A 115,343-nucleotide genomic window follows, 5' to 3' on the forward strand; every position below is an offset into this window, starting at 1 on the left:
GTATTAGGCATGCCGCCAGCGTTCATCCTGAGCCAGGATCAAACTCTCCATTTGATTTAGCTCCAGATGTCTCTGACATCTTTCTTTCTTTTTTTAAAAACAGAATTGACGTTTTTGGTTTGTATATCTATTCGGTTTTCAAAGATCGTTCCGCGCCCTCTTGCGAGCGCTCATTTATATTATCAAACTCTTCCCCTTCAGTCAACTACTTTTTTGAAAAAATTCATTGACCATAGAAAAAGCCGATACCTTATAGGCATCGGCTTCCTATTAATCCAAACTTTTTAAAGCTTGTTCCAGATCTTCGATGATATCATCTGCGTTCTCAATTCCAACAGATAATCGGATCAGATCCGGTGCAACGCCGGCCCGGATCAATTCTTCATCCGAAAGCTGACGGTGCGTCGAATTGGCCGGATGCAGAATGCACGTATGCGCATCTGCCACATGGGTCGCAATGATGGCGACCTGCAGCTGGCTCATGAATTTCTCCGCTGCAGCACGTCCCCCTTTGACACCAAATGAAATGACGCCGCAGGTTCCGTTCGGCAAATATTTTTTGGCCCGTTCATAATATTTGTTGCCTTTCAGACCTGGATAATTGACCCAAGCTACATGCGGATCCTTTGCCAAAAATTCTGCAACTTTCTGTGCATTCTGCACATGACGTTCCATCCGGACCGCCAGCGATTCCAATCCTAAATTTAAATAGAATGCATTCTGCGGCGATTGGATCGCACCAAGATCCCGCATCAGCTGAGCAGTAGCTTTCGTAATATAAGCCCCGCCTTGGCCGAACTTTTCCGCATAGGTAATGCCATGATAAGATTCATCCGGCTGTGTCAGGCCTGGGAATTTATCCGCATGCGCCATCCAGTCAAAATGTCCTGAATCGACGATACAGCCGCCGACACCGACATCATGACCATCCATATATTTTGTGGTCGAATGAGTGACAATATCTGCGCCCCACTCAAATGGCCGGCAGTTGATCGGCGTCGCAAACGTATTATCGATGATCAGCGGAACACCGTGTGCATGCGCTGCTCCCGCAAATCGTTCAATATCAAAAACAACCAACGAAGGATTGGCAATCGTTTCACCGAAGACTGCTTTCGTATTCGGCTGAAAAGCTGCTTCTAATTCCTCATCGGAACAATCTGGATCCACAAACGTGAAATCAATTCCCATCCGTTTCATCGTCACATTGAACAGATTATATGTACCGCCGTAAATTGCGGTCGAAGCCACAACATGGTCACCCGCTCCGGCAATATTAAATACACTATAAAAGGAAGCTGCCTGCCCGCTTGCCGTCAGCATCGCTGCCGTTCCGCCTTCCAGCGCGGCGATCTTCGCAGCGACCATATCATTGGTCGGATTTTGAAGGCGGGTATAAAAATATCCTTCTTTTTCTAAATCAAACAGTTTCCCCATTTCTGCACTGGAATCATATTTAAATGTCGTACTTTGAATAATTGGGATCATACGCGGTTCACCGTTTTTTGGTGTATAACCGGCCTGCACACATTTTGTTTCTTTTCGCATAAAAAAGTCTCCTTATATGCTTATTTTAGCACAAAAGGAGACTTTCTTTTAATTTCTTCGAAAATGCGAAGCAATTGCCCGGAACACATGATGTTCCTTCGATTTTTTCGGATGCATTTCTTCAGCCAGACGCATACATTCATTCTGCGAATCCAGCGGTGCATCCATGGTTTCAATCGCCTTATATGTTCCGTCACTTTGCATCTGACGGGCCTTGATATTATCGCGCAGCTGCAGTTTGAAATACTCCAGCACACGTTTCTTCAACTTTTCATCATAGATCGGACAAGCGACTTCAACACGTTTTTCGGTATTTCGCGTCATGAAATCCGCACTGGAAATATACACTTTCATATCATCGTCATTACCGAAAGCATAGATCCGGGAATGTTCCAGATAGCGGCCGACAATTGAAATAATGTGCAAATTTTCGGCATAGCCCGGTACACCTGGCAAAATACAACAGATGCCTCGTACGACCATCCGGATCTCTACGCCGGCACTGCTGGCTTCCTGAATTTTATTGATCAAATCAACATCCGTGATGGAATTCATTTTCAGATAGATCTTTGCCTGTTGGCCGGAGCTGGCTTTTTCAATCTGCTCATCCATCATTTTCATGACAGCTTCTTTCAACTGAAACGGGGACACCAGTAAATGATCATACTGTCCTTCGAGATTGGACATCAGGAGGTTCCGGAAAAACGCCGTTCCGTCTGCACCGATATCCTCCCGTCCGGTGATATAGGAAATATCTGTATACTGCTTGCTGGTCTTCTCGTTGTAATTGCCCGTACCGATCTGTGTGATCGTGCGGATCTGTTTGCGGGTCTTAACCGTAAACTGCATCACTTTCGAGTGAACTTTCAGATCCTCAAACCCATATAAGATCTTGCAGCCGGCCTCTTCCAGGATCTGTGCTTCCTGAATATTGTGTTTTTCATCAAAGCGCGCCCGCAGTTCCATCAGGACGATTACTTCTTTACCATTTTCTGCAGCTTCGACCAACGCATTGACAATGCGGCTGTTTTTTGCCAGACGATAAATTGTGATCTTGATCGAGAGAACATTTTTATCATGTGCTGCTTCCATCAATAGATCTAGGAAAATATCAATGCTTTGATATGGATAAAACAGCAGTTCATCATGTTGAAGCAGCTGCGGGATCAGCGGCCGATCCAGATCCAAACTGCATTTTTTCTGCGGCTCAAATGGTTTATAAAGCAGCGGTTTGGTCAATACATTCGGCGCCTGATCGATCAGATCAAAAAAATAATCCATTTCCATTGGTGACTTCGAGCAGAATACCTGGTTTGGTTTTAAATTTAATTTTTCGCATAAGAATGCGGTCGTTTCATCATCCATCGTACGATAATACTCCAGACGGATCGGTGCCAGACGATCTCTTTTCTTCAAGATCTTCTTCATGTATTCACGATAATCTTCGTCCTCGTCAATTTCTTTTTCATTCAAATTGATATCGGCATTGCGTGTTACCCGGATGATCGACTTACTGACAATATTGTCCTCTGAGAAGATCCTTTCGACTTGATGGTAGATCACATGCTCCAGCAGAACATAATCACCTTGCGCCTCAGGCAGATAAATGATGCGGTCCAGGAAATCCGGTACCGGAATAATGCCGAACTGCATATCGTTTTTGCCTTCTTTTAAACGGACAATGATATACTGGGCTTTATTCATCAAATGCGGAAACGGATGACGATTATCGATGACCTGCGGCGAAAGCATCGAATAAATTTGGGTATCGAAATAATGCCGTACAAATTTCTGCTGTTTTTTAGTCAGCTGTTTATTCTCGATCCGTGCCATGTGCAATGAAACCAATGTCTCATTGATATTCTTCAGTACATCGTCTTTGACCGGACACAATTTATCGACTTGTTTAAAAATTGCGTTCAGCTGCTCCGCCGGCGTCATACCGCTGCGTTTGTCATGATTTTCTGGATCGACCAACGATAAGTCATACAGACTTCCGCATCGAACCATAAAAAACTCATCCAGATTGCTGGTGTAGATAGAAATAAATTTCAAGCGTTCCAATAAAGGGACCCGAGGGTCGGCGGCCTCCTCCAATACACGTTCATTGAACCGTAGCCATGACAACTCTCTGTTTTGTGTATAAGCATAAGGCTTTTCGGACATAGTTTCCTCCTTTAGGCAGATGTGTATAAATCACCCAGCACCCGTCCCTGCAAATATCCTTCACGGACTCCGTAATTGGAAATCTGCACGTTTTTGGCGTGAATGATCTGAGCGATCGTATCGATGATGACGAGTCCCGGCATCATCGTATGAACACGATCGGCTTTGACTTTCAGGAACAGACGCATGACATCTTTGGTGTCCATACTTAAAAGTTCTTTCACCAACGCATGCAGAACATCCGCGTTCAGCTCATAAGATTTTTCATCGAGCATCTTCAGACGGACCAACAACAGCCGGATGGCCCGCATACTGCCGCCGGTGACGACTAAGTTGTCACTGAAAACTTTTTCCGGGATATTTTCTTTGAATTCGTCTTTCACTTTGCTGCGCATTGCGTCCATTTCTTTCTTAGTCGGAATCAACTGATTGACATAATTATTGAATAAATTTAAAGAACCGACGGGAATGCTCGCTAAAAATTTCATATTTTCTTTATTAAAAGTCAAAATTTCCGTGCTGCCGCCGCCCGTATCGATATACACACCGGTTTCAAAATCGAGCGCCGTCATGGCACCGTGGAAGGACAATTCACCTTCCTCTGATCCCGTCAGCATATTGATACGCATCCGGCATACGGAAAAGACTTGGCTGAGCACATCATCTGTATTGTCAATGTTCCGAAGCGATGCGGTCGCAAAGGCAGAATAGCCGTCGATGTTCAGTACCCGCATCAATTCTTTAAAACCGCTCAAACAATCGATCAAGGCATGAATGCCTTCTTCGGTCAGTTTTTTCTTTTTAACATAAGCAGCCAGACCGACAGATTCTTTACGAGAAAGCAGAACATGAAAATTTTCGCCCTCAATACGATAAATGTTCAATCGGACCGTATTGGACCCGATATCAATGATTCCATACAACATTTGAATTCTCTCCTTTGTATTCTTCTTTACTTCTTAGTATATCATCATATTGAGGGAATTGGCTCTCTTCAATCCTGATTCCTTTTTTTAGTATAGCGAGAAATCCTCGCTACATTTGTTAAGTTTCTGTAAAAAAAACCAATTCGGTCTAAAAAAGGCCCCGAAAGGCCTAAGAAATAACGATATTTTTGATTCCTGCATTCACCGCAATCTGACGAAAATGTTCCATCTTTTCCGCACTGTACATTTTTGGATTATCATCAAAACAATACTCCATATCCAGATAGGAATATTTTGATGCGGCCAGCGGATTATAATTCAGCAGTTCATAGTGCACTTCCGGATCAATGGCAGCCAGAAAAGATGCAATGCCTCGGATATTTTCATCTGTCGCAGTCATTTCAGGGATCAGCGGGGTCCGCACGACCACATGTTCTCTTTTTTCACTGTTCAGTAAATACCGGAGATTCGCTAATATTTGATCATTGTGTACATGCGTATAAGCAAAATGTTCGTTGTCTTCGTAAACTTTGCAGTCACAGTACACTTCATCCAAATACGGCAGGACGAGATCCAACGTCTGCCGATCTGCATACAGACTGGTTTCAATGCACGTATGTATCCCTTCTTTTTGACATTGTTTCAGCACTTCGGCAACAAACGGTGCCTGCAGCAGCGGCTCTCCGCCGCTGAATGTCACGCCGCCGCCGTATGCAAAGAACGGCTGATCTTTCCGAATTTCTGCCATCAGTTCATCCACCGTATAATATGTGCTGTCCATCCGCAAAGCGCGTGACGGACAGGCATCGGTAACTTGTTTCCAATTTTCCGGCTGACTGCGATGCACCTGGATCTGACCGGCCGTCATCGTGATCCCGTTATTCCGGCATGCCTGCATGCAGCTGCCGCAGTGGATGCAGTTTTTCTCCATATAAAGAACCTGCGGTACGGCATTCAGTCCTTCCGGATTCTGGCACCATGCACAGCGAAGCGGGCATCCTTTCATGAATACGGTCGTACGGATCCCGCTGCCGTCATGGGTCGCAAACCGCTTGCAGTCGAAAACCAGTCCTCTAGATGGCATCATAAGTCGTCCGGGCGATGATCTCATCCTGCAGATCACCTGCCAACTCTGTAAAATAAGCGGTATAACCGGCAACCCGTACCGTTAGTGAGCGGTATTGTTCCGGGTGCTTTTTTGCATCCAGCAGATTCTCCCGGCTGACAACATTGAACTGAATATGCGGGATCTTCAAGTCCACGAACGTGCGCAGGAAGTTACAGAATTTGGTGATGCCAGCTTCTGTTTTAAAGAAATCCGGTAAAAATTTCATATTCAGCAAGCCGCCGTTGGTCGTGCATTCGCACGGAATGCGGGAGACCGATTTCAAAACTGCGGTCGGTCCTTTGACATCGCGGCCATATACGGCCGATAAACCGCCGTCCGCCAATGGTTCCTGCGACAGCCGGCCGTCCGGCGTAGCGCCGACATTTTGTCCCATCGGTACGTGGGCACTGACAGTGTACATGCCTGTATGGTACGGGCCGCCGCGGTAATTTGTATACTTGCGCAGCTCATTGCGGAAGAAGGTGGCCCATTTTACGCCTAATTCATCGACCCATTCCACATCGTTTCCATATTTTGGCACACGGTTCAGCAGCATTTGCCGCATCACTTCATCATGTTCGAAATTTTCCTGCAGCGCTTTTTCCAGCTGCGCCGGTGTAAATCGTTTTTCATCATAAATGATCTGCTTGATTGCCGCCAGACTGTCAGCCAGATTCGCGACCTGGATCATCTGGATCCCGGAAAGGTTGTAGTGTGCACCGCCGCGTGTGACATCCAGTCCCTTTTCCATACAATCATCGATGACGGCCGACAAAAACGGAGTCGGCAGAATATCCATATGAGCCTGTTCGACCGCTTCACAGCACGGGATCATCTTCTGAATAAAGTATTCCGTCATTTTCTGATAAGCGGCTTCCAGATCTTCGAAGGTTTCATATGTGCTCAAGGCGCCGTAGTCCGGTCCCATTTGTTTGCCGGTGATCAAGCAGCGGCCATGATTCAAAGTCAGTTCTAGCACTTTATTCATATTGAACATTGCCGCATCCGACCAGCCTAAATTGTTGCCCTGGGTCGTCAGCTCAACACAGCCGACGATGGCATAGTTCATCGCATCTTTCTTAGAAATTCCCAACTCCTGCATCGGTTTGATGATGGCTTCATCGTTGAAGAACTGCGGCATGCCGCTGCCCTTGGAAACGACACGCACCGCATGACGAAGCAGCGCGTCATTGGTGTGCTTATGCAGCCGTACGGATAAATTCGGCTGCGGCAGGCCAAGGTCTTCCTGTGCATTCAGAAATAAATGACTTAACTCATTTGAGAAATCATTGCCGTTTTCATCGACCCCGCCTAACGCAATATTGAATCCGATCGGGAACCCGGCAAAATATTTTGCGCTGTTTTTATTGCGCAGATAGACGATCTCATTGAATTTCAGCCACAAACATTCAATGATTTCCTGTGCTTCGTCTTCCGTCAGCCGTAACGAATCGATATCGTTTCGATAATATGGATATAAGATTTCATCCAGCCGGCCTGGTGAAAAACTGGATGCATTGCTTTCCATATGCAGCACCACAAACAAAAACCACATGGATTGTACCGCTTCATGGAACGTTTCTGCCGGGCGTTCACTCAGATTTTTGCAGATCTCGGCAACATGATGCATGGTCTTTTGATCTTCCGCCGAAGCAGACTTTGCCTGCTCGATCAATAAATCATGATATCGCATCATAAAGGCCTGTACGCCCTGCATCACTAAGATCACACATGAATAGAACTCTTTTTGTTCCGGCGTACAATCTTTCATTTTTTCCTGTGCCTGGGCAATGTATCCGGCCGGACCGGTTGCCAGCCATTCTTTGACATTCGGACAGATGTGTCCCTGGGCATGGTCTGTCTGGTTGATCTTGACCACTTTGGAGATCGCGGAAATCTCATCGCCGGCCCGCTCTTTCAGAACATCCTCAAGGCTTCTGCCTTTCCAATAAGGAACGATTTCGCTGCGGAAGGTTTCAATATCTTCCTGACGGACACGAAACTTATCCTGCGGACGCGTCGGGATCGTTTCAAACTCCCGGTCGACCCATGAAATCCCGCTTTCCGGAAAAACCACACCATACCGAACACCTTTGGTCCGGTTGCCGACGATCAATTCCTGGTCCTGAACGCCGATCTCCAACTGCGTCAAGGCGTTGTAAAGCGCTTTTGCGCGTTTGACTTGGATGGAATCCTTTTCATTTTCCTGATACGTTTTCGTAATGATCAATGCCTGTTCGATGCTGACATAGCGCGGCTGTGCCAACATCGTATCTTTTAAAGATTGAATGCGTGCCTTTTGTTTCTTATTCATACGGAATTCTCCTTTTCTACGAAGATTATATCAGATTTTTGCCGATTGTAAATCGTTTTGTTTATTATTTTTTATTATTTTTTATTATTCTTGCATACAACGACGAACAGCTCGCTGCCATCCTGCATAATATGCATCCATCTGTTCCTGCGGCGCTTTCGGTACAAAGACACGGTCGGATTCAATGATAAAATCTTCTATGTGCCAATAATCCACGGCCATACCGGCTAAGAAGGCAGCTCCCAGCGACGTGAGTTCCTGAATTTTGTAACGCTCTACTTCACATCGCAGCAAGTCGCTCAAGAATTGGAGCAAGAAGTTATTTGCGCTGGCCCCGCCGTCTACTTTTAGATTCTTGATCGGAATGCCGCTGTCCTTGACCATGGCATCTAAGACATCCTTGCTTTGATAGGCCATCGATTCCAAAGCGGCCCGTACGATGTGCTTTTTGTTTGCGCCCAATGTCAGTCCGCTGATCTCCGCTTTGCATGTATCATTCCAGTACGGCGCTCCCAGTCCCACGAAGGCCGGGACAAAATAAACACCCGCGGTATCTTCTACATCGTTGGCCCATTGTTCTGTGATCTTGGTCGATTCATACAATCCGAGCTGGTCACGCAGCCATTTCATCGTACTGCCGGAAACGAAAATACTGCCTTCCAGGGCATAATAGAGACGATCCCCCAGTTTCCAGGCAATCGTACTGAGCAAACCGGACTTGGAATCGACGATGTCCTGTCCTGTGTTCATCAACATAAATCCGCCGGTCCCAAACGTATTTTTCACCATACCTTCCACAAAACAGCCTTGGCCGAACAATGCCGCCTGCTGATCGCCGACAACAGCACCGATCGGAATCGAACGACCATCCAGTAAATCCGGATCGGTCATCGTGTACACTTCAGAAGTCGCTTTGACCTCCGGCAGCAGCATGGCCGGAATATTGAACGTCTTCAGCAGTTCATCGTCCCACTGACAAGCATGGATATTATAAAGTAACGTGCGGGAAGCATTGCTGACATCTGTAATATGCGTTTTGCCGCCGCTTAATTTCCAGACCAGCCACGTATCGATCGTACCAAATAACAAGTCGCCGTTTTCCGCGCGCTGCCGGGCGCCTTCGACATGATCGAGCAGCCAGCTGATTTTTGAAGCGGAAAAATACGGATCCACGCGCAGTCCGGTTTTCTTGTGCACCATATCATTGTATGATGCCCAGCTGCGGCAGACGTCTGTAGTCTGTTTTGACTGCCATACCAATGCATGATAAATTGGTTTTCCAGTTTTCTTATCCCAAATGACGCTGGTTTCCCGCTGATTGCTGATGCCGATGGCAGCGACCTGTGATGGTTTGACATCACATTTTGCCAAGACTTCGTGAATGACTTTTACGGTCAAGTCCCATACTTCTTCTGCATCCTGTTCCACCCAGCCTGGATACGGATAGAACAGCGTGCCTTCTTGTTGGGCGATCCCAACGATCTGACAGCCATGATCAAAGAGCACCGCCCGTGTACTGGTCGTGCCTGAGTCAATGGCTAATACATATTGTTTTTGATTCATAAAACTACCTGCTTTCCTCTCCTTCCATTATAGCCAAAAAAAGGAAGAGGTTTCCCTCTTCCTTGCATTTTTTACTTCCGCAGTTCAATTTGGAATTTCTTTTCCAAAGCTGCTACGATCTGATCAAAGACATCATTGACTTCCTGATCTTTCAGCGTGCGGTTTTCCGCCTGGAACAAAATCGAAAGCGCAACCGATTTAACCGTCGGCGGCAGCGGTGCTTTCTCATAGACATCGAAAATTTCGACATCGCGAATGATGTTTTCCTTATTCAGCTTACCATTCTTGCGGATCTCACGAATGATATCCTCTGCCGGTACTGTCCGTTTGATCACAAACGAAATATCGCGTGAAACACTTTGATATTTAGAAACCGGTTTGAATTTGATCTTCGATTTCTTTACATCAAAGAGCGCATCAAAATCGATTTCTGCCATGATGACATCTTTCGTATCCGTCGTTTTCGCATATTTCGGATGGATCTGTCCAAGCAGGCCGACACATTTTTTGCCGACATGGATCTCCGCGCTGCGGTACGGATGAAAGTGTTCTGTATCTTTTTTATTCACTACATATGAAACCATCCGGGCATTGATGCCGATGCGGTCCAGCCATTCTTCCACGATGCCTTTGGCGGTGTAGAAATCAGCCGGTACATCATAATCCAGCCAGCGGGTCGACTGCAGACTGCCGCTCAGAACAAATGCCAGATGCGTGCATGCACCGCAGGTCGCGGAAACATCGCTCAGTTCAAACACATTGACATCCTTGATCGAATGCGCATGGTTATAAGCCACGACATCAAGCAGGCTCGGCAGGATGCTTGTGCGGATCCAGCGGCGCTCTTCACTGATCGGAATGGAAAGTTCGATCGGATCTTTGATGCCTAAGATCGCATTGTCCTTTTTTTCTGTGCTGACCAATGTATAGGTGATGCAGTCCTGCAGACCTTGGGCCGTGAAGATCTCACGCGTCTGACGGATCATGCGCTGTTTTGGATTCAGCTTTCCTTCGGTCATTTCCATCAGCGGCAGCGTGCTCGGCAGACGGTCATAGCCCAGCAGACGGATAACTTCTTCCGAAAGGTCCGCTTTGCCCTCGATGTCGGTACGATAACTTGGAATATGGCAGATGATCTGATCGCCATTGGCTTCCGGTTCAAAACGCAGACGTTTGAATACATCACAGACTTCCTCAAATGTAAAGTCTGTTCCCAATCGGCCGTTCAGATCGGCCAATGTGCAAGTCACTGTCTTCGGTCGATAACCATCGCTGCCGTATTCAACCGTTTCTTCGATTTCATCCGCATCGGCATACTCTTTCAGCAGTTGGACAGCACGATCCATCGCTTTCTGACAGGACAGCGGTTCGATACCTTTTTGATAGCGGATGCTTGCGTCTGTATTCAAGTTCAGCCGGCGGGAAGTGTTGCGGATGGCAACGTGATTGAAATTCGCGCATTCAATGATCAAGCCAGACGTCGTATCCAGGATCTTTGAGTCATCGCCGCCCATGATGCCGGCAATACCGATTGGTTTGCCCTGATTGGTGATGACGGCATCCTGCGGTTCCAAATGATAGGTCACACCGTCCAATGCCGTGTAGTCCGTATCAAAACCATCTTTGACCGTGATTTCCTGATCCTTGATGGCATCTTTATCATAGAAATGCATCGGGTGTCCGGTTTCCAGCATGACGATATTGGAAATATCGACCACATTGTTGATGGAATGCACCCCGCTGGCAGACAGGAGTTCTTTCATCCATTTCGGGCTTTCTTTAATGGTGATCTTACCGATCACTTTGCCCATAAAATGCGGGCAGATCTTCGTTTCGCTGGCAACGTGCAGCTGGGTCGGCTTGCCGCCGTCGGCCGCATGGGCATAATCCGGCAAAGTAACCGGACGATCCAGGATCGCACCCGTTTCGACTGCCATATTGAAGGCAGACATACAATCACTGCGGTTCGGCGTCAGGCTGATATCCAGCACTTCATCATCCAAGCCGAGATAACCCAGCGGATCATGGTCGCCGACAGGCGCATCAGCCGGCAGTTCCTCAATACCGGCTTTCTGCTCTTCGCTCAATGTGTGCGGATCGACACCCAGCTCCAACAAAGAGCAGATCATACCGTTGCTGGCTTCACCGCGAATGACGCCTTCTTTGATTTCACCGCCTGGCAGTTTTGCTCCCGGCAAGGCAACGATGACATTCTGTCCGGCTGCAACATTCGGCGCACCGCATACGATCGGCACGATTTCACTGCCGATATTCACTTTCGTGCAGTGCAGATGGTCGCTGTTCGGATGATCATAACATTCTTCAACATGACCGATCACCAAGTTGGTGCCTTGGCTTAATTTATATACATTCTCAACTTCAAAGCCGGCGGATGTGACCCGATCGGCAATTTCTTCGATTGACAGATCGGAAATATCCATATACTGCGATAACCATTTTCTTGAAATCAACATATCCTTCTCCTCCTATTCAAACCGTTTAAACGTTTCCTCAAAACGTTTATCATTCGTATAGAAATGACGGATATCATCGACTCCGTATTTCAGCATCGCGATACGTTCGATTCCTACGCCGAAGGCAAAACCGGAACATTTTTCCGGATCATAGCCAGCCATACGCAGGACATTCGGATGGACCTCGCCGGCACCCAGGATCTCGATCCAGCCGGTGCCTTTGCAGGTCGGGCAGCCTTTGCCGTTGCAGATATGACAGGTGACATCGACTTCCACGCTCGGCTCAGTGAACGGGAAGTAACTTGGCCGGAAACGGATCTGACGGTCCTGGCCGAACATTTTACGCGCTAAAAATTCCAATGTTCCTTTTAAATCCGCTAATGTGATGTGTCGATCGACGACCAATCCTTCCATCTGCATGAACTGATGGGAATGCGTGGCATCGTCATCATCCCGGCGGTATACTTTGCCTGGGCAGACAACTTTGATCGGCAGGTTCGGCGCAGCCTGCTCTAAAACTTTCATCTGGATGGCTGTTGTATGGGTCCGCAGCAGATTGTTTTCATCAATATACAAGCTGTCCTGCATCGCACGGGCCGGATGATCCTTCGGGATATTGGCACGTTCGAAACAATATTCATCATCAACAATATCGTTCCCTTCAATGACTTGATAGCCCAAGCCAATGAATAAGTCTTCCAGTTCCTGCGTGACGATATGCAGCGGATGCAGGTTGCCGGCGGTCTGACGGCGGCCGGGCAGCGTGATATCGATCTTTTCACGTTCGATCCGCATATTCATTTCGGATTCCGCCAACTCTTCTCGTTTTTCTTCGATCCGGGATGCCACGTGCTGTTTCAGCGCATTGACATCTTTACCGAACTGCGGTTTTTCTTCTTTCGACAAATTCTTCATGTTTTTCATCAAGTCCTGTACTTTGCCTTTTTTGCCTAAGTACTGGACCCGCAGCTGATTCAGATCGGATAGATCTTGTGCTTGCGCTATGCGTTCGGCTGCTTCTTTGCGTAAATCTTCAAAATTTGGCATGTGAATCTTCCTTTCCTACAAAAAAAAGACGTCGTAGGAACGAATGCTCGCGGTACCATCCTACTTCGTCTTTCAACGCACTTTCATCATGATAACCGTATGATACGGAAGAGGGTTAACTCTTGCTCCCAGGTGAATTCATCGGCTCTGCTTGTGCGGATGTCTCAGCTGCTGATCCGTTCTCTGTCCAAGGGTTTCCGATTACTCTGTCTGATCATCGTTTTAACACTTCGCATTATACAAAATGTCAATAGATTTTTCAACACTGTTCCGGAAATCTGATACAATGAATGCATGATCATTACATCTGTTCAAAATCAAAAGATCAAAATGCGGGCCAAACTGCATCTTCATAAAGAACGCCTCCGCCAACAATGTTTTGCGGTCGAAGGCCGTCATATGGTGGAAGAAGCAGATCAGGCAGGCTGTCTGCAGGAATTGTACATTGCAGAAGGCATCCCGAACGATTTTTCGATTGAACCGGTCTTCTGCAGTCCGGCGGTGATGAAAAAGCTTTCCCATCGACAGTCCGCTGCCGACATGATCGGCATTTGCCGCTTCCCGGTCCTTCATCCAAAAAACGAAAAAACTGTCGTTTTTCTCCAGGATGTACAGGATCCAGGCAATGTCGGCACCTTGATCCGCAGTGCTTATAGCTTCGGGATCGATGCCTTGTATTTATCTGCCGGCTGCGCCGATCCTTATAATCCGAAAACGCTGCAGGCATCCCAGGGAGCCATCTTCCATCTGCCCTGCATCGTATGTGATCTGCCTGCCGTCATGGCGCAGAAACAGCACAGTGGTATGACGCTCTATGCCACCGCGCTGCATCATCGTTCGCAGGCTTTACAGGCAATCAAGCCAAAGCACCCCTGCGGCATCGTGCTCGGGAATGAGGGCCAGGGGCTCCCGGATGAGCTGATCGAACAATGTGATGCGACGGTAAAAATCGAGATGACTGCTTTTGAAAGTCTGAATGTCGCTGTGGCTGGTTCATTGATGATGTATGAATTTCAATATAAGAAATAAAAAACAGACGATGAGAAATCGTCTGTTTATTGTCTTTGCGCGATCAACAGATCCAAGTTGGAGCGATCCGTTGAAGAGAAAGAAATCTTGCTTTGATCCGACTGCGTACCATGATACTGACATCTGTTGAGATATTTGTGTATTTGGAAGAAGCAGCTGTAATGGTACAAGTGCCGCTGCCGACGGCAGTGACCTTGCCTGCATCATCCACTTTCGCCACACTTTCATCGCTGCTTGACCAGATCAGTGTCGTATCATCGGCATCCGAAGGCGTCAATACCGTTTTTAATTTCTTTTTGTCGTTGGGTTTCATTTTTACCGTTTCCGGATAAATCGCAATGGACTCCAGCGGTTCTTATGAAGAACAGCCGGTGATCACCGTGCATGCCAAAACCATCCCGACAAGGATGCTAATCAATTTTTTCATACTCTCTCTCCGTTCTTTGGCCCATTGTATCATAAAATCGATAGCTTACGCTATCGATTGGCATAACGGGATAAAAATTGTTTGGTGCGTTCATGCTGCGGATGATCAAAGAGATCTTCCGGTGTTCCTTGTTCTGCAATGACACCCTGATCCATGAAGATCACCCGGTCGCTGACTTCTTTGGCAAACTGCATTTCATGAGTGACGACGGCCATGGTCATACCGTTGGCCGCCAGTTTTTTCATGACATCCAGCACATCACCGACCATTTCCGGATCCAAGGCACTGGTCGGTTCATCGAACAAGATCAGTTCCGGGTCCATGCACAACGTCCGCGCGATCGCAACGCGTTGTTTCTGACCGCCGGATAACCGACGGCTGTTGGCTTTGGCAAAATCCTGCATACCGACTTCCGTCAGATGTTTCATTGCCTTGGCTTTGGCTTCTTCTTTGGATTTCTTCAATACCTTGATCTGGCCGATCATGCAATTTTCGAGCACATTTAAATTGTTGAATAAATTGAAGCTCTGGAAGACCATACCGACTTTCGCACGATATGATGTAACCTGGATGCTGTCCGTCAAAATATTCTTGCCTTTAAAGATGATCTGACCGCCGTTGGGGATCTCCAATAAGTTGATGCAGCGCAGCAGCGTGCTCTTGCCCGAGCCGCTGGAACCGATCAACGTGGCCACTTCTCCTTTATGAATTTCAAAATCAATATCGTTGAGCACCCTCAGATCGCCGAAGCTTTTCTGCAGATGCTGTACCTGCAATAATGTTTCCACAAGCATACCTCCTAGACATTTGCCTTGATGCTTACCTGGTGATCATCCGACATATGCTTTTCGATCGCATTCAAAATAATGGATGCGATGGTCGTTAAGATCAGGTAGATGATGCAGGCGATCATATAGACTTCCAGGTAACGCATCGTACTGCCGGCGATGCTGGTCGTCTGGAAGAATAATTCCGTTACGGCGATCGCGTTCAACATACTACTATCCTTGATATTGACGATCAGCTGGTTGCCGATCGAAGGAAAACTGTTGCGGATGGCCTGCGGGAAGATGATGCTCATCATCGTCTGGGTATTGGTCATGCCCAACGATTTGGCCGCTTCGGTCTGACCGACATCAATTGATTGGATGCCGGAGCGGATGATCTCAGCCATATAAGCGCCGGTGTTGATCGAAATGATCACCATACCTGCCGTCAGGCTGGTCCAGCCGATGACCGGGCGAAGCAAATAATACAGGAATACGGCTTGTACCATCATTGGTGTGCCGCGGAAGATCCAGATATACAGACGGGTGATCAGATGACCAAGCCCTTTTAAGACCCGGACACCTTTGCCGTCCAACGGGTCCACGGACAAACCGCGGATCGCACCGATGATCAGTCCGATCACCAAGCCGACCAAGGTGCCGACAAAAGCCAGCGCCAAGGTCACCTTGATACCATACCAGAACATCGGCCACGATGTGGTGAAGGTCTGCCATGCAAAATTAAAATCAATGCTCATGTTTGATCGAGTCCTTTCGAAAAATAATCAATTAATCTTCATCGCTTGAAGTCGGTGCATTCTCCACCGCACTGCGCATGTATTCATTGCGCGTTTCCGTGCTGATGTTGTCCAAAGCCTTCTGCACCTTCTTAAAGTTTTTCGTCTTACGGGTGCCGTTTTTCAAGCCGATGGAAACGGATGTATCGGCATCAAAGCCCTGGCCTTCCGCAAAATGGACGATGGCCAGATCCGAGTTGGCACTGGCGATGCCTTCGGCTACCGGCAGTTCGGCCGTAATGCCGTCTGCATCACCGTTCTGCAAAGCAACGACAAGTTCTGGATACGTTGATTTCGGCGTTAAATGGTTGACACCGTCGATCTGATCGATGATCGTATCATAGTTGGTGTTCTTCTGACCGATGATATTCTTACCGGTAAACTGCTGGATGCTGGTATAACCGGCTTCTTCGCTGTTGGCACGGACGATCATGACCATTTCACTTTCATAATACGGTGTAGTAAAATCGATGCCTTTTTCACGCTTCTTATTTGCGGTCATACCAGCGATGATCGCATCAATTTCTCCGGATTCCAAGGCCGGCTGCAAGCCATCCCACGAAATCTTCTTGACTTTCAGCTTCTGACCGAGCGAATCGGCGATCTCCTGCGAGATCATGACATCATATCCGTCACAGTAGCCGGCACCGGAACCCAGGGATACGCTGGTGTCCGTCTTGTCGCTGGTCTGCCAGTTAAACGGCGCGTAGTTGCATTCCATGCCGACCACAAACGTGTCATCGTCATTGTCAGATGATCCCGATCCGGTCGAACCTGAACCGCAGCCAGTCAAAACTAAAGTCAAAGCAACTGCAGTAGCTAATAATTTTTTCATATAACCCTCCCGATCGGATGAAAAAAGAAAAAGCTACGCGGCATCGCATAGCTTTCTTTTAAAACTACAAGATAACCCCTCTTCAACTTGGAAGGAGTGTATTCGGTATTTCCGAATACCCCAGATGGGAGAACTGCCGTTTTCTCATCTTCGGCAATGGTTACCTTTCCCGACGTTCTCTGCCTGCCGACTCCGGCCGGTACTCTGATGCATTGCTACCTCTATCTTCATCCGATATCTATAAAAGAATTATAGCGTATCTATAAGTTGTGTCAAGGGTCTAAATCCAGCCAAATTTCCGGCAGGCGTTGAAAATTCCGTCATCCACATTGGCATCTGTGACATAATCCGCTTTGGCTTTCAGCTGATCCGTGCCGTTGCCCATCGCAATGGATGTCCATCGCGGATCGAACATGACCAGATCGTTGGTATCATCGCCGAACACCACAACATCTTCCGGACGGCCGTGCACCGTGTTGATCATGTCCAGGATCCCTTGATGCTTTTCATCGTATTGAAACATCAAGTACTCTGGCTGAAAGCGTAAGTGACCGAGCGTATCTTTCAACGTTAATGCGGCTTCTTCTTCAGCCGGAATGGAAATATACAATTTGTAGATCACATCCAGTTTGTCGTAATCTAAATCGGGATCAATGATATAGTTAGTTGGCTCTTTACGCGGTCCGCATTGTTCCCGGAATTTATCGTTGCGGCTGTACACATCGATCGAATCATCCAGCATCAGCAGCACACCGTAACCCAGCGCATCGGCTTGTTTGGCAATGGCTTTGGATTTCTCCAGATCCAGCGGAATGTTGCGGATCAGCTGATCATCCACGACCAGACCGCCGCCGCCGCAGCAGACCATATCATGCAGTCCGACTTCTTCCATGAACGGACGGGCTTTATAATGGGCGCGCCCGGTCGCCAGCGAAACAAAATGGCCGTTGGCCTGCAGCTGGTTCAGGGCTTCCTGAGCTGATGGAACGATCTTGCCGGTCGCTCGGTCGGTCAGCGTACCATCGATATCGAAAAATACATATTTTTTATTCGCCGTCATATTTCATTCCCCATTGATTGCGCACAGCAGTCAGGATCGCCATCACATCCCGGATGTTCTGCAAGTTTTCTTTGCCGTCATGTTCGGTCACATACTGCTCCATATCCTGCAGTTCATAGTCCAGCGCATATTGTGATTCACCGGCTTCAATGACTTCCGGTTTACCGGTATCGCTCCATTTGGAACTGGCTTTCGTCCGGGTGATGGTCGCCTGGCAGGCACGCGGGTATTCCATGACTTCAATATAGCCGTTCTCGCAGGCAACGATGCCGCGTTTCGGCTGCTTAGCGCGCAAGGTCAAGGAAATCACGGCCATTTCATCATCTTCGTTCTTCAACAAAATACCGCTGGTTTCGTCCACTCCGGTCGGTGCAAAGTCTGCCGTCGTGAGAATGACATTCGGTTTCGAAGACATAAAGTAACGCACAAAGCTGGTCGCATAAACACCGATATCCAACAAGGCGCCGCCGGCCAAAGATTTATTAAAGAAACGATTGTTCGGATCAAATTCCTTATTGCTGCCGAAATTGACCTGGATCATTTTCACTTTGCCCAGTTCTTGGGAGCGGATAATTTCTTTCAGCTTTTTAAACAACGGCATATGGAACAGCGTGACCCCGTCACTGATCACCAGTCCTTTTGCCTCCGCGATCGCAACACATTCTTCCAGCTGACGGGAATTCAAGGTGATTGCTTTCTCGCAGAAGACATGTTTGCCGGCTTCCAGAGCTTTTTTCATTACTGCATAATGCGCACTGTGCGGTGTTGCAATGTAGATGATGTCAATTTGATCATCAGCCACCATCGCATCGACATTCTCAAATACCTTTTTTACATCGTATTCTTGCGCATATTTACGGGCACTTTCTACATGTCCGCTGCACACACCGTAAATTGTCCGTCCGTTTCGTTTTAAGGCATCGCCCATTTCATGCGCGATCCATCCTGTACCAACGATCCCCCAATTATATAACATGTTCTTTTCCTCCTTGATCCATCCAAACGACTTCGTTCTCTTTTGCGATCATGACACCGTTGATCAAGCCGACCACCAGCGATGTATCGACAACTCCATAAATATGATTCAATTCCCAGTCCAGTGCGGAAATATCATCCGGCTGCGGGAACTGGACATCCAGGATCAGATTGCCATGATCACTGCGCAGAAAACCGTCTTTGTTTTTTGAACGACGCACTTCCGGCCGGCCGCCCAATTCCTTGACCCGGCGCAGGACGATCGAATACGCTTCCTGGATGACTTCCAGCACCACCGGATGACGGAAGGACAAGGTTTCGCTGACTTTTCCCGGATCGACCAAGACAATATACCGGTCGGCCATGGAAGCGATGATCTTTTCATCCGTATGGATCGCACCGCCGCTTTTCAGCGCATTATAGTCATAATCGACTTCATCACAGCCGTCAAACGCTGCATCGACATGATCGACCATCCATGTCGGCAGTACCTGAAGGCCGGCTTCTTTGCAGTGCCAAGCCGTGTTCATGCTCGGCGTTACCACTTGCACGTCAAGGCCGGATGATGCCAGATCATCGACTAAATAACTGACGGTCTGGCCGCCGCCCAAACCGATCACCGAATGATCCGGGATCAGGGTCAATGCTTTCTGTGCACAACGTTTTTTCGCACTCATGGCAGCATCCTCCAAACTTCCTGAATTTGATCATAGGTCGCCAGCCCGGAATGAAAGGCAGTTGCCGAACCGCAGGCCGTGCCCATTTTCTGTGCATATGCATAATCATGTGTTTTCAGATAACCAGCGATAAAACCAGCCACCATGGAATCTCCGGCACCCACCGAATTGACCACGGTGCCTTTGCCGACGCCCATCTTATGCACATTTTGTTTTTCATCCACGAGGATCGAACCATCACCAGCCATAGAAACCAGTACATTTCTTGCGCCCATGTGCTGCAGCTCTTTGGCATAATGAACGATTTCTGCATCGGAACTTAGTTGTTTATCAAACATCTGCCCAAGCTCTTCGGCATTGGGTTTGATCAAAAACGGATGATAATTTAATACTCTGAGCAGCAGGTCTTTTTCCGCATCGACCACGATATGGACACCGGCCGGCGTATTTTCCAAGATCTGATGATAAGCATCGGACCGCATCGAAGACGGGATATTGCCGGATAAGATCAGCCAGTCTCCTTCTGACAGCTGCTTTGCTTTTTCGATCAGCGACTGAAATTCAGTTTCTGTCACCTGCGGACCTTTGCCGTTGATTTCTGTTTCTTCATCGGATTTCATTTTGACATTGATCCGGGTCATGCCTTCCTGACATGTGATAAAATCCGTTCGGATCCCCAGTTCAGTCAACCCCCGATGGAGTTCCTGGCCGGTGAATCCTGCTGTAAATCCTAAGGCTGTGCTGCTGCATCCCAATTCATTTAAAATGCAGGAAACGTTGATGCCTTTGCCGCCGTAAAAGATATGCTCGGTCTTGGTACGATTGATGACACCGCTTCGGAAGTGATCGACCTGGATCACATAGTCCAAAGCTGGATTTAAAGTGACGGTATATATCATAGTTCCTCCTCTTCTCTTTCAGTCTATCACGTATGTTATTTTCGTCAATATTATATTCATGAAATTTTATTTCTTTTGATCTGCATAGATTTCTTCATTCGCACGGATCCGGTCATAACTGTCTTTTTCTGCCGAGACCAGAAACAAATATAAGATCTCGATCACGGTGCTGGCAGAAATACGGGAAAAATAAAATTCATTCAAAAACAATTTTTCACGGGTCGAAGTCTGAATGTGGTGATCCACACTTTTACCGACCGTTGAATGCAGATTGTTTGTGATGCCGATCGTCACAGCACCGCGATCATTCGCAATATTGACCATGTCGGCGACCTTGCTGGATTCCCCGCTGTTGGAGATCGCGATCAAGACGTCGCCTTTCTGCAGCGTATAGGTATAAGAAACTTGTGTTTCCCAGACCGATGAAGTAGAAGTCGGAATACCGATTTCATTGAATTTAAATGCGCAGTCCATCGCAACCGGGATCGTATTCCCGACTGCAGCCACATGCACCCGGCCGGCATGTTCGATAGCCTGCAGACATTGCACGAGCACATCGGCATCGATATTTTTGATGGTTGCGGTCAGTTCGGCAATTTTATTGTTTAAGATCGTCTGCAGGGATTCGGCCACATGGTCCTGTGAAATCTTCTCGGCCTCCAGAGGCACGGTCAGCTGGTCGGCTTCCGCTTTCGCTAAATTGATCTTTAAATGATGGAAACTATCCAATTCAAGCTTCCGGCAGAAACGGGAAATGCTGGCTTCACTGGTACCGCAGGCGGCAGCTAATTCCTTGATGGTCATATTAATAACATCCTGGGGATGATCCAGAATGTAGGAAGCAATTTTCTTTTCGGAATCAAAGAAAGAATCGTATCCAGCGTACAATTGATCGATAATTGACATATTGTTGCTCCTTTCAAGTCTATTATATTCCTTAAAAAGATAAAAAAATAATAGTCTTCTGCACTAAAGGTGGGGAGAAATTCTAACCTCTTAATCTGAAGACTGACATGCACGAAAACTATGAAAGCCATTGCTTTCTCTTTAAAATTGATAACGACCAAGAAATCAATAAAGGAGATTGCAATGGCTTCCGGAAGAAGTGTAATGGTGAAAGCCCTGAACATCAAGGGGATGCATGTCGATCAGGTTGAATATGTCGCGGGTGAATCCGTCATGTACGGTGAGAACTATCGGCGGGATCACATGGAGGTTCACGCAAGACCGTATAAGCGTATTCAGAGAAGATGCCCTGTGTGCGGCAAGAAGTGCTCACTGTATGATCATAAGACCTCTGAGAAGGTTACCTGGCGTGCAGACGCCTTGAATGGCGTACCACTACAGCCTGTCCGCATTGAATGTCCTGAGCACGGCGTATTGACCGAACACATCCCATGGACAGACGGACATTCACACTTCACTAAGGGGTTCAATGATGAGGCTGCCTTCCTGGCTTTGACATCTCCCAAGACCGTTGTCAGCCAGTTCATGGGAATCAACTGGCGTACGATTGGCAACTGTATCAAGGCAGCTCATGACCGCATTGAGCCTGATGTATCAGAATGTCTGCTTGGTCTGAAGAGGATCTGTGTCGATGAAACATCCTATCACAAAGGCCATAAGATATTACCGTCGTTTATAACATTGACCGCAACAGAGTGGCTTGGGTGCACGATGGTTTCGGCCAGGAGGTCTTTACACTGTTCTGTGAGGCTCTGACAGAGGAGGAACGGGATCAGATCGAAGTGGTCGCCGGAGACGGCGCCAGGTGGAGTGATTCCTGCACAGAAACTTATCTTAGTCGGGCCCGTAGATGCATAGATTTCTTTCATGTCGTGGGCCGGACAGAGTTAAGAACAGTGCCAGACGTGCGGCAGAAAACGAGTTCAGACGACTTGAGAATGAATTCAAAAAGGACGAGGAGGAAGCTGAGAAAGAACAGGAGGAGATCGAAAAGAAACTGAATGAAGCGTACAGCCAGCTGAAGGCTCGTGCGAATGAACTCAAGCACACAAAGTACGCACTGGGTATGAATCCGGAAAACCTATCCGACGGTCTGAAAGACAAGCTGAAGATTATTGAAATATCTCATCCCGATATCTATACAGCTTATCAGCTGAAAGAAGAACTCAGAGCGATTCTGCGCATGAAGAGCAGAGAACTCGCTCAGGCTGAACTTGATAAGTGAATCGGGAAATCACGGAAGCGGCGGCAGTGGGTACCCAGTACCTCCTGCCCTTCTTCGTCGATGTACTGCTGTAAAGTCTTACCGGCATAGGGACCGTTGACAATGGTGGAAGGTCCATCCGGATGACACGAAAGCATCCAGGCCTCCGCAAAAGGTGTCCTGTCATAGTCAATACCGTACTCGGTCCATAGGCGTTCGCCGCCCCAAAGATCGTCCTTACAGGCGGGTTTTAATTTTAATACAGTCATACTGTTCCTTCCTGGCGAAAAAATCTCTGCTTATCAAAATCACCCCGGCGGCGCCGAGGTGATGCGATTTATCTGCTTTCAGATATATTTCCTATCCGCCGATACTTACGGTTAAGCCGCAGCTTTCCAGATACTCTTTCAATGGTTCAACATCTTCAGGATGCATGGCATGTTCATTGCCGAACGGATACGGGATGCCGAGCTGTCTGTATTTGGTCAGACCGAGCGTATGATACGGCAGCAGATCCACTTTCTGTAGACTGCATTCCTTCATAAGCTCCGCAAGCCTTTCCATATCATCCATGGTGTTATTGACCCCGGGAATCACCGGCACCCGGATATGCACGCGCGCCGGATCATAGGAACTGAGATGCCTGAGATTAATCAGGATCACATCGAGATCCGCCCCGGTATACTGCTTCAGCACCTCTTTCTGCAGACTTTTGACATCAAACAGCCATTCACTGACGTACGGGGCCAGACGTCTGTAATTCTCTAAAGGCGCATGTCCGCATGTTTCAAAGGCAATGCCGATTTTTTCGGTGCAAAGCTGTTTCAGAAGAGGTTCCAGACCGGCTGCCTGCAGGACCGGCTCCCCGCCGGAGAAGGTAACCCCGCCGTCAGTCTCTTCGTAATAGTCGCGATCACGCAGAATGGTATCATGAATCTCCCGCAGATCCATCCATCTGCCGCTGATGGAACGGGCATCATTAAGACAGGCTTTGACGCATCGGCCGCAGGCAGTACAGGCCGTACGGTCAACGACTGCCTTGCCGTCCTGCAGCGAAATGGCATGCTGGGGACAAACCGGTACACAGCGGCCGCAGCCGGTACACTTGTCTTTGAGAAACATGAGCTTCGGGCCGACCTGCTGCGATTCCGGGTTGGCGCACCACTGACAGTGCAGCTGGCAGCCCTGCAGAAAGACCGCGGTACGGATGCCGGTGCCGTCATGAATGGCAAAGCGTTCAATATTGAAGATCGGTAAGGATGTCATAGTCTGCTTTCATCATACAGGGTTCTGCTCAGCAGTTCTTCCTGCACGGTTCTGTCCAGATTGACAAAGACCGCGGAATAGCCGGCGACGCGGACAATCAGATCCGGATACTTCTCCGGATGGACCATGGCATCTTCCAGAGCGCCTTTATCGACAACGGTTACCATCACATGGCAGCCGCCCTTGCGGAAATAGACCTTGAACATCTGTTCGATCAGCTTTTTATTCTGATTGAACATCGGCTTGGAGAACTTGATGTTCTGCACGGAACCGGCATGATATCTGGCATCGAAGGTGCTGAGCGAGTTCAGAAGCTGTGTCGGGCTGCCCTTATCGGCGCCGCCCTGCGGATTGTTGGCCGGATTCATGTACATGCCGGACAGCCGGCCGTCCGGAGAAGCCGCGGTCTGCAGGCCCCATTCGGTATTCAGCGAGTTGTTGGAGATGACGATTTCATAGTACTGCATGCCGATCTGAATGCCTCTGTCGCGGATGCCCTTGGCCACAAATTCATAGAGGCTGTTGGCCATCTGATCAGCCGTATCCAGATCATTGCCGTACTTGTCGCAGGCCAGGCAGTCATGTCTGATTTCTGCGTAGCCTACGAAATTATGCAGAACAGCTTCCTCCAGCTGCGGCAGCGTATATTTCTTTTCTTCGAAAACAAGGTGCTTGATGGCATACAGTGAATCGGAGGCGTTGATATTGCCATACGTTTCGCATGTACCGCCGAGATATCTGACCCCGCCGTCCAGCAGTGCCTTTCCTCTTTCCAGGCAGTCATCCATCAGAATGCTGTTGAGCAGGAAGGAACATTCCCGGTTCATGACGCCGTAGGAGTTGTACTGGGCCTGTACGCTGAGATCCATATAATAGTTCAGCAGTTCCTTGTAGCCGTCATAGAATTCATCAAAGCTCTTGATCTTCGCCATATCTTTCGGCTGGATCGGCCCGAGCTTGTATTTGCCGTCCATCGGATCCACACCGTTATTCATGTAGATATTCAGGATCTTGAGCAGGTTGATCAGGGTATTGGGCGTACCGGTGCTCTGCCCCCAGAGTACAAACTCCGTGCAGCCGAACGGCACATATCTTGTCGCTGTTTCCGGATCGACGCGCATGCCCCAGGCAACTGCCGGCACATTGACTTCATCATTGTAAAGGGTCGGATAAGTGGCGCCTGCGCCTAAGGCATCCATGACTTCCGCCCATGTCTGTTCATCGGTGTTTTCATCTATCCGTAAGGTGAACTGCGGTTCCACGTAGCGGCAGTCCTTGCATACTTTAAGCGCGATATGCATGAAGCGGTCTGCTTCGGCCGGATGCTTCCTGCCCTTGCCGCCGACGATCACTCGGCCGTTGACCGTGGTGCGTCTGTTTTCAATCATCGTCCAGAGCGACTTGATATAGTCATAGGCATCCTGCTCGCTCATGCGTCCTTCATCCAGATCTCTGGCAAGATACGGACCGAGGAAATCATCCAGACGACCGTAGTTGATGACGCCGGCCGGCAGGGCATAGAGCCATAATAACTGCAGGGCTTCCGGGAAAGTCTCCGGTCTAGCAACGGAGATCTTCCGAAGAACAGCTGCCATATTCATCAGCTGTGCTTTCCGCTTTTCATCCGTTTCACCCTGGGCGGTCCGCACGGCTTCATCCGCCAGATACAGCGCACATTCGGTCAGAAGATCCATCTCATCCATGCAGCAGTCATAGAAATCAGCGCTTTCCGGATGCTTTTCCTTTTTCGAAGCAATCAGCTTCTTCAGACCGCCGATGCCGTTATCCAGCAGCTTCGGATAATCCAGCATCATGCCCGATAAACGGGCTGTCGCCAGTAACGGGTAGCTTGGATCGATGAAGCGGCCGATTGTGACATCCGTCAGATTTTCCCGGCAGTAGATGGTTTTGACATCATGATCCAGCCAGTAGTTATACAGTTTTTCAATGCGCGGCTTATAAGCTTCGCCCAGGCGGTCGCCGAGGGCGTGGAGCTGGTCAAACCGGCAGTAATGGCCGACACCGCCGACAGATGTCACCGAGCCGAAGCCGATCGGCAGGAAATCCATGCGGCCGACAATCAGATCTTGTTTTTCAATGGATCGGTACAGGGTCGGAAACAGTACTTTCTGGCATTCCACTTCTCTTCTGGCGCGGGATGCACTGCTGTATTTCCGGTGCGTTTGGGTATAGCGCTCCATGATTTCCAGCTGCTCCAGATCTGTTTTTTCACAGGGGATTATTTTGGAAACATTGACGTTCTGACTTCCTTCGACATCGAATTTGACCATAACAGCTCCTTTCTGAATTCTTTCTTTTATTTGCTTTCTTTCGGCAGATGATTGATGCTTTCTCTTTCGGCGGTACGCCAGTTATCCTGCAGCCCGCCAATGAGATCGGTGAAACGCTTTGTGGTGAGATGAGGTCTGGTGATGGCGGAACCGACGACAACCGCATCGGCACCGAGATACAGAGCCTTGACAGCATCTTCCGGTGTATAGATATGCCCTTCCATGATCATGAAGGCACGATCGCCGAAGTCGCGGCACATGCGGGCAAAGGAACGCATGTCAGGTTCCGTGATATCTTTGGTTTCCTTGGTATAGCCATAGAGGGTCGGGCCGATCATATCCGCGCCCATTTCAGCTGCCCTTTTCGCTTCTTCATAATTGGATACATCCGCAAAGATCAGGGCGTCCGGGATTTCCTTCTGCACCACCGGCAGCAGTTCCCAGGCCGGTCTTCCGTCTTCCGTCAGCTGATCCGTGCAGTCCAGGGCAATGATCTCCGCGCCGGCAGCCCATACCTGTCTGGCGGCATCGAGGGTCGGTGTGATGAAGACATCGCTGGTCTTGGAGAAGATCTTGTAGAGACCGATCATCGGCAGATCGACATTATCCTTGATCAGCTTGATCTGATCCGGACTGTTGGCACGAATGCCCTTGGCACCGCCCCACTCAGCAGCTTTGGCCATCTTCAGGACGAAATCCATGGAATAGACCGGATCCGTCGGCTGGATCTGGCAGGAAACAATCAGGCTCTTCTCAAGTGAAGCAAGTAAGTTCTTTTTTTCTTCGGCATTCATATCAATTACTCCTTTACTCTCTGTGCATCTTTATTGTAGAGTGAAGGCAGGGTATTTTCAATATTCTGAAAAGCTGTATTATTTATTGAGATTGTTCTTTTGGAGGTTTTCGCTATGTTAATTGCCTGGCATGAAAAAGGTGTCACGAAAGATTCCTACATCAGTTTCTTCCGCCAGTCCCCTGTTTTCCGCACATATTACTATTATATGTACAACTGCGGTTCCTTTCATGTGAATGATCAGTACGAGATCACAAGTGAAGGCGTCCGGCCGCCGCTTTTCCTGATGGTCAGCGCCGGTCAGCTCAAAGCTGCCTATGAAGGGAAAACATACCTCATCGAACCGGATCAGGTTCTGCTGATCAACGGGGAAAAGCCGCATCACTACTGGTGTGAGCGGACTTGTGAGTTTCTTTTCTTCCATTACGGCGGCAAGGATGCCGTCGCCATGACGGAACATCTGATTGAAGTCAATCAGTCACCTGTGTTTACACCTGTTCATCCCGCCTGCCTTTACCAGAACGTCGTCGATACTTTTGCCGCGCTGTACTATGAGGACGGCGCCAGCGATCTGAAGATGTCTTCATTGATTTATTCTGTTCTATGCCAGCTGGAAAAAGATGACGGCATCCAGTCCGATACCGAACGGTATTCCCAGGCTGTTCGTCAGGCGATTCTCTACATGAAGAAGAATATCAGCCGCAGTATTACCCTGCCGGAAGTTGCCGGGGAAGTCGGTCTCAGCCCGTATTACTTTTCCCGCATGTTCAAGAAGGAAACAGGTTCTTCCCCGATTGACTTTCATTCCAGCATGAAAGTCAACATCGCCAAAGTCATGCTGCGGACAACCGACAGTTCCGTCTCGGAAATCGGCCGGATTCTCGGCTACAGCAGCGATGCCAGCTTCATCAATGCCTTCAAGCTGCGCTGTCAGACCACACCCCAGAAATACCGCAATGCTATGGCGAAAAAGCACCGCCGCAAATGAAAAAGGTGCCGGAGCACCTTTCTTTCAGAGAATAATGGTCAGTGTTCCGTCTTTGCCAAGCATCAGCTGCTGAGGATCGGCTTTCTTTCCATCGATCAATACTTCCTGATACTGTATCAGATCGAAGTGGTCGCCGGAGACGGTGCAAGGTGGATTGATTCCTGCATAGAAACATACCTTAGACGGGCCCGTAGATGCATAGATTTCTTTCATGTCGTGGGCTGGACAGAGTTAAGAACAGTGCCAGACGTGCGGCAGAAAACGAGGTCAGACGAATTGAAAGTGAATTCCAAAAGGCCGAGGAGGAAGCTGAGAAAGAACAGGAGGAGATCGAAAGAAACTGAATGAAGCGTACAGCCAGCTGAAGCAGATGCCGGTCAGAGGACGACCCAGCAGACAGAAAGTTGAGCTGAAGACTTATATCCAGGCACTGGAGAACCAGCTTGAAGACCTGCAGATGACAGAAGGCATCGTGCAGTTTGCGGAACTGTCAAAAAAGATTGCACGCCACAGGAAAAACATTCTGAATTCCGTGGAACTTCAGGTGAACAGCTCACGCAGTGAAGCTGCGAATACGACGATTAAGTCACTGATCGCAACGACAAGAGGCTTCCGCAACCTGGATAACATGTTTGCCCTGATCTATCGAGATGTTCAGACCTGACAATACCGCTGAACAACAGATATCAGCCATCTTCCCAAAAGCAGGCTGAACTCAGAGAGCTGCAGAATGCAAGGAAGAAAGCGAGAATGGAGAAGAGACGTTCATCCATTCAAGCATGATTAAACCCGGGATGAACCACCCACCCCGGGTACAGAAGCGCAAAAATAAGAGGCTTTTGCCTCTTATTGAATTTCATGAATATAAATGTTGTTGACGCGGTCCGGTCCGACCGAAACCATCGATACGCGGACGCCGGTAAAATCTTCAATGAACTGAATGTAGTCCTTGCAAGTCTGCGGCAGTTCATCGTATGTCTTCATCGCAGAAATATCTTCTTTCCATCCCTTGAAGATCTTGTAGACCGGTTTCGCTTTGGCAACCGTGTGCTGATCGCTCGGAATATAATCGTAGACCTTGCCGTCGATCTCGTAACCGACACAGACCTTGATCTGATCCAGTCCGGTCAGAACATCGATCTTCGTGATGACGATATCCGTTAAACCATTCAACATGTTCGCATGTTTGACGACCAACAGATCCAGCCAGCCGCAGCGGCGCGGACGTCCGGTCGTTGCACCGTATTCAAATCCATGTTCACGGATCCAATCTCCCTGTTCATCCAGCAGTTCGCTGACAAACGGTCCCTCACCGACGCGTGTGGAATAGGCTTTGACAACACCGACCACGGTCTGGATCTTGCTTGGCGCGATGCCGGCACCGGTCGGCACACCGCCGCTGGTCGGCGAAGAAGACGTCACATACGGATACGTTCCGTAATTGATATCCAGCATGCAGGCCTGCGCCCCTTCAAATAAGACACGCTGGTCAGCATCAATAGCTTCATTGACAATGTGTGTCGTTTCACGGATCATCGGCACGATCCGATCATGGATCGCTTCAAAATCCGCAAGCATTTGATCATAATCCATAGCTTTGCCGCCGTAAACTTTCGTAAACAAAGCGTTTTTGAAATCCAGACATTCCTTCAAGCGAACTTTAAATGTTTCAAAATCGATGAATTCATGATAACGGATCCCGCGGCGGGCATACTTATCGCTGTAGCATGGACCGATCCCGCGTTTGGTCGTACCGATCTTATTTTTCTTGGCATTTTCTTCCAGCTCATCCTGATATTGATGATACGGCATCAACATCTGCGCGCGGTCACTGATCACGATATGATCCGTTTTCAAACCGCTGGCTTCCAATGTTTCCATTTCTTTCAGCAGTACAAACGGGTTGCAGACCACGCCCGGTCCAATGATACACAAAGCATCTTCATGCAGCACACCGCTGGGCAGCAGATGCAGGACGTGTTTCTGTCCGTTGACGACCACTGTATGACCGGCATTGTCTCCGCCTTGGAAACGCACGATCAAATCGGCTTTTTCTGCTAATACATCGACGATTTTTCCTTTACCCTCATCGCCCCATTGGGTTCCGACAACAACTTGAGTTGACATAATATCTTCCTTTTCATTCGCTATACAGCCAAAAAAATTATAAACAGTGCTATGATTTCTGTCAAATTTTTCGGAAGCATTTACATTTCTTTCATTCTTCTTTCAATTGCCTGGATGCGGTGATGCATGCCGGGATGATCGTATTCCAGAAATTCGACCCGATCGTCCGGATTGACATCAACTAATTCATCCTCCGAAAGTTCTTTAAAGGTCATGATCAGCTCAGGACCGTAACCAAAATCGACGGAACAGCGATCCGCTTCATATTCTTCTTTTCTTGAAACATAATTCGAAAAGATTTGGTAAGCAAACTGCAGCGGTTCCAGCAGAAGCGGCAAAATATAGAACACCACATAATAATTCATCGCCGGCAGATTGAACGCATGCATCACGTCGATCAAGAACAGTTCGACAATTTGAACATGGGCCAGCAGCCAAACAAAAATCAAAAAACAAAACACCCAAATAAAATACTTTATAAAATTCAAAATGTTTTTCTTATGTTTCAAGTGACCGATTTCATGGCCTAACACAGCCAGCAGTTCCCGCTCGGAATTCTCTTTGATGAAGTTATCGGCAATGCCGAACTGCCGGATCCATAAAAACTTGAGCAAAAAAGCATTCTTGCGCGTCGAACGTTTGGATTCGTCATAGATCTCAATTTTTTTGACCGGGCGGCGGATTCCTGCCATCATCTCGATAATACGCTGACGCAGCGGCCCGTCCGGAAGCTCATGGAATGTATAACGATGGCGCATCATCTGCCAGCTGATCCAGGAAAAGAGCACAGCGATGAGAAAAAACAACAGCACGATCAGGCAGGCTGTCATCAAGACCGATCGAACCGGCATGCCGGCGGTCCAGCCTGTCAAATGTTCCAGTCCGTAAATAATGAGCACATACAAAAAAGATTCCCCGATCAGATCAAAAAGTGCATCAACGATCGTATCTTTCCAGAATTTTTTTCTGGTCATCGTATTCATCTGGTACTGCTCGTCGATCACAAAAGTCCGTTGATAAGAAAACCATGTTGAGATCACAAATTCGATCAAACCGATCCCAACAAGCGTCAGCAGGCAGCGGCTGTAAACATTTGTCCCCCACCCGCTGATCCAGCGAAAGACTGGTGAACATAACAGCACCAGCGAAAAAATCGTGCTTACCCAAAGGCTCTGCACGCTTTGACGGTCCAGGGCATTCTGATATGCCAAAAACTTACGGTAACGGCCGGTATCATAGATATCTGCCACATCGGCCGGCAGCGGTTTCAGTCGCTGGTTACGCGTGATCTTTAACAGCCATATTTCATACAGCAGCTGTAAAATGACAATGATGCAGCTAAAAACAATCATATTTCCCCCTCCTAAAAAGAACAGGTTTCCCTGTTCTAATCTTGCACAAAATCATCGGTCGTGCAGGCATCCATCGCATCAATGATGCCTTGTCGGTCCATGTTCTGGCCGATGAATACAATTTTATTTTCACGATCACCGTATTTGTCGTCCCAGATCTCTTTCAAAGATGGATCCGCCGCAATTTCGCGCGCCTGAATTTCCGGCTCGCACTCGCAGATCCAGATGCTGTCGCGTCCAGTCGTGATCTGACGGCCGGCCTGTTCGAAGACATAGAGATATTTCGGATCATTCTCAAACCATAAGAAACCTTTCGTGCGGATCACACTATCCGGCCAGCGATTGGCTAGCTCTTCCAGTTTATCCATGACAAACGGTTTGCGGCTGTAATAGACAAACGTATCAATGCCGTATTCATAGGCTTCGCCTTCATCATGTTCCTCTTCCTCGTTCAAGGCTTTGACCCATCCTTCATTGAAATAGGCTTTTTCAAAATCAAAATTATCCGTATCGATCAACTCATCCAAATCTACTTCCCCGTAGCTGGCTTCGATGATCTTGGCTTCCGGACAAAGCGCATGGATCACAGCTTTGATTTCTTTTTTCTGTTCTTCATTGACCAATTCTGCTTTGTTCAGCACGATCACGTTCGCAAATTCCATCTGCTGGATCAACAGCGACTGGATGTCTTCCTCTTCTGCATACTGTTCTTTTTTCTCGACAAAGTCACTGCCGCAGTTGAATTCAAAAGCCAGCCGGTTGGCATCGACCACGGAAATGATATTGTCCAGATGGCAGATCTCCGGCAGACCGCGGGAGGCAGTCATATCGCTCATCTGCGCAATGGTCTGCGCGATCGGGATCGGTTCGCAGACTCCGCTGGCTTCGATAATAATATAGTCAAACGTACCTGCCTGGACCAGTTCGCCGATTTGTTCCATCAAATCATTTTTCAGCGTGCAGCAAATGCACCCGTTCTGCAGCGGCACCAGACTGTTGTCCACTTCCTTGACCGCACCGGTCTTAGAGATCAGATCGGCATCAATATTGATCTCACCGATATCATTGACGATGACGGCAACTTTATGTCCTTTCGGATCTTTTAATATATGATTCAGCAGCGTTGTTTTACCAGCACCAAGATAACCAGTAATCAACGCAATGGGAATCGATTGAAAATCATCTTTCAGCATGTTTTTCCCTCCTGTTCTGTAATGTAGCTTGTTTCTGAAAAAAATTCAAGCCGCAGACTATTTTGGTGCATACAACGTGAACACCGGTGCATAAGCAAAAGCAGACTGCACATAGGGATCCAGTTCCTGGAGCACCGGATTGCCCGAATGCAGCAGACGCTGCCATTGTTCCTCATTCACTTCTACATACGGAACCTCCGGAAAATCCGGGAAAACCGTTGTAAAGAGTTCTGCCAGTCCCTGACTGCGGAAAACATCCTGAGCGACATCCATTGAATCCAGCCGCCAGCACCAAGGCGAATGCGGCCCTTTGCGAAATTCATAATATTGATCATTCTTTCGATCTTGTTCTTTGATTGCGTATTTCATAATTCACCTCTCCTTCATTGTACGAAAAAAAAGACGGATGACAATGCATCCGTCAGAAAAAGCTTCTCATATCGTATAAACCTGCCGGCTGATCCACGACGAAATTCGCCGCTTTCAAAGCACCGTTGACGAAAATCTGCCGATTGGTCGCATGGTGCGTGATCGTGATACTTTCGTTGTCGCCAAAGAAATACACCGTATGCTCACCGGCTTCTGTACCGCCGCGCAGCGCATGCACGCCGATTTCCTTGCCGCGTTTGCCGATCATGCCTTCCCGGCCGTACACTTTCTTGTATTCATCATCTGGGTCCATGATTTCCAGCAGTGCTTTGGCGGTGCCGCTTGGTGCATCGGCTTTCTGGTTGTGATGAATTTCTACCAGTTCCATGTCAAAACTGTCTCTTAACATCGGCGTCAGCATCCGCAGCGCTTCCTGCAGGACCGCTACGCCGTACGAGAAGTTGGCACTGTAAAATACGCGATGATCTTCGGCCAGCTTGTAAAGCTGCTGTTTTTGATCCTCATCCAGGCCTGTCGTTCCATAGACCAGAGCGCAGTCATTCGCATTGACATAATCGATGATCCATCCCAGATTGTCACGGTGGCTGAAATCAATCAGTACATCTGCTGCCGGCTTCTCTTTGATCTCATCCAGGCTCATCGCATCGACCTGGGCAATGGCTTCATGCCCCTGTGCCTGGGCAGTCTGGGCAATTAATGAGCCCATTCGTCCTTTTCCGCCGATCAGAATTTTCATAGTAAGCCGACCTTCTTCATTTGTTCTTCCAAACGGGCCTTATTCGTTTTGCTCATTGGATACAGCGGCAGACGATAGCCGCCGACATTCATACCCATTAAATTCATTGCTTCCTTGACCGGGATTGGATTGACTTCATAGAACAATGCATGAATGTAATCCAAATATTTCTGCTGGATGGCGAGACCTTTTTCCCGGTCGCCGGCCAGCCAGGAAGTAACCATCTCATGGCATTGACGCGGGCAGGTATTCGCAAAGACGCTGATAACACCGCTGCCGCCGCAGGCCAATACTGGAATGACCATATCATCATTGCCGGAATACATCACAAAATCATCATTCAGATAACGGGAAATATTCATCACATAGGAGATATTTCCGCTGGCTTCTTTGATGCCGCAGATGTTTGGATGTTTGGATAATTTTGCGACAACATTTTCACTTAAAGCACAGCCGGTACGGCCCGGAACATTGTACATGATGATCGGGGTATGAACGGCATCCGCCACTGCGGTAAAGTGGGCGATCATGCCGCCTTCATTGGCTTTATTGTAGTAAGGGGTGATGATCAGCAGATAATCCGCACCCATCTTTTCATATTTAACGCTTTTATCGATTGCCGTCTGCGTATCGTTGCTGCCGGCGCCGACTACGACCGGCACACGGTGTGCCACCTTGTTGATGGTGTATTCCACGACTGAGTCGTCCTCTTCATGAGACATCGTGCTGGATTCACCGGTCGTCCCTAATACTAAGATCCCGTCGGTCTGGTTGGCAATATGGAATTCCAGCAGTTCCCCCAGCTTATCAAAATTCACGCTTCCATCTTCGTTGAATGGTGTAATCAATGCTACTATCGATCCTTTAATCATAATGAACTCCTTTCTACTTTTCCAATGCGATCATATGTTCATAGGATTCTCTTTCAATCACGACTCGTGCTTTGCCGTCTTTGACAAACACAACAGCCGGTAAAGGTAATTTATTGTAATGGGAAGCCATGCTGTAGCCATAGGCGCCCGTTGTATAGACGATGATCAGATCGCCGGCCTGGCAAGGCGGCAGCTTGATTCCTTCGATCAGAAGATCGCCGGATTCACAGCACTTGCCTGCGATCGTATACGTCACGGTTTTCGGCTGATCATCCTTATTCGCGACATCGGCATCATAGGCGGCTTGATACAAAGCCGGCCGGATATTGTCGGCCATGCCGCCGTCAACAAACACATAATTTTTATTCGGTGTCTGCTTGGTAAAACCGGCCGTATAAATGGTTGAGCCGGCTTCCGCTACGATGCTGCGGCCTGGTTCAATAAGCAGTTTCTTCACATGCGTCTGCCGTTCATCCTGCTGGGCTTTGGCGGTATCTAAGATCGTCGCACAAACTTCCGGCAGCGGGATCGGTGCATCCGCATCTGTATAGGTTGCCGCAAAGCCGCCGCCTAAGTTGACTGTATTCAGCACGATGCCGTGGTCTTCTTCCATTTTCTTCACAAAGCCGAACATCTTTTTGATTTCTGCCGCAAAGGCATTCTTATCAAAGATCTGCGAGCCAATGTGCGCATGGAACCCTTCAAATACCGTGTGTTCGTTTTCATCAAATGTCTTGATCACGCGGACAATTTCTTCTTCCTGCAGCATCGAGACGCCGAATTTACTGTCGACATGGCCCGTGACGATGTATTTATGCGTGTGCGCATCAATACCCGGATTGATGCGCAGCAGGATATGAATGACATGGTCACTGTTTTTGGCCAATTCATTGAAAACCTGCGCTTCCTGAAGGTTATCCACGATGATCGTGCCGACCCCATATTCGATGGCCATTTTCATTTCGGCCAGCGATTTATTGTTGCCGTGAAAATATACGCGCTCCATCGGGAAGTTCACTTGTCCGGCCGTATACAGCTCTCCGCCGGATACGACGTCCAGGCACATCCCATATTCATTCGCCAAGCGCAGAATCTCTTTGCAGCTGAAGGCTTTGGAGGCATAGAGCACACCAGTCTCAAACGTATCCGACTGGAAATAATGCATAAAGTCGGACATCTTCTGACGAAGTTTGTTTTCATCATAAACCATCAGCGGTGTTTGATAGGTATCCGCCAACTCTTTAACGGACATTCCAGCAATTTCGATCATAAATTCCTCCTAATAAAAAATACCGGTAAGAACACTCTTACCGGCTTTTCTTTTTGAGTCCATAAGATAGCGCTCCTACATGTGTAGACAGTCCCGTCGATGTTCTCATACGGTCCCACCGCCCTTAAATGCCTTTAAGAACAGTTCGGCAGAATCGCTGCGGCGAAGAATCAAACGCCTGCCGGCTTTTCCTCGCTTGGTCTTTTCTGCGTCCTCTATCGTTTGAAGTTATAGTATCACTGTGTTTTCAATTTTTCAAGATTTCTTTCATTCTTTTCATTTATTCAATTGTTAACATTTTTTATTGATTAAGTTTACAATTGTGGTATTCTAAGTACGGAAAGGAAGTTATTATGAAAACAAGAGAAATAGTATTATGCGCGATGATGGCCGCTGTGATCGCGGTGCTTGCACCGCTTTCGATTCCATTGTCAGGCGGTGTGCCGATTTCATTGGCAACGTTTGCGGTCATGCTTGCAGGGGCTGTGCTCGGGCCGAAATACGGCACGATCAGCACAGTTGTATATTTGGTCTTAGGTGCAGTCGGTGTGCCGGTCTTTGCCGGTTATACGAGCGGATTCGGTATTTTAGCCGGTCCGACCGGCGGTTATTTAATTGGTTATCTGCCGCTGGCTTTCTGCACCGGCTGGTTCCATGAAAATTTTTCCAAGCAGAAATACGGATTGATCGTGGGCATGCTGGTCGGCGAGGTCATTCTTTATGTGATCGGTACAGTCTGGTTCATGTTTGTTAACCAAACTGGATTGATGCAGTCATTGGTATGGTGTGTATTCCCGTTCATTCCGGGAGACATCGCCAAGATCATTGCGGTGATGATCCTGACACCGCTGTTACAAAAAGCAGTTCATCTGCAGAAAGTCAAGACCGCATAAGCGCTTACGCATTAAAACCTGGTTCTTTGAAAGAACCAGGCTTTTTTATTGATAATATCCGTAATCGTAGCCCGTACTGCCGTCATCGTAATAATCATACCCATAGCTGCCATAATCATCGGTGTAGTAGGATGAATCATCACTGTCCGTGCTGTAATCCGTGCTGCCGTCTGATCCATAGTAGTCCGTGCTATAGTCGTAAGAGTCGGTATATGTGTCGGAACTTGTCGCAGACTGTGAAGTATCCGTTTCCGTACTGGATTCCGTACTGGATTCCGTGCTGTCCGTCGACGTCGTTTCGACCGGATCGACGATCTTCTTATGGATCGTCACATTATCGCTTTGTTTGACATTATACAACACGCCGCCTTTGGCATAGGCTTTTTCCCGCAAGTCCTTGATATCTTTGTCTTCCACTTCTTTATCACGGCAGACCTGAACCGCAAAATAGGCATGGGATTCGTTGCCGTCGGCATCGATCACGATCAGCTGGACTTGATACATACCGACAGTATTGAGATCGTAATCCTTTGAATAGAAATAAGCGATCGATGTACGGCCCGTGACTTTTTCTGTATAGACCTGACTTTGGCTTAAATACGTGATCGTCTCACCGCCGATTTTCTTGACCACGTCCGACATCACAAAACTTGTATCCGATAATGTTACATTGACGATATCATTGTATAAGTCGATCGTTACATCGGTCGTCGGTTTCGTGATTTTTACATAAATAGACTCGGTCTTCGTCGAGGTTCCTTTTTTAGAAATAAAAGTGATCTTTTGTTTCTTATATGAGTCTTGATCGATCGTTCCCTGGATTTCCAGTCGGCCGGTCGATTCCTTGACCAAATCACGCAGATTGTAATCTTCGGCTTCCTTTTCGGATATTTCGACCACTTCGTTTTCGCCGGCAATCAGTTCCAGCTGGTTGGATGCACTGTCTATTCCATGCCGGATCAAAAAAATCAACAAGCATAAAACGGCCACAATAACGATGATCGTCCGAGTTTTCGTTGCTGTGTCCATGTCTTGTATCTTTTGCCAAATTGAATTTAAATTCTTAACTTTTTTCATAATCAACCCTTGCTTCTATTATAACCGAAATAAATCTGAAAGTGCGAAGAAGTGTATATATATTTCCGAAGGAAAACAAGCGCCCTAAAGCGCTTGTCTATGATTCCAACTGCGTTTGAATGTTATGTTCCATTTTTTCTGCCAGATGACGCAGCTGAGAAAATTCTTCATCCGTAAATCCCGCAAAAACCGTCTGAAAAACTTTCCCGGAGATCCGATCCAGTTCCTGCACAAGTTCCTTTGACTGATCCGTCAAATAATTGTGCACAAACCGCCGGTCATCCGCATCATTTTCAGCACTCACGTAGCCTTTTTCTCCCAGTCGTTTCAGCGACTGAGAAATATGTCCGCGCGAGAAGATCCCCATATTCAAAATATCGCGGGATGTATTGCGGTCCTTGTTTGCTGATAAAAACAACAGAATTTTCAGATCGATCCTCTGCAGCTGGTATTTATCCATCAATTCTTCCTCTTCTTTGACGACCAGCTGCTGAAACTTGCGGCCATACAGCAGCCGTTCTATTGATCCGTCCATTCTTTTTTCCTCATCACGCTCATATAAGCCGGCCGAATGATCTTATCAGATGTAACCAATCCTTCGATGCGATGCGCGCTCCAGCCGACAATACGGGCCACCGCAAACATCGCAGTATACATCTCCTGCGGAATACCAAGCATATCGTATACGAAACCGCTGTAGAAATCGACATTCGGGCTTACCGGTTTCAATAAATTACGCTTTTCATTCATCAGCTGCGGGGCCAGATCCTCAACATTCTGATACATCTGCAGATCTTTGTCACGGCCTTTATCTTTAGCCAGGTCCACCACATATTGTTTAAAAATGACCTCACGCGGATCAGAGATCGTATAAACGGCATGTCCGATACCATAGATCAGCCCTTTGTGATCAAATGCTTCTTTATCCAGGATCTTTTCCAAATAATCTTTGATTTGATCTTTATCGGTCGGATCTTCGACATGGGCACGGATATCATCCATCATTTCCATGACCTTGATGTTGGCACCGCCGTGTTTCGGGCCTTTTAACGAAGCCATGGCCGCTGTGATGGTCGAATACGTATCACTGCCCGCCGATGTGACGACATGGTCGGTAAAGGTCGAGTTATTACCGCCGCCGTGCTCCATATGCAGGATCAAAGCCGTATCCAGCACTTTTGCTTCCAACGGCGTGAACTTTTTATCCCAGCGCAGACAGCGCAGCACGTTTTCTGCCGTGGAAAGTTCCGGATCCGGATTATGGATATACAAGCTGTCTCCTAACGTATAATGGTTATAAGCTGCATAGGAATACGTTGCCAGCAGCGGGAATTCCGCGATCAGTCGGATGCACTGATTCAAAGAATTGGTCACACTGGTATCCAACGGATGGTCATCATAGGAAGCCAGCGTTAAGATACTGCGCATCATGGAATTCATGATATCACCGCTGGAGCCTTTCATGATAACATCTCTTGTAAAGTTTTTCGGCAGCGAACGGGCATCGCTCAGGACCTGTTTAAATTCCGCCAAGGTTTCATCATCCGGCATTTCCCCCATCAATAATAAATAGGCTGCTTTCTCGAAACCCATTTCGTTCGGGCCTAAACTGTTGATGATCGTCTCGACCCGATAGCCGCGGTACCACAGTTCTCCGTCACAGGGAATGCGCTGACCGTCCTTTTCGGTAAATGAATTGACCTCTGAAATATTCGTCAACCCTGTCAGGATCCCTTTTCCGTTTTCATCGCGCAGTCCGACATTCACGCCATATTCATGAAACAGCCGACGCGAAATCGCATCGTTGCGTTCACATACTGGCGTTTGTTCTTTCGCGTAGTCCATAATATCCGAATAATTACTCATGCGCTTCCTCCATCTTTTTAAATTCCGTATTTACGATGACATCCATGCGCCGCATCAAATGCAGCAGCTGGATCATATTTTCTTTGCCGAATTCTTTGATCACATCGCCGTAAAACACATTCAGCTGTTTTTCACGTTCTTCCAGCAGTTTTTCACCGGATTCCGTAATGACGACATACGTTCCTTCTGAACCATCGCCGTCATATTCCCACGCGACCGCACCGCGTTCCTTCAGATCGTTGACCATCTGACTGGCTTTGCGCATCGGGATCTGCATCGTATCCACTAGATCCTGCAGATACATCCGTCCGTCATAAATTTCATCCGTATCTTTTTGGTTTTTCATAACATCCGTATCTTTTTGGTTTTTCATAATATATAAAGCAACATACTCACGGATGGTAATGCCATGTGTCAACTGACTGACCTCATCACGAGCCAGACGATACTTCCGGAAAATGTACTCATTCAAAAGAATGTCAATGTCTTTCCGATCGATCTTTCCATCCCCGTTTTTTACCATATTTTCAGCCGTGCTGCTCACCGACTGTTGGTTCGCTAAATCTGTCATGATTCCCTCCGTTTCTATAAATTAATTTACAATTAAACTATTATGGTTACAATGTACATCTTTTTCATGGGCATGTCAATCTTTTTCATTTCTTTACATTTCTTGTTTTTTGCGTTTTCAACCCGACCTGTTATAATCTAGGCATGAAAACGATTCGAAGGATGCTCATCAGCGGCCTATTATCTTATTTTATTTTATCCCTCATCTGGAATGTATACACCAGCGGCTGGTTCCTGCGTTCAGCTTATGGATCCAATGTTACAGGTGATGTCAATGTAGCCAGCGCGCTTGCCAAAATCCAGGACTTTCTGCCGGCCCACTGGATCATCGCTGCCTCGGTCTTTATCGGCATTTATATCGGCCTGCTCTCTTATCACAACCGTGATAACTTTTTCCGCATGGTTTGTGTGCGTCTGCTGCGGTTATCGATGTCGATCCTGCTGATCTGTGCCATCATTTTTTCCGTCTATACACTGGTACCATTAAACGAAAATGTTTTATACAACGCGGAACAATACCATGAATATATCACCAACGAGCAGGAACTGCCGGAGATCTCCGTGGAAGCGGACAGTTCCTATCAGACCGATATCGATCAAATTGAATCAGCCATCCAGTCGATGCCGCAGTTCTTGCTCAACCGGTGTGAAAAAATTATCATTTGTGATTCACAAACTTACTTGGCTTACGGCGATCAATATAATATATCTTCTGTGTCCGGAACCGCGGCTTTTTCAAAATCCGATGATCTATCGATCTACATCCGTATCACAGCCGGCATGAACGTCTCCAATACGTATGATCAGACCATCGCGCACGAGCTCTCACATATTTATGATTTCAGCATGCATTCTTTCGGCATCGATCCATATGGCTGTTCGGATACCGATGAATTTTCTGAATTATATAAGAAATACGGTTCCAAGCTGACCGCATACGGAGCGACCGATCAGCATGAATTCTTTGCGGAAGCCGGATCTTATTACATATTATACCCCGATACATTACGCACCAATTGTCCGGAAGTATACACATATTTTGATAACATTTACGGTCCATATATGTAAATATTAGACATATGCGTCAAATTGTCGAATTGAATGAAGTTGTGATATACTTACTTTATGAAAGTGGGGGCAAAATATGGCAGACTTCACCAAAGTCGCAATTATGAAAACATTTTTGGAATATTTGAATAAAAAGCCCTTCAATAAAATCACCGTCAAAGATATCGTAAAGGATACCGGCGTCAATCGAAATACATTTTATTATCACTTTACCGACATCTATGATTTATTGGAGAAAACCGTTTCCTATAGTTTGAATAATCTGCATCTGAACGAGTACCGCGGCGAAGACTACCGCGCTTTACTGGAAATGTTTTTAGGCAATGTGCAGAAACAAAAAGAAGCTGCACTGCATATTTATAATTCCATCGATCTTAAGATCTTCATTCCGACATTACGCCGCGTGTTGTGGGAAGCAACAGAAAAATACTTTACCCCGATGTTTGATGAAAAGAACATTTCGGAACAAGACCGGCATTTCTTCCTGACATGCATCACCGATCTGCTGATCGGCTTCGGCCTGGAATGGGCAGAACGCAATTTCAACGAAGATTTCACCAAAGAATTGATGGATCGGGTCATCTACTGGCTGGATAAAATTCAAAATCTGGGTACCAGCCAAAAATCTGAAACGAAAAACGATGCGCAAGAATGATTTCACTTGCGCATTGTTCCGTATATCGGGTAAACTAAAATGGAATAAAGGGAGGCCAAGTTGATGAAAATAGCAGTTTTAGGATATGGTACGGTCGGCGCCGGTGTTGTGGATGTGCTGACTATGAATAAAGGTTCGATCACAAAGCGGATCGGTACGGAAATTGATGTGAAATATGTATTGGATCTGCGGGATTTCCCGGGAACGATCGTCGAAAATATCGTGACACATGATATCGAAGATATTTTGAATGATCCGGAAGTCGAGATCGTCGTAGAAACCATGGGCGGACTGAAACCAGCTTACGAATTTACAAAACGAGCTTTGTCGGCAGATAAAAATGTCTGCACATCCAATAAAGAACTCGTGGCAGAACACGGTGTGGAATTATGTCAGATTGCTGCTGAGCACAATGTCAATTACATGTTTGAAGCAAGCTGCGGCGGCGGTATCCCGATCATCCGTGCACTCAATACTTCACTGCGTCAGGATGAGATCTTGGAAATTTCCGGTATCTTAAACGGCACGACGAACTACATCATGACCAGTATGTATGACAACGGCGAAACATTTAAAGAAGCATTGAAGGAAGCGCAGGAAAAAGGCTATGCTGAACTGCATCCGGAAGCCGATCTGGAAGGGCACGATGCTCAGCGTAAGATCGCGATTCTTTCTTCCTTGGCTTACGGTCATCATCTTGACTATAAAAAGGTTCCGACCGAAGGCATCGACCAGATCCGGATCCAGGATATTCAGTATGCCAAGGCCATGAACATGAAGATCAAACTGCTGGCAACCTCCCAAGTCGCGGAAGAAGGCACCTGGGCCATGGTTTCACCGCGTCTGGTCGATGATCAGAACATCCTGTATCACGTCGACGGTGTCATGAATGCGGTCTTCGTCAAAGGCAATGCCTTAGGGGATGCGATGTTCTACGGCAGCGGTGCCGGTTCACTTCCGACAGCCAGTGCCGTATGCGCCGATGTACTGGATTGTGCACAGCACCCGCATGAAACATTAAAGACCGACATCACGGCAGAGCCGCTTGCGCAGATGCCGACGGATCAAGTAAAAAATACATTCTTCGTGCGCTGCAGCGGCGGCGAATCCCAAGCAAAACAAGTTTTCGGCATCACGGATACGATGCATGTCATCGACGGTGAATTCGGATTCTGGACACCGGAGATGACAGAAAAAGACTTTACGAAAAAAGCTGCTCAAGTTGACGGCATCATCAAATTCATTCGAAGAGGTTAAAAGGCGGATTCCCATCCGCCTTTTTTTATCCGCCGATCTTCACGCCTTCCTGTTCATATTGTTTCAAAGCTTCCGGCTTCATCATATCCATGTCCTCATAGGCATACGGGCGATGCAGCTGATGCCATTTCTTTTTCCCCATGGAATGATACGGCAGCAAATGAATTTCTTTGACATGGTGCTGCTTTCCATAGGCGATGATCTCATTCAGCTGGTCCTCATTATATCCTGGGATGACCGGCACCCGCATGATCACATCTTCCGGACGGCGGGCAGTGACGTATTCAAAATTTTTTAGAATACGCTTCAGGCTGCCTTGATTGACACGCCGGAATCGTTCTGCATCTAAATTCTTGATGTCAAACAAAAATAAATCAATCTTATCCATCGCTCTTTCCAACTGTTCCTGGGGATAATGTCCCGTGGTTTCCACCGCAACATGCAGACCGTTTTCTTTGCATGCTTTGATCAGCTGCAGAAATGCTTCAAATTGAAAGAATGGTTCTCCCCCGGAAATTGTGATGCCGCCATTGCTTTCTTCGTAATATGCTTTATCCTTTAGCAGCTCTTTCATCAACTCTGAAACTTCCATCGCCTGTCCGTTCAAGGTCAGCGCCATCGGCAGACAATGTTGGACACACGTACCACAATGAACACACTTCGATGCATCCCAATGCAACTGTTCTGCCTGCCAAACAATTGCCCCCTGCGGGCATACCTTTTGGCATGTATGACAGTGCTGACAGCGCTCTTCATCATGCATCAAGACGGGTTCTGCGGTCCATGTTTCCGGATTGGCACACCACGGGCAGCGCAGCGAGCATCCTTTCAGAAAAACAGCTGTCCGGATCCCCGGGCCATCATGCGTCGCAAAGCGTTCGATATTGGAAACTTGAATCATATTTATACCTCATTAAAATAAGCGGACCTGCCGGTCAATATAAGATTTCTGCTGCACTTGCCGCACCTGATCAGCTGCAGTGATCCGGCCGATCAACAGCGGTCCGTTCGGATCATGGCGGGCAGCATTTTGCATCACCGATTTCCGATCCGTATTCGCATAGCAGTACCGGCAGCCGTGTTTACATGTATTATACACGCCGATGTCATTCTGAAGCAAGCAGGCACAGTCCCGGGAAAAAGTTAGGTGCGGTACGATTAAATTTTTCCCGATGACCCGTTCCAGAACTTCTTTACGCAGACAGCCTTTGGTGTCGATGCCGTAAGCTTCCAGACCATGATCTTCCATACAGGCTTCGATGTGCATTTGATGACGGTCAGCAATTTCTTTCAACGCAATAGCCAATTGAACTTGTTCCGCGGGCGTCACTTCTCTGCCTTCCGGAAAATTCCGTTTTGTTTTTTGATAAAGGTCCAAAAATGAAATGACGACTGTATCTGTATAATGTTCCAACACTTTGGCCATGGCTTCAAAACTGCGAATATGGAAATCAATCGTATATCGATCCGTCAGCAGGATCGGATCATAGCGCCAGGTCACCGCCTGCGGACCGAGTTTTTCGCTCAGTGAACGAAAATCCGCAAGGATCTGCCGCTTGTTCGGCACAAATGGTTCAACATCCTTGCCGTAGGGCGTGATCGTCACCTGCCAATACTGGGCAAACGGAATTTCTTTCCAGTCCCGCACCATCGGACCAGGATCCTTGGTGCAGTAACAGATCACATCGATGGTATCTGGATCCAAGGTATATTGATAAATTTGATGCGGCTGAAACGGATTGCGGGCACAGACAAACCCTTCATCCAAGCGATTGTACCACCACTGATGATAAAAGGCGGGAATGTCTGTTCGATTTCCGGTATTCAAGATCATACGCTGACCTCCTTTGAAAAAGGCGGCTCTTCCGGCCGCCATTGTTTATAACGCTCTGCGATAAATCTCTTCAATATCGGCGGGCTGCAGCGGAACATAACTTCCCTTTGAACCGGCCGCAGCTTTTTCTGCCATCTTTTTGAAATAGCGATCATCTGTGATACCGACCGCGCGTAAGTTTGCCGGCATCTTCATCGTCGTAAAGAAGAACTCGCGTGTTTTTTCGATTGCCTGTTTGGCGATCTGCATCGCATCCTGGTTCGGATCCAGATGCCAGACATTGACACCATATTCTTTAAAGCGCGGCAATGTCTCTTCGCTTAACACATATTCCATCCAGACCGGCGTCAAGATTGCCAGTCCCTGGCCATGCGTAATATCATAGAACGCACTCAATTCGTGTTCCATCGGGTGTACACACCATGCATCAGCGGAACCTTCAGATACCAGCCCATTGATGGCATGACTGCCGGCCCACATCAAGTTTGCACGGGCTTCATAGTCATCCGGTTTCTCCAAGGCGATCGGTCCGTAATGGATCATTGTTTCCAGCAAGCTTTCGCAGAATCGTGCCTGCAGATATCCTTCCTGTTTCGTGAAATAATTTTCAAACGTGTGAGACATCATATCCGCTGTACCGGCAGCCGTCTGCTTCGGTGATACCGTGTATGTATAAGTGGGATCCAGAACAGACATCGTCGGTTTCATATATTCACTGCCGGTGCCCCATTTTTCATTCTTCGTCAGATCAGAAATGACCGCAAAACAATCCATTTCACTGCCTGTCGCAGCCAAAGTCAGCACCGTGTAAATGGGCAGGGCGTCTTTGACCAGACTGCCGTCCAATACCAGATCCCATGGATCACCATCGTATTTCGCACCGGCTGCCACGACCTTGGCACAATCGATGGTCGAACCGCCGCCGATGGCCAGGACCATATCAATGTCTTCATTCTTGCACATCGTCACACCTTTGCGCACGGTTTCGATGCGCGGATTCGGCTCCACACCCGGCAGTTCAAACACCTGCAGATCAACATCTTTCAAAATTTGCAGTGCAGTGTTGTAAATACCGCTGCGTTTGATGCTGCCGCCGCCGTAAACCAGCAGCACGCTGCGGCCGCTTTCCTTTAATTCCTCCAAATGAGAGATTTGTCCCTTGCCAAAATAGATTTTTGTCGGCACATGAAACATAAAATTATACATGATTTTCCTCCATACATTTTCGAATTCTATATCTGTATTATATCAAAAAGCGGAGGCATGAAAGCCTCCGTTTTGTTTACTTATATAAATTGTAGAACGCTTTTTTGCCTGGATATTCCGCAATATGGACAGCGCCGCGCTTATTCAATTCGTCTTCGATACGCATCAGACGATTGTATTTCGCGATCCGGTCCGTTCTCGACATCGAACCGGTCTTAATTTGTCCGGCATTCAGGCCGACTGCGATATCTGCGATCGTCGTATCTTCGGTTTCTCCGGAACGATGCGAAACAATGCATGTGTAATTGTGCTTCTTCGCCAGTTCGATGGCTTCAAAAGTTTCCGTCAGCGTACCGATCTGGTTGACCTTGATCAAGATCGCATTCGCAATTCCTTTCTCGATTCCTTCCTGTAAGATCTTCGGATTGGTCACGAACAAATCATCACCGACCAACTGTACACGGCTGCCCAAACGATCGGTCAGCTTTTTCCAGCCATCCCAGTCCCGTTCACCTAAGCCGTCTTCAATGGAAAGAATCGGGTATTTTTCGATCCACTGTGCATACATTTCGATCATTTCATCGGATGTTTTATTTCCCTGACCGGAACGTGACAATTCGTATAAACCAGTCTCATGATTGTGGAATTCGCTGGCTGCAACATCCATCGCAATGCCCATTTCAACGCCTGGTTCATAGCCAGCCGCTTTCATTGCTTCTACCAACAATTCCAGCGGTTCTTCGTTGCCGTTTTTACAGCTTGGTGCAAAACCGCCTTCATCACCGACGTTGGTATTGTAGCCTTTGTCTTTTAAAACCTTTTTCAAACAATGGAATGTTTCGGCACCCATGCGCACCGCTTCCTTCATCGAGGATGCGCCGATCGGCATCAACATGAATTCCTGGAAATCAACGGTTGAATCGGCATGACTGCCGCCGTTGATGACATTCATCATCGGCACCGGCATCGTATGGGCATTAAAGCCGCCGAAATAATTGTATAATGGCATGCCGTAAAAATCAGCTGCCGCCATCGCACAGGCCATCGAAACGCCCAAAGTCGCATTGGCGCCTAGGTTTTTCTTAAACGGCGTGCCATCCATTTTCAGCATGGTCCGGTCAATTAAAATCTGATCCCGGCAGTCCATACCGACCAGCTGCGGCCCGATTTCATTGTTTACATGATCGACCGCTTTGGTCGTGCCCTTTCCGCCATAACGGGTCGGATCCCCATCGCGCAGTTCCAGCGCCTCTCGTTCACCGGTGCTGGCACCGCTTGGCACCATGGCTCTTCCATAAGCACCGGATTCCGTATATACCTCGACTTCGACCGTCGGATTGCCGCGGGAATCCAATACTTCTCTGGCATAAATATCTGTAATAATCGGCATATTCAGTACCTCCTTTTGTATGATTTCATTGTATCAGTTTTTGCTGTAAGCCTCAACTAACTTGTTCTCAATTTTTTCTATTTCCGCTTCTTTTTCATTGAAAAAATCGATTCGAAATTGGCACAGTCCGGCTTTTTTATACATCGGCACATCTTCGATTTCATCAACCGGCTGATCTTCAAACAAACGCATCCAACACTGCGCGTCCCCGGAACAGACTACTTTCTGCCCATCCAAACCGACCAGTTTCATGGTATGTTCATGACAAAGTGCACAATGTTTTCGCTGGCCGTCTTTAAAATACGTATTGATCGGGCAATGCTTCATGATCATGAAACGCCGCGTATGATAGACCGTTTTCACCAGACAAGAAACATCATGATATCGTTCTCGAAATGCTTTGATCATTTTCAAGGATGCCGCCCGGTCACATTCCGGGCCGATCAGCACCGACGTGTATCCCATCTCCAGACAGGCCGCTGCCGCATATGAATTCGACACATTCCATTGAAACGAAGCCATTTCCGGTCTGTCCCCTTTTACAATTTCTGCATCGTTTGTCTTTGCTTTCGGCACATATGAATAATCTTGTTCCGGCTGTGTGACAACTCTGGTTTTCTGCTCAGCCAAAACTGCTGTGGTCCGACGCCGCAGTTCATTCAGATCGGCAATCGTAAAAAAGATATCATCCGCTAAATCAAAGGAAGGTTCATAACGCACGAACTCCGCTTTGGTTTTGGCAAATTGCGTCCTGATCATGGCGGCATCTGTCGGCCGTTTGTGCGCTTTCTGCGCCCGGGCATCCGAAACGATGGTTTCCCCGTTCATCGTTACGACCAATGGCTTGTGCACACCGGCACAGCTGATCTTGATCGGCTGGTTGACTTGCCGTACCTTTTGACATTGTTTTGTCACTTCTTGTTCCGCTGCATAAGAGATCGTCTTGCGTACTTCGGTTCCTTTGGCGCACCGGCGTCCCTTGACCATCGCAATTGAATCGGCCGGAATATGATTTTGAAGATTGCCTTGGGCATCGTATAAATAGTTCACACGAAATCCCTGGGTGCCAATTCGCAGGCCGTCATTCTGCATGATATCCGTCCGGCATTTGATCCGGATATACGGTTTCCGGTAGCCGATCACCTCACCGGCCAGGGTCCCCTGATGATTCGGGGTCTTTGTGTTCATCAAATCATTGCCGCGCTGATCCAATAAATGACCCGTTGTATATCCGCGATAGAACGCCGTCATCAATGCCTGCCGATCTGCCTGCGTCCGCGGTTTTCCGTCCAGAACTTTTTTCAGCTGCGAAACCGCAAGATACACATAAACCGGACTTTTCATCCGCCCTTCGATCTTCAACGAATCAACCGGCAATGAAGCTGCCTGATCGATCAGCGATAAATCTTTTGGGCTCAGCAAATACCTTTCTGATTCCGGGATCATTTGACCGTCCTGTTCAATGGTATAGCGCATCCGGCAAGGCTGTGCACACTGTCCGCGGTTGCCGCTGCGGCTATAGCGGAATGCCGAAAAATAACAGCGGCCCGACATACTGATGCACAATGCACCATGCACAAACATCTCAATTTCCAAGCCAGCCTGCCGGCAGGCTTCTATGTCTTCCGCTGTACATTCCCGCGCCAACACGATGCGTTTGACGCCGAGCTTTTTCAGACGTTCGATCTCATCCGGGCTTTGAATGCTCATCTGTGTGGAAGCATGCACCGTCAGATCAGGCAGCCGATGGTGAAGAAGATGGATCAATCCAAGATCCTGAACGATCAGCGCATCCACACCGGCTTCATACAGCGCACGGGCGGTTTCATACGCTTCTTCAATTTCATCTTCATATAAGATCGTATTCATCGTAACATGTACTTTCACATCGACCAAATGACAGCGGTCGATGGCTTTTTTTGCCTGCTCCAACGTAAAATTATGCGCATAGGCACGCGCGCCGAACTTCGTCAAGCCAAAATAAACGGCATCACAGCCGGCGGCGATGGCCGCCTCAAGCGCTTCCTCATTTCCTGCCGGAGCCAGAATTTCCGGACGCATAGACTTCCCTCCTTAAAAAAAGCACTTCCGTGCTTTAATGTCGTTGTTTATACCAGTTTTGAATCGCATTATAAGATTCCCTGCTCAGTACATGTTCTATGCGGCAGGCATCTTTCTGGGCAATTTCTTTCGGCACACCGATTTCCTGAAGCACATGGGAAAAAAAGCAATGCCGATCATATGTTTCTTTGGCCAGATCCTCTCCTTCTTTGGTCAAATATAAAATTTTATTCGGATCAAACCGCAAATATCCTTTCTCGCTCAGCAGTTTGACCGCATGCGATACACTGGGCTTAGAGAATCCTAAATACGTTGCGACATCGACGCTGCGCACGTGTTCCTGCATATTGCTTAGTATATAAATGGCTTCCAGATAGTCTTCCATTGATTCGCCTAATTCCATAAGAACAACTCCTTTGTTCCCATTGTATTCTTTTTAAGTTAGCAATGTCAAACTCAGTGCCTGAAAAAAAGGATGCCGAAGCATCCTTTCTCATTAAACCAAACGTTCAAACAAGTTCATCAGCGGTTTTCTCGATTCGCTCGGCATGCTCAATGCCTTCTGGATCGGGATTGAAACGATCTTATTTTCACGGATCGCGATGCACTGACCGCCGATGCCCTGCATCAGCAGATCGACCGCTTTTTCACCCATCTGGCTAGCCAGCAGACGGTCAAACGGACATGGCGAACCGCCGCGCTGAATATGGCCTAAGACTGTCGCACGGCCTGAGAAGCCCGTATTCAGACTGACCTTCTTGGCAAATTGATCAACATCGGTAATTTTTTCACTGATGACAATGATCGCATGTCTTTTCTTCTTAATGATATCCAGATCACGCAGGCGCTCCAATACATCCTGCTCATCAAATCCCGTATCGCTGGTGACAATGATCTCAGCACCGCAGGAAATACCGGCCCACAACGCCAAGTCGCCGCAGCGATTGCCCATTACTTCTACAATGGAGCAGCGATGATGGGAATTCGACGTATCACGCAATTTATCGATTGCTTCAACACATGTCTCCAAAGCCGTTTGGAAACCAATCGTATAATCGGTGCATGTAATATCATTATCAATGGTACCCGGAAGACCGATGCAGTTGACGCCCATTTCCGTCAAAGACAAAGCGCCGCGATAGGAACCATCACCGCCGATGACGACGACTGCTTCAATTCCCCGCTTGTTCAGCTGATTGATCGCACGCTGACGGACTTCTTTTTCTTTGAACTCCGGCAAACGGGCCGATCCTAAGATCGTACCGCCGCGGTTAACGATCTCACCGACCGTTTCACGCGTCAACGGTTCGATATAACCTTCGACCATGCCTTTGTATCCATTATAAATTCCAAATACTTCCAGACCGCTGTTGATACCGACACGTGTGACGGCACGGATCGCTGCGTTCATGCCCGGCGAGTCGCCGCCGGAAGTTAAAACACCTATTCTTCTAACCATTTTATCGTCCTCCATAGATATTACGCATACTTCCAATATCAAATTTAATATACCACATTCCCTTTGGTTATGGAACATAAAAAGCAAAATCAAAATGAATGCGGACCTATTGAGCGAACTGAATGATTGTGCTATATTGTATTTAATTAGTAGGAATTGAGGAATTAATATGAAAGTTTCAACAAAAGGACGCTATTCTCTACGTTTCCTGCTCGATCTTGCCATTCAGCCCCGTCAGGAACCAGTCAGTCTGAAAGGCATTTCCGAAAGGCAGCCCATTTCCCTAAAATATTTGGAACAGATCATTCCGCCGCTGGCTAAAGCCGGCATCATCCGCAGTGTACGCGGACCAAAAGGCGGATATTATCTGAACAAATCCCCAAAAGACATTACGGTCGGCATGATCCTGCGCATTACCGAAGGATCGCTGGCCCCGGTCGATTGTGTTGATCCGGAAAATTCCTTTCATTGTCCGCGGGAATCAGAATGTGTCACTATTCATGTTTGGCAGCAAATGTATGATGCGGTCACAAATGTCGTAGACTCGATCACTTTGCAGGATCTGGTCGATGAGGAGCGCGCAAAAGGCGGAGAGTACTATATCTAACTCTCCGCCTTTTTTCTACTTCTGATTCTGTTCTTTCAGCAAATCACGAATTTCCTGAAGCAAAACCGTGTTCTCGTCCGGAGCCGGTGCTTCTTCTTCCTTTTTCTTCTGGAAGCGCTGAACAGCTTTCATAAAACTGAAAATGCACCAAGCAATGATCAGGAAGTTGACAATGCTCTGGATCAAATTCCCGTAATTCAGTTTTGCGCTGCCGACTGTAATGCATAACGAGGTGAAATCAATACCGCCGATCAGCATACCGATCACCGGCATCAGCAAGTCATTGACCAACGATGTCACGATACTGCCGAATGCAGACCCCATGATCACACCGACAGCCATATCGATCACATTCCCGCGCGCGATAAACTCTTTAAATTCTTCTAATGTATTTTTTCCTTTATCAGCCATTTTCCCTCTCCTCTGTATCATATCCGTCTGGATTCATCGTCTGCCACTTCCAGGACGATGCACACATCTCATCTAAATCATATTTCGCGGTCCATCCCAATTCTTTTTCCGCTTTTGTGCAGTCCGAATAGCAGGTTGCGATATCACCGTCACGCCGCGGCAGGATCTCATAAGGGATCGGATGGCCGCATGCTTTCTCAAACGCATGAATGACATCCAGCACACTGTAGCCTTTACCGGTGCCTAAGTTGTAGATCTGAACGCCGCCGCTTTCCTGCATCTTTTTTAAGGCTGCCACATGCCCCAAAGCCAGATCGACGACATGGATATAATCCCGGACCCCGGTACCGTCCGGTGTATCATAATCATTGCCGAAAACGCCGACTCGTTTCAGTTTGCCGATAGCCACTTGTGCCACATACGGCAGCAAGTTGTTCGGGATACCTTTCGGATCTTCACCGATCAGACCGCTTTCATGCGCACCGATCGGATTGAAATAGCGCAGCAGCATGGCATTCCACGTCGGATCCGCCGTATTCAGATCCGTAAGGATCTGCTCATTCATCCATTTTGTCCAGCCATATGGATTCGTACAGGTTCCTTTCGGACATTCTTCCGTGATCGGAATCTGCGCCGGATCACCATATACTGTCGCGCTGGAAGAAAAGACAATGTTTTTAACGCCGTTTTCCTTCATCACCTGCACCAGCGTCAATGTACCTTCAATATTCGTATGATAATATTCAATTGGTTTGTGCACCGATTCTCCGACTGCTTTCAAGCCCGCAAAATGAATGACCGCATCGATCTTTTCACGTTGAAATACCTGTGACAAACCATCCTTGTTTAAAATATCCAAGTCGTAGAATGAAACATTCTTTCCAGTAATTTCCTGGATCCGCGATACCGCTTTTTTGTTGGAGTTGTAAAGATTGTCTACGATCACAACCTCATAACCGGCCTTCAGCAATTCCACACAGGTATGACTGCCAATATAGCCGGCTCCTCCGGTAACTAAAATTTTCATAACATTCTAAATCCTTTCGCATTCATTATACACCAGACGTAAGGCTTTTTCATTCGGTTCGCACCGATTCTGATCATACCCGGCGCAGCAGTGCCGGCAGTTCTTCTTCTGGGATCCGTACAGCTACCGGCTGATCATCCTGCCGGAACCACAAACAGCGGGTCTCGGCGTTCCACGTATCAAATTCCACCGGCCCGACTTGCAGCTCAAGTACATGTTGGCGGCGCAGCACATAGCTAATATTTAATCCCTGACTCAATATCCGGTAGGCATGCATCAGCTGCAAAGCATTGGTACAGCGCACGATGAGTTCATCTTCCGGCAGCGGGCCGACATTTTTCTTTTCCGTCAGCAGCAGAATATACTTCCGGTCCGGATCATGGTAAAGAAACGGCTGCTCTAAATAATACAAGTGATGACATTGCGAACAAGCATGGGTAAAATAGGTGCCGTCATACAGCCGCTGATCGATGATCGGGTTCATGCCTGCGACGGCCATCGTATCCCGCTTGATTTGAAAAACATGCCCGCAGTGCGGGCATGCCGAAGGAATGATTCGCTCTTTCATTTTCGGATCGGCTGACAGATCTGCTTCAGCCAGCTGGCTTCCTCATCCGTCAGATACGGCGAGATTTTTTTCACGACCGCGGCATGATAATTGTTCAGCCAGTTGATTTCCTCTTCGGTCATCAACGAGGGATCGATGCCTTTCACGTCAAACGGTACAAACGTCAGCGGCTCTAAATGCATGAACTGACCATAGAAATTTTTATTTCCTTTCACCACAAGTACTTCATTTTCGTGGCGGATGCCGAATTTCCCTTCCATATAGACGCCTGGCTCATCGCTTTGGATCATGCCGGCTTCCAAGACCGCCGAATCATTGCGTTCAGGTACCTTGCGCCAGCGGAATCCATTCGGTGCTTCATGGACCGTTGATAAATGGCCGATGCCATGTCCGGTGCCGCACTGATAATCCATATCTTGGTCCCACAGCGGGCCGCGCGCTAAAATATCCAAATTCAATCCGCTGCAGCCATACAGCCAATGAGCAGCCGCCAGCCGGATATGACTGCGCATCGCCAGCGTAAACCAATATTTTTCTTCCTTGGTGATCGGGCCCAGCACAAACGTACGCGTAATGTCTGTCGTGCCGTCGATGTACTGACCGCCGGAATCCACCAGATACAATCCTTCTGGTTTCAGTAAAACATCGGTCTCCGGTGACGAACTATAGTGCATCATGGCCGCATGATCTTTATAGGCACTGATCGTCGTAAAACTGTCTTCAATATATCCGTCCTGTTCGCTGCGCAGCGCGGTCAATTTCTGCTGTGCGCTCCATTCACTGACGGTTCCTTGCGGAACATTCACATGCAGCCAATACATAAATTTTACCACGGCCGCGCCGTCTTTCAGGTGTGCATTTTTCGTTGCGGCAATCTCTGTTTCATTTTTGACCGCTTTCATCAACAGCTCCGGATCCGGTGCTTCTACGGCCGGGGCCTGCAGTGAAAAAATCAGCCGGCTGTTCACAAATGAAGGATCATAAAGCACAGGGCCTGTCAATGTCTTGACATCCTCATAAATATCAAAATATCCTTTGATACGGATATGGTTCTCTTTCATCAACTGACGGCTGACCGGATCCAGACGCGAGTCATCTATATAAAGAACTGCATCATCCTGCCGGATGATCGCATAAGCCAGTGCGACCGGAAAGCACGGAATATCGTCCGCACGTAAATTCAGCAGCCAGGCAACTTCATCGATCTTTGTGGCAATGTGACTGACCGCATGCTGCTCTGCCATCGCCTGACGGACCCGGGCTAATTTTTCGCCGATCGTTTCACCCGTATATTTTTCATCATAATGGAACGTTTTTGAATGCGGCAAAGCCGGACGATCTGTCCAGATCCGGCCGACCAGATCCACATCCGTTTTTAAATGGATCTCCTGCGCACAGAATGCGCTGTCATAACGGCGGGCATCCGCGGCATTGATGACCCGGCCGTCAAAACCGACCGTATCTCCGGCTTGTAGCTGAGACAAAATATAGTCCGGAATATCCGGTGTTCCTTCCTGTCCCATTTTCATCAATTCGATCGTCGAATCTTTCAGCTGTCGTTCGGCCTGGATAAAGTAGCGGCCGTCGGTCCAAAGTGCTGCTTTTGAAACGGTCACGACCAGGACGCCCGCACTGCCGGTAAATCCGGACATATACTTGCGGCAGGCAAAATAATCACTTACATACTCTGTTTCGTGAAAATCACTGGTTGGAATAATATAAGCCTGAATGTTTTCTTTCTGCATCTGCGCACGCAGCAGACGTAAACGTTCTTTGATCATAGAATCCTTCTTTCTAGTATTTGATAAAATAGAGCGCATGGATCCAGCGGAAGCCGGCAGAGGCTGTCAGGATGAACAGCGCAGAAATGATCAAAATTTTGATCCAAAATGTAATTAAATTGCGGCCTTTGTAGGTTTCTTCCAAGCGCAGGCATTTGAACTGCGCCCATATAACATAAAAGGAGAAAAAATACAGCAGCGCCTGCAATAAAACCACGATTCCTTCATGGTGCTTGATCGTATACAAAGAAATTAAATGATGACCGTTTCGCAGAGACTGACGGAAGACCGTCGTATCAAGCCACGCATGAAAATGATTGAACGCGCCGATCGAGGACAAATACGCTGCGGCCGCCATGACCGATAAACACAACAGCAATGACCGTCGTGAACGTTTCTTCTCACGCAGGCTGATCCGGCTGGCCTGCCCCATCATGCTCAGGTAAGACAGCCAAAAAAAGACCGAATACAAAATCGGATACCAAGGCAGACGATAATAAAAAACACTGAATACAAAACTCAGCAGCAAGAACAAATCTGCCAATACATCGTCATAATCGTGTTTTCTTTTGTTTTTTCGAATGCCCCAATCGCCCCAAGAAAAAAGTCGTGTTATCAATCGGTAAAACGATGTCGGCAACATCGCAATCACCACGACTCCGATCGCGACCAGCAAAATAAACATCGCTTCCATGATGATCTCCTCATTTACTCTCAAGAAATATTTTAAAATAATTTCACAGTTTCGTCCAGAAAACGAAAACAGCCGTTATTCTTCGGACGGCTGTGTTTCGGATCCAGAAACCGGCTGCGGCAGATCCCGGACAGAAATCAGATCCGTGACCGGTTCGATCCCGCACGCCAGACGTTTCTTCTGCAGATTTTCATTCAAGACACATAAGGTCGGCCAATAGTCATCGTTTTTGACCCACGCATACACCCCGAGGATGATGGCTTTTTCATCAAACGAATCGATCACCACTTGCATCGGTTCAAATTTCAGGACCCGTTCATTTTCCTGCAGGACCGGTTCAAAAGCTTCTTTGCAAGTCTGCAGATCCGCTTTGACCGAAACCGGCAGCTGGATATGGATGCGCCGTTTTTCCTCATCTGTATAATTGATCACAGTCGAAGAGACAAGCTTCGAATTCGGTACGATCATATCCTGATTGTCGTACGTACGGATCACCGTGAACATCATTTCGATCCGTGTTACCTGTCCTTCCGTGTCTTCAAAACAGATCACATCGCCGATCTCAAACGGCTTCGTAAAAAGGATCTGCACCCCGCCGGCCACATTGGCCATGTTTTCTTTCAGGGCCAGCGAAACACCTAAGCCTAAAGCAGAGAGACCGCCGACAAGAACGGATGTATCGACACCTAAAAACGATAAAGCAATGATCACGGCAATGGCCTTGATCAAGATCGAGGAACAAGAACCCAAAAATGTCATCACGCCTTTATCCGGCGCATTTTTTGATAAACCGATGACCAGCTGTTTCGCGATCGGGCCGAGAAAAAATCCAGCACAGACGGCAACCAAAGCCGGCATCACGTTATTTACAATAAATGTCATGGAAAAGATCCTTTCTGGTTTGATTCTTTATCATGATACTCTATGAAAAGATTTCTTTCAATAACGCTTGCAATTTAAATAAATAAAATGTATTATATAGAGGCGCATTGGGGTATAGCCAAGCGGTAAGGCAGCAGACTCTGAATCTGCCATTTCATTGGTTCGAATCCAATTACCCCAGCCATAGTAAATAAACGGGTGTCAGTCGGCACCCGTTTTCTTTATGATCTTCCGATACAAAGCCTTTGTATCCTTCTCATTCTGTGCATTGATCAAAATCGTCTGATCCGCCCGGATCACAATATAATATGGACAATCTTCATACAATTCCAACGTACATTCTCCATAACCGGCACACTTTCCCGTACCGGAAAGATACCCATTCTGATGCGTACCGTCCGTCAGTTCGATGTCCGGAAGGGAATGTTTCAGTTGTACCGAATAAATCTGTTTATAGGGTACCGTCACTTCTTGAATTTCTATTGCGTCATCGTTCCACTGGATCCGGTTTTCCTGCATGGTTTTCATGGAAAGCCATAAACCGCAGAGCATCACAAAAGAAGAAATTCCAAAAATGATGCCGGCAATTTCCAGATTCCGTCGGTTGATGCTCATACCAGAATAAATCCTTCCGGTGCTTCCCGCGTGCCGGTGTCCCGATCGCAGACGATCGCATCAAAGGCACTCAGTTTCAGCAGACTATAGAATCCCTGCACATTGGCCTTCGATGAATCCGTCAGCAGGATCCCGGTCTCGGCCTGACGCAGGGCCTGCTCTTTGACGGCCATCGTATCGACATCGGCTGTATACATTAGATCGCGTTTGATACTAAAACCGTTGCAGGAAATGAACGCACGGTCAAAACGAAACCGCCTTAAATTCTCTGCCGTTTCCGGGCCGACCGTCATCTTGTATTTCGGGATCAATTTTCCGCCCAGCGCAAACACCTCAGCCCGATCGCTCTCGAACTGTGTCTGCCATAAAAGATTATTTGTGACAATCTGGATGGCTTTGTCTTTGATAAACGGCATCAGCGGCAGCATGCTCGTTCCGCCGTCGATAAAGATGCATTCCCCGTCCTGGATCAACTCGGCCGCCTTTTTGGCGACCTTCACTTTTGCTTCATAATGCAAATGCAGCCGATCCAGCATGTCCATTTCGGTATGCTTGGATAAGACGCCCGGTTCGATGCGTTTCGCCCCGCCATGCACCCGGACACAACGTTCCTCTTCTTCCAGTTCAGCCAGATCCCGCCGGATCGTCATTGGTGTGACGTCCAGATGAGCAGCCAGCTTCTGCACGGTAACGATCTCGTGCTGATCCAGCTGTTTTAAGATGGCCTGCCGGCGTTCTGCCGCCAACATCAGAACGTATTCTCCGTACGGGCAATGATCGCATCCTGCGTCTGCGGCATCAGCGAGACAAACTGTGCACAATAGCCTGCAACGCGGACGATCAAGTCCTCGTATTGTTCTGGATGAATCTGTGCCTGCCGCAGTTCTTGTGAAGACACCACATTAAATTGATTATGGTAAATGCCTTTTTTCGCACTGACTTTCAAAAAGCTGACAAAGCGATCTAAGTTTTCATCTCCGGCCAGCGAATCTTTTGAAAAACGCATGTTGAGCAGCTGACCGGCGCCGACTTTTTCATTCGGCAGTTTCGATACCGAATTGATCACCGCAGTCGGACCATTGACATCAGTTCCCTGGGTCGGCGAACAGCCCTCATTCAAAGGCGAGCCAGCTATGCGGCCATCCGGTGTTGCACCGACCACAAAGCCATTCGGCACATAGGAAGTGATATTGCTTGTCGACATCGTATAGCAGCTGACTTTCGGTCCTTTGCCTTTGCGCAGGGTACTGTAGCCCGGCAGCAGCTCCAGATAAGAGTTGAATACATCTTTTACGATCGCATCGACTTCATCGTCATCGTTGCCGAATTTCGGCAGCCGCAGGATCTCATTTTGAATTTTTTTGGACTCTGGATCCTGCCAGTTTGCATCACAAGCGGCGACAATTTGTGCCGGCGTATACCGGTGACTTTCATAAACAAGCTTTTTAAATGTATAAAGCGAATTACCGACAATGCTTGGACCGATATTCGACTGCGAGATGACGTCATACAAGCAGCCGCCGTTTTTCAGTGTCTTGCCCTGTTCCATCGAATTCTGGATCAGGCACGAGGCGAATGGATCCGCATCGTAAACCGCCAGCGACGCATCACAGATCGCATCGCATTCAACACTGATATCCGAATAGAATTTCAAGTATTTTTTCCATGCGTTCCACAAATCATCGTAGGTCTTATATTCCGTATCATCGCTTAACATCGTAATGCCGCTGTTTGGATCCGTTCCGTGGTGCATCACGATTTCGAAAACCTTGCCCCAGTTGACGTATGTCATACCGGTTGCCCGGTGACCATATTTTCCTGGTACGCCGGTTTCCACACAGCCGATCGGGCAATAATCGTAAGCATCAGCCTGCGGAATGCCTAGATCCATCAAACCTTTGATGACCGTCTTGTCATTGAACATGCTTGGCATGCCATGGCCTGTCCGGATCAATTTCGCACAGGCTTCTAAATAAGGCTGCGGCGAATTTTCATGATAACGGGCAGAAAAATTCGGTTCCGCCAGACCGCATTGATGCATCGCTTCGATGCAGATATAAGTCATCGCGTTCGTGCCGTCTTTGCCTTCCGGAGTCAGACCGCCGACCACTAAATTCGAATACAGCGGATATCCTTGCGAATAACGCGTATGTCCGTAAGGGCGGATCTTGTTCAGGGAAGAATTCATGATGAACATATGGGAAGTGATTTCCTGCGCTTCCTCTTGTGTCAGCACACCGGCCTTGATATCGTGCTCATAATATGGCTCGATATACTGATCGAAACGGCCGTAACTGAACGAATGACCGTTGCTTTCGATCATCTGCAGCAGATGGATCATATAAGTCACTTCAACGGCTTCATAGAAACTGCGGGCCCCTTGTTCCATCATCGTATCCGCCATATCTGCGATCCGCAGCCATTTTGGATCTGCCTCTTTTTGATACATGTCACGAGCCAGCCGGCCATAGCGTTTAAAATAACGCAGCGCACTTTCCAAAGAAATGATCACAGCTTCATAATAATTTTTTTGTTCTTCATCTGCGGTTTTCATACGTAACTGCGCTTCTTCGATGATCGAGCGGAAGCCCCGTTTTAGTACTGTCGGATGATCCGGTACAATGTGACCGTCACCGCTCATCGAAATACCGCCGCGATGGATGACGCCCTGTTTTTCCGCCAGGCGGATCGCTTTGGTCAAATTGCGGTTGACCTCGTCTTCGTGTGTATGATGCAGCCAGTACGGCGCGACCGCGCGCAGATCATCTTTGGTCTTTTCATCAATATAGAACACATCGCCTTCTCTTTTGTCAAATTCATCCAATTCATCAATGACCCATTGGATCGAGTATTCCGGGAAGATCGGTGCGGCAAAATTACGGGATGCTTGATTGCCGAAAATCAAAGAATCCGGTTCAAAATAGATGGTCATATGATCCAGCGTATAAGCAAACGCTTTGGCTTTGCGCAGGATATAGGACTGTCCCTCTGTCTGTTTGAATGATTTCGTATAAAATACGGCACGTTCGCTGCAGATCGATGCTTTGCGATGTACCATTTTTTCTCTTAATTGACGTGTCCGATTCGTTTCCATATTGATTCCTCCTACTTCCATTATAAGGAAGTTGATACTAGAATTCAATTGATTTTTATCGTTTTTGTTTCTTTTTGTTCGTTTCTGTATGATAGAATATCTCTATGACATATACCTATATCCTGCACTGTGCAGATGATACATACTATACAGGCTGGACCAATGATCTTGCCCATCGCATACAGACCCACAATGATAAAAAAGGCGCAAAATACACCCGCAGCCGCACCCCGGTCGAACTGGTCTATTATGAATGTTTTGAAACCAAATCGGAAGCGATGCAGCGGGAATATGAAATCAAGCAGCTTTCCCGTCGGGAAAAAGAACAATTAATTGCCAAACAAAAAGAGTGCCGTTAAGGCACTCAATTTTTTTATCGCATATTGAACGGAACGATGGTTTCCGGAATACCCTTTTCGTTGTAGATCAGATCCGGTTCACCCTGGATCAGCGGTGTGATGTAATCGTAGAATTCTTTTGTCATACCCTGATAGTTCGGCAGGATCCATTCTGTCGGTACATGTTTGACATAGTTTGCGAACTTCTCAGCCGGTCCGGCAATGAAGTGTGCATTGTAACGTCCGTCGATGTACTCTCTTTGATGAGCAACGACCATGCCTGTAAATTCCGGATTGGCACTGCGTCCGTGAGCGCTCATACCCAGCTCATAAGCTTCCGTAACATCAACCAAAGACTGAGCAAAGTTGCTGGAACGAGCAGCGGATGACAGATCCTGTACTTTACCGCGCGGTGCGATACCAGCGTCAACGATCATCTGCTTCAATGCCTGTCCGGCACCGCCTAAGATCGCATGACCGAAGCCATCATTCTTTGCCTGTCCGGCAGCTACATACGTACCATCGGCATAATGGGCACCTTCACTGGTAACAATGTAGCATTTGCCCTTCTTATCCATGCATTTCTTGACTTCAGCCAAGAATACATCCTTATCAAAGTCAACTTCCGGCAATACCAGCAAGTCTACTTTTCCGGTCACGACCGTCGAACCAGCCAGCCATCCGGCGTCACGTCCCATTGTCTCCAGGACGAATACTTCTTCGCGGGTGTACACGTTGTAATCCAGCCAAGTTGCGTTGACAACTTCATTGGCAAATTTTGCACCGGAAGCAAAGCCCGGGCAGTGATCGATGACCATCAGGTCATTATCGACCGTTTTCGGAATACCGACAAAACGCTGTTTGATGCCTTTTTTCTTTGCCCACTGGCTCAATGCATCAACAGTATCCATGGAATCGTTTCCGCCGATGTAGAACATCACATCGATGTCGTGTTTTTCCATGATCTCAACCAGCTTCAAATAATCGGTTTCATCGTTTCTCTTTAATTTGTAACGGCAGCTGCCTAAAGCGGAACTCGGTGTCTGACGGAGAATGCGGTTTTCGTATTCCGACATGTTCGTCAGATCGTACAGATGATCTTGTAAAATTCCTTCAATTCCGTTTAATCCGCCGTATACGTGATCGTATACAGGGTTTAATTGATTGGCACGGACAACACCGGCCAAGCTTGCGTTAATGACGGTGGTCGGTCCACCGGACTGCGCAACTAAACAATTTCCCATTGTCGTATTTCCTCCTATTTCATTATGAATATTTTATCACATCATATAGGCTTTTTCACTCTATTTTCCTTCCAATTCCTCCATTTTTTCTTCCCACTCCGACATCAGTTTCTGGATCTCATTGTGTTTGTCATCAATATCGGCATCGAGCGTCTCCATCTTTTTAAAGTCTTGATAAAATTCCGGCTCATACCGCAGTTCCCGCAGACTTTCAAGATCTTTCTCGGCTTCCTCCAACATGTTCTCCAGTTTTGCGATCCGGTTGCGCAGCGCTTTTTCATTTTGGAATTTGGCTTTGCCCGTCTGTGGTTTTTCGATTTCTGACGGCTGCAGATCCTCTGTTGAATGATCCATATAATCTTGATAACCAAGATCAAAGACTTTTGCGCCGCTGCCTAGATCCAACACACGCGTTGCCATCTTCTGTAAAAACATCCGGTCATGACTGACAAACAACAAGGTGCCGTCATACGCCTGCAGCGCGTTTTCCAGTGCCTCCTTGCCGGGAATATCCAAGTGATTGGTCGGCTCATCGAGGATCAGCAGGTTATCATGCCGCAGCATCAAACAGGCCAAGGCCAGCCGTACTTTTTCACCGCCGGACAGATCATTAACTTCTTTGAACACCTCATCCTGCGTAAATAAAAATGCAGCCAGCGTATTGCGGATCTCCGTCTGAGTGCTCAGCGGAAAACGGTCCCACAATTCATCCAAAACAGTCTTATCTGAAGACATCTGGGCGCTTTCCTGATCGAAATAACCGACATCGATCTGATGACCAAATGCATAGTGGCCGCTTAATGCCGGCAGCTGGCCGATCAATGTCTTCAGCAGTGTACTTTTGCCGGTTCCGTTAGGACCGATCACAGCCAGGCGCTGGCCGGCCATCAATTCCACATTCACTTCCGCCAACGGATGATCATAACCGATCGACAGATGCTCAACTTTCAAGACGCGGCGTCCGCCTTTCCGGCCGCTGGAAAACGAAGCATGCATCATCTGTTCATCCGCCCTGACATCCTGGATCCGTTCCATGCGGTCTAAATATTTCTGCTTACTTTGGGCAAAAGACGCTTTACTGCTTTTGGAGCGGAATTTTGCGATCAGTTCTTCCAAACGTTTGATTTCCTGCTGCTGCCGAACATAAGCCTCATGATTTTTCTGCAGATATTCCTTTTTGGCTTCTGTATAATGCGTATAGCTGCCGACATAACGCATGGTTTTTCCATATTCGATTTCCACGATTTCATCTGCAACATGATCGATAAAAGTTCGGTCATGACTGACCAGTACGACCGCAAACGGATAATGACGCAGATATTTCTCCAGCCACTCGACTGCCTGCAGATCCAGGTGATTGGTCGGTTCATCCAATAAAAGAATATCCGGCTTGCTTAAGAGCAGCTTCACCAATGCGATCCGTGTTTTCTGCCCTGAACTGAACTCGCTCAGCTTCTTCTGCAGATCCGCTTCTTCAAATTGAAAATGGAAAAAAACATTGCGGATCTCTACATCATATTGATAGCCGTTCATCGCTTCAAAACGCGCCTGCATATCCGCATATCGGCTCAGTATTTTCTCATCTGCCTGTTCCTGCAGCTGCTGTTCCGTTTCGCGCATCGCCTGTTCCAGATGCCGTACTTCAGCAAAGGCTTTCAGCAATTCCTCATAGACCGTACAGGACTCATCGGGAAACGTGATCTGTGCCAGATAACCAATACGTGTATCACCGGCAATAAAACGATCGCCGGCATCCGCCTGTTCCTGTCCGCATAGTATCCGTAACAAGGTCGTCTTGCCGCAGCCATTGCGGCCGATCAGTGCGATCTTTTCCTTATCACGAACCCGAAGCGATGCATCCAGCAGCACCTCCTGGGTGCCGTAGGATTTTTTAATGTGATTCAGTTGTGCTTTCACTGAATTCCCCCTCGATCTCAAAATAATCGATAATGCCGTCAGCAATACTTTTTGCCAGTTTCGCTTTATGATTTTTGTAATAGTTCACACTGCCTTCATCATCGACATTCGCATACTGCACATACACGCCGTACATACCGAATGCATTCCGATAACGCCGGTTCAGATCCGCATTGTCCATCGTACCGGCATAGGTCACTTTGGCACCGCTTTCCCGCAGCTGCGGATAATACTCATATTTTGTATCTTTTCCGGCATCGTTCTGAATCAGATCATCGTAATAAACACCCGCATTCAGGCCGGTATCACTATCATCCGATCCGTACAATTCCACATTGTTCTGTTCGCATTCATATGCGATCGTATTGGCCAGATTTCCGGATGTATACGGCGATACGACCAGGATCGGACGATCAATTTCGTCATCGCTCATCAAGCCCAGTGACAAATAAACCTTGGCTTCCTGTTCGTAGCCGCGGCCGATCCGGCTCTTCTTGCCGTAATACGACGAATATTCATTCTTTTTTCGGGAGATCTTGACCCGCAGGCCTTTTTTCTCCAGCTTCTTTTTGATCTTCAGCGCCAGTTCGTAATTATCTTCCTGTGACAGGCCGTTACCTTTATCACCTGAATCATTGGTATCGCTTTCTGGATCGTAGACATTGCCGCCCGGATCGATCATGACGTCTATTTTCTCAACGATCGGGATCGTATCCATAACACTGATGAAGCAATAGTTTTCCGATAAGTTTACCCCGGCATCGCTGAATAAATCTTTATCGGCCTCTAATTTGATTGTTTTTACTTTTTTATGCCGACGCATCGTCTGAAAGGATTTCGAATGCACAGAATGATCCATATACACGCGTTTTTTTGTATAATGATCATATACAAAAACTTCATAGAGCCCTTCTGGCAGCTGACCGAGCTTGATGCCGTCTTCTCCGCCGGAGCCGAACGTATAACTGAGTTCTTCTCCGGTTTCAACATTTTTCAGCAGTACGGTCATGCCATTGGTCGCATCAGAAGAATTTGCTTTCGAATGATAAAGCTTCAAGGACTCTCCGTAGATCGAATACGTATCGATCTGGTATTCGTTATCATACGAAGTATTTACATTCTGCTGAATGACATCGTTATCCAGCGTATCGATATACGACTGCGACAGCCGATCGATCTGCGAAGGACGCGTAGCATATAAAAAGATGGCCACGACGGCCAGTGCGATCGTTACGATCAATAAAATGACTGTCTTCGGATCTTTGAATACGTAACGAAGCGTACTGTTCTTTTTCTTTCCCATACCCTTATTTATACCATAGTTCGGTGCGGTTGGCTATGAAAAGAGGGCTGCCGAAGCAGCCCATTGATTTAAAAAATCAAATTTCTTGGTGTACGCGGATACGGTTCCACGTCGCGGATATTCTGAATTCCGCTCATATACATCAACATGCGGTCAAAGCCCAATCCAAAGCCGCTGTGCTTGCAGCCGCCGAAACGGCGCAGATCCAGATACCACTGCAGAATGTCCTGATTCATGCCCATGTCTTTCATACGCTGCTCCAGAACATCGTAACGCTCTTCACGTTGACTGCCGCCGACCAGTTCACCGACATACGGCACGAGCAGATCGCAGGCGGCCACCGTCTTTTGGTCATCGTTGACACGCATGTAGAATGCCTTGATGTCTTTTGGATAATCGATCAGGAACACAGGGCCGTCCACGATTTTTTCACAAATATATCGTTCATGTTCGCTCTGCAGATCCATGCCCCAGAAAATATCCTGATTTTCAAATTGATCCTTGGCTTTCAATAAATGTTCAATGGCTTCCGTATAAGTCATGCGCTGGAAATGAGAATCAGCGACCTTCTGAATACGTTTTACACAATCGTGGTCGATCATTTTCTCAAAGAAAGCAAACTCTTCCGGACAATGTTCCAGGCAGTAACGAATACAAAATTTCATCATCTCTTCGATGCAGTCCATATCATCATCCAAGTCCGCAAACGCCAGTTCCGGCTCGATCATCCAGAATTCGCTCGCATGACGGGTCGTGTTGGAGTTTTCCGCACGGAATGTCGGTCCGAATGTATATACATTGCGGTATGTCAGCGCAAACGGTTCGACATGCAGCTGGCCGGAAACGGTCAGCTGGGCGTGTTTGCCGAAGAAATCTTTCTCATAGTGATCATCGCTGCGGGTCGTGACGGTAAAGCACTCGCCGGCCCCCTCAGCGTCGTTGCCGGTAATGACCGGGGTATGTACATAGACAAAACCACGTTCCTGGAAGAACGTATGGATTGCCATACTTAAGACCGAACGCAACCGGAAGACCGCATAATAAGTATTCGCACGCGGACGGATATGCGGGATTTCACGCATATACTCAAAACTATGACGTTTTTTCTGCAGCGGGTAGTCATGGTCGCACATTCCAAGTACTTCTACTTTTTCAGCCTGAATTTCAAATGGCTGTTTGCCGTCCGGCGTCGCTTTAAATGTGCCTGTCACCTCGACCGCCGAACCCAATGTGATCTTTGCGATCTCATCAAAGCCGTCCTGCTCGGCAGAATACACAACTTGGGCATTGGCAAAACAAGAACCATCATTGATGACTAAAAATCCAATGTTCTTGCCTTTGCGGTTCGTCCGTACCCAGCCTTGCAGTACAACTTGTTTCCCATCGTATGCCGATACATCTGCTGCTAACTTCTTCACTAACATATTCTTTCCTCCCTAAAAATAAAAAAACGTTCCTACAGTTAGGAACGATGTTTCACCGCGGTACCATCCTATTTCGGTATGCTCTTTAAGATTAACGCTCGGACACGGAATCGTCTACTGTTCTTTCTCCGATTCAGCTCGGCAGGCGTTCCGCACATGCGCTCTTGCCTTGCCTTTCACCGTTCGCAAGTCGCTTTATCAAGAGATTGCCGTACAGTCCTGCGTCATTGCTTTTGATGCATAGAATTGGATTCAAAAACCAATTCTTGAATTGATGATACCACATCGACGACCTTCACGACAACCCCTTTCGGCACCACAAAATGCTGATGGGTAAAATCCACGATTCCCGTAATGCCGTTATCCAGCAGCAAGTCGACCGTAGACTGCACTTTATGGCTGATCGTCAAAATTGCGATATGGCAGCCAGCCGGAATACGCTCTTCCAGTTCATCCATCGGATAAACTTGAATACCGAACTGTTCGTAGCATTTTGCCGGATCAGCATCAAATGCACAAACAATTTCTCCGACCACATAATCCCAATTATTATAGTGCATCAGTGCACGGCCTAAGTTGCCGGCACCGATCAGAATGATCTTTTCATCAAAATCCACACCCAGCTGGCGGTTAAAGATCTCGATCAAATCATCGACATTATAACCGTATCCTTGTTTGCCAAGATTTCCCAGAAAGGAGAAATCCCGTCGGATCGTCGTCGGTTCTACATTCACTAATTCCGCCAGTTCTTTGGACATGACACGGGTCTTTCCGTGTTTCTGCAGACGGCGCAAAGCTTTCAAATAAACCGGATAGCGCTGAAACGTCGCTTTCGGGACACTCTTTGAACCATTCATTTTTCATCAACTCCGTCGTTTATATTTTAGCTATTTGTGAAGTATTTTACAAGTGAGTTGTGAAATATTTTACAAATGTAAGCGTTATTTTAACGGCGTGCGCATCATCCGATCCAATTTAGCCAAGGGTGCATCAATTTGATGAAGCCAGCTTTCAAAGCGATCATCCATGATCTTAATATACCCGCTGTGCAGGGCGAAAAGAAGCACGATAAAGAATGTCGCCAAAGAAATGATCAATCCCCATAAAAAAGCCATCCGAAATAACAACACCAGAACAACTAGCAAGATCGCATAGATCCAAACATCTGCTTTTAAGACTTTTCGTTCATATTTCGTATAATAAGCACTGTATAAATTGGGTTGAGATTTCAGCAAGGCTTTGACCGAGGGATCCGTGTAGTTGGTGAACGTGATCCGCGGGAATTCTTTCTGGCGGCGCTCCCGCCGGCGCAGAGACATCAGCTGCTGCATGCGCACCAGGCAAAAAAGTCGGCCCTTGGTATTGCTGGTCTTTTTGTATTTGTAATAATACAAAGTCAAGAGCATCATATAATCATCATCTGTGATCGTATCATCGCTCATCGCCCCTGTGAAATCCGTCAGCATTTCGTTGGTCCGCCTGGAAATAGTCATCAAATCATTGTTGATGTTCAGCTCCAGCTGATGCAGACCGCCGACATACTTATCGCGATTACTCACTCGTATGCTCCTTTAATGCTGCCGCAATTTGATCCGGACACGACGTTGTCTTGAAACCGCACTGAATGCCGTTCAACCGCTCGATAACTTGATCGACGGGCATGCCCGTGATCAACGCTCCGATTCCTTTCAGATTGCCGTTGCAGCCGCCTTCGGCGGAAAAATCAACGATCCGGCCATCTTCGATCGTAAAATGGAACATCCGGGGACAAACGCCTTTCGGCCGGAAATTAAATTCTTGTTTCATAATGAATCCTCCTTAAAATCAACTGCACAAAGAGCGCGATCAATAAGCCGCTGACAATGGACAAAGCCAGCAGCACCGGTAAATACAGCTGCATAAAATACTGCTGATAGATCCACGTGATCGCCAGGACCTGTCCGGCACTGTTAGCAGCAGCACCGGCCACACTGATACCGAAAATCGAGAACCATTTCGTCTGTACGGCCAGGCTCATCGTCGCTAATGCCGCCAGTCCGCCGGAAAGTGACAGCCAAAATGCCACGGAAAACAACGTTCCCTGCAGCAGCGCCGATAAAAAGATCCGTCCCAGGCCGACGATCCACATGGATTTTCGGTCGTACATCTGCAGCGCCATCAAGGATGCGATATTCGCAAACCCGATTTTATACCCCGGCACGATGGCAGCGACCGGCAGCAGGCTCTCGAGCAGCTGCAATATGATCCCCACCGCCATGAGAAACGAAAGCGTCACACTTTTTCGTACCGTCATTGGATCACCGTATCCTCGTTGCTCTGTTCATCACTTTCAATGGTGATGACAGTCTCATTGGGCAGACAGACGATCGGTGTGTTCGGATCGGAAACATAGCCCTGCTGGCTGCAGATATGCCTCGGACTGTTTTCCTGCGTGACCCGGATCTGTCCGTCTTTGACCTGAATATACACCTTGCCCAGTTTCCCGTCGACTGAATATTTTCCGTCTTTGGATAAATCGATCCGCATGACCTCCTGATCCGACACCGTCACGACTGCCTGCGAAGCCTGCGGCACATGGTTCAGCAGCGGTACGATCAAACCCGCTGAAAGGATCATGATTGCTACGATCAGGATCTTATCTGCACGTGTCATCAGTTTACGTTCACCTGCACTGTCCGGGTGGTTGAATTGCCAAAACGATCGGAGATCTTTAACTGCACTTCTTCCGATGTGGATGCGGTCTCAATGGCAGGATCTGACGTATACTCCACGCCGGACAGATCGCTGGCATGGAAATAGGAATCCCAGTCGATCGTTTCTCCAGCCGTTACGGTGATAGAGTCCGGTGACTTGGAAACAGTCGGAGCTTTTGTATCTTTGATCTTGATATGGAACGTGACGGTCTGCGATCCGCTGACAATTTCAAAACGATACATGCCACATACTAGATAATTCATATTTGCGGTCACAAAGCGGTTCCGCTTTTTGCGGATACCGGTTGAAAGCGCGCGCACTTCCATTCGGCTGTTCGCATTTTTGACATACAGCGACGGATTGGCATAAACGTCCTGCCCTAGTTCAATGGTAAATGTTTGTTTCTTTAACTCAGGTGTTGCGGAACAGGCACATAATGACAGTGCACAGACGAAACACAAGCCTATTTGAATCAATTTACGCATTCTCTTCCTCCATAAACGGTTCTGCCAATTCTTTGATCTTATGCAGACGATGTTTCATCCCCGACTTTGTGATGATATCGCCGTATTCTTTATAACACTCTTCGCACAGCTCATTCAAGCTGGCTTCCGGGAATTTCTTCCGCATATCGATCACATGCTGGAGTTTCTCGGATATTTTTACTTTCTGGATGTTTTCTTCCAGGACTTGAATATATTTTAATTGTTTCTGCGCCGCCTTCATCGACTTCATTTCATTGGCCAGCTCACAGTTATCCAGTCGGGTGATCTGGTTATAGAAATCCCGCTGGATCCGTGAATCCTCAAATTGGAACAGCGCCTGACTGGCGTTGCATAAACGTAGGAAATCCGCAATTTTATCACCGGCTTTGATATAGACCACATAATTATTTTTACGTTTGATGATCTTGGCCGGCAGATAAAACCGAACCATCAGTTTCTGGATACTTTTAGCCAAATCTTCATACGGCACGGTCATTTCCATATGGTAATTGGTCGTTTTGGGATCATTAATGCTGCCGCCGGCCAAAAAACATCCTTGTAAATAAGCACGGGCCCGTTTTTCTGAACGGATCATGGCAGACGACGGTTTATAATGCAGCCCGGTATCGGTCAGAATATCAAGATCTTCCAGGATCATCGCCGCTTTTGTGTACACGCGAATTTGGTATACGTTGTTTTTGCGCAGCTGCATCTTTTTGATCACAGAAATTTGCGGTTCTACCTCATACAATGTTTTCATGAGCTGAAAAATATGTTTTGCGATGGCCGCGTTCTCCGTACCAATCGTCAGGGACATTCCCTGGTTATTCATAAGCAGAGAAGCACGCATCTGCAGCAGCGCGCACAACTGCGCACGCCCCTGCGCCCGGTCAACCGATTCCTGGCAGATCTGCCGTTTCACATCACTCGTGAAGGACACGCAGATCCTCCTTATCGTTCATCTTATCCAGGATTTCCTGGACCGCTTCTTTAACTGCCATCGAATTATGTCGGATCCGTCCCTGTGCATCAAACTCAACCAGCGTCCGTTTCATGATGCCGTAATCATGATCCTTTTCCCCGACCCGCACCAAGTAAGATCCTTCTTTTTCATATTTTTCCAAGATCGAATTCGGAATATACGAATCGTTAACGACGACCAGATCGACCGGCTTTTCAAATGAATGCTTTGCAATGGCCCGGATGTGATCTTCCATTGAATAGTTGTCGGTCTCGCCCGGCTGGGTCATCGCATTGCAGAAGTAGATCTTCGGACACGGATTGGCAGCGATCTCTTCGCTGATTTCCGGTATGATCAAATTTGGCATGATGGATGTGTAAAGTGAACCAATGCCATAAATGATCAGATCAGCTTCCCGGATCGCGATCAATGCCTGGCGGTACGGTGTGACCCGGCTTTGATAGAAGACATGATTGATATTGTTGTTGGCCTTCGGGATGTTCTTTTCTCCGCGCACCAATGTACCGTCTTCCATCATCGCATACAATGTAACAATGTCCAGTGTACTGGGCAGGATGTTTCCTTTGACTTTCAGGACCTTGCTGATCGCTTCGATGGCGCCGATGAACGACCCGGTCGTTTCCATCAAGGCGAGAAAGATCAAATTGCCTAAATTATGCCCGCCGACATCTTTATCGCCGGTAAAGCGGTAATTCATCAAATCGGCCATCAGGTGTTCGCTGTCTTCATCCGCCATCGCCACCAGGACATTGCGGATATCGCCGACGGCCGGTACATTATAAATATCCCGGATCCGTCCGGTGCTGCCGCCGTCATCAGCCACTGTTACCACCGCCGTGATATTGACATTTTCCAGTTTCTTCATTCCCCTTAACATGCTGGACAGCCCGGTGCCGCCCCCGATCACTACAATATTTTTCATACTTCTTCCACCCCTATGTCACGATGCGATTTAAAGCATCGATATTGTTCGTGATATGTTTCATACAGCCAATTGCAGATGGATACCGAACGATGCTGGCCGCCGGTGCAGCCAATGGATACGATCATATGTGCCTTATCCTGCCGGTCATAACTCTCAAAGACAAAGTCCATATACGATTTCAGACGCGTCAGATAATTCTGCGTTTCTTTGGCGTTGATCACATAATCGTACACTTCCTGATGATTGCCAGTTTTATCCCGCAGATCCGGCTCATAGAACGGATTGGGCAGAAAGCGGACATCAATGACCATATCGGAATCCAACGGAACACCGTGTTTAAATCCGAACGACTGGAATGTTACGGTAAATTCACGCTTTTCATGCCGGCTGAAACGATGTCGGATGCGTTTGGCCAATTCGGAGGTACTCAGTTTTGTCGTATCGATATGGATCATGTTCTGGACATTTTCCAGGTACTTGTGATAGTAATCCCGTTCCATTTCGATGGCATCCTCCAGCGTTGTCGCGTGGTTGGCAGCGATCATCGGGTGCAGACGCCGTGTAAAACGGTAACGCAGCAATAATTCTTCATCGCTGGCATCCAGAAAAATAATGTCGATGTGCTGTGAAATATTATCAAAGAAATTGACAAAATTCATATAATCCATCGCACTGACCGACAGTGCAATGTCGCGATATTGATTTTCCTGGCTGAACCAGCGTTCCAGTTCCGGAAGCAGATCTTTTGGGAAATTATCAATGCAGTAGTAGCCAAGATCTTCCAGCGCATTCATCGCACTGGTTTTTCCGGCACCGCTCATGCCCGTCAATAGAACTATGTTTTCGATCATACAGTATCCTCCGATTATTGATATTTTAACACAATTTATATGAATCAAAAGCACCATCCGCAGAATCGGACAGTGCTTCCGGTTTTATTCGATTTTACTGCTGATAAAGCCTTTCTGGATCTTCCGAAGCTGATACGGATTGCCGTTTCCGTACCACACCAGATACCCCTCATAGCCGGCGCGGTTGATTCCCCTGATCTGCGCCTTGATCTCACTGGTCGAATAATCATACCCACGGATCCAGTTGCGGACCACCGCATCGGATTCAATCGTATTCATCTGCTGCTTTACCCGTTTATTGAATTTATACAGCGTTTTTTCCGGATGAGAGACTGGATCATCGATATCCATCGCACCGGATGCAAACAAGTCCGTATACGCCATCGGACAGACTACATCGACCGCATTGGCAATAGCCGGGAAGAACTGACCGATATCCTGATCATCCTGCGCCACCACCGGCCAGGCCCAGATATCCGCTGCAACATAGACTTTATAGGATTCCAGCTCATGGTGCGCATAAGTAAGAAAGCCCTGGATCGCTGCGACCTTGCTTTCGTTGTATTTATTCTGCATATCCAGCTCGTCCTGGATCGTTGCTGTTCCATCCGGGAAACGACAGTAATCAAATTGAATTTCATTGAAATTGCATTTGGCTGCTTCTTTGGCAATGTCGACATTGTACATCCACGCCTTCCGTGAATAAGCGCTTGGCCAGTATTCATCGTTGACTTTGATCAAATCGCCGTCTTTGTCTGTGATGGCTTCTGATTTATTCTGCTTGGCAAAAATAGAATCTTTGAACGTGACGATGCGGGCGATCATATAGTAGCCGTCATCCTGGAACTCTTTCATCAATTCTTTCATTTCTTTTTTCGTTACCACGGTTTCTGTCTGCGCTTTATCCGGATCTTTCAAGTAGTCGTCGACGACATCACTTTCGTAATAGACCGGACCGCCGTCGCCTTTGATTTCGACCGTGATCGAGTTGATGCTGGTTTTGTCATTCAACGACAGAAAATAATCTTTATGTTTGACTAAATTCTGCAGTGTCGTGTGCACTGAATTGACGTCCTCTTTGATTGGATTGCTTTTGTATTCTTTGAGCTTACGTGGTTTATAATCCACCTGTTTAATGTATGCTTTTTTCGAATAGCCGTCACCGTACTCCTGATCCCAGTAATCGGAATATTCTACGTTGGCCGCATAATTCTTCATTGCCGCGCTCTTTGACGTCTCCACTTCTTCGCCGTTGAGCCAATATTGTTTACCGCCTTTTTCTACGCGGTACCAGGATATGGCGCCTGTCCGGCGGTCCAGATCTTCGGTCTTGACTTCCGTCACTTTGACCTTTTCACCTTTCTTCACAACTTTGGCAGAAAGCTTACCGGATTTGGTCGTCTGTAAATTGATCAGACGGCGCGGATAAACATACGATACTTGTACACAATCTTCCAAGGAAGAGGCTAAATGATCATTATCCACATTGAATTCCATATCCTTGTATTTGACCAGTGATTCGCTTTCACCTTGCTGGCGGAGTTCCACCCTTGTACCGCGCGTCAGCGTCAGCACTTTGACTTTTGCCTCATCACCGGCAGAATAAGGGATCTTTACTGTTAATGTTTCCGTTGATGATTTGATGTAACGATACGGGTGCACGGCACGCCGGATCAACGGAACGGAAATCACCAGCACGACAGCCAGAAGCAGGATGATTTGCCTTCTGGTGAATTGCTTTGCCTTTTTACGTTTACTGCTCATATTTTAAATTTTACCATTAAGTACAAATTACTGTCAATTTACGCCCTAAAACACGAAACATGCTATAATATTCGCATGAAAAATAAACAGTCTCAAGATTATATTATCTATAAAAAATCCAAGCGCCGGGTCACTTTGCGCCTGATCGCAACATATATATTTCTATGTGCTTATTTTGTCGGCGTCTACTATTTGATGCATCTCGATTTTTTTACCGTCGAACAAAGTACCTTTGACATCATCTTGATCGGTGGTATGATCGCACAGCTTTGTATTTTCTCGATCTTATTCATGATGCTTTCAACAGGCAAGAAAGCATACCGGATCTTATACTGGATCACGTTCATCATGGAACTGATCCTGTTCTATTATCCGATCTCAGAACTGATCGACCATACGGAGTCTTTGCCCGGTTATCTGCTGATCATCGTATGCATGCTCATCAAGGTCTGGGTGCTTTGGAAATTCGGGGCGTATCTGCAAAAAAATGCATCCGCAAAGGTCTTCTTTGACCACGTGATCGAAGTCACCAATGACGGCCGGTATGAAGAGCCGCTCTTTGATGAAGATCTGGAAACACCGGAACAAATCGTTCTGGAACCGGAAGAAGAAGATTTCGACCAGCCAGTCGAAACCGAAACAATCGATGATGAACCGACCCTGACCAATCAGCAGCCGGTCATCGAAAGTGCGCCGGTGCACACCGAAACGGCGGATCATACGAAACATAAACACATCACAACGGATGATATCGCCTTCATGGAACTGACTAGTGAAAAACAGTATCCGCATCTGGCGATCCGTATGGCTTTGATCGTATATATCAGCTTGATGGTCTTTCCGATCTTAACGCAGATCTTTTCGAGCTTCTTCTACAGTAACGACAATACAACGGTCTTTGCTTCACACGATATGTTCATGGCTTGTGTCATCACTGCGATGGTCTGGACCATTCCGATCCTATATTTGTATTACAACCATCCTGCCTCCAAAAAGATCATCATGGTCTGTTTTGGAATTGAAATTGTCCGGGTGCTGATTTATCTGCCGACTTTCATTGGTTATATGACCAATACAGAAGTGACCTACCCGCTGCGGGTATTCATCTTTTATATCCTATTGGAACTGGTCCGTTATGTACTGTTGTTTCTCGCGGCACGGCCGGTGTTCCGGCTTCCTATACCAGAAAAAACAGATGACGAAGAGGACGATTAGTCCTCCTCTGTCATCTGTTTTTCATTTTGAAACTCTTTATTGGTTGTATAAATCGGCAGCGTCACGGTGATCCGTGTGCCTTCCTGCAGCTTAGAATTCACATCGATCGTTCCCTGGTAAGTCACCGCAATATGTTTCACGATCGATAAACCGAGGCCAGTGCCCGGAATGCTTTTGCTGCGTTGTTTATCCACACGGAAGAAACGCTGGAAAATACGTGCCTGGTCTTCTTCGGAAATACCGATCCCACTATCTTCTACAGCGAAGACAAAATCACTTTTTTTATGATAGGCCTGGATCAGGACCGAACCGTTTGGCTTATTGTATTTGATGGCGTTGCTGATCAGATTGTTGAACAACATCTGCATATGTTTTCGATCCGCGTAAACATCGATGTCCTGACATAAGACCCGGAACCTCAGATTTTTCGCATTGACTGATAAGTTCTTGACCACTTGTTCCAACAACGGTTTGATGGCGACGTATTCACGTTTCACTTCCAACTGGCCAGTTTCCAGCTTGGAAATCGCCATGATATCCTGGATCAGCCGCGTCATGTGATCGCTCTCATCCAGTATACAGTCCAGACAATGATCCACTTGTGCCGGCTCCTGGATCGCGTGCGCCCGCAGCAGCTCGGCATACCCACGAACTGAAGTCAGCGGGGTCTTGAGCTCATGTGAGGCATTGGAGAAAAATTCCTGCCGCACCCGTTTCTCATTTTCCAGCTGAAGAATATACGCCTTGATCTCATCATTCATCTCCTGCAGCGTATTTTCGATCTGCTGGACTTCCGGGTAACTGCTTTCATCAAATTTCAGTTCTTCATGTCCGATCCTAGTTTCCCGTACAGTCGTTGAAATACGCTTGAGCGGTTCAACGATGGAATGGCTCATGCGGCGGGACAGGATCCATGTGATGGCCAGCGCCGCAACGCCGGCTGCCGCTAGTGACGGGATCACCACCGCGGCAAATTGTCGGACTCCTTGATACGGCATGCCTAAACGCAGAAAGCGCTGATTGTTTTTATCGTATACAGCCGCATAAAGATAGACCCGTTTCATCGTTGTCGAGTAGCGGATGCTGGTCCCTTTGCCAGTCGCTTTTGCCTGTTTAATCTCTTCCCGATACAGGTGATTTTCATCGATCTCACTTTTCATGTTGTCATAGATGACTTTCCCGTTCTTGCTGATCACGGTATAGCGTAAGTTCGAGTGTTTTTTTAAATAATCACCGGTATTGCTGCCGATGTCCTGATACTGGATCCACTCAATTTCATCAAACAACTGCGTGCGCTGGATGTTGGTGAACACGCGGGCCATCGACAAATAAAGAACCAACAGTGCCGCAGCATAAGAAATCAGAAAGATCAGTAAATAGCTCTTAACGATCTTCTTTCTCATGAATGTCTCCGGCTATAAATTGATAACCAATCTGACGCACGGTCTGGATGCGTTCTTTCCCGATTTTTTTACGAAGCGCATTGACATGAACATCCAAGGTCCGGGTCTCACCAATATAATCGTAGCCCCAAATATGATTCAGCAGCTCTTCACGTGATAAAGCACGATACGGATTTTGGATGAAATACTTCAGTAATTCAAATTCTTTGAATGTTAAATCAATGTTTTCACCATCGATCGTTACGGTTCTGCGTTCGACATCCATCTTTAGATTGTCGACCGTATAAACTGTTTCATCGGACTGTGTCCGCTGGAGCAGGCGGCGGATGCGCGCGGCCAGTTCCAGCACACTGAATGGTTTGGTCATATAATCATCCGCACCGGTATCCAGCGCAAAGATCTTATCCAATTCTTTATCCTTGGCACTGAGAATAATGACCGGCATTTTCGCCAGACGTGACTGACTGCGAATATATTTTAAAATTTCCAATCCGTCCATCCCGGGAAGCATAATATCTAAAACAGCCAGATCCACTTCATTTTGTTCCAGATAATGATGCGCATCTTCGCCATTATCGAAGTCGACCAGCTCATAGTTATAGCTCTGCAGTGTTAATTTTAATAGCTGCCTGATATTGTCATCGTCCTCCACAATGATGATTTTATTCATATTTTCTTCATTCCTCCCGAAAAAAGGCCTCGGATGAGGCCTTACAGATTTACTTAACTAATAAAGATTCGTTCCAATGTTCATTTGGTTCAACGCCTAAGAAGTCGCAGACAGTTGCGGCAATATTACTTAAGCCCATATTATCATCGGTCTTTAATTTACATTTGGCATTGTAAACGATGAACGGAACACGGTTCAATGTGTGCGATGTTTTTGCTTTCAAAGGCTGGCCTGCTTTCGGCGTTTGATACATTTCATCCGCATTTCCGTGATCGGCTGTGATCAACAGAATTCCATTGACTTTGTCGACTGTCTTGATCAGACGGGCCAATGCGATATCAACCGACTCAACACCGATGATCGTCGCATCCAGGTCGCCGGTATGACCGACCATATCTCCATTTGGATAATTCGTGCGGTAGAAATCGAATTCTCCGCTTTCGATGGCTTCGCACAATTTATCGGTAATTTCAGCCGATTTCATCCACGGGCGCTGTTCAAACGGAACAACATCCGATTTGATCTCTACATACTCTTCCAGATTTTCGTCAAATTTTTCACTGCGGTTGCCGTTCCAGAAATAAGTGACGTGGCCATACTTTTGTGTTTCACTGATCGCATATTCACGGATACCGTGTTTGCACAGTTCTTCGGTCAGCGTATATTTAATTTTCGGCGGCTCCGTTAAATAATGCTTCGGGATCTGCAGATCGGCATCATACTGAAGCATACCGGCGAATTTCACATTCGGCACTTTCACACGGTCAAATTTATCAAAGCTTTCATCGCCGTCAAATGCCTGCGAAATTTCCAAAGCACGGTCGCCGCGGAAGTTAAACAGCACGACGCTGTCGCCGTCATCGATCGTTCCGACCGGCTTTCCGTCTTTCGCAATAACGAAGCCCGGCAGATCCTGGTCGATCACGCCCAATTCTTTCCGATACGTTTCAATGGCTTCAGTCGCATTGGCAAACTGACGGCCTTCGCCCATGACATGGATCTTCCAGCCTTTTTCGACCATGCCCCAGTCTGCTTCATAACGGTCCATCGTGATCTGCATACGGCCGCCGCCGCTGGCAATGCAGGCATGGAACTGATCATCATTCAGATCGTTCATAAAGTTCTCAATATCATCAACATATTCCAATGCACTGGTATCCGGTACATCACGGCCGTCCAGCAAGGCGTGCACACGTACTTCGGTCAGTCCTTCTGCTTTTGCTTGTTTGATCAGGGCTTTTAAATGATTGATGTGAGAATGTACGTTGCCGTCTGAAAGCAGACCGATAAAATGCATTTTATGGCCTTTGGCATTGGCAACCAGCTCTTTCCACGCTTTCGATTGAAAGATCTCTCCGGATTCGATGTTTTCGTTAACTAATTTTGCGCCCTGCGAATAGATCTGGCCGCAGCCGATCGCATTATGTCCGACCTCGCTGTTACCCATATCTTTATCCGTCGGCAGGCCGACAGCTAAACCATGAGCACGCAGCTGTGTATGCGGGCAAGTCGCTAATAAATAGTCCAATGTTGGTTTATGCGCTAATTGTACGGCATTTCCCAAATGGGACTCATTGATGCCGACACCATCCATTACCACTAAAATAACAGGTCTTTTTTCCATTCTATGTTTCCTCCGTTTTCGTTAATAATATACCATTATTACGGTAAAAAATCATCCGATTCATCCTTTTTGTTTCAATGCCCGATAAATCTTGGCGCCGAATGCATACAACCGGTTTTTCAGATAAACAGAACGGTACCATATTCGGTTCGCATCCGAATGCACAGTTTGATCCAGCGTCAAGCCGCGTGCGGCACAATATTGTCGGAAATCATCAGTCATCGTCATCCAGAACGGACCTTCGCCCAAATAACGCGGATGCCCGCTGATCGGTTCATAATAAACATTGACCAAATCCGGCTGGATCCCAGCAACAGCAGCAGCCATTTCTAAATTTTCATGATACAGACTGGATTTATTGAGCACGACCAAATGCAGCGACGGAGAACCAAACATACAGTTCAGCGGAATCGTGCCGTTGACACAGACAATTTCATCGGCATGCCGGAACAAGGAAACCTGATCATAAAACGAAAGCTGTTCAGGATACCGCACGGCATAACCGTTGGTTACGAACTGATGTTCCAGGACATTTTCGCCGCGTTCGGTCTTTTCGATGCCTGGGATCCGTGAACGTGATAAATAGACACGTTTCGGCACATTCAATGTGCGATCGGCTTTTTTTCCGATATACCGAAGCATCTCCAAATATTCCGGTGCAAGGTTCCAGTCTTTATCTTTACCCAGTGAAGGCAAAAAAACATTGCGGAACTGCATCGGCCGGTCAACGATGATCAGACGTTCCGCATCCACTCCGAGCGTCTGCAGCACCTGCAGGTAATTGCCGCTGATTTCTTCATGCCGGGTGATCATGGCCACTTTCATATTTTTTTCATGGACCAGCGGCCACATTCGGCCCAGACAGTCGACCAGGTAATGGCCCCACTGGCGGATGAAAAAACCAAGAAACATCACATCCTGATCCGCATACGTGCGGTCGATCGGTTCCTCGACCGCACGATCGCCGCCGCGCACCATCCAGTCTCCGATATATTTGGATGCCTCGACGAATTGCCCGTTGGATCGAAACACCCCGCCGGTTTGATAGTCTGCATCGCTGCGATGCGGTACGATCAGCCCGCCGGGAATCTGATCGATCTGCACGGTCTGGTTGATTTTTGATTGCAGATTCATATACCCTCGATCCTAGTCAAATTTTCGCTGCTTTTTCGGCAGGGCCAGATAACCAGTCAACATCCAGAACGCATTGAAATACAACGTAAACATTAAATCATCAATTAACCCATGCACCGCAAAGATCGTCAGGATCACCAAGGCATCGATTTTCTTATGCGTGCGCAGTTCATTGGCCAGCCAGGTGGTCAAGGCGCTCAGGACGGTAAAAAACAAGATACCGTATTTCTGCAGATACTGGATATAGAAACAGTCGACATAGTTGTATACTTTGCCGACATTGCTCGGGATACCGTTGTAATCTAATGCATTGCCGTAATATTCGATCTGGTTGTCCAAGAGATGAAAGCCATAGGTATGCAATGAGTCGTGGGCAAACTGCAGACGTCCCTCTAAGATCCCATTCAGCTTGTACATCCAGGCAATCTGCGGATCATAATTCCAGTTGAGCACCAAACTTAATCCCAGGCAGAATAAAAAAGAAAACACCATAACGATCTGTATCTTTTTCGCTTTGGATAAAAAAGAAGGTTTATGCTTGCGCACCGCAAAATAGACAAGCAGCACACATGTAAAGCCAAAGGACAATCGCGATCTTGTCAGCACATATAGTCCATAGGCACCGGCTGCCAGCAGGATCAATTCGATCCAGGTGATTTTTCTGGAACGTATATAGCACCACATCGCGGCACAGTTAAAATAAATGGCAGAAGCCACCAGCGCGCCCGTAAAGCCCAAATAATGCCGAGTGCGATGACTGTCAATCTTAATATAGTCTAGGATCACGCCCATATAGGCAGCCGCCATTGTCGTTGCCATGGACAGTGCCACAGCAGCCAGGCAGACTTTCAGGATCTTATCAAATTTCGTATGCCGGGCACAGAAAGTCAGAAAGCAGGAATACGCCACGGTTGTATCTGTAAAGCGCATCGCCATATACATCATGAACAACGTGATCAGGATCGCGATATAGTCTCGTTTGGTATATTCTTTGACGTACTGCAGTTCCCGGATCGCGATGGCCGCCATGCACAGCACGGATAAAATCGTATAAAAACCGACGATCCGCTCATGCAGGAAAGACCAGCGATAGACTGAAAAATATGTCCAGATCGCAAACGGTATCAAAAACCAGAGATCATTTCTTGTTTCTTTACGCATGTTCTGCCTCTTTTCTTAAGTATTTCACAGCGGTACGCACTGCTGTCTTTGAGAATACACCGGCACGTGCCCGATCACCGACGGCCTGGGCATTCTTACGCATCTGTGCATATTGGTCCGGCGTGATCTTTGCCAATTCACTATGTAGGTCGTTCAGATCATGCAGGACGATTCCGACCCCATTCTTTTTCACAAAATCAGCGATCGCCGCTTCCTGCCAGACGATGGCCGGCATACCGGCCGCCATGTACAGCGACAGCTTATGAGGATTGTTATAGCGTTCATAAGCGCCATAGCGTCCGGCACACGTATCGGTCGTATCACCGTCCCAGATCAGACCGAACCTTGAATGAAAGCAGTCAACGATCTCATCCGGATCTTTCGTGCCTTGGTAATGATGATTATCATGTTCGACATGTTTCTTGTCCCAGCCTTTTCCAAAGACTTCAAAGGTCACTTCTGGATTGCGGTTCATCGCTTTATATAAGAATTTGGATTTTTCATATTCCAGATTGCCCGCAAACCCGATGTCGTACCGCAATGGTTTTTCCTTTGGTTCCTCTGCCAGATAATCAAATAAATTCAAGTCGACGATCGGGCGGGTACAGCCATTTTCAGTCAGCCATTGATGCATGAACCGATTATGAGCAATGATCACAGAAAACGTATTCAGCCGGCTGATTTCTTCTTTGATCGCCTCGCGGTTGTCACCGCCGATCCGCAGGCTGTTCAGATCATGGATATAAACGATCGTACGATGGGCAGACGCAAATTGATAAAGGCGCTTGATCAGCGGCGGCAGAATATATTCCGGATACTGCATGATATAGATGGATCGCGGGTCTTCTTTTTTCAAACGATGCATCGCCCTTTGATAAAACAAGATCCGCGAAATGTATTTCTTCGTGTTGTAGTTGCCAAAAAAATAGATTGGATAGGCCGAAAAGATCCGGTCAATATCACTGCGTGCCTTCGATCCGGCATTAAATTTGGTCAAAGCCGAACGGCTCTGCGTATCGTCCAATACGATGATTTTTTCTTTCATCATGCTTCCTTTCTGCGCATCAGCCACTGATGCACTTGTTTTTGAAATGTTAAGACCAGCGGTTCTTTCAGCAGGAGCAGCACCGCAAGATAGACAACGAAAAATAAAATGCAGGAAATCGCCAGGATCAAGAAACTGTTCCAGCGCAATGAGGAAACCAGTTCCAGATGCCGGCAGAAGACGGAAAGGATTGCTGCGGCTGCATTGGCCGTCAACAGCTTGCCGTAAGGGATCCGTTTCAGCAGTTTGCGGATCATCGGTTTCGTATAATGATATTGTACCCCAAGCACGACCGCTTCGGCTGCTAATGTACCAATGGCAGCGCCGGCAGAGGCCAAATGCGGGATCAACAGCAGATTGATCACAAAATCGACGGCTGCGCCGGCAATTTCGGAATACAGCACATACATTTCATTGCCGGTCGGCACCAGGATCTGCATCCCGATGATATTGGTCAGACCAATAAAAATCAACGTCGGCATCACGATCTGCATCGGCAGGATGGACCCGGTAAATTCTGCACTGGAAATAAAATAAATGCCCTGCGAAGCAAAAAGGACTGTATAAACGGCCAGCGGCACAGCGACCAGCCAGACAAAATGCAGAGCATCCTGCGCGATCGCACGAAACCGTTTCATGTCGCCCTGCCCAATGTAATAAGAAGCCCGCGGCAGCATCACCGTGCCCAATGAAGTTACAAGGCTGACCAGGATGTTCTTGATCTTGACAGCCATCTGATAATAACCAACATCGACATTGGTTTTCATGAAACCAAGCATGACAATATCCAGATTCGTATAGATGGTCGTGGCACAGGACATCGCAAAAAAGATGCCCACATGACGCAGATGTTTACGAAAATGATAATGACCGACCGGTTTTAAGTCGATGAATTTATGCGCATAAAAAAAGTTAGCCAGCGACGAGCCGTAGGAAGCAAAAATCGAAAGACCGCCGTAAATGATATAATCACTTTTCGCATGCACCAGCAGAAGCATGGCAACGACAGAAATCGTTTTACAAACCACGGACCACACCGTGATGAACGTGTATTCTTCCAATCCCTGATACATCCAGTTCATGCCGATGCAGTTGAGCCAGACCATACTGCCGACAACGATAAACAGTGTTTTCTCATCTTTCATCTGCGGAACAGTAAACAGCAGGATGAAGAACACAATGTAGGAAAGGATCATCATCACGATGTTGATGATCAATAACTCCTGCACAGTCTTGGTCAAGGCTTTTTTATCATCACGAGCCAGCGCACAGGCACGAATACCATAGGTCGGGATACCCAGCTGCGCAAACATCGTAAAATAGGTCGCAATGCTCGTGGCAAATGAAACGCTGCCCATCCCGGACGGGGAAAGGATCGGTGAGACATACGGATACGTGATCAACGGAAATATGAACGCCGACATCGTCAGCAGCGTATTCATGAGAAAGTTTTTCTTTACTGATTTTTGTTCCATAATAACTATTCTATTTTTATGCGAATCTGCGCCATTTGTCAAGAAAAGGAGAGATCAATGACCTCTCCTGAATCGATTACGGATAAAGAACACTGTGTACACTGCTTTGGAAAGATGCAGACGGATCAAGAATTCATAACACTTTAGTTTGAACGGCAGTTCATCGTGCTGGATCTCTTTCTCATGAGCGAGAAAATACGGTTGTTTCAAAAACTTCTGCACATGCATCCAGCCTTCGCGATAATGCGGTGCTTTGCTTTCGTTGTTGATCAGACCAAACCACAATCCCAGCAGAAAATGCATCATATCCGCCGGCGGGATCACATAATGATTCCGTCCGGAAATATATTCCAGATCCTGCACATAATGAATCGTGTCAGCGGCAAAGTGCGGATGATAACGGCGCATGGCCGAACCGCTGCGCAGCAGATAATTCATCAGCAGATCCGGGCAGAACCGCACCGTACGGATGCATTCCAGGTACGACACGACAAACAGGCCGTCTTCGCCGATCTCCCTTTCCGGCAGGAACGTCACATCCTGATCCTGCAGGACATCCGTACGAAAGATCTTATTCCACACTTCCGGCGTACATTCTTTCTGCAGCCGATAGTGCAGAAAATCAATGATTCCTTGGTGCGGCCGTAAACGCATGGGTTCCCGATTTGGTGCATAGCTGTATTTCATATTGTGCTTTTCATCCACGGCCCGATAGCCAAAACAGAGCAATTCTGTCGGTTCGCTCAGCTCACTGCGGATTGTCTCAATATAATTCGGTGCAGCGGTGTCGTCCCCGTCGATGAAGGTAATATATTCGCTGTCGGCAAGCGAAATGCCCGCATTGCGTGCAGCACTGACACCGGCATTTTCTTGATACACATATTTGATCTGCGGATTTTTACAGAAAGATTTGATTTCAGCTTTCGAGCCATCCGTGCTGCCGTCATCGATCACCAGTACCTGCACATCCGGCGTCAGTTGATCCGCTAAACTGCCCAGACATTTTTCGATATATGATTCCAGGTTATAGACGGTCACCACAATCGTCAATAACGTTTTCATTTTAGTCGTTCAGCTCTTTTAAATACCGGGCCAGTGCATCATGCCAATCCGGCAGACGCTTAAAACCGTGATCATCCAGTTCGGTCTGGTTCATGCGGCTGTTTTTCGGACGGGTCGCTTTAGTCGGAAATTGTGAACTGTCAACTGGGTTGACTTTGACATCCATTCCGGCCTGGCGGAAGATTTCACAGGCAAAGTCGTACCAGCTGATGAAATCGCCGGAATTGGTCGCATGATATGTGCCGTAGGCATCGGTCTGGATCATATCAACGACCAGACGTGCCAGATCATACGTATAGGTCACCATGCCAATTTGATCATTCACGACATTTAGTTCATCGTGATCTTTGCCTAATCGAAGCATCGTTTTGATGAAGTTGTTGCCATTCTTGCCGAATACCCAGGAAATCCGGATGATGAAATGCTTCGGATACGCTTCCACAGCCAGTTCACCTTCGTATTTGGTCTGGCCGTATACATTCAGCGGATGGCGTTCATCGTATTCTTTCCACGGCCGCGTGCCTTGGCCGTCAAAAACATAATCGGTCGAAAAATACATCACTGGAATGTCCAGTTTCCGGCAGACATCGACAATGTTCTGGGTTCCCTGTGCATTGACTTTCCGGACCACATCGATCATGTCCTCTGCTTTATCCACAGCTGTCCAGGCAGCACAATGCACAACAGCATCATAATGACCGGCCGTGATCACCTGATCGACTTGTTCTGCATCTGTGATATCCATCTCATCGATATCAACACCGACGGCTTCGATGCCGCGCTTTTCGGCTTCGTTGACGACATCATAACCTAATTGTCCTTTATATCCTGTTACAAGTAGTTTCATTCCAGTTTTCCTCCAATTGATAATTTCCTTTTTCCGCATTTTCCAATATATACAGCCAATGCCGGCGGGCCTGCGTTTTGCCGAATTCGGCAGCGTTCTGTTTGGCTGCATAAGACATGGCTCTCATTCGTTCTCGATCATTTAACAATTCTGCTGTCTTCTGAACGAACTGATCCTCGCTTTGACAAATATATCCATCCTGACCATCGTGGATCACTTCATACACACCAGGGCCCCAATCGGTCGAAATAGTCGGAACGCCGAACGCTTTGGCTTCGATGATCGAAAGCGAAAGCCCTTCAAAATCCGAAGTCTGCCAATGCAGTGCATATTGATTGTAGATGGTTTTATCCTTTGTGAAACCTTTCATCGTCACACACGATGTCAAATCATGGCTTCGGATCCATTCACGCATCTTTTCTTCCTTCGGCCCGGTACCATAGATATCCAGCTGAAACGCAACGCCGCGCTTTTTTAGCGCTTCTGCACAGCGCAGCATCCGTTCCGGATTTTTCTGCGTATTTAACCGTCCCATAAATAAGATCCGATGACTGCGGGTTGGTGCATCGATCTGCAGCAAGCTGTCATATTTGGTTTCGTCAAAAAAATTGTACACATAATGCGCATTCATGGTCGGCATGGCTTTCTTCATATCGGCTTTGGTGCGGAAGATGGTCAATGCCGGCTTTTTCATCAACGATGCCTGGATCCTGCCGAGTTTGTTCTTGCCGAAAAAATATTCATAAAAAACGTGAACTTCCAAAATAAATGTTCTCGCTTTTGGTATAAAACGGGCAGCTGCCGGCGATACCGCGATGAGAATATCATCAGAGCGCAGGTGTTTTTTCATCCGGCGGCCGGCGGCCGGTGCCGCAGCTAAATACAGAAAAATCGAATACAATATATTCAGCACCTGCAGAAGATGACCTTGTTTCAATAAAGGTTTGATCTTGGCATAGCGGATATCGGTATGATGCCGAAATAAATTGATGATCGGCGTATCCGGATAACGCTCATTCTGCGAATAACCGCAGTTGAAAACGCTGATGATGCAAAAGTCATAGCGGTCTTGAAGCAGCGGGATCAACGCCTGATAGGTCACTGACAGACCGCCGGCCTCCGGGTGCGGCAATATATCAAATACCAGTACGATTCGTCGTTTCATAGTTGTACCTGTGATAAATCATGTTCACTGCGGCGTTTTTCTTTCGGCGGGTAGGTCATATAGTCGCCGTACATTCTGGTCAGATATGCATCAAATGAACGGAAAATCGGGACCTTCCGGCCATTGAAGGAGACCCATACGACATCATAAAAGTCGTCCTTTGTCATGCGTTCTCTTTCTCCCCATGCGCAGCCATATGGAAACAGCGTATCCGTCGGCATCGCATCCTGCTGCGTCATCAGCTCGGTTAGTTTTTGTTTCAGTTTCGGCACCGACAAAACACCTTTCCCAGCCCGGACCGCCGCATAAGATGCCTTGACAGCTGCCGATGCATCCTCTTTCACATGAAATCCAAGCTTCACCAATAGTAAGTTCCGATAAAACAATACTTTTCGATAATTCTTGCGGAAAGACGGCAGATCATCCGGCACGTAGTCAAGCGGAAAAATATCGATCCAGACGCCATGATGCATCTTGACATCCTGGGAATATGCTTCGGTCATGCGGGTATTATTTTTGCGCAGTTTTCCGAATAAATATCCACAATTCGGTTCGCTTTGAAAGTGCTGAAAAAAATACTTTGGATCCAACTCACTTTTACAAATCTCAACAAACCGCTCATAATCTTTCCGATCCATCCCTACATCGATATCATCGTCCCAGGGAATCATTCCTTTATGACGGACTGCTCCTAAACACGAACCGCCCAACATCGCAAAGTGCAGGTCATGCTTCTGACAAAGCCGTATCACTTCATCCAGCATTTCTAATTCGGTTTCCTGCACCTGCTGTAATGTTGCGTCCACAGGTTTATACACGGCCTTTGTCCGTGTACATCTTTTCGTAATACTGTTGGTATTCACCGCTCAAAATATGCTGCCACCATTCTTTATGATCCAGATGCCACTGAATGGTCTGCTGCATGCCGGTATCGAAATTGTATTTCGGTTTCCATCCCAACTCGGTTTCCAGTTTTTTCGGGTCGATCGCATACCGACGGTCATGGCCCTTTCGATCCGCAACAAAATGAATCAAGCTTTCCGGCTTATCCAGTGTTTTCAAGATCGTCTTTACGACCTGCAGATTGTTGCGTTCGTTGTGTCCGCCGACATTATAAACTTCCCCTTCGCGGCCGTCATGGACGATCAGATCGATCGCTACACAATGATCATAGACGTGCAGCCAGTCACGGACATTGGCACCGTCGCCGTATACCGGCAGCGGTTCATCGGCCAGCGCACGGGAAATCATCAGCGGAATCAATTTTTCCGGAAATTGATACGGTCCGTAATTATTGGAGCAGCGGGAAATGGTCACTGGCAGTCCATAAGTACGGTGGTAAGCCAGAACGAATAAATCTGCACTGGCTTTTGCACTGGAATACGGGCTGGACGTATGCAGCGGCGTCTCTTCGGTAAAGAACAGATCCGGACGATCCAGCGGCAGGTCCCCGTAAACCTCATCTGTCGAGACCTGATGGTAGCGTTTGATACCATATTTTACACAGGCATCCATCAACGTTGTCGTTCCCATGACATTCGTTTTGACGAAAATTTCCGGATCTTCGATACTGCGGTCTACATGGCTTTCGGCCGCAAAATTTATGACCACATCAAATTTTTCTTTTTCAAACAAATCCATGATGAACGGCCGGTCCGCAATATCACCTTTGATAAACTTATAGTTTGGTTTACCTTCGACCGGTTTGCATGTTTCTAAATTGCCGGCATATGTCAGTTTATCCAGGTTGACGATCATGTCCTCCGGATATTTATTGACCATATAATGAATAAAATTGCCGCCGATAAAGCCGGCGCCCCCGGTTACTAAATATTTCATTTTCTTTCCTCCTACTCCAAAAATATTTTACGTGTGATAAAGTTGAAGACCATCGTGACGGCTGTCGCGATCACTCTGGAATACATGTAATAGATGCCGAACGATTCAACACAGTATTTCATCACGAATTCATTGATCCCCAGACCGATCACACTGAACACGATAAATGTCGTGAATGTTTTCTTTTTACTTTTATTGGGATCGACATGAAAGACCCATTTGACACTGGCGTAATAATTGAACACCGTTGCCACGGTAAACGAAATGACGCCGGAAATCAAATAATAGATCCCGAAATATTCGGTGCAGACATATAAGGTGCTCCAGTCGATCACTGTCGCAATGCCGCCGATAATGCCGAACCGAATAATTTGTTGAAATAAATTTTTCATGAATCATACTCCAATTGATAGATCCGATAACCCAGACGGTCATGGTACGTCTCTTTATATTGGTAGCCATACTCCGTCAATTTTTCGGAAATTTCGCTTTTACTGACAAGATAAGTGACGTGCCATTTTTTCAGATCTTGATAATTCAAAGAGACCAGGATCGAATCCGGTGTGAGCGTTTTGACCGAAGTCTTTTTATCTGTCAGCACAACGCTTTGATGCGCATATCGATTGTATGCATCATCGTATTTTCCTTTCGGATCGACCGCTTTCCATTTACCGTAATCCGGATAGAAATTTACCGCATTGAGCACTTTGGAACCGTTCGCCAATAAGATATTTTGCAGGATACCGCCTTCATCATTGACCGTCAGCCAGTAGCCATCTTTTTTCTTATTTAATTTCTCTGCCGCTTCAACAATTTTATATTCCGTCACACCATCCGTACCATGGGCGATCGGGTTGACCGTCATGCCGGAGATCGCTGTGATCATGATCATCAGCGCCGTCACCAGCCGCCTCCGTCTGGTTGTCATCAATAGGAAAGCGAGCACAAAGACCACGGCCCAAGCCAAATACGCTTGATGCGAAACAGCCAGCTGATCATCGTACAGCGATGCTGCATGAAGATAAATGACACCGAAACCGAACGTATACACAAGATTGATCCATAATTTTGTTTTCAGCGGATATTTGATCAGCACCGACATGGTCCATAAGGTGAATAAAGTCGCTGTGTAGCCATAGACCAGCGGCATCCGATTCACGTACGAAAATAAAGTGGCCTTTGCCAGCCATACCGGAAAACCAATGATCATAAAAATAATTTCAATCATCAAAGCCGCCGCCAGCACGATGCCGGCCGGCAGCACGTTTCGGATTTTTTTCTTGCGTATTTTATATGCCAAATACGGAAAATAAGCCAGACAGACCGGTCCAAGATGATTGAACGTACACAATTCACACGGATTGGATATCTTGGTTTTTTCCGTATAAGGGAAAAACATATTGCTTAAGTTAGTAAATAAATCCGACCAATGACAGTTTCCGCCAGTGCTGACCCGGTGTCCCGGATACACCGTTTCCGATAGAGTCCGGATCGCATCCTGAGCCGTCAGCACAAAGCTGCCTAGTACAACGGTTAATCCAGCACCGCCCGCAAGCAGCCAGAGCCAATCTTTTTTCTGCCACTTCCACTCTGAACGATCACGGTATAAACAGACGATCATCATCACCAAAGCCAGAATGCCCAGCGGGATCTGCAAAGACGGAAACAATGCCAATACATATCCGGTCAAGGCACCGACAGCTAATATCGTAAACCCGAATTTCTGCCAAGTTCCCGAAGCGGCAAAAAAGTGGTAGCCGACAACGAAGATCGCCGCGCCCCAAAAAAATGCATCATAGATATGCGGGGAAAACCACCACTGCATGGCCGGTGAAAAAATGATGAAGAAAGCCCCAAACATGGAAAATTCTGACTGCTTGGTCAAGATCACCATCATTTCATACATGACCAGGATCCCCAGGATCAATTTCATGCACCAGTACCAGGAAAGGCCAATTTCATTGCCGAATAAAATATAACCCCAGACAAATGGTTTGCCGATCAATGTCAGCGACCATACCGGCGAATTATATCCTAAGATCATGTCCTGCCCGGATAAGCTCATCTGATAACTGGTTTCCCGATACGCGTTATAGTATTGAGAAAAATAGTAGGGCAGCTGTACGTCATATTCGTCGGAACGGATCGCATGGGAAACGCCGAACAGATTTGAGCTTCCCTTAGATGCGATTAAATAATTCTGAACGACGTTGATCGAGGATCCGTGCAGCCGCAGCAGCACGCATAATACAAAAATCACCAGAGCGATCGGATATCGATAGCGGATCATCCAGTTGAAGATCGAATGAATCTGTTTGTCCCATTTCAGACGCAATGTATTCAGAATCAGCACCAGCGCTCCAAACGGGATCACCAGGACTGAATTCGGCAAGCTGCATGCGATCAGCCAAGTCGTATAGACGATTAGTACGTCGATCAGCAGAATTTGAGATCCGTTAACGGAACGCTTCATAAGTAAAATTGCAGTCGGCGTTTTCCAGTGTCGGACCCGTCGTATCTTTTTCCGATAATACTGGCTCGATACCGTTCAGCAGGCCGCCCCAATCGACATTGATCGTCGGGTCATCATAGCGGATGCCGCGGTCGTGTTCTTTCGAGTAGAAATTATCGACCTTGTATCGGAATTCCACGTTATCGGTCAGTGTCAAAAAACCATGTGCAAAGCCTTGCGGAATAAAGAACTGCTTCTTGTTTTCGGCGCTCAGTTCCACGCTGACCCACTGGGCATATGTCGGGCTTCCTTTACGGATATCAACAGCGACATCGATAACTTTGCCCGCTGCACAGCTGACCAATTTGGATTGAGCCATTGGGGCATTCTGCCAGTGCAAGCCGCGCAGCGTACCTTTTTTGGCGCTGAACGACATATTGTCCTGTACAAAATCCACGGTGATCCCTAATTTTTCATATTTTTGTTTGTTGTAGGTTTCCATAAAAAATCCGCGATGATCGCCGAATACATCCGGCTCTACGATCAATACGCCGGGAATCTTTGTCTCTGTTACTTTCATGCTTCTTCTCCTTGTCTCAAATATTTCCGATCGATGATTTTTTTCAAATAATCACCATATTGATTTTTCTTATAAATCTCATAGGCATCTTTCAGCTGATCCATGGAGATCCAGCCGTTGTTATAGGCGATTTCCTCCAGGCAGGCAATCTTGCGATGCTGGTGTTCTTCTATCGTTTTTACAAAATTTGCCGCATCAAACAGCGACTGATGCGTTCCCGTATCCAGCCACGTAAAACCATCCTGCAGCAGGGTCACGTTCAATTCGTTGTTTTCCAGATAAATTCGGTTTAGATCCGTGATCTCGAGCTCACCGCGCGGACTTGGTTTTAAGTTCTTGGCATATTCAACGACCTTGTTGTCATAGAAATACAGCCCGGTGACCGCATAATTCGATTTTGGATGTGCCGGCTTTTCTTCCAGAGAAACCGCCTTCTGATGCTCGTCAAATTCAACCACACCAAACCGTTCTGGATCTTCGACATAATAGCCGAACACCGTTGCACCGTTTTCCCGTTTTGCTGCTGCCCGCAGCCGTTTGGTCAGGCCGTGACCGTGGAAAATATTATCACCGAGGATCATGGCAACACCATCATTCCCGATAAAATCTTCTCCCAGGATAAATGCCTGCGCCAGTCCGTCCGGAGACGGCTGCACTTTATAAGACAGGTTCAATCCAAACTGAGATCCGTCCCGCAGCAATTCTTCAAAACGCGGCGTATCATCCGGTGTGGAAATAATCAAAATATCCCGGATGCCCGCCGTCATCAAGATGCTCATTGGATAATAGATCATCGGTTTGTCATAAATCGGCAGTAATTGCTTACTGGTTACTTTGGTCAGCGGATACAGCCGGGTACCGCTGCCGCCTGCTAAAATGATACCTTTCATAACAGCCTCCATTCATTTCTACAGTAAACCCTAACGTAACGTAATAGTCAAGAAATTCAAAGAAAAAAGAAGTTTCTCAACTTCTCTTTTTCATCTGATCCATTAACTGTTTATTGAAAGTCACCTGCTGCAGCCGAAACTCAAAATCCTTACGGTTCTTATCCGCCACCGCATTTAAGATCAAACCGGTAAAGAACGATAAGATGCCGGCCAAGATCACAAAGCAGCTGACAATCAATGTCGGAAACTGCGGCACCAATCCAGTCAGCAGATACGTTTTTAACACAGGCTTGAACATCGTAATGCCGATCACGAATAAGATCAGCGCCAGAATATTAAAGAAGAACATCGGCCGGTAGCCGCGCAGCAGCCGAAAGATCGTACCGAGCACTTTTCGTCCGTCGGAAACCGTATCCAGCTTGGATTCACTGCCTTCCGGCCGGTCCCGATAATCCGTGACCACATTGCGCACAGCCATATTGTTGGCGACCGCATGGATCGTCATCTCTGTTTCAATTTCGAATCCCTTGGAAAGGATCGGAAAGGTCTTGACAAAACGATAACTGAAAGCCCGATAACCCGTCATGATATCCTTGATGTCGCTTTCAAATAATTTATTGATCAAACCGCGGACCAACGTATTGCCGAAGTTATGGAACGGACGCTTGTTTTCTTGAAAATATGTGGAAGACAGCCGATCGCCGACGACCATATCTGCCCCTTCTTCCAGCACCAGCCGTGCCATTTCCGGAGCAAATTCCGGCGGATTGGTATCATCCCCGTCCAGCATGATGTAGCAGTCGGCCTGGATTTCCTGAAACATGGTTCGGACCACATTCCCCTTGCCCTGCTGATGCTCATAACACACGATGGCGCCGGCCCGCCGTGCGATCTCATCCGTATGATCGGAAGAATTGTTGTCGTACACATAAATGTCCGCTTCCGGGATCGCCTTCCGGCAGTCTTTTACAACTTTTTCGATAGTGATGCTCTCATTGTAGCATGGGATGATAAACGCAATCTTTTGTTCCATTTTCTTATCCCCTTTTCATTATTGACCCGTTGAGATTTCGCTCGTTCCGGTCGAATAGGATGAATACGTCGACATGTCGTAGCTGCTCGAATAATCTGTTGTTCCGGAACTATCGGTGGTTCCGCCGCTGTAGACTTCCGAACTGTCCGTACCGCTTGAGTAATCATAGCCGTTTGAATAATCATAACCGGATGTACTGGAATCATACGAGCTGTCATAGGTTGAATAGTCCGAACTATCTGTGGTGCTGTCCGTTGTACTATCGGTCGTACTATCCGTCGTACTGTCCGTCGTACTGTCCGTCGTGTCATCGTCGTCTTCATCATCTGTGGACGGATGAACTGTCTGACTGAGAAGCTGGGTCTTTGCACCCGTTGCGGCGCTGGTGTACTGCAGATAATATTCATTGGCTTGTGTGTAACACAACTCTGCCGTTCCTTTGATATCCGTCATCGGAAAATCATCAAAGATCACCTGGACCTGACCGATGGTCAATGTAACCGTGATCGAGTCTGATTCGGAATCTGGCTCATAGTAAAGATTAGCAAACTGCATATTGTCCCAAGTATTGGAACCCAATAAGTTATCTGTCACGGCTCCGGTCGTCGCATCGGTCACAGTAAAAGTCTGAAAAACGGAACCGGAATAATTGCGCAGCCGTATATGCAGCGCAGTATCCGACTTTTCACCCAGGACCAACGTTTTCGTGGATCCAGGCTTTGTGATTTGTACATCTGCCTTGGTCGTACAGGCACTCATCATACCGACTGCCAGCAGACAGATCAAGATCTTGATCACTTTCTTCATATACATCCTTCTTTCAAACTTTTGCTGTAAACAACACAGCTTGTTTCTTCACTTCAATATAACCCTTTTTATCAATGAATGATTGTAAAAATTTTTTAAACTCCGGCAGCTGAGGCGCCAGAATTTCATTCTGATTGCCATGACAGCTCATAATATAATTGATCAGCGGCTGAGCTGCTGTGATTCGCAGTGAATCCGGATAGTCGATCCGCTGCACATCGCTAAAATGCTCCCGAAGCAGTTGTTCCCCGTTTTCGGCACCGAAGGCATCAGCCAGAGGCTGATCGGACAATTTGACCCGCTTATCAAATGCCTGCGCTAATTGTTCAATTTCTTTCATGTGTTCTTTTCCGTACGTCGTGCAGTACAGCACGCCGCCCGGGCGCAGCACACGATGCATTTCTGCCATACATTGATCGAGGTCTTTTATATAAAATAACACATGATTCGCGATCAAGGCATCAAAATAATCATCCTTGAACGGAATGTGCTGACCGTCGATCACAATACAGTTAAAATCTTTTCCTAGTTTCCGCCGTACTTCCTCGACCATTCCCTCCGATAAATCAGACAGGAAAATTTCCCGATGCCGCAGATCCATGGTCCGGTTTTCCCAAAGTTTTCCGTTGCCGCAGCCAATTTCCAACAAGCGCATGATGCGGGAAAAATCAATGTGTTCATACAGCCAAGGGAACCATCCTTTGGGATTGACGGAAAACTGATCGTGCAGCGCAATGCGGATATTCAGCTGATTGGCATCTTTATAGTTCTCGATCCACTTAGACTCCTGGTTGAACAGCTGCACCACAGACACCACTTCCTGCCAGTCGGCTTCATGCGATGCCACTTGTGCCAGCGCATCCCGAAGCGACTGCAGGTGGTTCAATTCCCGGTCGATCAAATCAATCTGCATGCGGAAGGAATCACGAATATCGGTTTCTTCCTCCACCATCGGATAAATTTCTTCCAGTGAAAAGCCCAAATGCCGCAGCGCGACAATTTTCTGCAGTTTAATAAAGTCTTTTTCGCTGTACTGGCGATAGCCGTTTTCTTTGACATAAGACGGCTTCAGCAAGCCGATCTGATCATAATAGCGGATCGTCCGTTCACTGACGTTGGCCATTTTCGCAAAGGATCCCGTTGTATAGTAGCGTTTCATCGGCTGTTCACATCCAACATCACAAAGCGCCAGATCTTCTTCACATACGAACCGGACGTAAACACAAGCTGGAGCCCATGTTTGATCAAACGAAAATATTGTTTTTTTCGTTTATCATTGAGCATCTGGTTAAATAATACATTGGCTTTAGAAAACCGTTTGGCCCGTTTTTCCGATTTACGGCGGTTCACAAAGGCATCACATTGTTCTAGATCGGCCGTTCTTCCCTGCCGGTAGGCAGAAGTAATGTAGGTCATGTTCAAATACTGATCATATAAATTGGAACGCGATTGGCTTGCTTTGGTCATGCGGTACTTGACCAAGATCTCATCGACATTGGAGAGCCGGAATCCGGCCAGCTGTGCCCGCAGCACAAAATCAGAATCTTCGCAGAACGGTACATCACGATAGCCATGCAGCTTCTCAAAGACTTCCCGGCGTCCGAACCAAGTCGGATGTGCCAGACAAGTTCCGTATTTCAGACATTTTTGGATCCGCTGTGCATCGGTCGGTACTTTTTGGATCGAGTAAATTTCATTGCCGTTTTCTTCGATCATCATCATCCGGCTGCCGATCAAATCATAGCCATTGTTTTCCAAGTACGCCTGCTGGTTTTCCAGCCGGTGAGCCAGCGAGATATCATCCGCATCCATGCGTGCAATGTATTCACCGCGCGCAAGTTTTAATCCCTTATTTAAGGAAGCAGTCAGCCCCAGATTCTGTTCATTGATATAGAAGCGGATCCGGCTGTCCTGTTTGGCATAATTTTCCAATATGCGCTGCGTGTGCGTATTTCCCGGATCATCACACAGAATGATAAATTCCAGATCACGGCAGGTCTGCCGCAGGATCGAATCGACGGCTTCCTGCAGAATATTATCTGCTTCACGATATGTCGACATTAAAACTGAAATCATGTCAGACCACCCTCGTGTACACATAGTGTTTGATGCCGGCATTGTTATCTTCAACGATCGCATACAGCCCGAAACCATCACCGGATAAATAATTTGAATACGTTGCGATATCCAGCGAATCGCCCGGTTCTTCTGTGACGACCAGCACATTGATGCCGTTCGCATTTACAGTCTGTGACAGCGGCTGATAGGTATCGTTGTTCGGCTGCGAAAGGAAAACATAAAAGTAACGCTGAGAATCTTTCGTATACGATTGGTACGGACCCATTTTATCTTCGCCAAAACGGCTGATCGCCGAGAGCGCGATCGAGTGCGGCGATACGGCCCGGATCATGACGCCCAAACTATGTTTATACCCGTTGACGTTATTCAGTCCTTCGCTGGATACGACCACATTCTGCGTGCCGGTCTGATCGTGCCACATTTCCAGCACTTCGCCGAGCTTGATGGTTGATTCGGGCATGACATTTGGATTTTCCAAAATGATCTCATAACTATCCAGCAGATTGTTTGAAACACTGGTCGTCACGAAAACGGCAATACACATTCCGTAACCGATCGCGGAAAGAATCCGACGGACAAGAAAAGGATTTTTGACCAAAGTAACAATATCCAAAAGCAGGTAGGAAAAGCTTGCTACGATAAAGGTATAAGTAAATGTCGTAAAAGCACGCGCAGCCACGAAATTGTACATCGAAGCCGATTCGAAAATATTATTGAACACCGGAACGATCATCAGGGCCAGAACGATCAATAAGATACAGTTGAATCGGATGATGTATTTATTGTGATACAAAAAACTGGTAATAAAGAATACGACGCACGGCCAGAATAAAATACTGCGCAGATTATCCAGAAAATATGTATGAACCAACGATTCAAATGATGCATTATTGCCCAAAACGATCGATATCGTCAGCATAGCGATCAATAGAAGCAAGATCCATAAATAATTTCGTTTGTCAAAAGAAAAGAGCCACAAACAAATCAGATACGCCAGACTGACAATGATGATCAGCGGCAAGGCAATACTGGATTTACTGATCAAGACCACCGCGATCGCTCCGACCGTCAGCACATCGCGGACCGTCAGCTGATCCCGGTCCAAAAACGGCAGCACGATCATAAAAATCGACATCGTACGGACAATGGACGAACCATAAAACATCGCGGTATTAAACTGCCATGAATCCTGCAGGATCAACAGGTGATTGTTATAGAGGAACGATTCCGCAAAACCAAACAAAAACAAAATGGCAACCGCAAACTGAAAATAATCCGGGCGCAGTTCGGCCTTCGTATGGCGGAATACAAATTCGCAGAATGCCGTCACGCAGCATCCATATAAATAGTAGTTAAAAAAGGACATGAAGAATCGGCAGAACACCGTCGTTTTGATGTGCAGCAGATAGACATACACAGAATATTCCGTATAAATGGTATTAAAAATATACGCGCCCATGCCTTCGAGCGTCATCTGAAACCCCGTCGAAGGATTGGTAAAAAAGCCTGTTTCCGAATTATATGGAACGGAAGAGACCCAAGAAAGATAATATCCGTCGTCCAGGCTGTTATTCTGCCACAAATAGGTGATCGTCGTCAGCATGACCAGCGTCAGAGCCAACGCCGTAAAACCGATGAACCATTGACTGCGGAAGGGATGCCGGTCGCTGCGCACATAGCCTGTATTGTGCCGGCGGATGTAAGTCGTCAGCGCAAAAATAGCCAAGCCGAGATATACAATAGCCAGATACGCGGCAAACAAGCGCCAAGGCAGATTCATGACCTGAATGATGATGCCGCCGATGCCGACAAAGAAGCTGAACACCATATAGCCGATCAAAAACTGGTAAGAATAGCTTCGATCCTGTTTAACGACGGCACCGCCTAAAAAATACATATACGCAATATAAAATGCCGTGAAAAGGATTCCGATCAAATAATTACTCATGTCCGGAACCTCCTTTTTCCTTTTCGCGCTGTTCATAATCTTTTATGCTCAGCCGCTGGATCAATTCTTTCTGTTTCTCTTTCAGACGGGAAATTTCCACCATCTGCCAGAACACTACAATGTATATGAAAAAGATAAAAACAGAAAATACAAAGTTACTGGTAGAAATAAATCCTAACAGACTGCCCAAGCGGACTGCCAGACCTGGGAATATACTGACGATCATCAGTGCCACGGACCAAAGGATCCAAACGATCGCATCCCCAATATTCAGGCCCTGTTTACGGATTTGGTACATCACGAAAACAAACGTCACGATGCTCGCGAAAATAAAGACAAAATTCAATCGCAGATCCATATTTAATCCACCTTTCTGAACGGCTGCACAAAAAAGATCGAAATCATCATGCGGCCCATATATTTGATGGTATTCGTGATATTCAAATACGATTCACCATATTCCCGTTCATTCATCTGCACTTGGATCTCCTTGATCGTGCGGCCTTTCCGCAGCATGTACACCAACGTATCCGGTTCCGGCGGATTGTTGATGTCGGTCGCATAATCGCGGATGCAGTCGGCATTGTACGCACGAAAACCACTGGTCGGATCATTGATCCGGTGTCCGGTAACCAAATGAATGGCACCGCTGATCAGCCGGCTGCCGACCATACGCTTGGTCCAAGGCTTTTTTTCCGTTACATAGCGGGAACCGATCACAATATCGTTGCCGCCCGCGATCTCTTTGACCAGATCCTTGATGCAGGCGGCCGAATGCTGGCCGTCTCCGTCAAATTGAATGGCAACATCGTAATGATTCTCATACGCATATAAAAAACCGGTCTGTACGGCACCGAAAAGACCCAGGTTGCACAAGTTATTCAAATACGGAAAGCCATGTTCCCGAACAACCTCCAGGGTGCGGTCCGCAGATCCGTCGTTGACCACGATATAATCAGCTTCCGGAGCATTTTCCTGCAGATCCTTGACCGTTTTGACAATGTTCTTCTCTTCGTTGTATGCCGGAATAATGACCAGTGTTTTATACTCTCTCATTTTTATCTCCATTATAAACCGTTATAATTATACCAAAAAGTCCTTTGTTTTCAATATTTCAAGAAAAAAGGCGCATTCAGCGCCGATGAAATTTATTCTCAAATACAAAGATCAAATCCATGATCCGGGCATTTCTGGTCTTTAATTCCGCATAATGCGGATTCCGATTCTGCATCAGAAGTTTGAAGAATTTTCCTTCCTGCAGATACTGTGTATGCTTCTGATAGAAATCTGCTAAATCGTCAAATTCTTTCTGATGTTCATGATAAAAAGCTGGATCGATCTCCTGCAGCGTCTGCAGCGTGGCCGCACCTTCTTCCGACAGCTGGGTCCGGATAGCCATCGTGTTGGTCTCTTTTAAACGTTCCCAATGTGTTCGGTTGACCGCCGGCACTCCCACCGCATTGCTGTTGTGGATCCGATAAGAAAATAACGGCACATTCAGAAAATACATTCCTTCATGACGGGCTGCCGTCAGATTGATCAGCCAGTCATGGTGCAGACGTGTGGTAAAGTGCGTCAGGACCTCATCGCAAAGCGAGCGCCGGATGACCAATGCACAACCTTGAAAATAGTTATGGGTCAAAAACTCTTCCAGATGCACCTGCACCAGGGCACCCGGTTCGACCGGCTTGGTATAAAGATTGTTATTGGAGAATCCCGGCAGCGGTTTGACTTCAATGACCTGATCGTCGGCATCCATATAACGAAAAGAAGAAGCCAGGACCAGAATATCCGGCCGGCTTTCCATGATCTGCATCATCTTTTTCGTTTTATCTCGATCCCAATGATCATCTTGATCACATAAAAAAATGTAATCGCCGCGGCAGGCCGCCATGGCTTTTTTAAAATTCAATTTATATCCCAAATTTTTTTCATTCCGCAGCAGCCGGATCGGCACATCATGCGTTTTTTGATAAGTTTCGATGATTGCCGCGGTCCGATCGTTGGAACGATCATCGCAGATCACCACTTCATCGACCGGCCGTTCCTGGTGAAAGATTGAATCCAGCTGTTCCGTAATATATTGTTCGCCGTTATAGACGGCCATTGCGACTGAAATCATTCTGCTTCACCTTCTTTTTTGCGGCCTTTACGGCCTTATAGATTTGTTTCCGCCAGATCAGCATTTGCTTAACATCCGCATGATGCATCGCGGAAGCGTTCTGGCCATGCCGACGGTATAAAAGCAGCGGCTCCGGCAGAAAAATCGATGTCCCCATCATTTCTCCGACGATGCCGATATACTGATCATGCATCGGCAGTTCTTTGGGAAACGGCAGGATGACATCCAGTAATTCTTTTCGGAATGCCATACAGCATCCAATGTATGAATTTTTCATCATATTTTGATAGATCCCGTGCTTCACATGACGCTCCGCAAAAAACGACGGTGCGATTTCTTTCCTATCCGCATCAATGATCTTCGCATCGTGCATCACGACTGTTACGCCGGGAACAAAAGCCGCTGTCACTTTTTTCACTTTATCGGGCATCCAAAGATCATCCTGATCACAAAGAAAAATGACCGCATTATGACAATGTGACAAAGCATTCGCAAAGTTTGCCGTGACGCCTTTACCTGGGCCCTCAAAGACCTGGATCTGATCTTGAAAGGAATCAAGCACTTCTCTTGTACGATCCGTGCTTGGATCCACAGAGACGATCAGCTCATCCTGCGCGCTCAGCTGCGGCAGGATCGAACGAATCTGAGCTGCCAGATACGCTTCGCCGTTGCAGACCGCCATCGCTACCGATACCGACATCATTCCTCCTAAAGTGCCAGGATCCGCGGATCCTTATACATCATCAATAAATGCGCCCGGCGTTTGCCGACCACATACCGATAAGCCTGTTTATGGTTTCGATAGAAATACGCACTGTCTTTCTTGAAGATCTTGAACCGTTCCATGGCTTTCTGCTTGTCAAAATTATTGGCAGAGAACGTCTGCCGGATGGTGACATCCATTATTTCGATTTGTTTATTGCGATGTTTCATATCCGTTAAGAACTGATGATCGACGTAGTCAAGAAACAGACCTTCATCGAAACGATAGTGACGGAACAGATCCAAATTCAGGACCATGCCGCTGTTGATCGCCGTCAGATTCTGATAAGGGATCGAATCATACGCATCGGCATTCTTCACGATCCCGTCGTCGATAAATGCCGGAGAAATAATGTGCGATCCGTCGCTCACATACGGCAGATAAATATCCTTGCCGGAACGTACCGCATGACGCACACATTGAAAATAATGATCGCTGACCAAGGTATCATCATCCATCAGGATGACATACCCTTCCTTGCCCGCCAGTTTTTTCAAAGCCTCGTTATAGGCTTTGGATAATCCTTGATTGCCGCCCATCGGCACATAGGTATACCCATCGGCATGTACGATCACTTCGTTTTCATGGTCGATGGTGCTGTTGTCACAGACGATGATATCCATATCCGGCTGCAGGCGCATTGCCCGATAGGTCTGGGAATCCGTAATTTTTTTATTGTATACAACGATAATGCTATACATTCAAAACACCTGCCTCATCTAAGCGTTTTTCAAACGCCTCTTGTGTAAAATATTTCATATAGGTCGATGCGATCAGCGCACGCTGACACATCCGTTCATCCACCGAATACGAGCTGACTCGTTCCGCCGCTGTCTTCAGATTGCTGCGGTCAATATTGATCCCGATTTTCTCTGTCTCACACAGCTTTTGCAGATCGCCGCCGATCGTATTGATCATCGGGATCTGTGCACACATGTAGTCCAGCGATTTCATCGATAATCCGACCACGACCGACGGTTTCATGACATTCAGCGCATAGTCACAACGATCAAAGATTTCCTGTTTTTTCTGCTGATCATAAATAAAACCATGATCGACCACACGGATCTTTTTTTCCATCAAGGCATGCACGAAGGTTTCTTTGGATTCACCGCCGCCGATGATATGCAGAGATACGGGTTTATATCTTTGACAGGCATCCAGAAAATCGACGATCATTGAAATATCGATGATGTTATTGATGGAACCTAAGTAAGCGAAGGAAAGCTTTTTTTCTTCCAGCTGCGGCTGCGTATCTGCCGGCAGTTCCGCTCGTGCCCAATATAATGTTGTACATTTCGGATCATTCTCTAAATGCAGTACTTTGCGGAACAAGTCACATTCGGTCAGGATCACATCTGCTGCGTGCAGATGGTCATCCCGAAGACGTTTCCAGTGCCGAAATGGCAGCAGCCATTGGAAACGCTGCATCGGCATCGTCTCCGGCCAGAGATCGATCACATCGAAAATCAGCCGGACATTGGGATGAGCGGACTTATAATCTGCTATTTCTTTTGCCAGAGTATTCGGCGGGATCAGACAGTGGATCCAGTCCGGTGCGATCTTTTCAACTTCTGCCCGCGCTCCCTTGCCAAATTCCTGATGCGAACGGATGCGGTCGGCCGAGAAATTTTTTTGGTAAGCCCGCACATGTACCTGAAAGTCTGCATCATGCCGCGGCTGATACGTTTTGGTGCGGTGGGAAAAATCTGAAGCGAGGACCAATACTTCACTGCCGCGTTTTTGATAATATTCCTTTAATAGGCGCACCCGATCAAAGTAAGTATCAAATGCACAGATGATCACACCTTTCATGAATACGCCTCCTTATTGTTCTGTCCGGCGGATGGATTCCTTAAAATCATACAGCTGATAAGTAAAATCCATCTTCGAAAGTGCCGGGTCGATCGTCAGATTTCCGAATACTTTGCGGACCGTCGTCCCTTTCATCTTACGGATCCATGCATTGAAACAAGTCGGAAACCAGACTGTATGATGATGCAGAGCAGCAATTTCAGCGACAATATCCTTGCTTCCGGCAAACTCTGCATTCTGCGGAAATACGATACCGGATACATTATTCAGAATACACTGTTTCACAAATTCCGACAAATTTTCGATATATAACATGCTTCTTTGATTCGGATAATTCGGGAACACCGGCGTCCGCCGTGCTAATTTTGCCAGCCGCGGATAATTGCCCTTGGAGCCTTTGCCGTAAATCATCGGCGCCCGGATGATAACAACTTTGAAATGTTCGTCCGCCAGCGGCAGCAGCATTTCTTCCGCCCGTTTTTTACTGTCGCCGTAAAAGTTATCCGGCTGCAGCGGTGTTTTTCGATCAATTGTTTCATGCTGACTGCCGTATACAATGACCGAGCTCATAAAAATAAACTGCTTCACACCTTGTTTTTTGGCATGAATGGCTGTTTCAGCCGCCAAATCGGTATTGACTCGATAATACAAATCGCGCTGACTTTCATCTGGTGTCGAATGAGCCAGACCGGCCACATGAAAGATCACATCATAACCGGAAAAATCCATGCGGTCCCATTGTACATTGCGCAGACTGATTTTATCGATCTGAAACGTATCCTGGTTGGCTTGTATAAATGCATTGCCGACATAACTATTGATCCCTGTCACTAATACCCGCTTCATTCATTCTTTCCTTCCTGAATTCCTTCTTCGTTGGCCACGCTGCCGATGGTGCCAAAAAAGATACGGACATCTTCTTTGAATGTGATATGCCGGGCATACTCTCCGTCCAATCGAGCTTTGACAGGAATCGGCAGTTCATCCCGGCCGCTGATCTGCGCTAAACCGGTCAGTCCCGGACGCACGCTCGAAGCCCCGTTCTGATCCCGCAGCGCATTTAAATCGTATTGGTTCAGCAGGCTCGGCCGCGGTCCGACCACTGCCATATCACCGCAGAGAATATTGAACAACTGCGGCAGTTCATCCAGACTGGTCCTGCGTAAAAATTTTCCTATTTTAGTGATGTATTGATCCGGATTTTCCAATAAATGGGTCGGAACATCCTTCGGTGTATCGATGCGCATCGTGCGGAATTTAAAAATCCGGAACGGAACATTGTCCTTGCCGGTCCGCTCCTGCCGAAAGAAGACCGGTCCCGGCGACGTCAGCTTGATCAGCAATGCGATGATCAACAGCAGCGGGCTGAGGATCACAATACCGAGCAAGCTTAATATAAAATCGAGGAATCGTTTGATAAATTTCTGATACATACATTCTCCTGAAAAAAACGAGTGAACAAGCTGTTCACTCGTGTATTATATCATACTTGTTATTCAATCACACTTGATCGTCTCCAATAAAATCTCTTTGATATGTTTGGGGTCCATCGAGTCATCAGCGATCCGGCGCAGTGTTTTCAATCGGGCGTCGATATCCGACTGGGAAATATTGACCGGTTCATGGACAAAAATCAAATCGTTGTCGGTTCTGTGACACTTCTCGATCTCCAGTGACAGTTCCTCAAACATCTTCTCGCCCGGGCGCAGACCGATTTCCTTGATTTCGATATCTTCGCCGGGCACATACCCAGACAAACGGATCATTTTTTCTGCCAGGTTCCAGATCTTGACGGGTTTTCCCATATCCAGCACGAAGATCTCACGATGTTTCGCATAGTACCCTGCCTGCATGACCAGCTGAGCAGCTTCCGGGATCGTCATAAAATAACGCTGAACGTTCTTGTCCGTGACGGTGACCGGTCCGCCCTGCTTGATTTGTTCTTTAAAGATCGGAATGACCGAACCGTTGGAACCAAGGACATTGCCGAATCGAACGGCAGCCATCTTGATGGGGCTCTTTGTTTCCCGTGACTGCATGATCAGTTCGGTCATCCGTTTTGTCGCTCCCATGACATTGGTCGGATTGACCGCTTTATCCGTCGAAATCATGATAAAACGGGATACACCGTTTTCGATACAGGCATCGATCACATTTTTCGTGCCGAACACATTGTTCAAGATCGCTTCGCTCGGTCTTGTTTCCATCAGCGGCACATGCTTATGGGCCGCCGCATGGTAAACCACATCCGGACGATGATAAGCCATCACTTTGTTGATTTCTTCCCGTTCACGGATCGAAACGATCAAGGAAAGGATCTCAATATCTTCGGCCATTCGGTGATTGCGTTTATCGCGCATGAATTCCTGTTCCAACATATATAAGGTATTTTCATTGATGTCGATCATGACCAGCTTACGCGGATGAAAATGGACGATCTGCCGGCACAATTCAGAACCGATCGAGCCGCCGGCACCAGTCACACAGACCACCTTGTCAGTGATATAGGAACCGATCTCGTCGATCTTCAGATCGACACTTGGCCGATTGAGCAGATCTTCGATCTTGATATCCTCGACCTGGACATTGGAAGGTTCATCGTTTTCCAATGTAAAGCTCATGATCTTAGTATTGATCGATGTATCGGTGCACAGTTCGATAATATGACGCTTCTGTTCGCGGGTGACCGAAGACATCGCGATAAACAGCTGATCGACCTGGTATTCTTTGGCAATCGAAGCCACTTCTTCCACCGTGCCCAAGACCGGTTTGCCGCTGATCAGCGTACCTTTTTTCTTATAGTCATCCAGAAAACCGACGACATTAAATGGATAACGCTTATTACGGTAGATCTCATTCATCATGATATAACCGGCATTGCCGGCACCGATGATCAGGGCGTTCTTCTTGCGGTCAACATCCATGGAATGACGATTAAAGCTGCGGTAGAGCAGCCGGCTGCCCATGATGATCAAAAACGCAAGGGTCTCAGCCATGAAGATCAGTGAAACGTGGAACAGATGAAAGTGCAAGGTGAATCCAAGCATGATCACCATGCAGAATAAAGTACTCAGCCCGTACCGAACCACATCATTGGGACCGGTATACATCCATAGCGTCTTGTGCGTGCGGAACAAGATCTGCGAAATGAGATGCAGGACCAGCACAAAAATCATCCCGTAAATAATATACGGCGTGATATGCAGGATCTTGCCTTCCAAAAAGAAGTTGTTGTCCATAAAAAAGACAAACACATAACTAAGGAAGACAGCCATCAGATCAAACAGTGAGATCAAGACACCGCGGTAATTCTGATAAAGTTTTGATTTATATAAACCTTCCATAAGGACATCTCCTGTAGACTAAAATTAATTATATACGAAATCGAAAAAAAACTCCACATACGTGGAGTTATTGTGCATAGACACTTTGATCCGTAACCGCATAGTCGGTGCTGTACTGCGACGTATCATAGGTCGGTGCAGTATATGTCTGCGAAGTATCATAGGCAGCAGACTGCGATGTATCATACGTTGTCGACGTATCATAGGTTGCCGACGAATCATTGGTTGTATCCTGCTGTGATGTATCCGTCGATGTCTCTGTCTGTGTCTCTTCCGAAGTATCATTTTCGTATTCATGGATCTTGGATTTTCCGACCTTGACAGAAGAGGCTTTTTTGCCCTTCAGGATCGCCTTGATTTTTTTGCGGGCAGCTGTAACATACGCATCATCCGGCACAACGACCGAAGCATAATCACCTAGTTCGGCTGAATACTTTTCCGCACTTTCGCCTTTCAGAACAAAGTTTTCAAATTTCCAATCCGGGCTGGACTGCAGCTGATACTTGATCAAAGCAGTGATCTCCTGGGTCGACATATTTGTATCAAACGCATTAGAGAATGCTTTCAGCAGATCCTGATAATTCGTCAGTGCCTTGGAAGAAATGGCCTTATCGACGATTGCTTCCAGCACCTGCTGCTGGTTCTTGACCCGCTGTACGTCTCCGTCTTCATAAGCATGACGTTCACGCGCATAAGCCAGGGCTCGTTCTCCGTTTAAGTGGTTCCATCCTTCATGTACCCCCTTCAAGGTACTGTCCGCATAGAAGGTATCGACCGCCATGCCTTTCTTAACATAGATATCAATACCGCCTAAAGCATCGACAATTTCTTCCAGGCTGGAGAAATTGACCCGGAAGGTATAGTTGATATCAATGCCAAGCAGATTCTCGATCGTCTCTTTGGTCGTATTCACTCCGTGAATGCCCGTATGTGTCAGTTTATCCAGCGAACCGTCCTGACAAGCGCCGTCGGAGCATTTCACTTCGACATAGTAATCCCGCGGCAGGCTGGTCAGCAGGACCCGGTTGGTGGTTGGATTGACCGTTACCAGCATATTGACATCGGAACGCGAAACCTCGCCGATATCTCCGTAGGTATCGTTGCCGCTGATCAAAATGGTAAACGGCTTCGAAGTGATATCACTGACGGAATCCGCCTCATTGCTATCTTTTGTATAGTATGTCACTGTGGCAATGATTTTGGTCTCCTTCGAAAATTTGGTGTAATCTTTCAGATCTTCAACATTGGCACGATAAGATTCATTTAAAATGATCGCATCCACTTCTTTATCGTACAAGGCTTTGACTTCTGCCTGCACACTGGTATATTTTTTTCCTTTATAAGAAATATTCTTTGCCTTTAGATCCTGGCGGGCTTTTTTCGTACCATAAGAATCGATATTCTTCAAATAACCGATCTTCTTTCCGTCCAGATCCCGTTCTTTTTCCAAGTCAGAATCTTTCAGTGTGATCATCGACACTTCATTTTTCACACGGCGGCTGGAATCGGTGACAGTCTGCAGAAACGTCTGTGTTTCGGTGAAATATAAACTGCCGATCGGCAGAGCAGCCACACAAATGATCACCAAAGCGGAACTCAGCACTTTGGTCAGTGTCCGTTTCACTTTGAAATTAAAAATCAAAAGGATGATCAGCACGATCAGCGCTAAAATGATCAGACAAAGATACAGCAGCACATCCGGAAGGATCTGCAGCCGATAAGCCTGGTATGCCATGGCTCCGGAAGATAAGATCAGTGCTATGCTCAGCACTCTGGCAAACCATTTGAATTTATTGTGGTTTTGCTTCTGTTTCTTGCGCATAAAAAACCTCCCGCTATTTTTTCAGTGAGAAATCCGAACGTTCCAATGTTAAATTCGGATTGTAACACGGATCGCCTTTCTCTAAAATATCATGCCACCGGTTTTCGATGGTCTTGATTTCGTTGTTGAAGCGCTGCACCTTTTCCGGTGTATCTTCCATGCCGCGTGATTTGGATTCGTAATGATACAACTGTGCATATGGATCATACACGATCAAATATCCTGCCTCACGGATCTTCAGGCAGAAATCGACATCATTGAAAGCAACTGCCAGCTGCTCATTGAAACCGCCGACTTCTTCATATACAGAACGTTTCACCAACATGCATGCAGCTGTGACAGCACTGTAATCGCGCGCTGACATCGCATAGTTGAAATAACCCGGATCATCTTTCTCCAGGCCAATAAACGTATGGCCTGCGATGCCGCCGATGCCGATGATGACGCCGGCATGCTGGACCGTATCATCCGGATACAGCAGCCGGGCGCCGACCGCACCGACATCTTCACGCATACAATAGCCGAGCATTTCTTCCAGACAGTCGCTGTTGATCAGTTCTGTATCATTGTTCAGCAGCAGGAAATAATCCCCTTTTGCGTGAGCAGCACCAAAGTTATTCAGTGCTGAATAGTTGAATGCAGCCTGCCAGTAAACGACATGTGCCTTAGGATTGGATGCTTCCAGCTGATGATAATAGTCAAACGTAGCCGGATCGGTGCTGTTGTTTTCGACGATGATGTATTCATAATTTTTATAGGCAGACTTTTTCTCGATCGACTGAATGCACCGGTCAAGATCGTCCGTATGATCTTTATTCGGAATAATGATCGAGATCAGCGGATGGCTCTGCAGAATATATTTGGTCCGATACCAGCCCAGCCAATCACTTTTGGACGCAACCGCCTTAATGTGCATTCGGTCATAATGCGCCTGCACAGCACGGGTGCCGGCATCAAACGCATACATCTTGCTTTCCGGATTCGATGACGTCGATTGTTCATGTGTCCGCCAGTGATACAGCACTTTCGGTACGTGATGAATATGTTCCGGTCCGGCTGCCTCGCAGCATCGTAAAATAAAATCATAATCCTGCGCACCGTCATATTCTTTCCGGAACATACCGACTTGATCAATGATGGATTTTTTCACCATGAAAAAATGGCAGATGTAGTTGTTGCTGCAGAGCAGATCGATATTGAAATCCGGTTTAAAATTCGGCTGGAAATACTTGGTCGCATCGGAATTCATTTTATCCTCATCCGAATAGAACACTTCCAGCGACGGATCTTCATTGTATGCTTTGACAAATTCAAACAAAGCATCCGGCGTCAGCGTGTCATCGTGGTCATATAAAGCGATAAAATCACCGTCTGCCATTTTCATGGCTTCATTCATATTCCCGGCAATGCCGTAATTCTCAGCCAGCCGTTTCAGCACGATCTTTTCTTCGCTGCCATAATGATCACGAACATAATTCTGTACCGTATCATCTGTACTGCCGTCGGCGATACACAGCTGCCAATTGGTATAGGACTGATCCCGTACCGTGTCGATCATATCTTTCAGATACGGAACCGGTGTATTAAAGGCCGCCACAATGATGCTGATCTTCGGCGTGTGTTCAAATTGGGTCTCCCTCTGTGCTTTCAGTGTCTGCTCATTCGGCAGCTTGCTCAGACGCCATTCATCATAGTTGACCGCATTCGGATTCGGTCCATATTTTAGGCGGGTCATAAACTGACGGACACCATTTTCCTTTAAGTAATCCATCGCCTTTCTGACATTTTCCTGGCTCATGGCTCCCAAATAGGAACGGACCAATGAAATTCGGCTTTGTTTTGGATGTGCCATCGGCAGATCCGTATGCCCGTCCGGTCCGGATACCCGCAGATAATATTGGGTATGCGGTTCACTATCAAAGGATAGATTAAAGCCGCAGGTTTGATGATCTTCATCCACGATGCCCGCTTCGACAAGATCTTTGCGGACGACAAACTGTTTGTCTGTTTTCGGCTCACGGCCCTGGCTGTCCACCACGGACAGGCTCAGCGCCGTGCCGTCCAACGACAGCAGCCAGCCCACCGCATTGGTACGTCCTTTATTGACATCCTGTAAATAAATTTCCAGCTGATAGTCAAAAGGCAGTGTATCCATGATCTTATCCAGCTGGCTTTTTTTTCGATCCAGCAAATCATCGCTTTGTCCAGCACAATTTGCCTGCAGAGCTAACGTCGTAATTTCCGGCACGGACAACGGCACATACAAAGAAAAACCGATGCCTTCACCATTGGTCTTGCCTTTCAGCTGCTTACTGACATCCGGACGGTCGATGGTTTCCGCCGTTGCCGGCATGGCTTTTCCATCGATCACGACCGCTAGATCAAACGGTTTGCCGTCATTGCGGAATGCCCATCCTTTGATCAAGACGTAGCGGCTCTGCGGTGCATTTTTATAACGCAGCGAATCGATATGGAAGATATAATCTTTTTTCATATTACAGTACCTCGGCAAAGCCTTTTTCCAATTTCTTGAATACACGATATCCGATCAAGATCAGGATCAGCGCCAGGATCGCTACGATCAGCAGACTGTGCAGATCCGGCGTCACGTGATACAAGAAAATATCCCGATACGCATTGATGATCTTGGTCAGCGGATTCAAAGAAACCAACCGATACAACGTGCCGGCACTTTTGAACAGTTCCAGTGAATATAAGATCGGCGTTCCGTAGAATGCCATATTCAAGATAAAGGAAACAATATATTCGACATCCTGCACATAGACTTCAAATGCAGAGAGAAACAAAATAATTCCAAACGAGAAGGCAGCCTGGATCAGGGCAATCAGCGGCAGCCATAAAATGTGCACAGAAACTCCGGCACCGGTCCCAATACAGAAAAGCACGATGATGACACAGGAAATAAAAAAGTTGACCAATCCGCTGAGGACCTGCGAGATCAGCAGAACTTCACGCGGAAAGTAAACCTTCTTGATGATCCCGGCATTGCTTTTGATTGAAATCGTACCTAAATTCACCACATTCGTAAAAAAGTTCCACGGAATGATGCCCGTCACCAGATAGCACAAATAGTTTGGGATCGTTGCACCGCGGAATAAATACGGGAAAATGATCCAATAAACGATGACCTGCAGCAGCGGGTTCAAAAAGGACCATAAAATACCTAATACCGACCCTTTATATTTACCGCGGATGTCCTTTTTGACATTGGACTTCAGCATCTCACGGTAATTGTATATTTCTTTGAATGTCGACACAAAATCACCTCACAATGAACACAACGTCTTTTTCGCCTAAAACCGAACCATCCGGTTCATGGTTTTCAACACGCAGCGTATGATTGCCTTTGCTGAGGCTGCGCATCGGAATACTGATGCGCCAGCCAAGCTGATCTACATCAAGGAATCCGGAATATTGTTCAAAATATACTTCGTAGACATCTTTCCGTTCCCGATGCGTAACTTCCGGATGGATTTCCTCATCGTCCACATAGAAATGCAGCGTGGCATCATCCACATTGGCGATGCCCCATCCCTGGCACTCGACCTCCCGGTCTTCCGGATAGAATTCCATATAATCTTTCGGTACATCGATGAAGACGACGCCTTGTTTCTGCTGTTCGCCGCTTTCGATGGCTTTTTTGATTTCTTCTTTGTTGTCTTTGGCGATTTGTTTTAAATATTCATCGATCACATAGGCCGGGTCGCCGTCCAGCTGGACCTGTCCTTTATAGATCCAGATGGCCCGATGGCACATATCCTTCACAACATCCAGGCTGTGCGTGACGATGACGATGGTCTTCCCTGAATCACGCAGCTGGCGCAGTTTAGAATAACACTTTTCCTGAAAGTGCTGATCGCCGACAGCCAGGATCTCATCGATCAGCAGGATATCTGCATCAACGTTGATGGCAACCGAAAAGGCCAGACGCATATACATTCCGGAGGAGTACGTCCGTACCGGATTGTCGATAAATTCGCCCAGCTCCGCAAATGCAATGATGTCCGGCAGCCGTTTCTCAATTTCTTTTCGGCTCAGGCCGAAAATCGAAGCATTAAAATAGATGTTTTCGCGGCCGGTAAAATCCGGATGGAAACCGGCTCCCAGCTCCAACAAGGAAGTCAGCTTGCCGTCGGTTTCGATCGTCCCTTCATTCGGAAAAATGATCTTTGTCATCAGTTTCAGCAGGGTCGACTTGCCGGAACCGTTGGTACCGATCAAAGCCACCGTTTCACCTTTTTTGATGTCCAGATTGATATTCTTCAGGACTTGATGGTATTCTGTTTTATTTCTTCTGCGGATCAGTTTTTCTTTTAATGTATTGCCGCGGTCGTATTCAATTTTAAATTGTTTCGACATGTTTCTGACTTCAATCGCATTTTGTGGATTCATAAACTATACCTCAGTTTTTTATTGTAGCATAAAAAAGAGCGGTCCTTCAACCGCCCTATTCATCTAAAATGGTGCATATCCGCTGTCATTCGTATACGAATCTGAACCATCGTATGTACTATTATAATCCGTCGAGTAATCACCATATGTCGTCGTGTCCTGACTGTATCCGTCATAAGTCGAATAGCTGTCCGTTGATTCATCGCTGGATCCATCATCTGTACCCAGTTCACCGGCCTGATCGCTGACAGACGATGCTTTCTTGCCGTTGCTGATCGCATTGATCTTCTGTTTTGCGGTCTTGACCGAACCGTTGTCCACTAACATCACAGAAGCATAATCCGACAATGTTGCACAATACCGTGTATCAGTCTCACCGGTCAGCGCATAGCTTTCAAACGTCCAGCTTGGATCATCAGAAAGCTGATACCGGATTAATGATGTGATATCCGAAGAAGACATGTTGGTTTCAAAGGCACCGCTGAGCGCATCGGCAAACTTCGCATAGTTTTTGATCATCGAAGCCGAAGTGATCTTCTTGATGATCGCACGGAGCACCTGCTGCTGATTCTTTACTCGCTGGGTATCGCCGTCGGTATAAGCATGACGTTCCCGTGCATAGGCCAGGGCCCGCTCGCCGTTCAGATGGTTCCATCCTTCATGGACCCCTTTCAGCGTACTGTTGGCATAGAATGTATCAACAGCCATGCCTTTTTCGACATAAATATTGATGCCGCCCAACGCATCGACTAGATTGACTAAACTGGAGAAATTGACACGTGCGTAGTAATTGATCTCAATTCCCAACAAATCTTCAATGGTTTGTTCCGTTGTATCGACGCCATATAAACCCGTGTGGGTCAGTTTATCCCGTTCCCCGTCCGGACAGGAACTTTTTGCATCCGATGCACAGGCAACGCTGACATAGTAATCACGCGGGATGCTGGTCATCAGCACACGGTGTGTCTTTGGATTGACCGTCACCAACATATTCGAATCAGAGCGGGAAACATCTTCCAGGCCGCCGTAGGAATCGTTGCCGGAAATCAAAACCGTAAAGGTTTCGGAGGTCACATCCACCGCGTCATCTGAAGTCTGGACATTGCTTCGTTTTGTATAATATTTTGTCTTATGGATGACTTGGGTTTCCGTATTAAAATTTGTATACTCTTCCTGGTCGTGCACTTCACCGCGCATCGACTCATTTAAAATGATCGCATCGACTTCCTCATTGTACAGCGCATCGACCATATCGATCAGTGTGCTGTAGGAAACCGTTTCAATCGAAATTGAAGATTCGATATCGTCCAGTGCTTTCTGGGTACCGGTCTTATCAACTTTTTTACAGATTCCCACCGTCTTGCCGTCCAGTTTTTTCAGCGACGTCACCGATGAATCCTTCAGCGTGACGACCGACACTGTGTTGGTCATCGTACTGGTCAGACTGGTCACATCGCCAATAACTTCACCGGTCTTGGAAATATAATAGTTGCCGACGCCGTATCCGATCGTCAGCACAATGACTAAAAATCCGCTCAAGATCCGGGCAATGGTCCGTTTTGCCACAAAGTTATACAACAGAAAAACCAGCAGGGTCACGATGGCAATGATCGCAAACACCGGCAGAGCCAGT

General features: G+C 47.2%; 110 protein-coding genes, 1 tRNA gene, 2 pseudogenes and 2 riboswitches (1 of these 115 running past the window's edge). Of the genes and pseudogenes, 15 read left to right on the forward strand and 98 right to left on the reverse strand.

Annotation, left to right across the window (positions count from 1 at the left end):
• Window positions 1–230, forward strand: a 230-nt coding sequence (locus HNQ47_RS10030) for a hypothetical protein (protein WP_221248014.1), incomplete at its 5' end; no start/stop codon positions are given.
• A gap of 40 nt (window positions 231–270) precedes the next feature.
• Here the strand turns inward: HNQ47_RS10030 and HNQ47_RS04025 are convergent.
• From HNQ47_RS04025 to pheS, 8 genes are all read right to left on the reverse strand, one after another.
• Entirely contained in the window at window positions 271–1,548 is a 1,278-nt protein-coding gene (locus HNQ47_RS04025) for an O-acetylhomoserine aminocarboxypropyltransferase/cysteine synthase family protein (RefSeq protein WP_183327805.1), read from the reverse strand.
• Window positions 1,549–1,596: 48 nt separating this feature from the next.
• A complete protein-coding gene (gene ppk1, locus HNQ47_RS04030; protein ID WP_183327806.1) occupies window positions 1,597–3,714 on the reverse strand; it encodes a polyphosphate kinase 1 in 2,118 nt (705 codons plus the stop codon).
• A gap of 11 nt (window positions 3,715–3,725) precedes the next feature.
• Window positions 3,726–4,640 carry a Ppx/GppA phosphatase family protein gene (locus HNQ47_RS04035; protein WP_183327808.1) on the reverse strand — a complete coding sequence of 305 codons (915 nt, stop codon included), beginning with the start codon at window positions 4,638–4,640 and terminating at the stop codon, window positions 3,726–3,728.
• A 169-nt stretch (window positions 4,641–4,809) separates the two neighbouring features.
• Window positions 4,810–5,727: a glycyl-radical enzyme activating protein gene (locus HNQ47_RS04040; RefSeq protein WP_246346054.1), complete on the reverse strand. Its 918-nt coding sequence runs from the start codon at window positions 5,725–5,727 to the stop codon at window positions 4,810–4,812.
• The gene (locus HNQ47_RS04045) at window positions 5,714–8,062 is read right to left on the reverse strand and encodes a glycyl radical protein (RefSeq protein ID WP_183327811.1); all 2,349 of its coding nucleotides are present in this window, start codon (window positions 8,060–8,062) and stop codon (window positions 5,714–5,716) included. Before HNQ47_RS04045 ends, HNQ47_RS04040 begins: the two co-directional genes overlap by 14 nt.
• A gap of 84 nt (window positions 8,063–8,146) precedes the next feature.
• On the reverse strand, window positions 8,147–9,625 hold the full coding sequence (glpK, locus tag HNQ47_RS04050) for a glycerol kinase GlpK (RefSeq protein ID WP_183327813.1): 1,479 nt from the start codon (window positions 9,623–9,625) through the stop codon (window positions 8,147–8,149).
• A 71-nt stretch (window positions 9,626–9,696) separates the two neighbouring features.
• Window positions 9,697–12,099 (reverse strand): phenylalanine--tRNA ligase subunit beta, encoded by a 2,403-nt coding sequence (gene pheT / locus HNQ47_RS04055; protein ID WP_183327815.1) that lies wholly within the window; start codon window positions 12,097–12,099, stop codon window positions 9,697–9,699.
• A gap of 12 nt (window positions 12,100–12,111) precedes the next feature.
• A complete protein-coding gene (gene pheS / locus HNQ47_RS04060; RefSeq protein WP_183327817.1) occupies window positions 12,112–13,146 on the reverse strand; it encodes a phenylalanine--tRNA ligase subunit alpha in 1,035 nt (344 codons plus the stop codon).
• Window positions 13,147–13,440: 294 nt separating this feature from the next.
• Here pheS and HNQ47_RS04065 point away from each other — a divergent pair, with 294 nt between their 5' ends.
• On the forward strand, window positions 13,441–14,175 hold the full coding sequence (locus HNQ47_RS04065) for a TrmH family RNA methyltransferase (protein WP_183327819.1): 735 nt from the start codon (window positions 13,441–13,443) through the stop codon (window positions 14,173–14,175).
• A 43-nt stretch (window positions 14,176–14,218) separates the two neighbouring features.
• Here the strand turns inward: HNQ47_RS04065 and HNQ47_RS04070 are convergent, their stop codons facing one another.
• From HNQ47_RS04070 to HNQ47_RS04110, 9 genes are all read right to left on the reverse strand, one after another.
• Window positions 14,219–14,524 (reverse strand): Ig-like domain-containing protein, encoded by a 306-nt coding sequence (locus HNQ47_RS04070; RefSeq protein ID WP_281378173.1) that lies wholly within the window; start codon window positions 14,522–14,524, stop codon window positions 14,219–14,221.
• Window positions 14,525–14,652: 128 nt separating this feature from the next.
• Complete coding sequence (locus HNQ47_RS04075) at window positions 14,653–15,396, reverse strand: amino acid ABC transporter ATP-binding protein (RefSeq protein WP_183327823.1); 744 nt, start codon at window positions 15,394–15,396, stop codon at window positions 14,653–14,655.
• Window positions 15,397–15,401: 5 nt separating this feature from the next.
• Entirely contained in the window at window positions 15,402–16,127 is a 726-nt protein-coding gene (locus HNQ47_RS04080; RefSeq protein WP_183327825.1) for an amino acid ABC transporter permease, read from the reverse strand.
• 31 nt (window positions 16,128–16,158) lie between these two features.
• A complete protein-coding gene (locus tag HNQ47_RS04085) occupies window positions 16,159–17,001 on the reverse strand; it encodes a transporter substrate-binding domain-containing protein (RefSeq protein ID WP_183327827.1) in 843 nt (280 codons plus the stop codon).
• 64 nt (window positions 17,002–17,065) lie between these two features.
• Window positions 17,066–17,233: riboswitch (Lysine riboswitch) on the reverse strand.
• A gap of 48 nt (window positions 17,234–17,281) precedes the next feature.
• Entirely contained in the window at window positions 17,282–18,061 is a 780-nt protein-coding gene (locus HNQ47_RS04090; protein ID WP_183327829.1) for an HAD hydrolase family protein, read from the reverse strand.
• Window positions 18,048–19,037: a Gfo/Idh/MocA family protein gene (locus HNQ47_RS04095; RefSeq protein ID WP_183327831.1), complete on the reverse strand. Its 990-nt coding sequence runs from the start codon at window positions 19,035–19,037 to the stop codon at window positions 18,048–18,050. Before HNQ47_RS04095 ends, HNQ47_RS04090 begins: the two co-directional genes overlap by 14 nt.
• Complete coding sequence (gene rpiA / locus HNQ47_RS04100; protein ID WP_183327833.1) at window positions 19,027–19,713, reverse strand: ribose 5-phosphate isomerase A; 687 nt, start codon at window positions 19,711–19,713, stop codon at window positions 19,027–19,029. The genes HNQ47_RS04095 and rpiA overlap by 11 nt, the downstream gene beginning before the upstream one ends.
• Window positions 19,710–20,612: a 1-phosphofructokinase gene (gene pfkB / locus HNQ47_RS04105; protein WP_183327835.1), complete on the reverse strand. Its 903-nt coding sequence runs from the start codon at window positions 20,610–20,612 to the stop codon at window positions 19,710–19,712. The genes rpiA and pfkB overlap by 4 nt, the downstream gene beginning before the upstream one ends.
• Before the next feature lie 66 nt (window positions 20,613–20,678).
• Window positions 20,679–21,518, reverse strand: coding sequence for a MurR/RpiR family transcriptional regulator (locus HNQ47_RS04110; protein ID WP_183327837.1), 840 nt, complete (start codon window positions 21,516–21,518; stop codon window positions 20,679–20,681).
• A 183-nt stretch (window positions 21,519–21,701) separates the two neighbouring features.
• On the opposite strand from HNQ47_RS04110, the gene HNQ47_RS04115 reads away from it, so the two are divergent.
• From HNQ47_RS04115 to HNQ47_RS04120, 3 genes and pseudogenes are all read left to right on the forward strand, one after another.
• A complete protein-coding gene (locus HNQ47_RS04115; protein WP_183327839.1) occupies window positions 21,702–22,334 on the forward strand; it encodes a transposase family protein in 633 nt (210 codons plus the stop codon).
• Window positions 22,283–22,411: pseudogene (locus HNQ47_RS10160) on the forward strand (hypothetical protein); the annotation flags it as partial. The gene HNQ47_RS04115 and the pseudogene HNQ47_RS10160, both read left to right, overlap by 52 nt.
• Window positions 22,412–22,428: 17 nt before the next feature.
• A complete protein-coding gene (locus HNQ47_RS04120) occupies window positions 22,429–22,803 on the forward strand; it encodes a DesA/ISL3 alpha bundle tail domain-containing protein (RefSeq protein ID WP_183327840.1) in 375 nt (124 codons plus the stop codon).
• Here HNQ47_RS04120 and HNQ47_RS04125 read toward each other — a convergent pair.
• The 4 genes from HNQ47_RS04125 to HNQ47_RS04140 form a co-directional block, all read right to left on the reverse strand.
• Window positions 22,782–23,051 (reverse strand): type I phosphomannose isomerase catalytic subunit, encoded by a 270-nt coding sequence (locus tag HNQ47_RS04125; protein ID WP_183327853.1) that lies wholly within the window; start codon window positions 23,049–23,051, stop codon window positions 22,782–22,784. The genes HNQ47_RS04120 and HNQ47_RS04125 overlap by 22 nt on opposite strands.
• A 91-nt stretch (window positions 23,052–23,142) precedes the next feature.
• The gene (locus tag HNQ47_RS04130; RefSeq protein WP_183327862.1) at window positions 23,143–24,048 is read right to left on the reverse strand and encodes a glycyl-radical enzyme activating protein; all 906 of its coding nucleotides are present in this window, start codon (window positions 24,046–24,048) and stop codon (window positions 23,143–23,145) included.
• Window positions 24,045–26,339, reverse strand: coding sequence for a pyruvate formate lyase family protein (locus HNQ47_RS04135; protein ID WP_183327864.1), 2,295 nt, complete (start codon window positions 26,337–26,339; stop codon window positions 24,045–24,047). Before HNQ47_RS04135 ends, HNQ47_RS04130 begins: the two co-directional genes overlap by 4 nt.
• Window positions 26,340–26,365: 26 nt before the next feature.
• On the reverse strand, window positions 26,366–27,133 hold the full coding sequence (locus tag HNQ47_RS04140; protein WP_183327866.1) for an N-acetylmannosamine-6-phosphate 2-epimerase: 768 nt from the start codon (window positions 27,131–27,133) through the stop codon (window positions 26,366–26,368).
• 114 nt (window positions 27,134–27,247) lie between these two features.
• Between HNQ47_RS04140 and HNQ47_RS04145 the strand changes: the two genes are divergently transcribed.
• Complete coding sequence (locus tag HNQ47_RS04145; RefSeq protein WP_183327868.1) at window positions 27,248–28,120, forward strand: AraC family transcriptional regulator; 873 nt, start codon at window positions 27,248–27,250, stop codon at window positions 28,118–28,120.
• A 24-nt stretch (window positions 28,121–28,144) separates the two neighbouring features.
• Here HNQ47_RS04145 and HNQ47_RS04150 read toward each other — a convergent pair whose 3' ends face one another.
• The gene (locus HNQ47_RS04150; protein ID WP_183328446.1) at window positions 28,145–28,333 is read right to left on the reverse strand and encodes a hypothetical protein; all 189 of its coding nucleotides are present in this window, start codon (window positions 28,331–28,333) and stop codon (window positions 28,145–28,147) included.
• On the opposite strand from HNQ47_RS04150, the pseudogene HNQ47_RS10165 reads away from it, so the two are divergent.
• Window positions 28,247–28,784, forward strand: a pseudogene (locus HNQ47_RS10165) (transposase). The gene HNQ47_RS04150 and the pseudogene HNQ47_RS10165 overlap by 87 nt on opposite strands.
• Before the next feature lie 182 nt (window positions 28,785–28,966).
• Here HNQ47_RS10165 and HNQ47_RS04165 read toward each other — a convergent pair.
• From HNQ47_RS04165 to lysA, 7 genes are all read right to left on the reverse strand, one after another.
• Window positions 28,967–30,247, reverse strand: a complete 1,281-nt coding sequence (locus tag HNQ47_RS04165) for an adenylosuccinate synthase (RefSeq protein WP_183327875.1) — start codon at window positions 30,245–30,247, stop codon at window positions 28,967–28,969.
• Between the two features lie 80 nt (window positions 30,248–30,327).
• Window positions 30,328–31,599, reverse strand: coding sequence for a M48 family metalloprotease (locus tag HNQ47_RS04170; protein WP_183327877.1), 1,272 nt, complete (start codon window positions 31,597–31,599; stop codon window positions 30,328–30,330).
• Between the two features lie 35 nt (window positions 31,600–31,634).
• Complete coding sequence (locus HNQ47_RS04175) at window positions 31,635–32,792, reverse strand: CobW family GTP-binding protein (RefSeq protein ID WP_183327879.1); 1,158 nt, start codon at window positions 32,790–32,792, stop codon at window positions 31,635–31,637.
• A gap of 57 nt (window positions 32,793–32,849) precedes the next feature.
• Entirely contained in the window at window positions 32,850–33,161 is a 312-nt protein-coding gene (locus HNQ47_RS04180) for a hypothetical protein (RefSeq protein WP_183327882.1), read from the reverse strand.
• 52 nt (window positions 33,162–33,213) lie between these two features.
• Complete coding sequence (dapB, locus tag HNQ47_RS04185; RefSeq protein ID WP_183327884.1) at window positions 33,214–33,918, reverse strand: 4-hydroxy-tetrahydrodipicolinate reductase; 705 nt, start codon at window positions 33,916–33,918, stop codon at window positions 33,214–33,216.
• Entirely contained in the window at window positions 33,915–34,790 is an 876-nt protein-coding gene (gene dapA, locus HNQ47_RS04190) for a 4-hydroxy-tetrahydrodipicolinate synthase (protein ID WP_183327886.1), read from the reverse strand. The genes dapB and dapA overlap by 4 nt, the downstream gene beginning before the upstream one ends.
• Window positions 34,791–34,803: 13 nt before the next feature.
• Window positions 34,804–36,060, reverse strand: a complete 1,257-nt coding sequence (gene lysA, locus HNQ47_RS04195; RefSeq protein ID WP_183327887.1) for a diaminopimelate decarboxylase — start codon at window positions 36,058–36,060, stop codon at window positions 34,804–34,806.
• A 59-nt stretch (window positions 36,061–36,119) separates the two neighbouring features.
• Window positions 36,120–36,286: riboswitch (Lysine riboswitch) on the reverse strand.
• Between the two features lie 127 nt (window positions 36,287–36,413).
• Here lysA and HNQ47_RS04200 point away from each other — a divergent pair.
• On the forward strand, window positions 36,414–36,953 hold the full coding sequence (locus HNQ47_RS04200; RefSeq protein WP_183327889.1) for a biotin transporter BioY: 540 nt from the start codon (window positions 36,414–36,416) through the stop codon (window positions 36,951–36,953).
• A gap of 45 nt (window positions 36,954–36,998) precedes the next feature.
• Here the strand turns inward: HNQ47_RS04200 and HNQ47_RS04205 are convergent, their stop codons facing one another.
• The 4 genes from HNQ47_RS04205 to HNQ47_RS04220 all read right to left on the reverse strand — a co-directional run bounded on the left by HNQ47_RS04205 (window position 36,999) and on the right by HNQ47_RS04220 (window position 40,467).
• A complete protein-coding gene (locus HNQ47_RS04205) occupies window positions 36,999–37,982 on the reverse strand; it encodes a hypothetical protein (protein ID WP_183327891.1) in 984 nt (327 codons plus the stop codon).
• Window positions 37,983–38,127: 145 nt separating this feature from the next.
• Window positions 38,128–38,565 carry a MarR family winged helix-turn-helix transcriptional regulator gene (locus HNQ47_RS04210; RefSeq protein WP_183327893.1) on the reverse strand — a complete coding sequence of 146 codons (438 nt, stop codon included), beginning with the start codon at window positions 38,563–38,565 and terminating at the stop codon, window positions 38,128–38,130.
• Window positions 38,550–39,896, reverse strand: coding sequence for a citrate synthase (locus HNQ47_RS04215; RefSeq protein ID WP_183327896.1), 1,347 nt, complete (start codon window positions 39,894–39,896; stop codon window positions 38,550–38,552). The genes HNQ47_RS04210 and HNQ47_RS04215 overlap by 16 nt, the downstream gene beginning before the upstream one ends.
• Entirely contained in the window at window positions 39,889–40,467 is a 579-nt protein-coding gene (locus tag HNQ47_RS04220) for a helix-turn-helix domain-containing protein (protein WP_183327897.1), read from the reverse strand. Before HNQ47_RS04220 ends, HNQ47_RS04215 begins: the two co-directional genes overlap by 8 nt.
• Before the next feature lie 143 nt (window positions 40,468–40,610).
• Here HNQ47_RS04220 and HNQ47_RS04225 point away from each other — a divergent pair, with 143 nt between their 5' ends.
• The 3 genes from HNQ47_RS04225 to HNQ47_RS04235 all read left to right on the forward strand — a co-directional run bounded on the left by HNQ47_RS04225 (window position 40,611) and on the right by HNQ47_RS04235 (window position 43,446).
• A complete protein-coding gene (locus HNQ47_RS04225) occupies window positions 40,611–41,534 on the forward strand; it encodes a zinc-dependent peptidase (RefSeq protein WP_183327899.1) in 924 nt (307 codons plus the stop codon).
• A gap of 76 nt (window positions 41,535–41,610) precedes the next feature.
• Window positions 41,611–42,189 (forward strand): TetR/AcrR family transcriptional regulator, encoded by a 579-nt coding sequence (locus HNQ47_RS04230; protein ID WP_183327902.1) that lies wholly within the window; start codon window positions 41,611–41,613, stop codon window positions 42,187–42,189.
• A 63-nt stretch (window positions 42,190–42,252) separates the two neighbouring features.
• Complete coding sequence (locus tag HNQ47_RS04235; RefSeq protein WP_246346055.1) at window positions 42,253–43,446, forward strand: homoserine dehydrogenase; 1,194 nt, start codon at window positions 42,253–42,255, stop codon at window positions 43,444–43,446.
• A gap of 25 nt (window positions 43,447–43,471) precedes the next feature.
• Here HNQ47_RS04235 and HNQ47_RS04240 read toward each other — a convergent pair whose 3' ends face one another.
• From HNQ47_RS04240 to pfkA, 7 genes are all read right to left on the reverse strand, one after another.
• On the reverse strand, window positions 43,472–44,347 hold the full coding sequence (locus HNQ47_RS04240) for a glycyl-radical enzyme activating protein (RefSeq protein WP_183327906.1): 876 nt from the start codon (window positions 44,345–44,347) through the stop codon (window positions 43,472–43,474).
• Between the two features lie 12 nt (window positions 44,348–44,359).
• Window positions 44,360–45,280: a DUF1848 domain-containing protein gene (locus HNQ47_RS04245; RefSeq protein ID WP_183327908.1), complete on the reverse strand. Its 921-nt coding sequence runs from the start codon at window positions 45,278–45,280 to the stop codon at window positions 44,360–44,362.
• A gap of 45 nt (window positions 45,281–45,325) precedes the next feature.
• The gene (locus HNQ47_RS04250) at window positions 45,326–46,486 is read right to left on the reverse strand and encodes an iron-containing alcohol dehydrogenase (protein WP_183327909.1); all 1,161 of its coding nucleotides are present in this window, start codon (window positions 46,484–46,486) and stop codon (window positions 45,326–45,328) included.
• Between the two features lie 76 nt (window positions 46,487–46,562).
• Window positions 46,563–47,876, reverse strand: coding sequence for a phosphopyruvate hydratase (gene eno, locus HNQ47_RS04255; RefSeq protein WP_183327911.1), 1,314 nt, complete (start codon window positions 47,874–47,876; stop codon window positions 46,563–46,565).
• Between the two features lie 33 nt (window positions 47,877–47,909).
• Window positions 47,910–49,937, reverse strand: coding sequence for a peptidase U32 family protein (locus HNQ47_RS04260; RefSeq protein WP_183327913.1), 2,028 nt, complete (start codon window positions 49,935–49,937; stop codon window positions 47,910–47,912).
• Window positions 49,938–49,971: 34 nt separating this feature from the next.
• The gene (locus HNQ47_RS04265) at window positions 49,972–50,340 is read right to left on the reverse strand and encodes a metal-dependent transcriptional regulator (protein ID WP_183327915.1); all 369 of its coding nucleotides are present in this window, start codon (window positions 50,338–50,340) and stop codon (window positions 49,972–49,974) included.
• A 93-nt stretch (window positions 50,341–50,433) separates the two neighbouring features.
• The gene (gene pfkA, locus HNQ47_RS04270) at window positions 50,434–51,396 is read right to left on the reverse strand and encodes a 6-phosphofructokinase (RefSeq protein ID WP_183327917.1); all 963 of its coding nucleotides are present in this window, start codon (window positions 51,394–51,396) and stop codon (window positions 50,434–50,436) included.
• A 169-nt stretch (window positions 51,397–51,565) separates the two neighbouring features.
• Here pfkA and HNQ47_RS04275 point away from each other — a divergent pair, with 169 nt between their 5' ends.
• The gene (locus HNQ47_RS04275) at window positions 51,566–52,003 is read left to right on the forward strand and encodes an RrF2 family transcriptional regulator (RefSeq protein ID WP_183327919.1); all 438 of its coding nucleotides are present in this window, start codon (window positions 51,566–51,568) and stop codon (window positions 52,001–52,003) included.
• 15 nt (window positions 52,004–52,018) lie between these two features.
• Here the strand turns inward: HNQ47_RS04275 and mscL are convergent, their stop codons facing one another.
• The 6 genes from mscL to HNQ47_RS04305 form a co-directional block, all read right to left on the reverse strand.
• A complete protein-coding gene (mscL, locus tag HNQ47_RS04280; protein WP_183327921.1) occupies window positions 52,019–52,414 on the reverse strand; it encodes a large-conductance mechanosensitive channel protein MscL in 396 nt (131 codons plus the stop codon).
• Entirely contained in the window at window positions 52,407–53,441 is a 1,035-nt protein-coding gene (gene galE, locus HNQ47_RS04285; RefSeq protein ID WP_183327923.1) for a UDP-glucose 4-epimerase GalE, read from the reverse strand. Before galE ends, mscL begins: the two co-directional genes overlap by 8 nt.
• A 73-nt stretch (window positions 53,442–53,514) precedes the next feature.
• On the reverse strand, window positions 53,515–54,009 hold the full coding sequence (locus tag HNQ47_RS04290; RefSeq protein ID WP_183327925.1) for a CpXC domain-containing protein: 495 nt from the start codon (window positions 54,007–54,009) through the stop codon (window positions 53,515–53,517).
• Window positions 54,006–55,790 (reverse strand): aminopeptidase P family protein, encoded by a 1,785-nt coding sequence (locus HNQ47_RS04295; protein WP_183327927.1) that lies wholly within the window; start codon window positions 55,788–55,790, stop codon window positions 54,006–54,008. The genes HNQ47_RS04290 and HNQ47_RS04295 overlap by 4 nt, the downstream gene beginning before the upstream one ends.
• 13 nt (window positions 55,791–55,803) lie before the next feature.
• Window positions 55,804–56,484 carry a hypothetical protein gene (locus tag HNQ47_RS04300; protein ID WP_183327929.1) on the reverse strand — a complete coding sequence of 227 codons (681 nt, stop codon included), beginning with the start codon at window positions 56,482–56,484 and terminating at the stop codon, window positions 55,804–55,806.
• Between the two features lie 75 nt (window positions 56,485–56,559).
• Complete coding sequence (locus HNQ47_RS04305; protein WP_183327931.1) at window positions 56,560–57,366, reverse strand: mechanosensitive ion channel family protein; 807 nt, start codon at window positions 57,364–57,366, stop codon at window positions 56,560–56,562.
• A gap of 108 nt (window positions 57,367–57,474) precedes the next feature.
• Between HNQ47_RS04305 and HNQ47_RS04310 the strand changes: the two genes are divergently transcribed.
• Window positions 57,475–57,550, forward strand: a tRNA-Gln gene (locus HNQ47_RS04310).
• A 17-nt stretch (window positions 57,551–57,567) separates the two neighbouring features.
• Here HNQ47_RS04310 and HNQ47_RS04315 read toward each other — a convergent pair.
• Genes HNQ47_RS04315 through HNQ47_RS04325 form a run of 3 tightly spaced genes read right to left on the reverse strand, consistent with a single transcriptional unit; the run spans window position 57,568 to window position 61,075 of the window.
• Window positions 57,568–57,981, reverse strand: a complete 414-nt coding sequence (locus tag HNQ47_RS04315) for a hypothetical protein (RefSeq protein WP_183327933.1) — start codon at window positions 57,979–57,981, stop codon at window positions 57,568–57,570.
• Window positions 57,978–58,730, reverse strand: coding sequence for a DeoR/GlpR family DNA-binding transcription regulator (locus HNQ47_RS04320; protein WP_183327935.1), 753 nt, complete (start codon window positions 58,728–58,730; stop codon window positions 57,978–57,980). The genes HNQ47_RS04315 and HNQ47_RS04320 overlap by 4 nt, the downstream gene beginning before the upstream one ends.
• Window positions 58,730–61,075: a glycyl radical protein gene (locus tag HNQ47_RS04325; RefSeq protein WP_246346057.1), complete on the reverse strand. Its 2,346-nt coding sequence runs from the start codon at window positions 61,073–61,075 to the stop codon at window positions 58,730–58,732. Before HNQ47_RS04325 ends, HNQ47_RS04320 begins: the two co-directional genes overlap by 1 nt.
• A gap of 104 nt (window positions 61,076–61,179) precedes the next feature.
• Between HNQ47_RS04325 and HNQ47_RS04330 the strand changes: the two genes are divergently transcribed.
• The gene (locus HNQ47_RS04330) at window positions 61,180–61,434 is read left to right on the forward strand and encodes a GIY-YIG nuclease family protein (protein WP_183327939.1); all 255 of its coding nucleotides are present in this window, start codon (window positions 61,180–61,182) and stop codon (window positions 61,432–61,434) included.
• A gap of 14 nt (window positions 61,435–61,448) precedes the next feature.
• Here the strand turns inward: HNQ47_RS04330 and HNQ47_RS04335 are convergent, their stop codons facing one another.
• The 14 genes from HNQ47_RS04335 to HNQ47_RS04400 all read right to left on the reverse strand — a co-directional run bounded on the left by HNQ47_RS04335 (window position 61,449) and on the right by HNQ47_RS04400 (window position 75,002).
• The gene (locus HNQ47_RS04335; protein WP_183327941.1) at window positions 61,449–62,657 is read right to left on the reverse strand and encodes a diphosphate--fructose-6-phosphate 1-phosphotransferase; all 1,209 of its coding nucleotides are present in this window, start codon (window positions 62,655–62,657) and stop codon (window positions 61,449–61,451) included.
• A gap of 60 nt (window positions 62,658–62,717) precedes the next feature.
• Window positions 62,718–64,574, reverse strand: coding sequence for an ABC-F family ATP-binding cassette domain-containing protein (locus HNQ47_RS04340; protein WP_183327943.1), 1,857 nt, complete (start codon window positions 64,572–64,574; stop codon window positions 62,718–62,720).
• Complete coding sequence (locus tag HNQ47_RS04345; RefSeq protein WP_183327945.1) at window positions 64,549–65,877, reverse strand: N-acetylmuramoyl-L-alanine amidase; 1,329 nt, start codon at window positions 65,875–65,877, stop codon at window positions 64,549–64,551. Before HNQ47_RS04345 ends, HNQ47_RS04340 begins: the two co-directional genes overlap by 26 nt.
• 68 nt (window positions 65,878–65,945) lie before the next feature.
• The gene (gene asnS / locus HNQ47_RS04350; protein WP_183327947.1) at window positions 65,946–67,301 is read right to left on the reverse strand and encodes an asparagine--tRNA ligase; all 1,356 of its coding nucleotides are present in this window, start codon (window positions 67,299–67,301) and stop codon (window positions 65,946–65,948) included.
• 224 nt (window positions 67,302–67,525) lie between these two features.
• Window positions 67,526–68,158 carry a redox-sensing transcriptional repressor Rex gene (locus HNQ47_RS04355; RefSeq protein ID WP_183327949.1) on the reverse strand — a complete coding sequence of 211 codons (633 nt, stop codon included), beginning with the start codon at window positions 68,156–68,158 and terminating at the stop codon, window positions 67,526–67,528.
• Between the two features lie 84 nt (window positions 68,159–68,242).
• Window positions 68,243–68,860 carry a hypothetical protein gene (locus HNQ47_RS04360; RefSeq protein ID WP_183327950.1) on the reverse strand — a complete coding sequence of 206 codons (618 nt, stop codon included), beginning with the start codon at window positions 68,858–68,860 and terminating at the stop codon, window positions 68,243–68,245.
• Window positions 68,853–69,107: a TIGR03905 family TSCPD domain-containing protein gene (locus HNQ47_RS04365; protein WP_183327952.1), complete on the reverse strand. Its 255-nt coding sequence runs from the start codon at window positions 69,105–69,107 to the stop codon at window positions 68,853–68,855. The genes HNQ47_RS04360 and HNQ47_RS04365 overlap by 8 nt, the downstream gene beginning before the upstream one ends.
• Window positions 69,091–69,594, reverse strand: coding sequence for a Gx transporter family protein (locus tag HNQ47_RS04370; RefSeq protein ID WP_183327955.1), 504 nt, complete (start codon window positions 69,592–69,594; stop codon window positions 69,091–69,093). Before HNQ47_RS04370 ends, HNQ47_RS04365 begins: the two co-directional genes overlap by 17 nt.
• Window positions 69,591–69,953, reverse strand: a complete 363-nt coding sequence (locus tag HNQ47_RS04375; RefSeq protein WP_183327956.1) for a NusG domain II-containing protein — start codon at window positions 69,951–69,953, stop codon at window positions 69,591–69,593. Before HNQ47_RS04375 ends, HNQ47_RS04370 begins: the two co-directional genes overlap by 4 nt.
• On the reverse strand, window positions 69,953–70,480 hold the full coding sequence (locus tag HNQ47_RS04380; protein ID WP_183327958.1) for a hypothetical protein: 528 nt from the start codon (window positions 70,478–70,480) through the stop codon (window positions 69,953–69,955). Before HNQ47_RS04380 ends, HNQ47_RS04375 begins: the two co-directional genes overlap by 1 nt.
• Entirely contained in the window at window positions 70,473–71,420 is a 948-nt protein-coding gene (gene whiA, locus HNQ47_RS04385; protein WP_183327960.1) for a DNA-binding protein WhiA, read from the reverse strand. Before whiA ends, HNQ47_RS04380 begins: the two co-directional genes overlap by 8 nt.
• The gene (locus HNQ47_RS04390) at window positions 71,404–72,384 is read right to left on the reverse strand and encodes a gluconeogenesis factor YvcK family protein (RefSeq protein ID WP_183327962.1); all 981 of its coding nucleotides are present in this window, start codon (window positions 72,382–72,384) and stop codon (window positions 71,404–71,406) included. The genes whiA and HNQ47_RS04390 overlap by 17 nt, the downstream gene beginning before the upstream one ends.
• A complete protein-coding gene (gene rapZ, locus HNQ47_RS04395) occupies window positions 72,381–73,238 on the reverse strand; it encodes an RNase adapter RapZ (RefSeq protein WP_183327964.1) in 858 nt (285 codons plus the stop codon). Before rapZ ends, HNQ47_RS04390 begins: the two co-directional genes overlap by 4 nt.
• A gap of 84 nt (window positions 73,239–73,322) precedes the next feature.
• On the reverse strand, window positions 73,323–75,002 hold the full coding sequence (locus tag HNQ47_RS04400) for a putative glycoside hydrolase (protein ID WP_183327966.1): 1,680 nt from the start codon (window positions 75,000–75,002) through the stop codon (window positions 73,323–73,325).
• A 75-nt stretch (window positions 75,003–75,077) separates the two neighbouring features.
• Between HNQ47_RS04400 and HNQ47_RS04405 the strand changes: the two genes are divergently transcribed.
• Complete coding sequence (locus HNQ47_RS04405; RefSeq protein ID WP_183327968.1) at window positions 75,078–76,217, forward strand: hypothetical protein; 1,140 nt, start codon at window positions 75,078–75,080, stop codon at window positions 76,215–76,217.
• On the opposite strand, the gene HNQ47_RS04410 is transcribed toward HNQ47_RS04405, so the two are convergent.
• The 35 genes from HNQ47_RS04410 to HNQ47_RS04580 form a co-directional block, all read right to left on the reverse strand.
• Window positions 76,214–77,620: a sensor histidine kinase gene (locus HNQ47_RS04410; RefSeq protein ID WP_183327970.1), complete on the reverse strand. Its 1,407-nt coding sequence runs from the start codon at window positions 77,618–77,620 to the stop codon at window positions 76,214–76,216. The two genes, HNQ47_RS04405 and HNQ47_RS04410, sit on opposite strands and share 4 nt — an antisense overlap.
• Window positions 77,601–78,290 (reverse strand): response regulator transcription factor, encoded by a 690-nt coding sequence (locus HNQ47_RS04415; protein WP_183327972.1) that lies wholly within the window; start codon window positions 78,288–78,290, stop codon window positions 77,601–77,603. Before HNQ47_RS04415 ends, HNQ47_RS04410 begins: the two co-directional genes overlap by 20 nt.
• Window positions 78,291–78,339: 49 nt before the next feature.
• Window positions 78,340–79,914, reverse strand: coding sequence for a 2,3-bisphosphoglycerate-independent phosphoglycerate mutase (gene gpmI, locus HNQ47_RS04420; RefSeq protein WP_183327974.1), 1,575 nt, complete (start codon window positions 79,912–79,914; stop codon window positions 78,340–78,342).
• Window positions 79,915–79,974: 60 nt separating this feature from the next.
• Window positions 79,975–81,048, reverse strand: coding sequence for a glycosyltransferase 61 family protein (locus HNQ47_RS04425; protein ID WP_183327976.1), 1,074 nt, complete (start codon window positions 81,046–81,048; stop codon window positions 79,975–79,977).
• Window positions 81,049–81,060: 12 nt separating this feature from the next.
• Window positions 81,061–82,209, reverse strand: a complete 1,149-nt coding sequence (locus tag HNQ47_RS04430; RefSeq protein WP_183327978.1) for a hypothetical protein — start codon at window positions 82,207–82,209, stop codon at window positions 81,061–81,063.
• The gene (locus tag HNQ47_RS04435; protein ID WP_183327980.1) at window positions 82,202–83,257 is read right to left on the reverse strand and encodes a glycosyltransferase; all 1,056 of its coding nucleotides are present in this window, start codon (window positions 83,255–83,257) and stop codon (window positions 82,202–82,204) included. The genes HNQ47_RS04430 and HNQ47_RS04435 overlap by 8 nt, the downstream gene beginning before the upstream one ends.
• Window positions 83,254–84,729 carry a flippase gene (locus HNQ47_RS04440; RefSeq protein WP_183327982.1) on the reverse strand — a complete coding sequence of 492 codons (1,476 nt, stop codon included), beginning with the start codon at window positions 84,727–84,729 and terminating at the stop codon, window positions 83,254–83,256. Before HNQ47_RS04440 ends, HNQ47_RS04435 begins: the two co-directional genes overlap by 4 nt.
• Window positions 84,730–84,783: 54 nt before the next feature.
• Window positions 84,784–85,791 carry a glycosyltransferase family 2 protein gene (locus tag HNQ47_RS04445; RefSeq protein ID WP_183327984.1) on the reverse strand — a complete coding sequence of 336 codons (1,008 nt, stop codon included), beginning with the start codon at window positions 85,789–85,791 and terminating at the stop codon, window positions 84,784–84,786.
• A 1-nt stretch (window position 85,792) separates the two neighbouring features.
• Window positions 85,793–86,638 (reverse strand): dTDP-4-dehydrorhamnose reductase, encoded by an 846-nt coding sequence (gene rfbD, locus HNQ47_RS04450; protein ID WP_183327986.1) that lies wholly within the window; start codon window positions 86,636–86,638, stop codon window positions 85,793–85,795.
• Complete coding sequence (locus HNQ47_RS04455; RefSeq protein ID WP_183327988.1) at window positions 86,613–87,803, reverse strand: glycosyltransferase; 1,191 nt, start codon at window positions 87,801–87,803, stop codon at window positions 86,613–86,615. Before HNQ47_RS04455 ends, rfbD begins: the two co-directional genes overlap by 26 nt.
• Window positions 87,800–88,609 (reverse strand): LicD family protein, encoded by an 810-nt coding sequence (locus HNQ47_RS04460; RefSeq protein WP_183327990.1) that lies wholly within the window; start codon window positions 88,607–88,609, stop codon window positions 87,800–87,802. Before HNQ47_RS04460 ends, HNQ47_RS04455 begins: the two co-directional genes overlap by 4 nt.
• 4 nt (window positions 88,610–88,613) lie before the next feature.
• Window positions 88,614–89,642 carry a dTDP-glucose 4,6-dehydratase gene (gene rfbB, locus HNQ47_RS04465; RefSeq protein ID WP_183327992.1) on the reverse strand — a complete coding sequence of 343 codons (1,029 nt, stop codon included), beginning with the start codon at window positions 89,640–89,642 and terminating at the stop codon, window positions 88,614–88,616.
• An 11-nt stretch (window positions 89,643–89,653) separates the two neighbouring features.
• A complete protein-coding gene (locus HNQ47_RS04470) occupies window positions 89,654–90,034 on the reverse strand; it encodes a GtrA family protein (RefSeq protein ID WP_183327994.1) in 381 nt (126 codons plus the stop codon).
• Window positions 90,031–92,115 (reverse strand): DUF7657 domain-containing protein, encoded by a 2,085-nt coding sequence (locus HNQ47_RS04475; protein ID WP_183327996.1) that lies wholly within the window; start codon window positions 92,113–92,115, stop codon window positions 90,031–90,033. Before HNQ47_RS04475 ends, HNQ47_RS04470 begins: the two co-directional genes overlap by 4 nt.
• Complete coding sequence (rfbC, locus tag HNQ47_RS04480; protein WP_183327998.1) at window positions 92,099–92,674, reverse strand: dTDP-4-dehydrorhamnose 3,5-epimerase; 576 nt, start codon at window positions 92,672–92,674, stop codon at window positions 92,099–92,101. Before rfbC ends, HNQ47_RS04475 begins: the two co-directional genes overlap by 17 nt.
• The gene (gene rfbA, locus HNQ47_RS04485; RefSeq protein ID WP_183328000.1) at window positions 92,671–93,564 is read right to left on the reverse strand and encodes a glucose-1-phosphate thymidylyltransferase RfbA; all 894 of its coding nucleotides are present in this window, start codon (window positions 93,562–93,564) and stop codon (window positions 92,671–92,673) included. Before rfbA ends, rfbC begins: the two co-directional genes overlap by 4 nt.
• 76 nt (window positions 93,565–93,640) lie before the next feature.
• Window positions 93,641–94,597, reverse strand: a complete 957-nt coding sequence (locus HNQ47_RS04490) for a glycosyltransferase family 2 protein (RefSeq protein ID WP_183328002.1) — start codon at window positions 94,595–94,597, stop codon at window positions 93,641–93,643.
• Window positions 94,598–94,615: 18 nt separating this feature from the next.
• Window positions 94,616–95,404, reverse strand: a complete 789-nt coding sequence (locus HNQ47_RS04495; protein WP_183328004.1) for a hypothetical protein — start codon at window positions 95,402–95,404, stop codon at window positions 94,616–94,618.
• Between the two features lie 13 nt (window positions 95,405–95,417).
• Entirely contained in the window at window positions 95,418–96,563 is a 1,146-nt protein-coding gene (locus tag HNQ47_RS04500; RefSeq protein WP_183328006.1) for a MerR family transcriptional regulator, read from the reverse strand.
• Window positions 96,560–97,480 carry a glycosyltransferase family 2 protein gene (locus tag HNQ47_RS04505; RefSeq protein ID WP_246346059.1) on the reverse strand — a complete coding sequence of 307 codons (921 nt, stop codon included), beginning with the start codon at window positions 97,478–97,480 and terminating at the stop codon, window positions 96,560–96,562. Before HNQ47_RS04505 ends, HNQ47_RS04500 begins: the two co-directional genes overlap by 4 nt.
• Window position 97,481: 1 nt before the next feature.
• Window positions 97,482–99,431: a hypothetical protein gene (locus HNQ47_RS04510; protein ID WP_183328008.1), complete on the reverse strand. Its 1,950-nt coding sequence runs from the start codon at window positions 99,429–99,431 to the stop codon at window positions 97,482–97,484.
• Window positions 99,424–99,789, reverse strand: a complete 366-nt coding sequence (locus HNQ47_RS04515) for a DUF2304 domain-containing protein (protein WP_183328010.1) — start codon at window positions 99,787–99,789, stop codon at window positions 99,424–99,426. Before HNQ47_RS04515 ends, HNQ47_RS04510 begins: the two co-directional genes overlap by 8 nt.
• A gap of 2 nt (window positions 99,790–99,791) precedes the next feature.
• Window positions 99,792–100,487 carry a glycosyltransferase family 2 protein gene (locus HNQ47_RS04520; RefSeq protein WP_183328012.1) on the reverse strand — a complete coding sequence of 232 codons (696 nt, stop codon included), beginning with the start codon at window positions 100,485–100,487 and terminating at the stop codon, window positions 99,792–99,794.
• 76 nt (window positions 100,488–100,563) lie between these two features.
• Entirely contained in the window at window positions 100,564–101,553 is a 990-nt protein-coding gene (locus tag HNQ47_RS04525; RefSeq protein WP_183328013.1) for a glycosyltransferase family 2 protein, read from the reverse strand.
• Entirely contained in the window at window positions 101,525–102,253 is a 729-nt protein-coding gene (locus HNQ47_RS04530; protein WP_183328015.1) for a glycosyltransferase, read from the reverse strand. Before HNQ47_RS04530 ends, HNQ47_RS04525 begins: the two co-directional genes overlap by 29 nt.
• 8 nt (window positions 102,254–102,261) lie before the next feature.
• Entirely contained in the window at window positions 102,262–103,017 is a 756-nt protein-coding gene (locus tag HNQ47_RS04535) for a glycosyltransferase (protein ID WP_183328017.1), read from the reverse strand.
• Window positions 103,010–104,131: a glycosyltransferase gene (locus HNQ47_RS04540; protein WP_183328019.1), complete on the reverse strand. Its 1,122-nt coding sequence runs from the start codon at window positions 104,129–104,131 to the stop codon at window positions 103,010–103,012. The genes HNQ47_RS04535 and HNQ47_RS04540 overlap by 8 nt, the downstream gene beginning before the upstream one ends.
• Before the next feature lie 12 nt (window positions 104,132–104,143).
• Entirely contained in the window at window positions 104,144–104,977 is an 834-nt protein-coding gene (locus HNQ47_RS04545) for an NAD-dependent epimerase/dehydratase family protein (protein ID WP_183328021.1), read from the reverse strand.
• Window positions 104,974–105,564, reverse strand: a complete 591-nt coding sequence (locus tag HNQ47_RS04550; protein ID WP_183328023.1) for a sugar transferase — start codon at window positions 105,562–105,564, stop codon at window positions 104,974–104,976. Before HNQ47_RS04550 ends, HNQ47_RS04545 begins: the two co-directional genes overlap by 4 nt.
• 63 nt (window positions 105,565–105,627) lie before the next feature.
• Window positions 105,628–107,475 carry a polysaccharide biosynthesis protein gene (locus HNQ47_RS04555; RefSeq protein ID WP_183328025.1) on the reverse strand — a complete coding sequence of 616 codons (1,848 nt, stop codon included), beginning with the start codon at window positions 107,473–107,475 and terminating at the stop codon, window positions 105,628–105,630.
• Window positions 107,476–107,542: 67 nt separating this feature from the next.
• Window positions 107,543–109,297 (reverse strand): LCP family glycopolymer transferase, encoded by a 1,755-nt coding sequence (locus HNQ47_RS04560; RefSeq protein WP_183328027.1) that lies wholly within the window; start codon window positions 109,295–109,297, stop codon window positions 107,543–107,545.
• A gap of 13 nt (window positions 109,298–109,310) precedes the next feature.
• Window positions 109,311–111,791: a glycosyltransferase family 2 protein gene (locus tag HNQ47_RS04565; RefSeq protein WP_221248018.1), complete on the reverse strand. Its 2,481-nt coding sequence runs from the start codon at window positions 111,789–111,791 to the stop codon at window positions 109,311–109,313.
• A gap of 1 nt (window position 111,792) precedes the next feature.
• Window positions 111,793–112,575: an ABC transporter permease gene (locus HNQ47_RS04570; protein WP_343052900.1), complete on the reverse strand. Its 783-nt coding sequence runs from the start codon at window positions 112,573–112,575 to the stop codon at window positions 111,793–111,795.
• A 4-nt stretch (window positions 112,576–112,579) separates the two neighbouring features.
• Entirely contained in the window at window positions 112,580–113,710 is a 1,131-nt protein-coding gene (locus tag HNQ47_RS04575; protein WP_183328029.1) for an ABC transporter ATP-binding protein, read from the reverse strand.
• Window positions 113,711–113,773: 63 nt separating this feature from the next.
• Window positions 113,774–115,343, reverse strand: partial view of an LCP family protein gene (locus HNQ47_RS04580; protein ID WP_183328030.1) — the 3' portion only. The gene runs 122 nt beyond the window's last position; only the last 1,570 of its 1,692 coding nucleotides appear in the window; the start codon falls outside the window, past its right edge — the gene reads right to left on this strand; it ends in the stop codon at window positions 113,774–113,776.

It is taken from the genome of Catenisphaera adipataccumulans, assembly GCF_014202755.1.
Lineage (GTDB): Bacteria > Bacillota_I > Bacilli_A > Erysipelotrichales > Erysipelotrichaceae > Catenisphaera > Catenisphaera adipataccumulans.

Excerpts from the sequence above, each read along its gene's own strand:
- HNQ47_RS04470 (WP_183327994.1), bottom strand. The coding sequence starts at position 90,034 with ATGAAAAATTTATTTCAACAAATTATTCGGTTCGGCATTATCGGCGGC.
- HNQ47_RS04505 (WP_246346059.1), bottom strand. The coding sequence starts at position 97,480 with ATGATTTCAGTTTTAATGTCGACATATCGTGAAGCAGATAATATTCTG.
- HNQ47_RS04305 (WP_183327931.1), bottom strand. The coding sequence starts at position 57,366 with ATGACATTTATTGTAAATAACGTGATGCCGGCTTTGGTTGCCGTCTGT.
- HNQ47_RS04090 (WP_183327829.1), bottom strand. The coding sequence starts at position 18,061 with ATGACGGCGAATAAAAAATATGTATTTTTCGATATCGATGGTACGCTG.
- HNQ47_RS04130 (WP_183327862.1), bottom strand. The coding sequence starts at position 24,048 with ATGACATCCTTACCGATCTTCAATATTGAACGCTTTGCCATTCATGAC.
- HNQ47_RS04165 (WP_183327875.1), bottom strand. The coding sequence starts at position 30,247 with ATGTCAACTCAAGTTGTTGTCGGAACCCAATGGGGCGATGAGGGTAAA.
- HNQ47_RS04400 (WP_183327966.1), bottom strand. The coding sequence starts at position 75,002 with ATGAGCAGTAAACGTAAAAAGGCAAAGCAATTCACCAGAAGGCAAATC.
- pheT (WP_183327815.1), bottom strand. The coding sequence starts at position 12,099 with ATGTTGATTTCAAGAAAATGGTTATCGCAGTATATGGATATTTCCGAT.
- HNQ47_RS04250 (WP_183327909.1), bottom strand. The coding sequence starts at position 46,486 with ATGTATAATTTTATGTTTCATGTGCCGACAAAAATCTATTTTGGCAAG.
- HNQ47_RS04525 (WP_183328013.1), bottom strand. The coding sequence starts at position 101,553 with ATGATTTCAGTCGCAATGGCCGTCTATAACGGCGAACAATATATTACG.
- HNQ47_RS04410 (WP_183327970.1), bottom strand. The coding sequence starts at position 77,620 with ATGAGAAAGAAGATCGTTAAGAGCTATTTACTGATCTTTCTGATTTCT.
- HNQ47_RS04085 (WP_183327827.1), bottom strand. The coding sequence starts at position 17,001 with ATGAAAAAATTATTAGCTACTGCAGTTGCTTTGACTTTAGTTTTGACT.
- rfbB (WP_183327992.1), bottom strand. The coding sequence starts at position 89,642 with ATGAAATATTTAGTAACCGGGGGCGCCGGCTTTATCGGCGGCAATTTT.
- HNQ47_RS04575 (WP_183328029.1), bottom strand. The coding sequence starts at position 113,710 with ATGAATCCACAAAATGCGATTGAAGTCAGAAACATGTCGAAACAATTT.
- HNQ47_RS04290 (WP_183327925.1), bottom strand. The coding sequence starts at position 54,009 with ATGAAAGAGCGAATCATTCCTTCGGCATGCCCGCACTGCGGGCATGTT.
- HNQ47_RS04345 (WP_183327945.1), bottom strand. The coding sequence starts at position 65,877 with ATGGGAAAGAAAAAGAACAGTACGCTTCGTTACGTATTCAAAGATCCG.
- pheS (WP_183327817.1), bottom strand. The coding sequence starts at position 13,146 with ATGCCAAATTTTGAAGATTTACGCAAAGAAGCAGCCGAACGCATAGCG.
- HNQ47_RS04260 (WP_183327913.1), bottom strand. The coding sequence starts at position 49,937 with ATGCGTCCGGAAATTCTGGCTCCGGCAGGAAATGAGGAAGCGCTTGAG.
- HNQ47_RS04135 (WP_183327864.1), bottom strand. The coding sequence starts at position 26,339 with ATGGTCAAATTCGATGTCGAAGGAAGTCAGAACGTCAATGTTTCCAAA.
- HNQ47_RS04140 (WP_183327866.1), bottom strand. The coding sequence starts at position 27,133 with ATGAATGCCGAAGAAAAAAAGAACTTACTTGCTTCACTTGAGAAGAGC.
- HNQ47_RS04215 (WP_183327896.1), bottom strand. The coding sequence starts at position 39,896 with ATGAGTAATTATTCGGATATTATGGACTACGCGAAAGAACAAACGCCA.
- rfbD (WP_183327986.1), bottom strand. The coding sequence starts at position 86,638 with ATGAAACTACTTGTAACAGGATATAAAGGACAATTAGGTTATGATGTC.
- HNQ47_RS04375 (WP_183327956.1), bottom strand. The coding sequence starts at position 69,953 with ATGACACGTGCAGATAAGATCCTGATCGTAGCAATCATGATCCTTTCA.
- pfkA (WP_183327917.1), bottom strand. The coding sequence starts at position 51,396 with ATGGTTAGAAGAATAGGTGTTTTAACTTCCGGCGGCGACTCGCCGGGC.
- HNQ47_RS04550 (WP_183328023.1), bottom strand. The coding sequence starts at position 105,564 with ATGTATCAGAAATTTATCAAACGATTCCTCGATTTTATATTAAGCTTG.
- HNQ47_RS04065 (WP_183327819.1), top strand. The coding sequence starts at position 13,441 with ATGATCATTACATCTGTTCAAAATCAAAAGATCAAAATGCGGGCCAAA.
- HNQ47_RS04455 (WP_183327988.1), bottom strand. The coding sequence starts at position 87,803 with ATGAAACGACGAATCGTACTGGTATTTGATATATTGCCGCACCCGGAG.
- HNQ47_RS04045 (WP_183327811.1), bottom strand. The coding sequence starts at position 8,062 with ATGAATAAGAAACAAAAGGCACGCATTCAATCTTTAAAAGATACGATG.
- HNQ47_RS04120 (WP_183327840.1), top strand. The coding sequence starts at position 22,429 with ATGCATAGATTTCTTTCATGTCGTGGGCCGGACAGAGTTAAGAACAGT.
- HNQ47_RS04300 (WP_183327929.1), bottom strand. The coding sequence starts at position 56,484 with ATGGAAGCGATGTTTATTTTGCTGGTCGCGATCGGAGTCGTGGTGATT.
- HNQ47_RS04500 (WP_183328006.1), bottom strand. The coding sequence starts at position 96,563 with ATGAAACGCTACTATACAACGGGATCCTTTGCGAAAATGGCCAACGTC.
- HNQ47_RS04475 (WP_183327996.1), bottom strand. The coding sequence starts at position 92,115 with ATGAAGCGTTCCGTTAACGGATCTCAAATTCTGCTGATCGACGTACTA.
- HNQ47_RS04370 (WP_183327955.1), bottom strand. The coding sequence starts at position 69,594 with ATGACGGTACGAAAAAGTGTGACGCTTTCGTTTCTCATGGCGGTGGGG.
- HNQ47_RS04530 (WP_183328015.1), bottom strand. The coding sequence starts at position 102,253 with ATGTCGGTATCGGTAGCGATGGCGGTCTGCAACGGCGAAGCGTATCTG.
- HNQ47_RS04235 (WP_246346055.1), top strand. The coding sequence starts at position 42,253 with ATGAAAATAGCAGTTTTAGGATATGGTACGGTCGGCGCCGGTGTTGTG.
- lysA (WP_183327887.1), bottom strand. The coding sequence starts at position 36,060 with ATGATCGAAATTGCTGGAATGTCCGTTAAAGAGTTGGCGGATACCTAT.
- HNQ47_RS04445 (WP_183327984.1), bottom strand. The coding sequence starts at position 85,791 with ATGAAAACGTTATTGACGATTGTGGTGACCGTCTATAACCTGGAATCA.
- HNQ47_RS04240 (WP_183327906.1), bottom strand. The coding sequence starts at position 44,347 with ATGATTCAAGTTTCCAATATCGAACGCTTTGCGACGCATGATGGCCCG.
- HNQ47_RS04110 (WP_183327837.1), bottom strand. The coding sequence starts at position 21,518 with ATGTCAATTATCGATCAATTGTACGCTGGATACGATTCTTTCTTTGAT.
- HNQ47_RS04320 (WP_183327935.1), bottom strand. The coding sequence starts at position 58,730 with ATGTTGGCGGCAGAACGCCGGCAGGCCATCTTAAAACAGCTGGATCAG.
- mscL (WP_183327921.1), bottom strand. The coding sequence starts at position 52,414 with ATGGCTGATAAAGGAAAAAATACATTAGAAGAATTTAAAGAGTTTATC.
- HNQ47_RS04355 (WP_183327949.1), bottom strand. The coding sequence starts at position 68,158 with ATGAATGGTTCAAAGAGTGTCCCGAAAGCGACGTTTCAGCGCTATCCG.
- HNQ47_RS04495 (WP_183328004.1), bottom strand. The coding sequence starts at position 95,404 with ATGAAGAAAGTGATCAAGATCTTGATCTGTCTGCTGGCAGTCGGTATG.
- HNQ47_RS04265 (WP_183327915.1), bottom strand. The coding sequence starts at position 50,340 with ATGGAATTAGGCGAATCAATGGAAGACTATCTGGAAGCCATTTATATA.
- HNQ47_RS04440 (WP_183327982.1), bottom strand. The coding sequence starts at position 84,729 with ATGGAACAAAAATCAGTAAAGAAAAACTTTCTCATGAATACGCTGCTG.
- HNQ47_RS04220 (WP_183327897.1), bottom strand. The coding sequence starts at position 40,467 with ATGACAGATTTAGCGAACCAACAGTCGGTGAGCAGCACGGCTGAAAAT.
- HNQ47_RS04205 (WP_183327891.1), bottom strand. The coding sequence starts at position 37,982 with ATGGACACAGCAACGAAAACTCGGACGATCATCGTTATTGTGGCCGTT.
- HNQ47_RS04225 (WP_183327899.1), top strand. The coding sequence starts at position 40,611 with ATGAAAACGATTCGAAGGATGCTCATCAGCGGCCTATTATCTTATTTT.
- HNQ47_RS04125 (WP_183327853.1), bottom strand. The coding sequence starts at position 23,051 with ATGACTGTATTAAAATTAAAACCCGCCTGTAAGGACGATCTTTGGGGC.
- HNQ47_RS04035 (WP_183327808.1), bottom strand. The coding sequence starts at position 4,640 with ATGTTGTATGGAATCATTGATATCGGGTCCAATACGGTCCGATTGAAC.
- rapZ (WP_183327964.1), bottom strand. The coding sequence starts at position 73,238 with ATGATCGAAAACATAGTTCTATTGACGGGCATGAGCGGTGCCGGAAAA.
- HNQ47_RS04490 (WP_183328002.1), bottom strand. The coding sequence starts at position 94,597 with ATGGAACAAAAGATTGCGTTTATCATCCCATGCTACAATGAGAGCATC.
- HNQ47_RS04425 (WP_183327976.1), bottom strand. The coding sequence starts at position 81,048 with ATGAATCTGCAATCAAAAATCAACCAGACCGTGCAGATCGATCAGATT.
- HNQ47_RS04200 (WP_183327889.1), top strand. The coding sequence starts at position 36,414 with ATGAAAACAAGAGAAATAGTATTATGCGCGATGATGGCCGCTGTGATC.
- dapB (WP_183327884.1), bottom strand. The coding sequence starts at position 33,918 with ATGAAAATTCTGATCGGCGGAAAAGGACGAATGGGCTCATTAATTGCC.
- HNQ47_RS04335 (WP_183327941.1), bottom strand. The coding sequence starts at position 62,657 with ATGGGAAATTGTTTAGTTGCGCAGTCCGGTGGACCGACCACCGTCATT.
- rfbA (WP_183328000.1), bottom strand. The coding sequence starts at position 93,564 with ATGAAAGGTATCATTTTAGCAGGCGGCAGCGGTACCCGGCTGTATCCG.
- HNQ47_RS04555 (WP_183328025.1), bottom strand. The coding sequence starts at position 107,475 with ATGGAAGGTTTATATAAATCAAAACTTTATCAGAATTACCGCGGTGTC.
- HNQ47_RS04025 (WP_183327805.1), bottom strand. The coding sequence starts at position 1,548 with ATGCGAAAAGAAACAAAATGTGTGCAGGCCGGTTATACACCAAAAAAC.
- asnS (WP_183327947.1), bottom strand. The coding sequence starts at position 67,301 with ATGTTAGTGAAGAAGTTAGCAGCAGATGTATCGGCATACGATGGGAAA.
- eno (WP_183327911.1), bottom strand. The coding sequence starts at position 47,876 with ATGCCGATTATTACAGATATTTATGCCAGAGAAGTATTGGATTCCCGC.
- HNQ47_RS04295 (WP_183327927.1), bottom strand. The coding sequence starts at position 55,790 with ATGATCAAAGAACGTTTACGTCTGCTGCGTGCGCAGATGCAGAAAGAA.
- HNQ47_RS04075 (WP_183327823.1), bottom strand. The coding sequence starts at position 15,396 with ATGCTTGTGGAAACATTATTGCAGGTACAGCATCTGCAGAAAAGCTTC.
- HNQ47_RS04540 (WP_183328019.1), bottom strand. The coding sequence starts at position 104,131 with ATGAAAGGTGTGATCATCTGTGCATTTGATACTTACTTTGATCGGGTG.
- HNQ47_RS04170 (WP_183327877.1), bottom strand. The coding sequence starts at position 31,599 with ATGATTGTTTTTAGCTGCATCATTGTCATTTTACAGCTGCTGTATGAA.
- dapA (WP_183327886.1), bottom strand. The coding sequence starts at position 34,790 with ATGATTAAAGGATCGATAGTAGCATTGATTACACCATTCAACGAAGAT.
- HNQ47_RS04210 (WP_183327893.1), bottom strand. The coding sequence starts at position 38,565 with ATGGACGGATCAATAGAACGGCTGCTGTATGGCCGCAAGTTTCAGCAG.
- HNQ47_RS04430 (WP_183327978.1), bottom strand. The coding sequence starts at position 82,209 with ATGCGTAAAGAAACAAGAAATGATCTCTGGTTTTTGATACCGTTTGCG.
- HNQ47_RS04315 (WP_183327933.1), bottom strand. The coding sequence starts at position 57,981 with ATGAGCATCAACCGACGGAATCTGGAAATTGCCGGCATCATTTTTGGA.
- HNQ47_RS04095 (WP_183327831.1), bottom strand. The coding sequence starts at position 19,037 with ATGTTATATAATTGGGGGATCGTTGGTACAGGATGGATCGCGCATGAA.
- rpiA (WP_183327833.1), bottom strand. The coding sequence starts at position 19,713 with ATGAGTGCGAAAAAACGTTGTGCACAGAAAGCATTGACCCTGATCCCG.
- HNQ47_RS04520 (WP_183328012.1), bottom strand. The coding sequence starts at position 100,487 with ATGAGAGAGTATAAAACACTGGTCATTATTCCGGCATACAACGAAGAG.
- HNQ47_RS04325 (WP_246346057.1), bottom strand. The coding sequence starts at position 61,075 with ATGGAAACGAATCGGACACGTCAATTAAGAGAAAAAATGGTACATCGC.
- HNQ47_RS04435 (WP_183327980.1), bottom strand. The coding sequence starts at position 83,257 with ATGATGAAAGAAAAAATCATCGTATTGGACGATACGCAGAGCCGTTCG.
- HNQ47_RS04080 (WP_183327825.1), bottom strand. The coding sequence starts at position 16,127 with ATGAGCATTGATTTTAATTTTGCATGGCAGACCTTCACCACATCGTGG.
- ppk1 (WP_183327806.1), bottom strand. The coding sequence starts at position 3,714 with ATGTCCGAAAAGCCTTATGCTTATACACAAAACAGAGAGTTGTCATGG.
- HNQ47_RS04510 (WP_183328008.1), bottom strand. The coding sequence starts at position 99,431 with ATGAGTAATTATTTGATCGGAATCCTTTTCACGGCATTTTATATTGCG.
- HNQ47_RS04545 (WP_183328021.1), bottom strand. The coding sequence starts at position 104,977 with ATGAAGCGGGTATTAGTGACAGGGATCAATAGTTATGTCGGCAATGCA.
- HNQ47_RS04275 (WP_183327919.1), top strand. The coding sequence starts at position 51,566 with ATGAAAGTTTCAACAAAAGGACGCTATTCTCTACGTTTCCTGCTCGAT.
- HNQ47_RS04380 (WP_183327958.1), bottom strand. The coding sequence starts at position 70,480 with ATGCGTAAATTGATTCAAATAGGCTTGTGTTTCGTCTGTGCACTGTCA.
- HNQ47_RS04405 (WP_183327968.1), top strand. The coding sequence starts at position 75,078 with ATGAAAAATAAACAGTCTCAAGATTATATTATCTATAAAAAATCCAAG.
- HNQ47_RS04150 (WP_183328446.1), bottom strand. The coding sequence starts at position 28,333 with ATGAAAGAAATCTATGCATCTACGGGCCCGTCTAAGGTATGTTTCTAT.
- HNQ47_RS04515 (WP_183328010.1), bottom strand. The coding sequence starts at position 99,789 with ATGGATCTGCGATTGAATTTTGTCTTTATTTTCGCGAGCATCGTGACG.
- HNQ47_RS04565 (WP_221248018.1), bottom strand. The coding sequence starts at position 111,791 with ATGAAAAAAGATTATATCTTCCATATCGATTCGCTGCGTTATAAAAAT.
- HNQ47_RS04175 (WP_183327879.1), bottom strand. The coding sequence starts at position 32,792 with ATGCTGAAAGATGATTTTCAATCGATTCCCATTGCGTTGATTACTGGT.
- HNQ47_RS04145 (WP_183327868.1), top strand. The coding sequence starts at position 27,248 with ATGTTAATTGCCTGGCATGAAAAAGGTGTCACGAAAGATTCCTACATC.
- rfbC (WP_183327998.1), bottom strand. The coding sequence starts at position 92,674 with ATGAAAGTAACAGAGACAAAGATTCCCGGCGTATTGATCGTAGAGCCG.
- HNQ47_RS04245 (WP_183327908.1), bottom strand. The coding sequence starts at position 45,280 with ATGATCTTGAATACCGGAAATCGAACAGACATTCCCGCCTTTTATCAT.
- HNQ47_RS04040 (WP_246346054.1), bottom strand. The coding sequence starts at position 5,727 with ATGATGCCATCTAGAGGACTGGTTTTCGACTGCAAGCGGTTTGCGACC.
- HNQ47_RS04180 (WP_183327882.1), bottom strand. The coding sequence starts at position 33,161 with ATGAAATACGCAATCAAAGAACAAGATCGAAAGAATGATCAATATTAT.
- glpK (WP_183327813.1), bottom strand. The coding sequence starts at position 9,625 with ATGAATCAAAAACAATATGTATTAGCCATTGACTCAGGCACGACCAGT.
- HNQ47_RS04230 (WP_183327902.1), top strand. The coding sequence starts at position 41,611 with ATGGCAGACTTCACCAAAGTCGCAATTATGAAAACATTTTTGGAATAT.
- HNQ47_RS04365 (WP_183327952.1), bottom strand. The coding sequence starts at position 69,107 with ATGAAACAAGAATTTAATTTCCGGCCGAAAGGCGTTTGTCCCCGGATG.
- HNQ47_RS04535 (WP_183328017.1), bottom strand. The coding sequence starts at position 103,017 with ATGTATAGCATTATCGTTGTATACAATAAAAAAATTACGGATTCCCAG.
- galE (WP_183327923.1), bottom strand. The coding sequence starts at position 53,441 with ATGAAAATTTTAGTTACCGGAGGAGCCGGCTATATTGGCAGTCATACC.
- HNQ47_RS04415 (WP_183327972.1), bottom strand. The coding sequence starts at position 78,290 with ATGAATAAAATCATCATTGTGGAGGACGATGACAATATCAGGCAGCTA.
- HNQ47_RS04330 (WP_183327939.1), top strand. The coding sequence starts at position 61,180 with ATGACATATACCTATATCCTGCACTGTGCAGATGATACATACTATACA.
- HNQ47_RS04390 (WP_183327962.1), bottom strand. The coding sequence starts at position 72,384 with ATGAAAAATATTGTAGTGATCGGGGGCGGCACCGGGCTGTCCAGCATG.
- pfkB (WP_183327835.1), bottom strand. The coding sequence starts at position 20,612 with ATGATATATACCGTCACTTTAAATCCAGCTTTGGACTATGTGATCCAG.
- gpmI (WP_183327974.1), bottom strand. The coding sequence starts at position 79,914 with ATGGAAAAAAGACCTGTTATTTTAGTGGTAATGGATGGTGTCGGCATC.
- HNQ47_RS04560 (WP_183328027.1), bottom strand. The coding sequence starts at position 109,297 with ATGCGCAAGAAACAGAAGCAAAACCACAATAAATTCAAATGGTTTGCC.
- HNQ47_RS04115 (WP_183327839.1), top strand. The coding sequence starts at position 21,702 with ATGGCTTCCGGAAGAAGTGTAATGGTGAAAGCCCTGAACATCAAGGGG.